Genomic DNA, 115,343 nt, shown 5'->3' with positions numbered 1-115,343 from the left:
TCACCGAGGCGACCATCCTGCGCCCGTGGCTCGGCCACAACTTCGACGCCGTGGTGCTCAAGCTCGAGGAAGAATCCGGCCAGGCGCGAATCTTCGTTGTCGACCCGCCGGTGCTCGCCCCCTGCCACGGCCTTCCGGAGGAAGGCAAAGAGACCTCGGTGTCGCTGATCCGCGCGGATGTGGTCGAGCGCGACGTAGCGTTTGCTTGGCCCGCCGACTAATCCGCGAGTCGGCGCTTAGTTTTCGACGCTCGCGACATCACCCGGCAGGACCTCAACGACCTCGTAGTTCTTCGCCACGTTCTTTACAAACGCGTCCGCCTCCGACAGTCGCACGAACGCGAGAACGGCGGGGGAGTTGCCGACAGCGGCCGGCCGCGCCGACACCGCGCCACGGCGCAGCACCTCGGCGACGAGCTCGTCCGGTGTGTCCAAGTCGTGGTGCTCGGTGCGTGAGTTGAGCAGGGTAAACAGGTCGTTCTCCCGGCTGGAGCGCAGCGCTTTCGCCGTGGCCAGGGAGCGCAGCGTCTCCGTCTCGCAGAAGGACACCCAGAACCGCACGGCCTCCGGCTCCGGTGCAGAATCAGCGCCGAGCACTTGGCGGCGCGCCTCGACCCACTCGACGGCGCGGTTCGCGGCGTCGGGAAGCTGGCGCAGCGAGGCTACACCGAAGTTGGCGCAGGCTTCGTCGATAAAGGCGCGGTGGGCCGCGATGCGCTCCGTCTGCTCGGCGTAGGGCTCGCCCCATGCCTCGGTCACCGAGAAAATCCGGACTCCAAGCTTGCCCGGGTGAGGTGCCTGGGTGACCGAACCGTCTGAGTAATCCACGACCGAGATCGTGCCGGCCTTGCCGCGCAGAGCGGCGGTGTGGCGGGCGCGCAGGACCGCGAGATCGGAATTGACGGTCACGTTGTGCGAGCACAGCTCCGCCAGGCGGGTACGGAACGGGGCCTCGTCGACCTCGGGGTCGCCGGCGGCCAACGCCAGGGCGAGGGCTGCGTCACCGGCGTAGAGCGCTCCGAGCCCGGCACCAGGCAGGATGTCGGTGGCGAGGGAGATGTCGAGGCCGCGGGTGTCGCGCGAGAGCACCTGGCGGCTGATCAGCGTGTGTACCAAGCCGACGATGCGGCGGGTCAGCTTCTTGAGCTCCGCACCGCTGGTGAGGTCGTCCACCGTCGCGGCATCCGAGAAGCTCATTCCATCGGGTCCGCGCACCTCGATAGCGATGGTGTCGTCGTCGCGGGCCGACACAGCGGCGGCGGCGCGCAGTGAGGTCAGACCCACTAGCGTCACGCCGCCGAAGTGGTCGACGTTTTCGCCGATGAGCACCCAGGTGCCCGGAGCTGAAGCGGTGTGCTCGGGGGCAACGCCAGCTACCTCTTTGTGCAACTGCACGACCCGCTCAATCGGGGAAGTGCTTTCGGCCGCCCACACTGCCATATGCCGCCACGTCCTTTCGCGAAGTAATCCAGCACCACAGTACCAATTTCGGTTCGGGGGCTTCGGGGGCGAGAAATGGGGCTGTCGGGCGAGGTGAGTGACAAATCTGCGAAGTCGGGGTTTGCTGAGCTGGGGATAGTGACATATCTGCTCCCTGGTGGGCGAGATTTGTCACTGCGCTAGGGACTGGGTGAGGCGCAGGGCGAGGTGAGTGACAAATCTGCGAAGTCGGGGTTTGCTGAGCTGGGGATAGTGACACATCTGCTCGCCGGCGGGCGAGATGTGTCACTGCGCCTCACCGCCCACCCCAAACCGCCACCGTGGGTAGGCTGGGCACCCAGAACAACACCCAAGACAACCCAGAAATCAGCACGAAAGAAGGAGAAAGAAAGTGTCTGACGAGCAGTTTTACTACAATCCCAGCACCGGAGAAGTGACCCAAGGCAAGGAAAGCGGCTGGGATGACCGCATGGGCCCCTACGCCACCCGCGCGGAGGCTGAGCAGGCGTTGCAGATCGCGGCAAACCGCAACAAGAAGGCCGACGCGATTGATGAGGCAGAAGACAACTGGGGCGAGGCGCCCTCCTGGGAGAAGTAGCGCCCCGCCACTTAAAACCGCCTCGAAGCCCCCGAAACTACGGTTTGATCTTCGCGAAGGCCTTCTTGACCTCGGCGATGGAATCCTCGTAACCCGCCAGGGCTTTCTCTCCGCGGGTCAGCTCGCGCTGATAGAGCAGGCCGTAGGCGAAGGTGTCCTCGCCGCGGTCGCGGGCACCCTGGGCGAGCTTTTCAATGCGGTCGCGGGAGGTCACGGCGTCCTGGAAGTCACCGAGCTGTGACTGGAGCGCCTTGCACGCCTTGGTCAGGCGGCCAGCCTTGAGCCCGGCTCCTTCGGCGGCGACGGAGGCGTAGCGCAGCTTCTTCGCTGCCTTGCGCACGTCGTGGACGTACTCTTCGCGCTCGTGCAGGCCGAGGTCGGTGTCGTGGTAGTGCTCCTGGACCTTGGCGTGGCGCTTGCGCAGCTTTTTGTAGCCGCCCGCGAGGTGGTCGTAAAGAATGCCGCGCGAGGCTGAGTCGGACTTCTTACTCGGCTCAGACTCACCAGAGCCAGAGCCAGAGCCAGTGCCAGACTCATCCGCGCCCGCGACCGGCGGGTCGGCGAGCAGGTTGTCGATGGCCTCGAGGAGATCGAGGAAGCGCTGCGAGTCGAGCATGTCCACGATTCGCTCGTGCGCACGTTCATATTCGGTGCGCATGTCGTTGGTGATGTGGGCGGCTGTGGTGTCGTCGATAAGCCCGCTCTCGTCGCTGTCGAGCAGGGCGAGGAAGCGCTCCTCGACAACCTCCGCATCGCGCGCCTCGCCGAGCACCGACGCGGCCTGCTTGAGCTCAGCCTCGAGGTGGTGGAGCTGATCGCCTTCGAGGATGCCCTCGAACGTTTCGAGCAGGGAGCGCATCTCGCGGGTGGACACGCGCAGCTGGTGGACGGAATCGAACTCGTCGGCGCGCACGCGCGGCTCCCAGTCGATGATGGACTCGCGTTGCGCGCGCAGCGCCTCGACGACGGCCGCGGCGGGGGAGTCCGGGGCGAGGTTGGAAGCGCGCAGGTGCGGCGGGAGCGGGGCGGAGTTGATGGTCTCGCCGAGGGCCGTCGAAAGCTTGGAAGGCGAGACGGACTTGCGGGCGCCGGAGGAGATGAGGAACGACGTCGCCTGGTTGATCAGCGCCGCGCCTTGTTCCGTGCCGGCGGTGAACTCGCTGAGCTCGACCTCCCACTCGCGCCAGGTGGAGCGCTCACCGCCGGGCAGGAGCGACCAGGCGGTGACGTGGTCGTCGCAAAACTCCGCGACCTTCTCGCCGGTGGGCGAGCCGAGGGAGATCTCCACGCGGCGGTTGTCCACCTGCGCGACCGGGCTGAGCGGCTGGGAGCGAACGATCGCGCGGACGGCAGAGAGGAGCTCGGCCGGGATCTCTGCGGGGTTGTCCAGCTCGGCGCGCAGCTCGCGGCGCGCGCCCTTGGTGGGCAGCTTGAGGTGCCAGCCGTCGTCGGAGCCTCCGGTGCGCCGGCGCAAAGTGATCTTGGATCGCGTCAGGCGCAGGTCTTCGGTGTCGTAGTAGATGGCCGAGAGCTTGTGCTCCTCGGTGTCCAGGATGCGGTCGACCCCGGGCAGTTGGGTGAGGTCGGGGATTCCGGTCGATTCGTCGACGGCGAGCTTGACCTCGACCTCCAAAACTTCATCGATCTTCTTCTTGTCGGCCATGGTGTTCGCCTCTCTCTCATGCAGCAATGGGGTGGCGTCAGGGATTCAGCCAGCAGCGCAGTCTGTGATGCTCAGACGCAAGCCTACCCGCAGAAACCTGCCGGAACCCGCCGGAAGCCGGGCATTTGGCTGTGTACAACCTGCCCGGCGCAACCTGCGCGAACACCACCCCGAACCGCCAACAGCCAACCCCGCCGGATCGGTGGCGCAGGACGCTATTGTTGGGGGTCATGAGCAGCCAACGGGAAAATGTCCTGCGCAAAGTCAACGACCATGACATCGGCTTTATCCGCCTCTGGTTCACAGACCTGTTCGGGTCACTGAAGACCATCATGATGTCGCCGGCGGAGCTCGAGGCTGCGTTCGACGAGGGCGTGGGCTTCGACGGCTCGTCCATTGAGGGGTTCTCGCGCGTCTCCGAGTCGGATACGCTCCTGCGCCCGGACCCGTCGACGTACCAGTCGCTGCCGTTCGACGTGGAGGAGGGCCTCCAGACGGCGCGGATGTTCTGCGACATCACGATGCCGGACGGCGAACCGCTCTACGCCGACCCACGCCAGATTCTGCGCCGCCAGGTTGTGGAGGCGAAAAACCTCGGGTTCGACGTGGTGGCCAGCACGGAGATCGAGTTTTATCTGGTTAAGCCCGGCGAGGAGGGAGAGGACCCGCGCCCGGCCGACAAGGGCGGCTATTTCGACCAGGCGAAGCGCAATGAGGCGCCGAAGTTCCGCCGCCAAGTGATTTCGGCGCTGGAGTACATGGGCGTGGTCACCGAGTTCTCGCACCACGAGGCCAGCCCCGGCCAGCAGGAGATCGACCTGCGCCACACGAACATCCTGGACATGGCGGACAACATCGTCACGTTCAAGTACATCGTCAAGACCATCGCCGAGGCGTCCGGGGTGCACGCGACGTTTATGCCCAAGCCGTTTCCCACCCTCGACGGCTCGGCGATGCACACCCACTTTTCCCTGTTTGAGGGAGAGGTCAACGCCTTCCACGACCCCGATGACGAGATTTCGCTGTCTAAGACGGGCAAGCAGTTCATCGCGGGTGTGATCGAACACGCGAATGAGATCTCGGCGGTGACGAACCAGTGGGTCAACTCCTACAAGCGCCTCCAGTTCGGCTCTGAGGCGCCGACGGCGGCGACCTGGGGTATCTCGAACCGTTCGGCGATGGTGCGGGTGCCTACCTACCGTTTGCGTAAGGCGGATTCGCGGCGTGTGGAGGTGCGCTCGCTCGACTCGGCCTGCAACCCCTACCTAGCTTTTGCAGCAGTGATCGCCGCCGGGCTCAAGGGCATCAACGAGGGCTACGAGCTCGAGGAGCCAGCGCTTGACGACGTCTGGTCGCTCACCCGCCGCGAACGCCGCGCCATGGGCTACCGCGACCTGCCCACGTCCCTCGACCAGGCGCTGCGACACCTGGAGAAGTCGGAGTTCATGGCTGAGGTGCTCGGTGAGCATGTCTTCGAGTTCTACCTGCGCTCCAAGTGGGATGAGTGGCACGACTACACCAGGCAGGTCACGTCCTGGGAGATCGAGAACGGATTGGATCTGTAAGCCCATGTCCCGTCGAGACACCCCGTCACCTGCCTCCCTCGGTCTGATTGGCGAGCGCGCCGCGGACGACCTCGAGCGCCTCGGCTGGGATGACCCGCAGCTGCTGGACACGCTTTCGCGCGCGGCCGATCCCACGTTGGCGCTGAACACCGCGGTGCGCCTCGCTGACGCACTCGGGGAGGACTACGGCGCGCTGAACGCCGCGCTGGTGTCCGCACCCACCCTGCGCACCCGGATCTTCGCCTTGCTTGGGGGCTCCACCGCCCTCGGCGATCACCTCGTTGCCCACCCCGAGGAGGCCGCCGGGCTGGGCCAAGAGTTGCCGACGCCGGAAGAGCTCATGAAAGTCATGCTCTCCTCGGTCGGCGCGGTACCCGTCGGCGACACCGGCGACACCGACGACACCGGCAACACCGCCTCCGCCGATCTCACCACGCCCGGCACCTACCGCGCCGCAGCGGAGTTCGCTGACGCCGCGGCGGCGAAGAAGGCGCTGCGCGAGGCGTATCGCTTCCTCATCGCGCGCATCGCGGCGGCGGATCTGGCCGGCACGATCGCAGGGGTGCGCTCGGCGGCGACAAGCGAGGCGCCAGACAACATCGAGCCCGAGCTCGGCTACCAGCTGCTCACCCGCACGCTCAGCGCGTGCGCCGACGCAGCCTTGACCGCCGCGCTCGCCGTGGCGGTGCGCGTCGTCTACGGCGACGAGGAGCCGCAGGGGCGTCTCGCGGTGCTGGCGATGGGCAAGTGTGGCGCCCGCGAGCTGAACTACATCTCGGATGTTGACGTCATCTTCGTCGCCGAGCCCGCCGACGCCACCTCGACCCGCCTTGCCAGCGAGCTCATGCGCCTGGGGTCGGCCTGCTTCTTCGAGGTCGACGCGAACCTGCGCCCGGAGGGCAAGTCCGGCGCGCTGGTGCGCACCCTGGACAGCCACGTGACGTACTACTCGCGCTGGGCGGAGACGTGGGAGTTCCAGGCGCTGCTCAAGGCCCGCCCGATGACGGGGGATGTGGGGTTGGGGCAGGAGTACGTCGATAAGCTTGCGCCCTTAGTGTGGACGGCGTCGCAGCGCGACTCCTTCGTCGAAGACGTCCAGGCGATGCGCCGCCGCGTACTCGACAACGTGCCCGAGTCGCTGCGCCTGCGCGAATTGAAGCTGGGCGAGGGCGGGCTTCGCGACGTCGAGTTCGCAGTCCAGCTGCTCCAGCTCGTGCACGGCCGCGTCGATGAGTCGCTGCGGGTGCGCAACACCGTCGACGCGCTCGAAGCGCTCATGCAGGGCGGCTACGTCGGGCGCGAGGACGCGCACCAGCTGATCAAAGCGTACGGCTTCCTGCGGCTGCTCGAGCACCGGCTGCAGCTGCAGCGCTTCAAGCGCACTCACACGCTGCCCGCCGGCGACGACGACGCCGCGCTGCGGTGGCTCGCCCGCTCCTCCGGGTTCATCGCGGGCCCGGGCAGGACCGAGGTGGACAAGCTTCTCACCGCCCTGCGCGCCGCGCGGCGCACCGTTTCCGACCTGCACGAGAAGCTGTTCTACCGCCCGCTGCTCGGCGCGGTGGTGAGCATGAGCGTCGGCGAGGTGACGCTGTCCGCCGACGCGGTCAAGGAACAGCTCAAGGCACTCGGCTACCGCCACCCGGCGCGCGCCTACGAGCACCTGAACTTCCTGGTCAAGGGAAGCTCGCGCAAGTCGAAGCTGCAGGCGATTCTGCTGCCGAGCCTCATGTACTGGCTCGGCGACACCGCCGACCCGTGCGCGGGCCTGCTCAACTACCGCAAGCTGTCCGAGGCGGCCGTGGACAAGAGCTGGTTTCTGCGCACCCTGCGCGACGAGGGCGTTGTCGGTCAGCGTCTCATGCGCATCCTGGGCAACTCGTCCTACGCCTCCGACCTGATCATCTCCGCGCCCGAGGTAGTGCAGTTGCTTGGCGACGGCGCCACGGGGCCGAAGCTACTCGACGTCGCACCGGACCAGGCCTACAAGGCGATCATCGCCGCGACGAAGCGCTACGGGGACCCGGACCGCGCGGTCGCGGCGGCGCGTGGCCTGCGCCGGGCAGACCTGGCGCGCATCGCCGCGGCGGACTTGCTCGGATTCATGGACGTGCGCCAGGTGTGCGAGGAGCTGACCTGGGTGTGGGAGGGTGTGCTCGAGGCGGCGTTGCGTGCGGAGGTGCGGGCGTACCTGGCGGAGTCGCAAAGCGATGCGCCGCCCGCGCGCATCGCGGTGATCGGCATGGGCCGCCTCGGCGGCGCGGAGTTGGGCTACGGGTCGGACGCCGACGTCATGTGCGTCGCCGAGCCCGCCGAGGGCGCGGACGAGTCCGAGGCCATGGCGTGGGCGGCGAAGATCATCGATACGATGCGCAGCCGGCTGGCCAAGCCGTCTGGCGATCCGCCGCTCGAGGTCGACCTGGGGCTGCGCCCAGAGGGCCGCTCGGGCGCGGTTGTGCGCACCGTCGGCTCCTACGAGCGCTACTACCGCGAATGGGGCGAGGTCTGGGAGAAGCAGGCGCTGCAGCGCGCGACCTTCGTCGCAGGTGACCGGGGAGTCGGGGAGAAGTTCCTCCGCGCCATCGACGTCTTCCGCTACCCGCCCGAGGGTGCGAGCAAGGCGGACGTGCGCGAGATCCGCCGCATCAAGGCCCGCGTGGAGGACGAGCGGCTGCCCCGCGGCGCCGACAAGTCGACCCACACCAAGCTCGGGCGCGGCGCGCTTGCCGACGTCGAATGGACCGTCCAGCTCCTCACCATGCTGCACGCCCACCACCACCCGGAGCTGCACAACACCTCCACCCTGGAAGTACTCGACTTCCTTGAAGAGCTCGACAACGACGACGTCTTGTCCGCCGAGCAGGCCCGCATCCTGCGCGAGGCGTGGCTGACCGCCTCCCACGCCCGCAACGCGCTCGTGCTGGTTTCCGGAAAGCGCCTCGACCAGCTTCCAGCGCCCGGCCCGCAGCTGGCCCAGGTGGCGGCGTGCGCCGGTTACGAGCCGGAGCATCAGCAGGACTTTTTGGAGGACTACCTGCGCATCACGCGCCGGGCGCATGCTGTTGTCGAGGAAGTGTTCTGGGGCGAGGTGCCCTCCGGCTGGCACGACGCAGGGTAGGGCGGTGCCGCGTAGGGTGGCGGGCATGGCTTTGAATCTGACTGTTGACCTGGACAACGCCACCTTCGCGGACTTGGTTGCGTTGGTGGAGGCGGCGCGTGTGGCGGGCGTCGATAAGCGTGCCCCTCTCGTGCTCGAGGACACGACGCTGCACCTGAAGGTGGAGCCGAACGCGCTGGCCACGGGCGGGGCGCACCGCGCACCCGCGACTTCGACGGGTGGGCAGCTCGCCCCGCTTGGCGACGCCGCCATTCGCAGCGTCATCGACATCCTCAGCGGCCGCCAGGAGCCCCCGCGCCGCTAGGTTTGCGCGCCCCGGCTAGGACTCGTCCACGATGCGGACCCCGCCGCCGGGGCGGTTACGGCGCTGCTTGACCACGAGCGCGCGGGTGGTGGCCAGGCCCACGGCAAGCGCTCCCCACGTGGCAAACGCCGCGATCCACGCGAGGCGGAAATCGCCCCAGCTGTAGTCGCCGTTGGGCGCGGAGTGGTCGAGGAGCAGACCCACGACCTGGGACGCGAACATCGCGGAGAGAAACCCGCCCATGTTGCCCAGGCCGGTGCCGGTGGCGACCATGGTGCGCGGCATTTCCTCGCGCACGGTGTCGAAACCGTAGTTAGACGTCGGGGTGGCCACGCCCATGAGCACCATCAGTGCGAGTGTGACGGCGTAGCCGCGCGGCTCGGGCGAGGCGAAAAACCACAGCCACATCAGGCAGTGGATGCTGGCGATGACTCCCGCGGCAATGTCGCGGTTCTTTCCCACGCGCGCCGACAGGGGACCGAGAAGCGGCGGAGAGAGCATCGTCGCAACCGTGAAGACCGTCAGGAGCATGCCGGCCTGCCCCGGGCTCAGGCCCTGTCCGAGGGTGGCCAAGGGCACGCCCCACAGCAGCGTGAAGTTGAGCATGAAGAACATCGAGATGCCGTGGATGCAGAACGCCTCCCAGCACAAGGGGGAGCGCAGTACCGTGGCGAGCACCGTGCCGATCGGGATGCGCTGCGCCCGCGCCTGCGCCTTGAGTTCGGCGCGCTCGGAGCGGCTGAGCGACTTCGCCTCCGGCGAGTCGGCAACGGCGATGCCCGCGGCCAGGCCCACGAGTGCGCCGACCGCGCCGAGCGAGACGAACGCGACGGTCCACCCCTCGGCGTGCAGCAGCCACAGGAACGGGATCGCGGAGAGGAACTGGCCCAGCTGGCCCAGCGATGCGGAGAGCTGAGTAAACAGTGGGGTGTAGCGCAGCGGGAACCAGAACGGCAGAACGCGCAGGACGGACAGGAACGCGGTGGCGTCACCGGCTCCGATGAGCACGCGCGCGCCGATCGCGACGGGGTAGGACACCGTCAGGCCGAGGATGATCTGCCCGGCCGCCATAACCAGCGCGCCGTAGACGAGCATGACGCGGGGGCCGTAGCGGTCGATGAGAACACCGACCGGAATCTGTGACAGGGCGTAGACGCCGACCTGCACGGCTGTGAACACAGCGATGCGCGAGGCGTCGACGTCAAAACGTTCGATGGCTTCGACGCCCGCCACGCCGAAAGAGGTGCGTCCCAGGATCGCCGCCACGTAGACGGCGACGGCGCCGAGCCACACGGCAACCGCCTGTGCGGAGAGCTGTTCGCGGGGGTTGGGAGTGCTCATGGCTTCACACGCTATCCCACTTGCCCCACGCGTCGGCTACACACCGTAGAGTGACTCGATGTGGATTACATTTCGACGCGAGACACGACTTCGACGACATCCAAGTTCACCGACATTCTGCTCGGCGGGCTAGCGGCCGACGGCGGCCTGTTCCTGCCCGCCGTCTACCCGCGGATCACGCCCGCGCTTCTCGACGCCTGGCGGACCCTGCTCGCCGAGAAGGGCTACGCCGCCCTGGCGGCCGAGGTCGTCTCGCTTTTCGTAGACGACATCCCCGCCGCCCAGATCGCAGAAATCACCGCGCGCGCCTACTCCACCCCGAAGTTCTCCACCGAGGAGATCGTTCCGGTCAGCGAGCTGGGCGAATCGCTCTACCTCGCCCACCTGTCCGAGGGCCCGACGGCCGCGTTCAAGGATATGGCGATGCAGTTGCTCGGCGAGCTGTTCGAGTACGAACTGACGCGCCGCGGCGAGGAGATCAACATCCTCGGCGCCACCTCCGGCGACACCGGCTCGTCTGCCGAGTACGCGATGCGCGGGCGCGACAACATCCGCGTGTTCATGCTCACCCCGGCCGGGCGCATGACCCCGTTCCAGCAGGCGCAGATGTTCGGCCTGGACGAGCCGAATGTGTTCAACATCGCTCTCGACGGCGTCTTCGACGACTGCCAGGACGTGGTCAAGGACGTCAACGGTGATGCGGCCTTCAAGGCGAAGTTCCACATCGGCGCGGTCAACTCCATCAACTGGGCGCGCCTGCTCGCGCAGACCGTCTACTACATCTCCACCTACCTGCGCGTCACGCAGAGCAACGACGAGCGCATCTCGTTCTCCGTGCCCACGGGCAACTTCGGCGACATCTGCGCAGGCCATGTGGCCAAGCAGATGGGTCTGCCGATTGACAAGCTCATCGTGGCCACCAACGAAAACGACGTGCTGCACGAGTTCTTCACCACCGGCCAGTACCGGCCGCGCTCGGCGGCCGAGACCCACGCGACGTCCTCGCCGTCGATGGACATCTCCAAGGCCTCCAACTTTGAGCGCTTCATCTTCGACGCGCTCGGACGCGACGCCCACCTGACCGCCGACTTGTTCGCCGTGAAGGTCAAGCAGGGCGGCTTCTCCCTCGAAGAGGAGGCAGACCCCGGCGTGTTGGAGCGCATCCGCGACGAGTTCGGCTTCCTCTCCGGCACCTCGACGCACGCTGACCGCATTGCCACCATCACCGAGGTAGAGGACGAATTCGGTGTGGTCGTCGACCCGCACACCGCCGACGGCATCTTCGTCGCGCGCGGGCTCCAGGACCAGGTTCAGACCCCGATCGTGGTGCTCGAGACTGCGCTTCCGGTGAAGTTCGCCGACACCATCCGCGAGGCCATCGGCCGCGACCCCGAGGTGCCCGAGCGCTTCGCCTCCATCATGGACGCCGGACGCCACGTCACGGACCTGCCCAACGACGCGGACGCCGTGAAGGACTTCATCGCGGAGAAGATTTCGACCACCGACGTGGTCGCGGACCAGGAGGACTAGGTCCATGGCACAGGAGCAGTTCGCCGGACCTGAGTACTTCACCGAGTTCGACCCGGAGAAGTTCCTCCGGGACTTGAAGGTCCAGGCGGGTCAGGATGCTGAGGGGGAGCAGGGGCAAGGCGACGAGGGTGAGCAACCCGAGTAACGGCCGCGGGCACGATCGCCGCGAGGTCGACAGCCCCGACTGGGCGTACTACTACCCGGGCGGCTCTGGGGTGGGAAACGCCCCGCAGACCCGGCCCGTCGCGGCGCCGCCTGCTCCCAACGGTCCTGAGCGCTCGCGCGGGCTCGGAGCCGGGGCCTGGACCGCGATCCTGGTGATCGCGATCTTCTCCGTCGCGGCCGTTGTCTGGGGCGGGCTGACAACCTCTCAGATCTCCAGCTACACCGCGGAGGAGCGCCGCGCCCGCGAAGCGGTCCAAACCCCGGGCGAGGGGGCCGTCGATCCGGGCGCTGTTGAGGCCGCGCCGGAAGCCGCGCCCGTCAACACCGTGCGGGTGCCCACCTTCGCGCTGTGGGCACCCGGCACCTTGATCCAGACGACTGATCACTACCCGCAGCCCGGTGAATCGTTCACGGCGCAGTCATGCACCGTGGCGTTTAGCTTCTCTAACGCGGAAGGCCGGAACTTCGCCGTCACCGCCGGCCACTGCGGCCGCGAGGGCGACCTGGTGTGGCCCACGACCGCGTCCACCGCCCTGGACTACCGCCAGGAGGCGGGCCAGTTCATCTATTCGGGCCTCTACAGCGAGGGCGCGCCGAACATCGACGTCGGGATCATTGAAATCGTCGACCCGCAGCGGCTGATGGACCTAGTCGGGGCTCCCATCGAGACCGGGATCGCCGACGACATCGCCGCTCCTCTCGAGCGGGTGTGCAAGACGGGTGGGACCACCGGCTACACCTGCGGCACGTTCGAGGAGACCGGGCGGGTGCAGATCATCGCCACGGACGCCGACCAGGAGCGCGAGACCCGGGGCGACATCGCCGCGGTGTGCGCGGCGAAGGGCGACTCCGGAGGCCCGGTTTTCCGCGACGTCAACGGGCGCGCGACCATCATCGGCGTCGTCTCCGGCACGGAGGCTGGCCGCAGCGAGGAGGAGTGCTGGGAGGGCATGGCTGACCCCAGGCTCATGACGTACTCGAATGTGGACCAGATGTTCCAGGTCATCGACTCGGTTGTGCCCGACGCGCAGTGGGTTATTCAGCAGTGGTGACGCCGGTCCGCGCTGAGGGCCGCGCTGTCGGGGGCTCAAGCGCGGGGGAGGGAACCTGGTTCTCCCTCTTGAACGCCTCTCCCGTCGGGCCGGACTTCACGGTGGTTTTGTCGAGGGTCTTTTCTACCGCGGTGGCGCTCTCCGGGCCGTAGGAGACGAGCATGAGCCTGCCGACGCCACCGTCGAACTCCATCTCATCGAAGCTGTCAGTGATCTTCTGCGCTTGCGCCTCGGAGTCGGACACCCACGTCATCCACACCTGGGTGTCGAATTCGCGGCCCGGGTGGAACTGGAACGACGCGTTCTGCGCCCCGCTGCTTAAGGCAATGTCGACGTAGCTCTTGATCGCCTCGGGCGGCATGGAGCGGTAGCAGAAACCCCAGAAGCTGATCGGCATGTTGTCCTGGGTGCGCACCGTCATGTTGTCCACGCAGTTCTGCTCAAGCAGTCGGGCGATGTGCCCGGAGACCTCGGTGGTGTCCGCCTCTGCCAGCGGGGTGAGCGTGCCGGTCAAGGTGACACCGCTGGGTGTGTGCGCGGATTCGGCGTCGGCGATCAGGTAGGCGCGCACGCTGGCGTCGACATTGGCCTGGTTCGTTTCCGGGATAAACAACGGGCGCAGTGGCCGTTCCACAGCCGGCGGGGGAGTCGCGGCGTCCGATTCGTAGCTGACTCCGATCACGCCTGCGACGACAATGCCGACGAGTAACGCGCCGTAGGCGGTGGTGAAAACGGCGTCGGGGATGCGCCGCAGAAGCGGCGTGCGGTTCACGTCCTGATGACCCAGCTGTGCCGCAGCGATTGCGTCAGCGTCGGGGGAGGAGGGGATGGCCGTGCTCATGATGGGGATGAGTGTAGTCCACGTAGACTTGAGTCCAGTGTTGTGCACCGCCGTCGCATACAGCCCGAGAAAGGTGTTGTCGTGAATAATCCTGAATCCGTTGCGTCCACCAATGACACGCACGAAGAGGTGCGAAACGAGGCTGGCGCAGAGCAGAAGTGGATCCCGTCGGTCGCCGCGATCGTCCTGCGTGACTCTCCGGTTCCCTCTGACTGGGCTGTACCTGAAGTTTTGCTGGTTAAGCGGGCGGACAACGGCGTGTGGACACCGGTGACGGGCAAGTGCGAGCCCGGTGAGGATCCCCACGACGCCGCCGTGCGCGAGGTCCTCGAGGAGACCGGTGTGGCCGTGACCCCGGCTGCACTTCTCGGCGTCGGCGCGTTCGGTCCCATCACGTTCGACAACGGCGTGCAAGCGAGTTACATGTCCGTCCAGATCCGCCTCGACCTCGTCGACCCGCAGGCCGAGCCACGCGTCAACGACGACGAAAACACTGAGACCGGGTGGTTCCCCATCTCCCAGATGCCGGTGGAGTACCCGAAGTGGCGCCTGGCCATCGCCGATGCGGCCGCCCAGCGCCGCCACCCAGCGTCGTTCCAGCCGCGCCTGGGCCTTAGCAAGCGCTAGCAGCTGGCAGCTGTGCGTTTCGGCATCGACGTCTCGGAGCACCAGAACGGTCTTTCGCTGGTCGCCGCTGCCGGCGAGGGTGTGGAGTTCGTGGTCATCCGCACCACGGACGGCACCTACCGCGACAGGGTGTTCGCCTCCCACTTTGCCGATGCCCAGCGTGCCGAGCTCGCGGTCGAGGCCTACCACTACCTGCGCGGCCCCGCCGAAGGCACCACGATCGCCGAGCAGGTCGATTCGGCGCTCGCGGTCCTGGACGGGGCGGAGGTGCCCATGTGGCTCGACTGTGAGACCCCCGCGGGGCTTTCGCTTGACGACGTCTCCCGCGCCCACTCCATCTTCACCAACCACGGCGTCCCAGTCGCCGGCATCTACACCTCCCCGCGCTGGTGGCGTTGGCGCATGTGGAACGCGGACACCCGCCCGTTCGGCGCGCTCTGGCTCGCGTCTTATGGCGCGGATCCGGCGGGCGCGCCGCGTGATGTGTTCCCGGGCGGGTGGCCGACGAAGGTGGGCAAGCAGCAGCCCGCGATGTGGCAATTCACCTCGAAGGCGCGCGTGGCGGGGTTCACGGTGGACGCGAACGCGCGTGTGTCCCCGGCGCCCTGCTTCGATTAAGCCTGTAGCACCTGGCCCGACCCTGCCCCGATCTTGCGGGCGAGCACCCCACCGGAAGACGTGCTGAGTCATTTCAGCTTCCTTCTGGTGGGGTGCTTTTCCATGCTGGGCACCCGGAAACAATTCTGTATTGCCGCAACTAATACAGATTGTATTAGTATTAGTGGTACAGAAGGGAGTTGCCATGGTAGCCATCACTATCAATCCAGACGGGGACCTACCCGTCTTCCAGCAAATCCACGATGCAATTGTCGTTGCCATCGCCCGCGGTGAACTCAGACCGGGGGACACACTCGACCCTGTGCGCCGGGTTGCCGCGGAGTTCGGGATCAACCCCGCCACAGTGCAGAGGGCTTACGACCAGCTGCGCGCCGAGGGCCTTATTGAGAGCGCGTCGCGTTCCGGCAGCCGCGTCGCCCCTCCTTCCTGTGTGCCCCCTGACCTCGCAGGACTGCGGCCCATCCTGGCTCGGGCCGCTGCCCAAGGCACCGATGCCCACACCCTGCGCGAGCTTATCGACGCCGAACTCGCCTACCTTTACGGAGAGGATCACCACATTGTCTAGTTTCGTCTTTCCTGCGCTCATGGCGGCCACGGTGCTCTGTGTCACCGTGTGCCTGCTCATTGCCCCGCGCCTTGCTCCAGACGGGATCGTCCTGGGCGCTCGCGTCCCGCGCTCCCGGGCGGACTCCCCAGCCGTCACCGGTGCGCTGCGTACCTACCGCGTGGTCGTCGCCGCGACCGGATTGCTGCTCGTTGCCGCTGTGGCGTTGTTCTCGCACATCGTGTGGGTCGTGGTCCTCGCCCCGCTCGTGCTCACCCTTGCTGCCGGTGTGACCTTCGCGCTCCAGCACAATCGCATTGCCGCGGCGAAGCGCGAGGAGAACTGGTTCGACGATGTCGAAACCGCGATCACCGGGCGCGTGGCGGGTACAGGCGACGAACAGAGAGCTTTCCCGTGGGCTACTTTTGCAGCGGCCCTGGCTGTCCCGGTCATCGGCGGGCTGTACACGCTCGCGCGGTGGGAGGACATCCCAGAGGTGTTTCCGGTGCACTTCGGCCCTGACCTTCAGCCGGATGCCTGGGGCGACAATACCGCAGGCACCGTGTTGTTCGGGATGTGGTTCGCGCTCGGGCTCGTTGCAGTCATGGCCGTGGTCGCACGCCTGACGGTGTCCCAGCGCACCCATGTCCGCTCGGACCGGAGCGCAGCGGGAAGGCGCAGCCAAAGCACAGTCCTTCATGAGAGCGTCCACGCATTGGCCTGGGTCTCCCTCGTGGTGGCCCTTGGGCTGACCATCATGCAGATCGCGGCGGTGATCCCGGAGTACCAGCCTCACATGCCCACTTTGATAGTCGCGTTCTTTGTAGCGGTGCTCGGGGCGATCGGGGTCATGATTGCGCGGATTTCCTGGGTGCGTACGCGCGCACGTGGCGAGCAAGATACGGAAGGAGCTCCCGAAAGCCCGGACAATGACCGCCACTACACGTGGGGCATGTTCTATCACAACCCTGATGACCCTGCCGTTTTGGTGGACAAGCGCGCCGGAGTGGGAGTGGGCTTCAACTACGCCACCTGGCAGGCGAAAGCCTTTGTGGCGGCGATTGCGCTGATCGTGATCGGAGCCGTGGCACTGCCATTCATGCTGTAGCGCGGAGACACGAGAGCTACGCGAGTCGATGTGGCTCTACCGGCTCTACCGGCTCTACCGGGTGCACCGGCACCGTGTGCAAACACAGCACCCCCTCTCCCTCCGAAGGTGGAGGGGAGAGGGGTGCTGGTGCTATGGGGCGTCGAAAAGCGAGGAGCTCCTAGCAGTCGTAGTACATCTCGAACTCGAGCGGCGTCGGGCGCAGGCGCGACGGGGCGATCTCGTTGTCGTACTTGAGCTTGATGTAGGTGGAGATGAGGTCTTCGGTGAAGACGTCGCCCTCGGTGAGGAAGTCGTGGTCGGCCTCGAGCGCGCGGATCGCGTCCTCGAGCGAGGTCGGTGCCTGAGGGATCTCCTTGGCCTCCTCCGGCGGAAGCTCGTAGAGGTCCTTGTCCACAGGCGCGTGCGGCTCGATGCGGTTCTTGATGCCGTCGATGCCGGCGAGCATCATCGCAGCGAAGCCGAGGTACGGGTTGCCCGAGGGGTCCGGTGCGCGGAACTCGATGCGCTTCGCCTTGGCGTTGGATCCCGTGATCGGGATGCGGATCGCCGCAGAGCGGTTGCGCTGGGAGTAGACCAGGTTGATCGGGGCCTCGAAGCCCGGAACCAGGCGGTGGTAGGAGTTCAGCGTCGGGTTGGTGAACGCCAGCACGGCGCCAGCGTGCTCGAGGATGCCGCCGATGTAGTAGCGGGCAATGTCGGACAGCCCGCCGTAGCCGGACTCGTCGTAGAACAGCGGCTTGCCGTCCTTCCACAGCGACTGGTGGGCGTGCATGCCCGAGCCGTTGTCGCCGGCGAGCGGCTTCGGCATGAAGGTGGCCGTTTTGCCGAACTCGGTGGCGGTGTTCTTCACGATGTACTTGAAGTCCTGCAGGTCATCTGCAGCGTGCAGCATCGTGTTGAACTTGTAGTTGATCTCCTGCTGGCCGCCGTTGCCCACCTCGCGGTGGAAACGCTCGATGTCGAAGCCGGAGGCGACGAGGTTGTGCACCATCGCGTCGCGGATGTCCACGGTCTTGTCGTACGGCGGGACGGGGAAGTAGCCGCCCTTGACGCGGTTCTTGTAGCCCAGGTTCGGGGAGCCGTCGAGCTCGGTCTCGCGGCCGCGGTTCCACCAGCCTTCCTCGGACTCGATCTCGTAGGAGGCCCTGTGGTCGTCCGCCTGGTAGCGGATGGAGTCGAACAGGTAGAACTCGGCCTCGGCACCGAAGAAGCAGGTGTCGGCGATGCCGGTGGAGGTGAGGTACTCCTCGGCCTTACGTGCGACATTGCGCGGGTCGCGGGAGAAGGCTTCGTGGGTGAACGGGTCGTTGACGAAGAACTTCACGTTCAGAGTCTTCGAGGCGCGGAACGGGTCGAGCTTCGCGGTCGCAAGGTCCGGCATGAGCGTCATGTCGGACTCTTCGATGGTGGTGAAACCGCGGATGGAGGAACCGTCAAAGGCGAGGCCCTCCTCCGCGACGTCTTCATCGAACATGGAGGCCGGGATAGAGAAGTGGTGCTCGGTTCCGGGGACGTCGGTGAAGCGAACGTCGACGAATTCGACCTTTTCGTCCTGGATGAACTTCTGTACGTCCCCGATATTCTCGAAGGCCACGGTGAATCTCCCTCAGTTGGTGATTGGACACGATCAGTCTACAGGTGCCCCCTGCGTGCTAAAGCCATGCTCGCCCCTATGACGGACATGTGCCAATGGGATTCTTTCGGGCTGGGCCGGTTCAGTAGGGTTGAGGCCATGTCAAGTACGAATCGAAGCTGGCGCAGCGGCCCCGAGCTGCCGAATCAGTTCTCTCCCGACGACGCTTTCCCCGAGTATCCGGGGGCCAACTACGGCATGCCTCGCGAGGGATCCGGAGCCCAGGCAAGCGTTGCCCGACGCATGGGGGCAGTGGCGATCGACTGGGCAATGTGCTGGATTGTGGCGGGTTTCACCACGATGTTCACCACAGCGCTCGGCGACACGGCCACCTTGACCCTCATTTTGTGGGTGATCCTCGGGATTATCGGCGGCTGGTTGTTCGCCCGCACCCCGGGCATGGCGCTGCTGGGCATGGGCGTGGCCCGCCTGGACGAGCCGGGGCAGCGCGTCGGTCTGTGGCGCGCCGCAGTACGCACCGTGCTGACCATGTTCATCCTTCCCGCAGCGCTTGTCGACGCCAACGGGCGCGGCATGCACGACCGAGCAACCGGCTCCACCGTCATCCGCTCTTAATCGGAAACGACTCAGGCGCCGTCCCGGAGAAGGTAACGGCGCCTGAGTCGTTTTTCGAAGGGCTACGGCCAGCGGCTTACTTGCCCTTGCGCTCCTGCATGCGGCGCATCTTGCGGTTCATGCCCGACATGGCCTGAGCCTGCTTCGGCAGCGGGCCACCCGGCAGGCCGGCGGGGCGGTTGGCCGCACGGTTTTCCATGGCTTCGAGCTTAGCGGACATGGCGTAGACGTCGTCCTTCTGAAAGTCCTTCGGCATCTTGAGCAGGGTCTTCTGCAGGTCGCGGACCTGGGTCTGGCCCTCGCCGTCACCGATGTAGATCTCGCGCACCGGCACGCCCGCCAGCAGGCGGTCGACGCGCTTGGCCTCGCGCTCCATGAGCTTCTTCAGCCGGCCCTGGTTGCCCTCGCCGACGAGGATCACGCCGGGGTTGCCCACGACGCGGTGGACGACATCCATCTGCGGGGTCGCGGCGACCGAGGTGGTGGTGATCCACGCAATGCCCATGGTGTTGCGCATGTTCTCCAGCGTCCACGCGGCCGCGCCGGGCTGGTTGCCCACCTCTTCGTACATCGAGGCTTCCAGGCGGCGGCTAAACACCCACATCGCCAGGACAAGGCCGAGCAGGATGCCGAGGACGAGCATGAACCACTGTCCGGCCCAGAGCAGGCCGATCAAGAAGAACAGAAGTGCCACACCGACGATGCACAGCAGCATGAGCGGAATGAGCTTGCTGTCGCGCTTGCGCTGCATGTTGAATGCCTGGCGCATCTGCGAGAAGTTGTTCTTGCGCTGGGCCCGTTTGGCCTCGCGCTCCTGCTTTTTCACGGCCTTGTTGGCCGCCTTGTTCTGTGCGCGGTCTTTCGCGCGGTCACGCGCGCCCTTCGAATCAGCCATGGGCTCCACCTTATTGCACGCCGCGGACAAGCAAAAAGCGGCGCGGGCGTAGGCCCGCACCGCTGCCGTGCGCTGAGTTCTCTACGAGAGGAACTCAACCTCGGCGTTGAGGTGCAGCTTCTCTGGCTTCGAGGCGCTGCGCAGCTGCAGGTTGGTCGTCGCCGTGTCGGCGTACAGTGCCCACGCGGCGATGCGGGCGGGCACGATGACGGGCTTATGGAACTCAACGGTGTACCGCAGCGGTCTGTCGAGTGTCCCCTCGAGCAACCGCAGGACGGTGGCGGCGGACAGCATTCCGTGGGCGATAACGCCGGGGAAGCCGAACGCCTTTGCTCCGAGGTTCGACGTGTGGATCGGGTTCGAGTCCCCGGAGGCCGCGACGTAGGCGCGCACGGTGTCGCGGCTGAGGACCCACTGGGCGTTCGCGGCGACCCCGGGCACCTCGAGCGCCTCGGCCTGAGTGAGCGGACGGGCGTGGTCCACACCCCGGGTGGCAAGCGCGACGGGCGCGGTTTTGGCAAAAGAGGCGCCTTGCCCCAGCATCGTCGCCCTCTGGGTCCACACTGGCCCGCACGAGCCGTCCGCGGTGACCTCGGTGATGATGTCCACCAGCAGGCCCCTGCGGTGCGGGCGCAGGTTTTCGGCGTGTGCGCGGAAGGTGAACGCTTCGTCGATACGCGCGGCGCGCGTCTGCGTGAGCTCGTTGGCCACGTGCACGCTACCGACGGGAGCGAAGGGGAAGTCCGCGCGGCTCATCAGCTCCATGGTGAGGGGGAAGCCGAGCACGAAGAAGTAGGTCGGCGGGAGGCTGTTGCCGTAGCGCAGGCTCGTCGCGCGGGTGTAGTCCGCCAGGGCCGCCGGGTCGATGGTCACACCGGTGACTTCGATGCGGGAGGTTGGATCGGCGTCGGCGACGTGTCTCGTCCCGATGCCGGGGACCATGCCCGCGACAATCCGGCGCATCACGGCACTTAAGTCGGGGATGGACGGCAAGGTTTCGTAGGTGCTCATGGCGCTTACGCTCCCAGGATGCTCTGGCCGCACACGCGGACGGTGTTGCCGTTGACGGCGGTGGAGGAGGTGGCCGCGAAGTAGGCGACGGCCTCGGCGACGTCGACGGGCTTGCCGCCCTGCTGCAGCGAATTGATGCGGCGGCCGACTTCGCGGGGCCCGGTCGGCATCGCGGCGGTCATGTCTGTCTCGATGAAGCCGGGGGCGACGGCGTTGATGTTGCCGCCGAGGGACGCGAGGCGGTCGGCGAGGGCGTCGACAAGCCCCACGATCCCGGCCTTGGTGGTGCCGTAGTTAGTCTGGCCGCGGTTGCCTGCGATGCCGGAGGTAGACGACACTCCCACGATGGCGGGTTTCTCGCCGAGTGCGTCGAGCTCGATGAGGCGCTCGGTGATGCGCACCGGTGCCACGAGGTTGATGTCTTGCACAATGTTCCAGCGTGACTCGTCCATGTTGGCGAGCAACTTGTCGCGGGTGACCCCGGCGTTGTGGACGACGACGTCGACTTCGCGCCCGTAGCGCTGCTGGGCGTGCTCCGCGATCGCCTCGGCGGCCTTAGGATCGGTCACGTCGAGCGGCAGCGCGGTGCCCTTGACCTTGTTAGCGGTGGCGGCGAGGCCTTCGCCAGCCTGCGGAATGTCGACGCAGATGACCTGTGCTCCGTCGCGGGCGAGGGTTTCGGCGATGACAGCGCCGATGCCTCGGGCCGCGCCGGTCACCACGGCGAGGCGGCCTGCCAGCGGGTGCTCCCAGTCAGCGGGGGTGTCGGCGTCGGAGCCGGTAACGCGGATCACCTGGCCGTCGACGTAGGCGGACTTGCCAGAGAGTAGGAAACGCAGGGTGGACTCGAGGGGCTGAATGGACGAAGGGTCGATCGCCGGATCGACGTAGACCAGCTGCACGGTGCCCGCCTTGCGCATCTCCTTTGCCAGGGAGCGGGTGAAGCCTTCCAGAGCGCGGGCGGCGATGCGGGCGTCGGGCGTGGAGGCGTCGACAAGCTCGGGCGTGGTGCCGATGACCACGATCCGGGCGTTGTCAGTGAGCTTGCGCATCTGGGGCTGGAAAAAGCCGAACAGCTCGTTGAGCTGCTCCGGTGCGGTGATGCCGGTGGCGTCGAACACGACGCCCGCGCGCGGGGTATCGGCCGCTGCTTGAATCAGTGTGTAGGGCCCGTCGAGGGCCGAGGCGAGAGCTTCCATCAGTCGCCCGGAGCCGTCGACGACAACGGGGCCGTGGAGGAGCGGCTTGCCGGGTGTGTGGCGGCGCAGGGGATAGCCCTGGGGGATCCCCGCCTTGGCTGCCAACGGGGAGTTGATGAGTTTTTCTGCGACGCTTTTCCTTGCCACGGCTGTGCTCCTGTTCGTGATTGTCGGGTGGATGTCTCTCAAGTGTGCCGTCCCGGCGGAAAGGGGACAACGTACTAGTGGTGTTTAAGGCTACACTTTAGTAGCATTGGTGATGTAGATTACAATACAGCGTTAACTGTAACGTGGGGTACATCTCACCGCCATCGCTCCACACTGACCCGAAGAGGAGCAGGACAAGCCCGTACCGTAGATCCGCCGGAGTTAACAACCGCACCCACCTTCCACCGCATGACAAAGTGAGGAAACGACCGTGAACCAGCCCCGTAAAGCAGCCATCCTCGGTGGCAACCGCATCCCGTTCGCGCGGTCCAACAAGGAGTACGCACACGCTTCCAACCAGGATATGCTCACCGCAGCCATCGACGGCCTCGTCGCCCGCTTCGGGCTGCAGGACGAAGAACTAGGCCAGGTTGTCGGCGGGGCAGTGCTCAAGCACTCGCGCGACTTCAACCTCGTCCGCGAGTCCGTGATCGGTTCCGCGCTCGCCCCGACCACCCCCGCCTTCGACGTGCAGCACGCCTGCGGCACCAGCCTCACCTCCGCGATCCAGGTTGCCGACGCGATCGCTCTCGGCCGCATCGAGTCCGGCATTGCCTGCGGCACCGACACGACCTCCGACGCCCCGCTCGCGGTCAACGACGAGCTGCGCACGACCCTGATCCAGGCCGCCAATGCGAAGAAGCCCTTGGACAAGCTCAAGCTTGTGGGCTCCATCCGCCCGAGCCAGCTCGCCCCCGAGCAGCCGCGCAACGGCGAGCCGCGCACGGGGTTGTCCATGGGCGAGCACGCCGCGATCACCGCCCGCGAGTTCGGAATTACGCGCGAGGCTCAAGACGAGCTCGCCGCGGCGTCGCACCGCAACCTCGCCCAGGCATACGACGAGGGCTTTTTCACCGACCTCGTCACCCCGTTCCTCGGAGTCCAGCGCGACACGAACCTGCGCCCGGACACAAGCGTGGAGAAGCTCGGTCAGCTCAAGCCGGTCTTTGGCAAGCGCGACGCCATCCAGCACGGCGCAGCCGCGACTATGACGGCGGGTAACTCCACTCCGCTCACCGACGGCGCCGCGGCCGTCCTCCTCGGCTCCGAAGAATGGGGCCGCGACCACGGGCTCGAGGTACAGGCGTGGATCGTAGATTCCGAGATCACCGCCGTCGACTTCGTCAGCGGGGAGGATGGACTGCTCATGGCGCCCACCTACGCCGTGCCGCGACTGCTTGAGCGCAACGGCCTGAGCCTGCAGGACTTCGACTTCTACGAGATCCATGAGGCGTTCGCCTCCCAGGTGCTGGCAACACTTGCCGCGTGGGAGTCCGAGGAATATTGCCGCGAGCGCCTTGGCCTCGACGGGGCGTTGGGCGCTATCGACCGCTCCAAGCTCAACGTGAAGGGATCCTCACTCGCCGCAGGCCACCCCTTCGCCGCAACGGGTGCCCGCATCCTCGCGACGGCCGCCAAGACCCTCGTCGACAACGGCGGCGGGCGCACCCTCATCTCCGTCTGCGCCGCAGGCGGCCAGGGTGTTGTCGCCATCATCGAGCGATAACTGCCAGAGCCGTAACAACCCCGAACGTCACCAACCTGAGTCACTAGAAAGGAAACCGCGCATGTCTACCCCGTCCCGGAACCAGATCCCCGCAGTTGACACCGCCCTCGAGGTCCGCGACCCCCGCGAAGGGGTAGCGAGCGCGACTGTGACGAGCGACGCCGCACCGGAGAAAAACCAGCCGGCCGTCCTGCCGACAACCCCCGATCCCACCGCGGTAGAAGGTCTCGCCGCCGTTCTCGATGGCAACTACAAGGAACTGAAAGACTCCCTTCGGCCATTGCTGAACGATCCCGACTTCCTTCCAAAGATCGACGGAACGCTCGACGAGATCCGCGCGGACAACCTCGACAACGTCCGCCGCATCACCGAAGGCGGCAGCATTGAGGATTCCTTCTCTCCGCTCAACGGCGGCAAGGGCAAGGTCGCGGCCGGTGTGTCCTCGTTGGAACTGATCGCCCAGATCAACAACTCTGCCTGCATCAAGACGGGCGTGCAGTTCGGGCTGTGGGGTGGTGTCATCGACGCCCTCGGCACCGAGCGCCACATCGAGTACGCCCGCGGCGCGATGGATCTGAGCAAGCTGGGGTGCTTCGCCATGACCGAAATCGGCCACGGCTCCAACGTTCAACAGATCGAAACGACGGCCACCTACGACCCGGAGACCCAGGAGTTCATCATCAACTCCCCGACACCGGGCTCGAAGAAGGCCTACATCGGCAACGCCGCACGCGACGGGCGCTGGGCGGCCGTGTTCGCGCAGCTCTACACCCCGGACTCGGCTGATTCGAAGGGAGTGCACTGCTTCATCGTGCGCATCCGCGAGGAAGACGGCACCCCGGCTGCGGGCGTGACCCCCTCCGACCATGGGCACAAGGGAGGCCTGCTCGGCGTGGACAACGGCATGCTCATGTTCGACCACGTCCGCATCCCGCGCGAGAACCTGCTCAACCGCTTCGCCGACGTCGCTCCTGACGGCACGTACTCCTCGCCGATCGACTCAAAGAACCGCCGCTTCTTCACCATGCTGGCCACCCTCGTGCGTGGGCGCCTCGGCGTGGGGGCTTCGGCTGCCGGCGCGGCCCGCGCCGGGCTGGCCATCGCGGTGAAGTACGCGACCATCCGCCGCCAGTTCGAGGCCGGGACAGAAGGCGAGGAGTCGCGGCTGATCGACTACCGCCAGCACCGCCGCCGCCTGCTGATCCCTCTCGCGCGCGCCTATGCGCTGGCGGTGTTCCAGAACAAGCTGCTCGACCGCTTCCAGGAACAGACCGACGCCATCATCTCCGGCGCGTGGGACCCCTCGAACCCGACGGATGAGCAGGACCGCGCCGGGCGCGAGATGGAGACGCTTGCCGCGATCTTCAAGGCAACTGCTGCAACGCACGCCAATCGGACCCTGCAGGAGTGCCGTGAGGCCTGCGGTGGCGCAGGCTACATGGCTGAGAACCTGCTGACAACGTTCCGTTCCGATGTCGACATCTTCACCACCTTCGAGGGCGACGACACGATCATGCGCCAGTTGGTGGGCAAGAACCTGCTCACGGCCTACGGCAAGGAAGTCTCCGAAATGTCGCCGTTCGGCATGGCACGCTTCTTCGCCTCGAATGTCGGCGACATTCTCAAGCGCCGCTCCGGCATCGCCGCGGGCGTGCAGTCCCTCCAGGATCTGATGAACGGCACTGGGTCGCTCTTCGAGGCGGAGACACAGCTGCGCGTCATCCAGACCCGGGAGGAGCAAGTGCTCACTTCGCTGGTCCGCCGCGTGCAGGTGGCCCGCAAGATGGAGCGCGCCGAGGCAGCGAAGGTCATCGACCGGGCGCAGGACCACCTGTTGGCGGCGGCCGTCGCCTACGGCGACCGCATGATGGTCCAGGCGATGCTCGAGGCGGAGGCGACAATCCCCGAGGGATCGCCGGCCCGCGCCGTCTTCGAGCAGCTGCGCCACCTGTTCGTCTTCGACACCATCACCACCCACGCCGGGTGGTACCAGGAGCACAACGTGCTGCCGTCCGGCCGCGTCAGGGCCGCCAAGGCAGCGGTTAACGACCTGGTGGATTCGCTCGGACCGTGGGCTGAAGTGCTTGTCGACGCCTTCCAGATCCCGCAGGTCGTCCTCGACCGGCCCATGATGGTCAACGGCGGAACCGACCTGAGCTAGCCAATCGACACGCGAGACGCCCCGCCTTCCCCGTGCACATGCAGGGAGGAAAGGCGGGGCGTTGCGCGCCTAGCGCAATTGGCGCTGTGGGCGCGTGTTTAGTGCGTGGTAACCGGGGTTTCCTGGGACGGGCCGTACTTGTCCAGAAGGGTCGCGGCCTCCTGGGCGGTGTCGCCCTGGGAGGTATCGGCCAGGTGCTTCAGGTTCTCCGGCAGCTCGCGGCCGCGGTGCGCCATCGCCTCGACATAGAGCTTGCCGGCGCGGTAGGACGAGCGCACCAGCGGGCCGGACATGACCGCGCCGAAGCCCATCTCGTATGCGGCGTCGCGGTACTCGATGAACTCTTCCGGCTTCACCCAGCGCTCGATCGGGTGGAACTGCGGGCCGGGGCGGAGGTACTGAGTGATCGTGACGATGTCGGTACCGGCGTCCGCCATGTCGCGCAGTGCGTCCATGACCTCCTCGCGGGTCTCACCCATGCCGAGGATGAGGTTCGATTTGGTGATCAGGCCGAAATCGCGCGCCTGGCGGATGACGTCCAGGGAGCGGTCGTAACGGAACGCGGGGCGGATGCGGCGGAAGATGCGCGGCACCGTCTCGAGGTTGTGGGCGAAGACCTCCGGGCGCGCCTCGAAGACCTGCTGGAGCAGGTCGGGCTTGCCGGAGAAGTCCGGGGTGAGGTTCTCCACACCGGTGTGCGGGTTGAGCTCGTGAATCTTGCGCACAACCTCGGCGTAGAGCCAGGCGCCCTCATCATCGAGGTCGTCGCGGGTCACACCGGTGATGGTGGAGTAGTTGAGGTTCATCTCGCGGACCGACTCGGCCACGCGCAGCGGCTCACCGCGATCCAGGGGCTCCGGCTTTGCAGAGTTGATCTGGCAGAAGTCGCAGCGGCGAGAGCAGTTCGCACCGCCGATGAGGAAGGTTGCCTCGCGGGACTCCCAACACTCGTGGATGTTCGGGCAGCCCGCCTCCTGGCACACGGTGTGAAGGGAAGCACCCTTCACCTTGTTCTTCATGTCCTCGTACTCGGGCCCCGTCTTCACGGAGTTGCGGATCCACCGGGGTTTTTGCTCAATCGGTGTCTGCGAGTTGCGCATTTCTACGCGGAGGAGCTTTCGGCCTTCTGGTGCAACAGTCACGACCTCTACCGTAGTGCGCGTGTCAAGAGCGTGTCTATGGGGGTGGGCTGTTGGACAGCCCTGCCCCCATATCTGCTTATCCGCGCGGGACGTCTGACCGACGCAGCCCCTTGGAGGGGTTGGGGGCGGAGCCGAAGGTGTGGTCGGAGACCGCGAGCTCGCCGGCGAGGGCGCGCTTGAGGGCGTCGACAAGCGGTGCAACAAGCTCCGTGGTGTCGACCCGGCGGCCGAGCTCGAGGCTCATCGATGTGACGTCGGCGTCGTCGATGCCGCATGCGATGATGTGCTCGTACGCCTCCAAGGTATTGCAGCAGTTCAGCGCCAGACCGTGCATGGTCACGCCACGGGTGACGCGGATGCCAAGAGCCGCAATCTTGCGGTCGCGCGTCGCGGCGGCGGGATCCTTCGCAGCCGTGGCGGCCGGCACCCACACCCCGGAGCGACCGTCGATGCGCCCAGCGGTGGTGACCCCGGCCTCGCGAACCGCGGCGATGATGGCCTCTTCCAGGCGGCGGACGTAGTCCACCACGTCGACCGGCTCGGCGAGTTTGATGATGGGGTAGACAACGAGCTGCCCCTCGCCGTGCCAGGTGATGCGGCCGCCGCGGTCGACCTGGATGACAGGGGAGCCGTCGGTGGGCATATCCGACTCCTGGGTCCGCTTGCCCGCGGTGTAGGTGTACGGGTGCTCGAGGACGAGGAGAGTGTCACCAATCTCATCGCGGCCGCGCTTCGCGGCAAGATCCGCCTGCAGCTTCCACGTCTCCGCATAGTCGACAAGCCCCAGGTCGCGCACGTCGAGCGGCGCGTCTGAGGCTCGGATTGACTTGTCGGCAGGGAAGAACGGATCGCGTGGGGCAGTCATACCCCACACATTAGTACCCGCTTAAATGCCGTTCTGCTCGGCGTACTCCGTGGCTGTCAGCAGCGGGCCGACCTCGGAAACCTCGACCTCGAACAGCCACCCCTCGCCGAAGGGGTCGTTGTTGATGAGCTCAAAGTTGCCGTCGATGGCGTCATTGATGGCGGTGACAGTGCCAGAGACGGGGGCAAAGAGATCAGAGACGGACTTAGTGGACTCGACCTCACCACAGGTCTCACCAGCGGTGACCTGTTCACCGACCTGCGGCAGCTCGGCGAAGACAACCTCGCCGAGGCGGTCGGCGGCGACGTTGGTGATACCCACGCGCACCGTGGAGCCCACAGCCTTTTCGGGGGTGGAGTTGATCCATTCGTGGTCCTCGGAGTAGTAGAAATCCTGCTGCAGAGCCATGGTTAGCTGTCCTTTCGCTTGTAGAAGGGTGTCTCACTGATAGTAAACGGATAACGCCGCCCGCGGATATCAATCTCCACCTCAGTTCCCACCTCTGCGCGGCTCGGATCGAGGTGAGCCAGCGCCACAGGGTGGCCCAAGGTGGGGGAGGGCTGGCCGGAGGTGACGGTACCGATGCGCTCCTCGCCGATGTAGACCTCGGAGCCTTCGCGGGCGGCGCGGCGCTGCTCGGAGACAAGCCCGGCGATGACCACGGTTGCTTCGCGCCCGACAAGCGCGTCCTTGCCCACGAAGTCGGCTTCCTTGTTCGCGAATGCGCGGCCCATACCCGCCTCGACCGGAGTGATCTCGGCATTGAGCTCGTGGCCGTACAACGGCATGGCCGCTTCCAGACGCAGCGAGTCGCGTGCCGCCAAGCCGCACGGGGTGCCGCCGCCGATGACGGCGTCCCATACCTTCTGGGTATCCGCGGCGGCGGCGAAGAGCTCGAAGCCGTCTTCGCCGGTGTACCCGGTGCGTGCGACGATCACGTCGACACCATCGAGAGTCATCTCGGCGGCGCTGTAGTAGGCGAGATCGCCCGGGGAGCCGTCGACAAGCGGCTCGATCACCGCGAGCGCGCCGGGGCCCTGTACTGCGACCAGTCCGATGTCCTCGCTGCGGTTGCGCAGCTCGACATCGAAGCCGCCCGCGCGGGCCTCGAACGCGTCCCAGACGACGGTGGTGTTGGCAGCGTTCGGTACGACGAGGAAGCGGTCCTCGGCGAGGCGGTAGGTGATCAGGTCATCGAGGATGCCGCCGTTGTCGTCCACGATCATCGAGTACTTGGCTTTGCCGACCTTCAGCGGGGAGATTGCGGAGATCAGTGTGTAGTCCAAAAACGCCGCCGCGTCGGGGCCAGTGACCTCGATTTCTCCCATGTGGGAGAGGTCGAAGATTCCGACGCTGCCGCGCACCGCTCGGTGCTCCTCGAGCTCGGAACCGTACTTCAGGGGCATGGTCCAGCCGCCGAAGTCCGTAAACGAGGCACCGAGCTTTTCGTGCGTTGCCTGCAATGGTGATTGGGGCATGATGTCTCCTTGTCTACTTCGAGTTCTCTTCTGTGGCAGTGACGTCGATGTCCTCGACGGCGTCTGGTGCGATGTCGAACGCCTCCGGCGGCGGGCAGGCGCAGACGAGGTTGCGGTCGCCGTAGACCTCGTCGATGCGGCGCACCGGAGGGAAGTACTTGCCGTGGATCAGACCGTCGACCGGGTAGGCCGCCTGCTCCCGGCTGAACTCGTACGGCCACTCGGAGCGGGTCACGCTGTAGGCGGTGTAGGGGGCGTTGTGGATGACAGACTTGTCGTACTCGATCTTCCCGTCCGCGATCTCCTGGATCTCGGCGCGGATGGAGCGCATTGCCTCGACGAAGCGCTTCAACTCCGCCAAGTCCTCCGACTCGGTCGGTTCGACCATGAGGGTTCCAGCGACCGGGAACGCGAGCGTGGGGGCGTGGAAGCCGTAGTCGACGAGGCGCTTCGCCACGTCGGTGGCGGTCACCCCGCTTTCCTTCGCAATGCCGTTGAGGTCGAAGATGCACTCGTGGCCGACCAGGCCGTTTTCGCCGGTGTAGAGCACCGGGAAGGAATCCCGCAGCTCGTGGGCGAGGTAGTTCGCCCCCAGCACCGCGTGCTCGGTGGCGGATTTCAGTCCCTCGGCACCGCTCATCGCGATGTACGCCCACGAAATCGGCAGCACGCCCGCGGAGCCGTAGGTGGTCGAAGAAATCGGCACTCCTTCGCCCTCGGGGGCCTGCTCGCCTGCATCCTCGCGGGAGACCTGTGGGTCGGCGGGCAGGAAGGGTACGAGGTGCTCAGCCACGCCGATCGGGCCCACACCCGGGCCTCCTCCGCCGTGCGGGATGGTGAACGTCTTGTGCAGGTTCAAGTGGCTGACATCGCCGCCGAAATCACCGGGTCGTGCGATGCCGGTGAGCGCGTTCATGTTGGCGCCGTCGATGTAGACCTGACCGCCGGCCGCGTGGACCTTGTCGGAGACCGTCTGCACCGTGTCCTCGTACACGCCGTGGGTCGACGGGTAGGTGAGCATGATCGCGGCAACGCGGTCGCCATGCTCCTCAAGTTTCGCGTCGAGGTCGGCCAGATCGATGGAGCCGTCGTCCGCTGTCTTGACCACGGCGACGCGCAGGTTCGCCAGGGTGGCCGAGGCGGCGTTGGTGCCGTGTGCCGAGGCAGGGATGAGGCAGATGTCGCGCTCGGTATCGCCGTTGGAGACGTGGTAGCGGCGAATGGTGAGCAGGCCCGCGAGCTCGCCCGTCGCCCCGGAGTTCGGCTGCAGAGATACGGCGGCGTAGCCGGTGAGCTCGACAAGCCAGTCGGTGAGCTCGCCAATGAGCTCGCGCCACCCGGCGGTGTACTCGTCCGGGGTGAACGGGTGGACGTTGGCAAAGCCCGGCCACGTAATCGCCTCCAACCCGGCGGTCGGGTTGAGTTTCATCGTGCACGAACCCAACGGGATCATCGTGCGGTCGAGCGCGAGATCTTTGTCGCCGAGTGTGCGGATGTAGCGCATCATCTGGGTCTCGGAGTGGATCGAGTTGAACACTTCGTGGGTGAGGAACTCGGTGGTGCGCTCCAGCTCGTGCGGTAGGCGGCTGTCCACCTTGGTGTCGTCGACGGTGCCGCCGAACGCGGACGCAAGCACCTCCACGTCGGTGTCCTCGGTGTCCTCGCCGAAGCTGACCACGACGGTGTCGGCCCCGATCGCGCGCACGAGGTAGCCCTGCTGGGCGAGCGAGCGTTTAATCTCCTCGGCGCGTCCGGGCACCTCGACGGCGACGGTGTCGAAGAAAGCGTCGTGTTTGACGGTGCCCTCGCCCGCGCTTATCGACGCCGCGAAGCGCACCGCCCGATCATGCACCGTGCGCGCAATCTCGGTCAGGCCTTGCGGGCCGTGGTAGACCGCGTACATCGACGCAGTCACAGCGAGCAGCGCCTGCGCGGTGCAGATGTTGGAGGTCGCGCGCTCGCGGCGGATGTGCTGCTCGCGGGTTTGCAGCGCGAGTCGGTAGGCGGGGTAGCCCTCGGCATCGACGGAGACGCCGACGAGGCGCCCCGGCATCTGGCGCTTGAGCTTTTCGGTCACCGCCATGTACGCGGCGTGCGGGCCGCCGTAGAACAGGGGAACGCCGAAGCGCTGGGTCGTGCCGATCGCGATATCTGCGCCGAGCTCGCCGGGCGATTCCAACAGCGTGAGCGCGAGGATGTCTGCGTCGAGGGCGACGAGGCCGCCGCGCTCGTGGATCGCGTTGATGATGGGGCGCGGGTCGACGATGTCGCCTTCCGTGCCCGGGTACGCCACGACGGCGCCGACGATGTCCTCGCCGACAACACCCTCGGCGAGGTTGACCACCTCGACCTCGAGGTCAATAGCGCGGGCGCGCTCAGCTGCGACGGCGATGACCTGGGGGTGGAGGCGGGCGTCGAGAAGCACTTTGCGGCCCTTGCGCACAGCGCGCGACATTAGGCCGATGGCCTCAGCGGTGGCCGAGGCTTCGTCGAGAAGCGATGCGTTCGCGATGTCGAGACCGGTGAGGTCTTGGACCATCGTCTGGAAGTTCAACAGGGCCTCGAGACGGCCCTGGGAAATCTCGGGCTGGTACGGGGTGTAGGCGGTGTACCAGCCGGCGTCTTCGACCACGCCGCGGCGGATGACCGGCGGGGTCAGAGTGGAGGAGAAGCCCTGGCCGTAGAACGCCTTGAGCACCGTGTTCTTCCCGGCGAGCTCGCGCAGGCGATTTTGCGCCTGCGCCTCGCTCAGCGGTGCAGGCAGCTCAATGGGCTGAGTGGCCTTAATCCCGGGAGGCATTGCCGCGGCGACGAGCACCTCAGCGCTGTCGTAACCCAGGGCGTCAAGCATCTCAGACTGTTCTGTGGCATCGGGTCCAATATGGCGGGAAATGTAATCCAAGACGTACTCCTTGCGTCGCGGGGACGGGTTCACACAAGCCAGTCTATTCAGCCGCCGGACATCTCGAGACAGATTTGCATTGTCGCTGCGTATCAGCGTCGTTTCAGGGCCGCAACCCGAGCGCAGCACCACCCCGGGAACGCAGCAAGCCCCGCGGCGCACGATGGCGCTGCGGGGCTTATACGGAGCTGCTCCTGGCTACACCCGCTGAGGTGTCGTCAGGATCTACAGGGGACTAGATGTCGAGGTCTGCCTCGAAGTCGCCCTTCTCGATGCGGTCCTTGATCGTGGTGATGAAGCGACCTGCATCCGCACCGTCGACCAGCTGGTGGTCGTAGGTGAACGGCAGGTAGCACATCTGGCGGATCGCGATGGAATCGATTCCGTCCTCGGTCACGATGACCGGGCGCTTCTCGATGGCCGCGGTACCCAGGATGCCGGCCTGCGGCGGGGTGAGGATCGGGGTATCGATCAGTGCACCGGCGGAACCGATGTTGGTCACCGTGAAGGTCGCACCGGAGATGTCGTCCGGGCGCAGCTTGCGGTTGCGGGCGCGCTCGGCCAAGTCAGAGACAGCCTTGGCGATCTCGGCGAGGTTGAGCTCCTGGACCTTCTTGATCACCGGCACGAGCAGGCCGTGCGGCGTGTCCACGGCGATGCCGATGTTGACGTCCTCGTGGTAGGTGATCTCCTTGGTCTGCGCGTCGTAGGACGCGTTGACGTTCGGGTGAGACACGAGCGCCTCTGCAGCGGCCTTGATGAAGAACGCGAGGAAGGTGATGTTGACCTCGTGCTTAGCCTGGAACTTCGGCTTCGCCTTCTTGCGCAGCTCGGCGATGCGGGTGACATCGACTTCCTGCACGTGGGTCAGCTGCGCGGTGGTGCGCAGGGACTCCACCATCGTCGCAGCGGTGATCTCGCGGATGCGGGAGACCTTCTTGGTGGTGCCGATGAGCTCCTGCTTGGCCGGGTCGACAGCCTTGGTCGACCAGCGCGAGCGGGAGTCCTGCGGCGCGCTGTCAGCCGAGCCCTGGGCGCTGCCGCCCTCAGCCGCGGCGAGGACGTCCTGCTTGCGGATGCGGCCGCCGACGCCGGTGCCCTCGACGGTGGACAGGTCCACGTCGTGCTTCTCGGCGAGCTTGCGCACGAGCGGGGTGACGTAGGGGACCTTGTCGCCCGAGTTAGCGGACTTCTTCTCCGGCATCTTCTCGGTCTTCTTCGGCTCCTCAGCCTTCTTCTCAGACTTGGCTTCGGTCTTGTCCTCGGTCTTCTCCTCGGACTTCGCCGGAGCTGCTTCTTCAGCCTCATCAGCGTCGTCTGCCTCGTCAGCGTCTGTGGCGGCCTCGGCATCGCCGATGCGGGCGATGACCTCGCCGACCTCGACGGTGTCGTCTTCCTCAGCGAGGATCTCGAGCAGCGTGCCCTCGACCGGGGAAGGGATCTCGGTGTCGACCTTGTCGGTGGAGACCTCGAGCAGCGGCTCGTCGACCTCGACCATGTCGCCGACAGACTTCAGCCAGGTGGTGATGGTGCCCTCGGAGACGGATTCACCAAGCTCGGGCATCTGGACGTCGGTGGACTCACCGGAGCCCTTCTTGTTGGCGGAGGAGGACTTCTCCTCGGACTTCTTCGGGGCGTCCTCGGGGTTGGTGCCTTCGCCCTTGGCGGAGTTGTCCTCGGTGACCTCTTCGTCGGCGTCGGCGACGCTGTCCTCGGAATCGCCGGATCCTGCTGCGTCCGGGTCGCCAACGCGGGCGATGACCTCACCAACCTCGACGGTGTCGTCTTCCTCAGCGAGGATCTCAACGAGGGTTCCGGCGACCGGCGACGGAATCTCGGTGTCGACCTTGTCGGTGGAGACCTCGAGCAGCGGCTCGTCGACCTCGACGGTGTCGCCGACGGACTTCAGCCAGGTGGTGATGGTGCCCTCGGTGACGGACTCACCGAGCTCGGGCATCTCAACGTCGGTTGCGGAGCCGGAGGACTTCTTCGCGGACGACTTCTCGTCCTTGGACTCAGCCTTAGCCTCGTCCTTCTCAGCCTCGTCGTCTTTGTCGTCCTCGTCAGCGTCGTCAGAGCTGTCGTAACCTGCGGACTCGCCCTCCTCGCCAATAATGGCGATGACCTGGCCGACGTCGACGGTGTCGTCTTCTTCAGCCTTGATCTCGAGGAGCACGCCAGACACCGGCGACGGAACTTCCGTGTCGACCTTGTCGGTGGACACCTCGAGCAGCGGCTCGTCAGCCTCGACGGTGTCGCCGACTGACTTCAGCCACGTGGTGATGGTGCCTTCAGTGACTGATTCGCCCAACTCGGGCATCTCTACAGAGTGAGCCATGTTTTTCCTGTCTCCTCGGGGGGTTGTGTGAAGCGGAATATACAAAGCCCAATCGTACATTCCCACCGCAACTCGTCGCACACGCTGGGAGGGTGTAAGGACAAAACACCACGGCGCACCCCCTAGATGTGTGTGAGTCGGCTGCTTTTCGCCCTTAAGATGAGGAGCGTGTTCAATCTATTCGGCCGCCGCAGCTCATCGTCGCAGTCCTCGCTGAAACCTCCTCGCGCGCCGGGCAACACTATCCGCGCCGCAGACGCCGAATACCTGAAACAGTGGGTTCACGGCAGGCGGTTCGTGGAGGGTTTCGTCGAGCCGGAAACCGTGGTCAACGAGATGTCTGTTGTCCTCGTTGACGAGACAGGGGAGTTTACTCGCCGCCGCATCGGCGGGCCCAAGGGAATCGACGCCGTTGCGAAACTGCTGGGCATCGCGCTTTACGACGTCGAGGAGACCGGCTACCCCGACCGCATGCGTAAGCGCATGGAACAGGACCGGGTGCTGCGTAAAAGAGAAGAGCAGCGCAAGCGCCGCGCCCGCTTCGAGCGCGGCGAGAATCCTTACTCCTAGCGGGTGGCCAGTTCCGTCAGCGTCTCCACGATGGTGCGCACCGGAGCGCCGGTGGCGCGCTTGGGGGTGTAGCCCCACGGGCTCGAGCCGTTCCACGCCGGACCAGCGACGTCGAGATGCACCCACTGGGTGTCATCTGCGATGAAGCGCGACAGGTACAACCCGGCGAAGACCATTCCGCCCATGCGTGAGTTGTGCACGTTGCGGATGTCGGCCACAGGGGAGGACAGCTCCTTTTCCTGCTCCTCGAGCAGCGGCATCGCCCAGGCGTTCTCACCGACGCTGCGGCCGATCTCTGCGACGCGGTCGCGGAACTCGTCGGAGCCCATCACGCCTGCGGTGCGGGTGCCCAGAGCGACCAGTTGCGCGCCGGTGAGCGTGGCGGTCTCGATGAGGTAGTCGGGGTTGTCCTCGCTGGCGCGCGCGAGGGCGTCGGCAAGCACGAGGCGGCCCTCGGCGTCGGTGTTGAGGATCTCGGAGGTGATCCCGCCGTAGTGCGTGATTACATCACCCGGATGAGTCGCGCTGCCGGAGGGCATGTTCTCCGCCAACGGCACCCAAGCCTCAATGTGCGCCGGTGTGTCGAGCCGTGCCGCTGCGCTCATCGCGGCGACGACGGCCGCGGAGCCACCCATGTCAGAAATCATGTCCTCCATGTTGGGCGCTGGCTTGAGCGAGATACCGCCGGTGTCGAAGGTGATGCCCTTGCCCACCAGCGCGATCGATGTGGTGGCGTTTTCCGGCTTCCACGTCAGGTGAACGAGTCGCGGCGGGCGCACCGAGCCCTTACCGACGGCGAGGATGCCGCCAAATCCCTGCGCCTCTAACTCGGCTTCATCAAACACCTCCACCTCGAATCCCGACTGCTCTGCGATCTCGCGGATCACCGTGGCGTAGGACTCTGGGTACAGGATATTGGCCGGGGTGTTGACCAGATCGCGGGCCAGGGCGGTGGACTCCGCCACGATGAGAGCGCGTTCGAACTCGTCGCGCGCGGCGTCGGAGCCGACGACAGTGACCGTGACCGCATCTGGTGTCGCGGAGTCTGCGTCGCCCTCGGCGCCACCCGCAGTGTCGGACCCGGACCCCTTCAACCCGGAGTAGGCGTAGCCGCCGAGCACGAGGCCCTCGACAATCGGGCGCACACCGAACTCGGTAGTAATTGTCGCCTGGGCGACTCCGTTGAGCTTGCGGGCGAGCACGCCCGCCGCGCGGCGCACCGCCTCGGCGTCGATGTCGTCGGTGTCGCCGAGGCCGAACGCGATGGTGAGGGTGCCGTCGCGAAGCACGCGCGTGATCTCTCCGTGCTTGCCGGTCGCGCCCAGCGCCTTCAGATCGGAAAGAAGGCTATCTGTGCCAAGCGCGGTGACGGGGATTTCGAGGCTGTCCTCACCGCGGGCAACGGGGACAAGCAACGCGCCGGTTTGCGCCGGAACCGACGTCGCAAACGCGAGCTCGAGGATGGAACCGCGGGCGGGAAGGGAGAGAGTGAAGTTTGGGGCTCTCACAGTGATGCAACGCACCTTTCGTCTCGGAGGCATAACTGGGTTCCACGCTACCGTTTGCAACGGGACGAAGGTCACAAATAAGCAGAGATGTTGTGCGGGTAAGGTGTACCCATGGCAACCCTTTCATTCACAGTTAAAGACCACCCCTCACCGAAGTCCCGTGAAGAGCGCGAGGCAATCCTCGCCAACCCGGCATTCGGCAAGAAGTTCACTGACCACATGGTCTCCATCGAATGGACGGAGGAAGACGGCTGGCACGACGCGCAGGTGCGTCCCTACGAAGCGATCACCCTCGATCCTTCGTCGAACGTCCTGCACTACGGCCAGGCAATCTTCGAGGGCCTGAAGGCCTACCGCCACGAGGACGGCTCGATCACCACCTTCCGCCCCGAGCAGAACGCTCGCCGCATGCAGCACTCGGCACGCCGCATCGCCATGCCCGAGCTGCCGGAAGACCTGTTCATCGAGGCACTGCGCCAGCTTGTCAGCGTCGACCGTGACTGGGTCCCCGCAGCCGGCGGCGAAGCCTCCCTCTACCTGCGCCCGTTCATGATCGGCACCGAAAACACCCTCGGTGTCAAGCCCTCGAGCTCGTACACCTTCTACGTCATCGCCTCGCCCGCAGGCCCCTACTTCGCCGGCGGCGTGAACCCCGTCAGCGTGTGGATCTCCGAAGACTACGTGCGCGCCTCGCCAGGCGGCACCGGCGACGCAAAGTTCGCGGGCAACTACGCTGCCTCTCTGCTCGCGCAGGCTCAGGCGCAGGAGAAGGGCTGCGACCAGGTTGTGTGGCTCGACGCCATTGAGCGCACCTACATCGAGGAAATGGGCGGCATGAACCTCATGTTCGTCGAGGGCTCCGGCGACGACGCCAAGATCATCACACCGGCACTGTCCGGTTCCTTGCTCGCCGGCATCACCCGTGCCTCCCTGCTCCAGGTTGCACGCGACCTCGGCTACGAGACCGAGGAGCGCCGCATCACGGTTGCGGAGTGGCGCGAGGGCGCGGAATCCGGCCGCATCACCGAGACACTCGCCTGCGGCACCGCCGCCGTGCTCACCCCCGTGGGCAGGGTGCTGAGCAACTCCGGTGAGTTCACCGTCAACAACAACGAGTCCGGTGAGATCACCATGCGCCTGCGCGATGCCTTGACCGGCATTCAGCAGGGTCGCGTCGCCGACACCCACGGGTGGAACACCACCCTCGTCGAGGCGTAAGAGCCGAACCGAACCCGACCTCGCCTCGGGGCGCGTGCTTAGTGCGCGTCGCCTCGGGCGAGGTCGATTTCGTCGCCGACCATCTCGGCTGCTGCGTTGAGCAGCGGCAATGCGAGTAGTCCGCCCGTGCCCTGGCCGGTTGAGACGTCAAGTGCGAGCAGCGGGGTGAGGTCGAGGGCTGTCAGGCACACCGCGTGGGCCGGTTCTGCTCCCAATTGCGCGGCGTACAGCCACCCCCGTGTGCCTGGGGCGAGACGCTCAGCCACGTACGCGGCGAGGGTGGCGTAGGCGCCGTCGAGAAGCGCGGGCGTGCGGCGTACCGCCGCCTGGGCGATCAGGCCGACCAGCGCAACGAAATCGGGTGAAGAAATCGCGGCAAGGACGCGGGGCACATCCTCGCGGAAATCGCGCACGCGGAACATGGCGTCGCGCACCGCGGCGACCTTGACCTTCCAGACCTCGTCATTGATTCCGCTGCCGCGCCCGACGGCGACGACCGGCTCGGTGCGTGTGAACACGCCGAACACCGTGGCGGCGACGGTCGTGTTGCCCACTCCGATGTCACCCGGGATGAGCAGGTCGGTACCCGCGTCCACTTCCTGGTCCGCGATGTCGCGGCCGCGCTGAAGAGCGGAGTCGAACTCTGCCGCACTCATCGCGTCGGTGACATCGATGGCGCCGGTGGGGGAGTCCAGCCAGTCGTCGATAAGCCTGACGCTGCAGTTGGCAGCGCGCGCGGCAACGTTGACGGGACCGCCGCCGGCCGCTATCTCGCGCACGTGCACAGTGGTCGCCTCCGGCGTAAACGCGGAGATTCCGCGCGCGGCAATGCCGTGGTTACCGGCAACAACGATCGCGCGCGGGCGGTCGAACGGGGCGGGGCGAAGCGAGCCCTGGCACGCGGCGATCCACGCGCCGAGGTGCCCTAAACGGCCGAACGATCGGCCGCGTGCAGAGCCGGACAACACAGACTCCACCTGCGCCCGGAGGGCGGCATCGGGGAGATCGACCGGGGCAAAGAGCTCCGCCATGGCGCGCTACACCTTGTCGCCGACAGCGACGCGTGGCTTGGGGGAGCGCCACTTGCGCGGCTGGCTTGCGCGCGAAAATGCGTACATGCCCAGTCCGAAGCCGGTGTCGGTGGTGTCGGGGAAGCGCTCGCGCACAGCCGTGTTGGCGCGCTTGCCAATCAGGACGGCCTCCGCGAACACGGCCACGATGAACACCATCGACAGCAAGGACATGAACGCGGACAGCTGCGGCACGAACGAGCCGAGGAACCAGATGAGCAGCATCACCAACGCCGCGAACATGACGTAGTTGTTGAGGAACCGACGGGCGTCGACCCAGTCACGCACGAAACGGCGGACCTCGCCCTTGTCGCGGTCGAGGACGAACCTGTCGTCACCGGCGTCGATACGCGCCTGGATCTCCTTGTTGGAGCGGCGAGCCTCCTCGCGCTGGGCGCGCTTGTGCTCTTTCCACTCAGCCTTGCTCATCGATTTCTTGAGCTCTTTGTCGCGCTGGCGGCGCTGGGCTGGGGTGAGCGCGTCAGGGTCGCGGATAACGCCGCGCTTGATCTCCTGCTCCTGGCGCTTGGGTGTGGGGCGACCTTTTGGCGGCGTGTAGCCTTTGGGCAGCGCGCGCTCGGCACCGGATTCGCGGGCGGCGCCGCCGTGCGCAGACTCGGGGGCGGACGTGTCGCCGAGATCGACCTTGGTCGAACCGGAGGCGGGTGCTTCTGATTTCTGCCACGGAAGTTTCACGCCCATTAGGCTACCGGCCCTCACAGACACGTGGGAATACGGGTCGTGGCGGGAGCGTTGGAACGAACAACGCGATCAGATAGAACCCGCCCAAGTGAGCGGGGGTACTCTGGGGCGCGTATTACACACTCTCTGAGTACTTCAATGAGAACAAGGAGTTTTCATGACAGCACCGACCTCCGCAACCGGCGTCACCCTGACTGATGCCGCAGCCGCCAAGGCGAAGGCTCTTCTGGACCAGGAGGGCGCGACCAACCTGTCTCTGCGCATTGCCGTGCAGCCGGGCGGGTGCGCTGGACTGCGCTACCAGCTCTACTTCGACGACCGCGAGCTGGACGGCGACAAGGCTGACGAGGTCGGCGGTGTGCGCCTCGTGGTGGACAAGATGAGCGTCCCGTACCTCTCGGGCGCGACGATCGATTTCGCTGACACCATCGAGCAACAGGGTTTCACCATCGACAACCCCAACGCCGGCGGTTCCTGCGCCTGCGGCGACTCCTTCAACTAAGCAGAGTCCGCCTCGGCGCGGGACGCTTCCCCGTCGAACTGGCGCTACGCCTCAACACAACTGCCCCGTCCGTAATGCGGACGGGGCAGCTTTTGTGAGCGCAATACCTGGCCGCGCTAGAGCTTGACCGGGTAGTCGCGCTTCTCGATGCGAGGATCGATGCGGTTCTCCACAAAAATGCCGTGCCACACCATGAATGCCAGCACAGTCCACAGTCGGCGCGAGTGGTCGCTGACGCCGTCGCGATGCTCCTTGAGCATCTCGAGGACCTGCGGTTTGTTGAAGATGTCCTCGGTTTGGGACTCGTTGATCGTGTCTTGCGCCCACCCGAACAGCTCTTCGCCGGCCAGCCAGTGGCGCATCGGCACCGGGAAGCCCAGCTTCTTGCGGTTGAGGACGTGCGCCGGAACAATCTGCTCCATCGCCTTGCGCAGCGCGTACTTGGTGGTGCCGTTGGCGATCTTCAGCTCGGTCGGCACCGTCTGGGCGACGTCGAAGACGACCTTGTCCAGGAACGGAACGCGCAGCTCGAGGGAGTTCGCCATGTTCATCTTGTCGGCCTTGACCAGGATGTCGCCGCGCATCCAGGTGAACAGGTCGAGGTTCTGCATGCGCGCGACCGGGTCCATGTCGGTCGATGCCGCGTAGATCGGCGCGGTGACCTCGCGGTGGTCCCACTCCGGCTTTGCCCAGGGCAACACGCGCTGCAGCTGGGAGTAGTTGAAAGAGCGCGCGTTGCCGTAGTAGCGCTCTTCCATCGGGGTGGTGCCGCGCTCGAGCAGGCTCTTGCCCTTCATGCCGTCGGGAAGCACACGGCTCAGGCGGTTGAGGCCCTTCGCGAGCGGGGCGGGCAGCTTTTCGAAGGGCGCAAGCGAGAGCGGCTCCTTATAAATGGTGTAGCCGCCGAACAGCTCGTCCGCGCCTTCACCTGAAAGAACGACCTTGACGTGCTTGCGTGCCTCCTGCGCGACGAAGTAGAGCGGCACCAGTGACGGGTCGGCGACGGGGTCGTCGAGGTACCACATGATCTTCGGGATGGCGTCGGCGTACTCCTCGGGGGAGACGATCTTGACGATGTGCTCGACACCAATCGCGGCGGCGGATTCCGCGGCGACATCGACCTCGGAGTAGCCCTCGCGCTCGAAACCAGTAGTAAAGGTAAGAAGGTCAGGGTTGTGGCGCTTGGCCAAAGCCGCGATCGCGGTGGAGTCGATTCCGCCAGAGAGGAACGACCCGACGGTGACGTCAGCACGCATGTGCTTTTCGACGGAATCCTCGAGCGCCCGGGCAATACGGTCGAAAAGTTCCTGCTCGTTTCCTTTAGTGATCGTCGCCGGGGTGAAGTGCGGGCGGAAGTAGCGCTCGGAGACGACCTCACCGCCGGGGGAGAGGGTGACGGTGGAGCCCGACTCGACGCGGCGGATCTGTGCGTGGAGGCTCTCCGGCTCCGGCACGTACTGCAGGTCTACGTAGTGCTCGATTGCGCGACGGTCAAGGTCCAGGCCCAGACCGATAGCCTCAGCCATCTCGAGGATCGACTTCTTCTCGGACGCAAAGACGGTCCCTGCTTCAGTGGTGGCGTAGTAGAGGGGCTTGATGCCGAACTGGTCGCGGGCCGCGAACATCGTGCGGGTCTCGGTGTCCCAAATGACGAAGCCGAACATGCCTCGCAGGTGGTTGACCACGTCAGTACCCCAGTGGTGGTAGCCCACGAGGATCGGCTCGCCGTCGCCCTCCGTGTTGAAGGAGTATCCAGCTGCGGAGAGTTCGTCGCGCAGTTCGAGGTAGTTGTAGATCTCGCCGTTGAACGTCAGTGCGTAGCGTTGCGGATTCTCGGCGGGTCCCCAGCGCAGCGGCTGGTGGGAGTGTTCAATGTCGATAATCGCCAGACGGTTGAAACCGAAAACGGCGTCATCGTCGTTCCAGGTGCCTGCCGCGTCCGGGCCGCGGTGGTACATGCAGTGCAGCGCACCTTCCACAGCTGAGACGTACTCCTGGCCGTTGCCGCGGGCCGAAAGCATGGCGAGAAGACCGCACATGTAGAAAACCTCTCCGTTATTAAAGGACGCACCGCGCCCGTCGGGGGCGCGCACGAAGTGTCCCCTCAACAATAGAGACGCAGCGCCCGCAGCCGGTAACCGCGACACCGCGTGGCGAGCTCGGGTTGCGCGCCGATTCGGCGTCCACCTTTAGCCCGTCCCCGAAAGGGGGCCAACTTATGGATGATGGCTTCGGGAAAGGTATGTGACCCTTGTTACTTGGGGGCCGGTCGTGCGTCATAAACCCCAGCATGACCGCGGTGCACGGTGGTCTGTTCGGCTGTCCGGCGGGCGTCGTGAAGCGGGCTCTCAGCGCCGCTTCCGGGAATTCCGAAGGAGGCTGCGCCATGTTCTATCCTGACTGGGTAGCGATATGTGTCCCTGACTGGGGCAGATCGATAGTTTTTAGTGTGGACAGGAAGGCAGACACACGTGGATAAGGTTACGAACCGCAGCTTTGCCAAGAAGGCCGGCGTTGCGGGCGCGCTGCTCCTCGGCGGCCTCGGCCTCGCTGGTTGTGAGGTTGCTCCGCCCGAGGCGCTCTCCAGGGTTTTGGACATGGGTTGGCCGGATCCGGTCACCCCTGAGGGTGCTCAGATGTACAACTTCTGGGTCTGGGTCTGGCTCGCCGCCTGGATTATCGGCATCATCATGTGGGGCCTGTTCCTCGTCGCGGTCTTCAAGTGGAACCGCAAGGCGCAGTCCAAGCGGACGAACGACGAGTTCCCGAAGCAGCTGCAGTACAACGTGCCGCTCGAGCTAGTGCTGACGATCGTCCCGATCGTTATCGTCTTCGTCCTGTTCTTCTTCACCGTCCAGGTGCAGACCGCCGTCACCGCACGCGACAAGGACCCCGAGGTCACCGTCGACGTCACGGCGTTCCAGTGGAACTGGAAGTTCGGCTACGCCCAGATCGGCGCGGACCTGTCTCCGACCGGCCAGCCCTACAATGGAATCGACGCCGAGCGTCAGGCCGCTGCGGAGGAGACCAAGTACGACCCCGAGGGTATGAAGAATGCCAACCCGATTCACGGCATGTCCCAGGGCGACATGTCCTACCTGAACTTCAACCGCATCGAGACCCTCGGTACGACCGACGAGGTTCCGGTCCTGGTCCTGCCGACCGATACCCCGATCGAGTTCCGTCTCGCGTCCGCTGACGTGAGCCACGCCTTCTGGGTTCCCGAGTTCCTGTTCAAGCGTGACGCTTACGCCCACCCCGAAGCCAACCAGCAGGAGCGCGCTTTCCAGATCGAGCGAATCGAGCGCGAGGGCGCCTTCGTCGGCCGTTGCGCTGAGATGTGCGGCACCTACCACGCCATGATGAACTTCGAGATCCGCGCTGTGTCACCGGAGGCGTTCCGCGACTACATCGCGTTCCGCGAGCAGAACCCGATGGCCACCAACGCCGAGGCCCTCTCCGCTATTGGCGAGGCTCCGTACGCGACCTCGACCAACCCGTTCAACTCGAGCCGCACCGGCACCCGGGACGGCGGCAACTTCCAAGACCCGAACGCGAACGCATAAGAAAGAGAGACACGGACAATGGGAACCGGATCAAAGGTCTTCTACGCCATTGGCACCTTCCTTCTCTTGATGGGTGTCTTCTACATCCTCGCCACCATGTGGGTCGGCGACGACGCGTACCTGTTCGGGGTTGAGTGGGTCGGCGCCGTCGGCCTCGTGCTCGCCACAGCACTGGCGTTCATGATGGCGGTCTACCTCGACTTCACCGAGCGTCGCATGGACATCGTCCCGGAGGACTGGGAGGAAGCAGAGATTGAGGACGGCGCTGGCGTCCTCGGCTTCTTCTCCCCGCACTCCATCTGGCCGCTGGCCATGTCCGGCGCAGTGTTCTTCCTCGGACTCGGGATCGCCTTCTGGCAGCTGTGGCTCGTGGCCATCGGCGCGGTCCTGCTCGTGTGGACCACCACGCAGCTGAGCCTGCAGTACGGTATCCCGCGAGAGAAGCACTAAAGCTCCGTACCGGCGGCTGCCTTCCGCCCGACGCGGGCCACTCGGCCCTGGACGACCCTCTCCCATGGTGGGAGAGGGTCTTTTACGTGCGCGGCGCACGGCGGGGGAGGGGTCATCCGAAAGTTTGTTGAGCCTGGGTCTCTCCGTGGGGAAAGTGTGAATCTGCTCACAGTCGGGAACTGAATCTTTTGGGATAGAGCGGTGGCGAAGCGGGCTAGAGACGGGGCAAATCGTTCGACGTTTCGCGCCGTGCCGAGAGGCTGCGCCGTGACCTGCGCGGATGTGCGTCGTAAAGCGTGCGCAAAAGTTCCCCCTGAGTGCGAGAAAATTTGCTTCACCGCGCATTCGGGACAAAGTGGCAGGTTGGACACGTGCTCTCAGCAAAATATCGGGGGTAAGTGAGATGACTTTCAGGCGGAAAACGGCGATACTGACACACGTGACGACCGCAATTCAAAACCAAGGTATGGCGACGCCGCAAGGCCGTGTCCCAGTGCTGAACCGACCCAACATGGTCAGCGTGGGCACGATTGCGTTCCTCGCCCAAGAGTTGATGTTCTTTGCCGGCTTGTTCGCGATGTACTTCACCTCGCGCGCAAACGGTATGACCGCAGGGGACTGGGAGCACCAGACCGAGCACCTTAATGTGCTGTTCGGCCTGATTATCACCGTCGTCCTCATCGCCTCATCTGTGACTTCGCAGATGGGCGTCTTCGCGGCGGAAAGGGGTGACGTTTTCGGACTCCGCAAGTGGTTTACCGTGACCATCCTCCTCGGCGTGATCTTCCTGGGCCTCGTTGCCTTCGAGTGGACCGAGATGGTGCTGCACGGTGTGACCCCGCAGGCTAGCGTGTACGGCTCGATGTTCTACATCATCACCGGGTTCCACATGGCCCACGTGACCGCCGGCATCCTCGCCTTCGTGGTCATCTTGCTCCGTATCTCCAAGTCGAAGTTCACCCCCGCCCAGGCGACCGCCGCAATGGCGACGTCCTACTACTGGCACTTCGTCGACGTTATTTGGGTCGGCGTGTTCATCACCCTCTACCTCGTTCAGTAGGTACTGCCGCCGAAAGGCGGTACGTGATGCACTAGCAGTCTTTCGAATACCTCTCAATAGTCGATAAAGGGAAAATGATGGAAAACACCCCAAAGAAGACGCGGAGCCGCCGCAAGATGCGGCGCACCGTCGCCGGTGCTGCCGCACTGACCTTTGGCCTGACCGGTGCGGGCGTGCTCGCGACCGCTCTCGCGCCGAACGCTCAGGTTGCCACCGCACAGCGCGATGAGCAGGCAATGATCCAGGAGGGTAAGGACCTCTACGACGTCGCCTGCATCACCTGCCACGGCGCGAACCTGCAGGGCGTCGAAGGCCGCGGTCCCTCCCTGATCGGTACCGGCGAAGGCGCCGTGTACTTCCAGGTCAACTCCGGCCGTATGCCGATGATGTCCAACGACGCTCAGGCTGAGCGTAAGAAGCCGCGCTACACCGAGTCCCAGGCGCTCGCCATGGCCGCCTACGTCGCCGCCAACGGCGGTGGCCCGGGCCTGGTCTACAACGAGGACGGCACGCTCGCCATGGAGTCGCTGCGCGGCACCAACTACAACGGCCAGATTCAGGCCGGCGACGTCGCCCGCGGTGGCGAACTGTTCCGTCTGAACTGCGCTTCCTGCCACAACTTCACTGGTCGCGGCGGCGCGCTGTCCTCCGGTAAGTACGCACCGCCGCTCGATCCCGCCAACGAGCAGGAGATCTACCAGGCGATGCTGACCGGCCCGCAGAACATGCCGAAGTTCTCCGACCGCCAGCTCACCGCTGACGAGAAGAAGGACATCATCGCCTTCATCAAGTCCTCCAAGGAGACCCCGAGCCCGGCTGGCTACGCGCTCGGCGGCCTCGGCCCTGTGTCTGAAGGTATCGCCATGTGGGTCATCGGCGTCTCTCTCGTCGCTGCCGCTGCTATCTGGATTGGATCGCGCTCATGAGCAATGAAGTGAACAAGAACTACACCGAGGCGGAGCTCTCGAAGCTCAACAATGCCGAGCTCGCGGCTCTGGGCACCGAGCTTGACGACGTCACCGTTGCCTACCGCAAGGAACGCTTCCCAGTCGAGGGCGACCCGAGCGAGCGCTCCGCCGCCCGCAACATCAACACCTGGCTCATTATCTCCGTGGTCATGGGCCTCGCATTCCTCGCGGTTTATCTGTTCTGGCCGTGGGAGCCGCGCTTCCACGGTGACGAGGGGCTGTGGCTCTACACCGCCTACACCCCGTTGCTCGGCCTGACCTCGCTGCTGGCGCTCGCTTCCCTCGGAATCGCGATCATCCAGTACGTGAAGAAGTTCGTGCCCGAGGAGATCTCGGTGCAGCGCCGCCACGACGGCCGCTCCAGCGAGCTCGACCGCCGCACGACCACGGCCCTGCTTAACGACGCCTGGGAGACCTCGACCTTCGGCCGTCGCAAAGCAATGCAGGGTCTGCTCGGTGCAGCTGGCCTCCTGACGGGTCTGATGATCATTGCGCCGCTCGGCGGCATGATCAAGAACCCGTGGCGCCCGCGCCACGAGCTTAACTACTTCGGCGACGGCACCCTGTGGACCCACGGCTGGACCCTCGCGGATCAAGGCGTCAAGGTCTACCTCGGCCGCGACACCGGTGCGATCGCCGAGCTGCACGAGGGTGCAGCCGGTTCTCACTACACCACCGCCGGTGTCTCCCGCCTGGTGCGCATGCGCCCGGAGGATCTCGACGCCGCGTCCATGGAGACGGTGTTCCCGCTCTACCCGGACGACGTCAACGACGGCGCCGAGTACGATCCGACCCGCGACGTGTATGAGAACCACATGCACTCCATTCACGGGCCGCGCAACTCGGTCATGCTGATCCGCCTGCGTTCGGAGGACGCCCGCCGCGTCGTTGAGCGTGAAGGCCAGGAAGACTTCCACTACGGCGACTTCTACGCCTACTCGAAGATCTGCACCCACATCGGCTGCCCGACCTCTCTCTACGAGGCGCAGACCAACCGCATCCTCTGCCCGTGCCACCAGTCGCAGTTTGACGCGCTGCACTACGGCAAGCCGGTCTTCGGCCCCGCCGCCCGTGCACTGCCGCAGCTGCCTGTGACGATTGACGAAGACGGATACCTCGTTGCCAACGGGAACTTCATTGAGCCCGTGGGCCCTGCATTCTGGGAGCGTAAGTCCTAATGAGCACTAAACTCGCACAAGCCGCGGATAACGTTGATTCGCGCTACACGGTCTCGGGATTCCTTCGGCCCCAGCTGAACAAGGTCTTCCCGACGCACTGGTCGTTCATGCTCGGCGAGATGGCGCTGTACAGCTTCATCATCCTGCTGCTGACAGGCATCTACCTCGCCCTGTTCTTCGACCCCTCTATCACCAAGGTCATCTACGCCGGCGACTACCTGCCGCTCAACGGCGTCGAGATGTCGCGCGCTTACGCGACGGCACTCGATATCTCGTTCGGTGTGCGCGGCGGCCTGTTTGTCCGCCAGATGCACCACTGGGCCGCGCTGATGTTCATGATGGCGATGTTCGCCCACATGATGCGCATCTTCTTCACCGGCGCGTTCCGTCGCCCGCGTGAGGCGAACTGGGTCATCGGTGTCACCCTGATCCTGCTCGGCATGGCCGAGGGCTTCATGGGTTACTCCCTGCCGGACGACCTGCTCTCCGGCGTTGGCCTCCGCATTATGTCCGCCATTGTCGTTGGTCTGCCGATCATCGGCACCTGGATGCACTGGGCTATCTTCGGCGGCGACTTCCCGTCCGACCTGATGCTGGACCGCTTCTACATCCTGCACGTGCTGATCCTGCCGGGCATCATCCTGGCATTGGTCGCAGCACACCTCCTGCTCGTCTGGTTCCAGAAGCATACCCAGTTCCCGGGACCGGGACGCACCGAGAACAACGTTGTCGGCATCCGCATCATGCCGGTTTTCGCCATCAAGGCGATCGGCTTCATGTTCATCGTCTTCGGTGTTCTCGCAGGTATGGCCGGTCTGACCACCATCAACGCCATCTGGACGATCGGACCGTACAACCCGTCGCAGGTCTCCGCGGGTTCCCAGCCTGACATCTACATGCTGTGGACGGACGGTGCTGCCCGCGTCATGCCGGCGTGGGAGCTCTACCTGGGCAACTACACCATCCCGGGCGCGTTCTGGGTGGCCCTGCTCTGTGGCGCACTCGTGGCACTGCTGTTCGCCTACCCGTTCATCGAGAAGGCTGTCACCGGCGACGACGCCCACCACAACCTCCTGCAGCGTCCGCGCGACGTTCCGGTGCGCACCGGTATCGGCGTCATGGGCATCGTGTTCTTCCTGCTGCTGACCATCTCTGGCGGCAACGACCACATCGCGCACTTCTTCGAGATCTCCTTGAACGCGATGACGTGGTTCGGCCGCATCGGCCTGATCATCCTGCCGCCGCTGGCGTACTTCATCACCTACCGCATCTGCATTGGTCTGCAGCGCTCCGACCGCGAGGTCCTGGAGCACGGCATCGAGACCGGCGTGATCAAGAAGCTGCCGAACGGTGCCTTCGTTGAGGTCCACCAGCCGCTCGGACCGGTCGACGAGCACGGCCACCCGGTCCCGCTCGAGTACGCAGGCGCTCCGGTGCCGAAGCAGCTCAACCAGCTCGGCTACGCCGACTCCGAGACCATCGGCGCCTTCAAGTCCGCTGAGATCGGCGTCACGGAGCGTGTTCGGGATGCCAAGCAGCGCAACCACCACGACGAGATCGAGACGCTGCGTGCTCTCGAGCAGTCGAAGGACGCTACCGACCGCGACGCCACCTACGGCGATGGTCGCCCGCGCTACTAATATCTAGCGTCACCAATTGCGGTCTGAGACCCCCTCTCCGGAGGGGGTCTTTTCACGTCTGGGGACTGCGATCGCGGCCCAAAGATCTGCAATGTGACCAAGCGCACAGTGTTTGCTATATGTCGAGATTGCCGAAGGGGCGACTTCGTAAAACGGGAATCGCATACGGATAACGTTGCAGCTCAGCGGTGATTAACTCGTTATTTCAGGCGTCAACGTTGGGGAGACTTGGGCGCTGATTTCCTTCACTAATGCGCGCCACTGTTTGATTACAGGACGATAACGCGTGTCGGGTTGGACAATGTCTGTATCCATTTCGTAATCTTACCGAGACATTGCGGCAGCCAATGAGAAACAGCTGTCGGCAATTCGCACAAGAACATATGAGCCGAATCCGCGGCAGACCGACTTCATACCCTTTGAGGTCGACGCTGCGGAGCCGGGGACCCGCAGGGCCTAGGCCCGCCTGGGGTGAATGGATGTGAGGATGCCGCCAAGGAGCGGCACGGAGCAGTCCAAGGCTGATTCTCAAGCCCAACCCGACAGCTAACCCGGTAGGCATCAGAGATGATATGGAGACTCTTTTCGTGGCTAAGCACCGCCGTCAGACCAACAACGTTGCCCGTAACGTTGCCGCCGCAACCGCAGTTGCCGCCAGCGCCACCCTCATCGCCCCCGCAGCTGCGGGTGCCGTCGAGGTCCGGGTGCCCAACAGCCCCGCCTCCTTCGAAGTGCCGAACATTGAGAACGTCCCCGGCATCGCTAACGTCCCGGGTGTTACCCAGTGGATCCCGTCCCTGGCCGACGTCCAGGGTCAGCAGCAGGCTAACTACAACGCTGCAGGGGCAGTGGCACAGGTTGCCCCGCAGGTGACCAACGGCCAGCGCATTGTCGAGATCGCCCGCACCAAGATTGGCTCCCCGTACGTTTACGGCGCCGCTGGCCCGAACGCCTTCGACTGCTCCGGCTTCACCTCCTGGGTCTACTCCCAGGCTGGCAAGGCTATCCCGCGCACCTCCCAGGCCCAGGCCGGTGCCGGCCAGCGCGTGTCGCTTGACCAGCTGCAGGCCGGCGACATTGTCGCTTTCTACGGTGGCGCCTCCCACGTCGGCATCTACACCGGCAACGGCACCATCATCGACGCACTCAACAGCGGTGCCCCGGTTGCTGAGCGCCCCCTCAACATGATGCCGATTCACTCCGCAGTGCGTTTCTAAGCTGTCTGGATCCACTCCACCCACTTCACGCCTGACGGTGCGGGGTGGGTGTTGTCGTTGGTGTCCTACTCGGGGGGGCGACGACCTGCGGCGAAGCGTGACCCAGGTTACGGCTTGACCTCACCGGCATGACCGCTATAGTTGGGTAACAGTTTTGTAAAGATCTGGTGCTCGTCCCGTCGCTGGCGGCAAGCATGCAACCTGAAAGAGGAGCTCGTGGGCAAGCATTCCCTCGCATCTCGCGGCCGTTCGTTCCGTACTCCCGTCACCGCCCTGGCATGTGGTGCCATCATCGTTTCTGGAGTACAGCCGTTGGCGGTAGCCGACGAAGTAGACACCTTGATCGCAGAGATGGACACTCTCTCCCATGAGGCGACCGGCAAGGCCGAGGAACTCAAACAAACGGAAGACGAGATCGCGGTTGCAGAGTTGCGTCTCGAGGAGCTGCGCGTGCGCGTCGGCGCCGCCAAGCGCGAGGTGGAGGAAATTAACATCGCCCGCGGCCTCGAGCGGGACACCGTTAACAGCATCGCGGCATCGCAGAACCGGACCACGCGTTCGGACCTCGTCATTAATAGCCTGGGGGCCGAGAACCCGCAGAAGCTGATCGACCGTGCGGCGTACCTCGATTCGATCATCCGTAAGTCGGAGCGCGCGCTGAGCGACCTGCAGCGGGTAAACGAGCAGGCCGCGGAGAAAGCCAACGAGGCCAACATTGCGGTTGCGGAGACCGAGTTTCAACGCAACCAGCTCGACGCGAAGCGCAGCAAGCTGGAGCGCGAGCGCGGTGAGCTCGATCAAAAGGTTGCAGAGATTGTCGCCAGGGTCGACGGCCTCACCCCGGAGCAGCGAGCTCGCTGGGAAAACAAGGACAACCCGATTGCCGCGCCCGCAGTAGTGCTGTCGGGTGCTGGCGCCGGCATTGTTGGCGCCGCGATGGCTCAGCTCGGAAAGCCGTACGGCTGGGGTGCCTCCGGCCCCGACGCGTTCGACTGCTCAGGCCTGATGGTGTGGGCGTACGCCCAGAACGGCACTGCCATCCCGCGGACGTCGCAGGCCCAGCTCGCTGGGGGCACGCCGGTGTCTCTTTCCGAGCTCCAACCGGGCGACATTATCGGCTACTACCCGGGTGTCACCCACGTGGGCATGTACATCGGCAATGGTCAAGTTGTCCACGCCTCCGACTACGGCGTTCCGGTCCAGGTTGTCGGATTGAACTCCATGCCGATCCAAGGCGCTGTCCGGTACTAAGCACCGGCAATAGACAACCCAGGTGAGTATTCTTCTTGTCACGAATGACTTCCCGCCCACAGTGGGCGGGATTCAGTCGTACCTGAGGGACTTCGCTGCTGAAGTTGTCCGCCACGCCGGCACAGACAACCTCATCGTCTTCGCGTCGACTCACGACGCAGCCGCTGCGGCACAGTGGGACGCGAGCGTGGACTACACAGTGATCCGGGCGCGGCAGAAGGTGTTGCTGCCCACTCCCGCCGTGCGCGCGCAGATGCAGCGCATCATCCGGGAATTCGACGTGGATACCGTGTGGTTCGGTGCCGCCGCGCCGCTGGCGGTGCTGGGCAGCGCGGCACGCTCCGCCGGTGCCCGGCGGGTGGTTGCGACCACCCACGGGCACGAGGTTGGTTGGTCCATGGTGCCGGGCGCGCGCAGTGTCCTGCGGCGCATCGGGGACTCCTCCGACGTGGTCACCTACATCTCCCGCTACACGCTCGGCCGGTTCCGGCCAGCCGTGGGGGAGAAGACGCAGTATGTGGCGCTACCCTCCGGGGTTGATACCAACTTCTTCCGTCCAGCCACAGCAGCGCAACGCTTGGCGACGAGACAGCGCTGGGGCCTCGGCGAGGCGCCAGTCATCGTTTGTGCATCCCGCCTGGTCGCCCGCAAGGGCCAGGACCAGCTCATCCGCGCGCTTCCGGAGATTCGCCGGCGGTGCCCGGGTGCTGTCCTAGTGATCATCGGAGCCGGGTCGTACGGGACCACGCTGCGTCGATACGCGCGGCATCTTGAGCCCGCGGACCGGGATGCGGTCATTTTCACCGGTCCAGTCGAACGCTCTGATATGCGCGACCTCGTCGCGGCCGCAGACGTTTTCGCCATGCCCGCCCGTACCCGGGGAGGTGGCCTCGATGTCGAAGGCCTCGGCATTGTGTACCTCGAAGCCCAGGCGTGTGCGGTGCCCGTGGTCGCCGGGGATTCCGGCGGCGCACCCGAGGCGGTCGGGGAGGGGGCAGGCGTCGTTGTCGACGGACGCGACCTCGCCCACATCGTGGAAAGTATCGCGGGTTTGCTTAACGACGCCACGTGTCGCACGTCGATGGGCAAGGCGGGCCGGGAGTTCGTGGAACGGCACTTCAGCTGGGACGAGCTCGGGCGACGGTGTTACCGAGTTCTCACGCCACAGGGCTAAACTGTCTGCCTATGTTTGAAAAGTCCGTGCTTGATGCACCCGTCGATACCGGAGCCTTGACGGTCGGCTTCGATATTGGGGGCACCAGCATTCGGGCCGGGCTGGTGAGCGCGGACGGCACCATCGTGGCGCGCCGGGCCGCACGCACCCCGCACAGGGAAACGGAATTGACGGCGGCCGTCACAGACATCGTTGCCGATCTGCGCCGCGATTTCGCTATCGACGCCGTCGGTGTCGCGTTGGCGGGTTTCCTTGACCCCGAGTGCGAGGTCGTGCGCTTCGCGCCCCATCTGCCGTGGCGCAACGATGCGCCGGTGAAGGCCACACTTGAAGCGGCGCTGGAGTTGCCCGTGCGTTTGGAGCATGATGCGAACTCCGCGGCGTGGGGCGAGTACACGTACGGCGCGGCCCGAAACGCGCAGACGTGGGTGTTCTTTGCGGTTGGCACGGGTATTGGCGCGACGCTGATGCATCGCGGGGAGATTTACCGAGGCGCCTTCGGCACCGCCCCCGAGTTCGGCCATCTCACCGTCGTTCCCGATGGCCGCGTGTGCTCCTGCGGCAAGCAGGGCTGCCTTGAGCGCTACGCCTCGGGAACGGCACTGGTCGATACTGCGATCGAGGTTGCCGGCCGTGGGGGATTCGAAAAGTGCGGCCTGTATCGCCACGTTGTGGACAAGCGGGCCGACGGCCACGAGATCATGTGCGCCGCGCGAGAAGGCGACGCGCTTGGTATCGCTACGATCGGTGAGTTTGCGCGTTGGTTGGGCATCGGATTGTCGATCGTCGCCGATGTCCTCGACCCGGAGCTCATCGTTCTCGGTGGCGGGGTGAGTGCGGATGCGGACATCTTCCTGGGTGCCGCGTGCGAAGAGATGGCGTCTCACGTCGTCGGCGCCGGGTACCGCCCGCTTCCGCGGGTCCTGCGGGCAGAGCTGGGCCCGGACGCAGGTATGATCGGGGTCGCCGATTTGGCTCGGCACAGCGCGCGAAAAGGAGCGGATGGACGATGACGAACAAGTGGTACACGCTGTTTAAGGCGATTATCGGGCCGCCGCTCTATCTTTGGAACCGGCCGAAGATCGAAGGCGCCCACAACGTGCCTGACACAGGTGCGGTGATCTTGCCCTCGAACCACCAGTCTGTCCTCGACTCGTTCTACCTGCCGCTCATGTTGCGCCGCCAGATGACGTTCCCCGCGAAGAACGAGTACTTCACCGCTCCCGGTATCACCGGCCGAATCAAGCGTTTTTTCTTTATCTCTGCCGGTCAGATCCCCGTCGATCGCGGCAACGCTGGCGCTGGGCAGGCGCTGCTGGAGGCAGCGCGCACGGTCCTCGACGCAGGAGGCATGTTCGCGATCTACCCGGAGGGCACCCGTTCTCCGGACGGGCGCATCTACAAGGGGCGCACCGGAATGGCGCGCATCGCCATGGAAAGCGGCGCCCCGGTGGTCCCGGTCGCGATGCTCAACACGCGCCGTGCCAACCCGATCGGCACGGTGATCCCGCGCCCGGTGCGCGTCGGAATCAAGATCGGGGAGCTGATCGACCCGCACGAGTGGGCCCGCGACAACGGGTTTGACCCGGAGTCTCGCGAGGTGGTGAGGGCGTTTACCGATTTCGTCATGCACCGCTTGTCGGAGCTGTCGGGCTACGAGTATGTCGATGTTTACGCGACGGACGTGAAGGCGTCGTTAAGCGAAGGCAAGGGCTATCCGGCGGGGGCGGAGCCGACGGATCACCGGTAGGGGGCCGGGGAATAGGATCGGGGCTATGGACCGGGATCTCATCGCGCGCATTGTTATCACCTCCCTTCTCGTTGCGGCGTTTCTCGTCGCCTCGATGACGGGTTTCCATGTGACTATCGTTGGCCCAGCCGTGGTCATCGCGATCGCCGTCGTCATGTTCTGGCCGCGCCGTGCAGAGGCTCGATCCCAGCGCGCTGACGGCGAGCAGGTGAGGTAGGTGCGCTACTTCTACGACACGGAGTTCATCGAGGACGGCACGACCATTGAGCTCGTCTCCATTGGCATTGTCGCCGAGGACGGGCGTGAGTACTATGCGGTGTCCACTGAGTTTGACGCGGGGCGGGCGAACCCGTGGGTGCGAAAGAACGTCCTGGATAAGTTGCCGAACCCGCAGAGCAACGTGTGGAAGTCGATCTCTGCTATTCGCCGCGAGGTGTTCGACTTCCTGTGCGGCAACGATGACGCCCCGCAACTGTGGGCATGGGTGGGAGCCTACGACCACGTCGTTCTCGCGCAGCTCTGGGGCGACATGACCGGTCTGCCGCGTCAATTGCCGCGCTACACCCGGGAGCTCAAGCAGTATTGGGAGATGGCAGGATGCCCCAAACTGCCGAACGTGCCAGAAGGCAACCACGATGCGCTTGTCGACGCCCGCCATAACCGCGCCAAGTTCGACGTGTGCCAGCGAATCCTCCCCCTGGATCGCCGCGGCCGCCTCACGCGGGGGCCGCAGCGCTGATTGGCGCTGGTCGACCTGCCCTTTTGTGAAGGGGCGTGCTAAAAATATAGGGGTGAGTTGGACTATTGACATTCCGAAGAGCGTTTTGCCCGATCTGCCGCCCCTGCCGGGAGACCTGAACGCCCAGTTTCAGGACGTAATTGCGCGTGACGCCAAGCAGCAGCCGAGCTGGGATAAGACGGAAGCGGAGTATGTCCGCAAGATCCTCGAATCTGTCCCGCCGGTCGTGCTCGCCCCCGAGGTCGAAGATGTCAAGCGCAAGCTTGCCGACGTCGCCCAGGGCAACGCATTCCTGCTGCAGGGCGGCGACTGCGCCGAGACCTTCGAGTCCAACACGGAGCCGCACATCCGCGCCAACGTGCGCACGCTGCTGCAGATGGCGGCAGTGCTGACCTACGGTGCGTCGATGCCGGTGCTCAAGCTCGGCCGCCTCGCAGGCCAGTACGCGAAGCCGCGCTCGTCCGACCTGGACGGCAACGGCTTGCCGAACTACCGCGGTGACATCGTCAACGGTGTCGAGCCGACCCCGGAGGCACGCCGCCACGACCCCGCGCGCATGGTGCGCGCCTACGCGAACGCGTCGGCTGCCATGAACCTGGTGCGGGCTCTCGCGACGTCCGGCACGGCCGACCTGCACAACATCAACGACTGGAACCGCAGGTTCGTGGCGAACTCCCCGGCGGGGGCGCGCTACGAGGCGCTGGGGCGCGAGATCTCCCGCTCTCTCGCCTTCATGGGCGCCTGCGGCGTCCAGGACGATCACCTTCGCACCTCCGAGATCTACGCCTCGCACGAGGCGCTGCTCGTCGACTACGAGCGCGCCATGCTGCGCCTTGCCGACGACTCCGAGGGCAACCAGAAGCTCTACGATCTCTCCGCGCATCAGCTGTGGATCGGCGAGCGCACCCGCGGCATCGAGGACTTCCACGTCAACTTCGCCGCACTCGTGAGCAACCCCGTCGGCATCAAGCTTGGGCCGAGCACGACGCCGGAGGAAGCGGTCGCATACGCCAACAAGCTGGACCCGAACTTCGAGCCCGGCCGCGTGACCATGGTCATCCGAATGGGACATGAGAACGTGCGCAAGGTTCTGCCCGGCATCGTCAACGCCGTCGAGGCCTCCGGGCACAAGGTTGTCTGGCAGTCGGACCCGATGCACGGCAACACGTTCACGGCGTCGAACGGGTACAAGACCCGCCACTTCGACAAGATCATCGACGAAGTGCAGGGCTTCTTCGAGGTGCACCGTCAGCTGGGCACCCACCCGGGTGGCATCCACATCGAGCTGACCGGTGAGAACGTTACGGAGTGCCTGGGCGGCGCCCAGGACATCACCGACCTCGACCTGCCGGGCCGCTACGAGTCCGCGTGCGACCCGCGCCTCAACACCGAGCAGGCCCTTGAGCTGGCCTTCCTCGTTGCGGAGATGCTGCGCTACTAGCCCGCATCAGCCCTTTCGATGGCCCCGCCGGCCGGCTCTACGGAGTTGCTGGCGGGGCCATCGGCACGATGAGCTGTGGCATGAGGCCGTACATGCCGGACCCGAACCACCATGCGCCGACTAGCGCCGCTGCGGTGACGAGCACAGAAGCGACAAGGAAAATCGCTAAGCCCGTCCCGGAGCGGTTGGTCACGGGTTTGATCGGCGGGGGTGTCTCTTCCAGTTCCGGCTGCGGCGGTGCCTCGTAGCGCGTCGCCGGGTACGGCTCCCGCACAGGGTACGACCGGGGCGGTTCCACAGGCGCCGGCACCGGTGCGGGCACAGGCGCCGCTACCGGGGGAAGCGGAGTCGGTACCTCGGGTTCGACGCCGGGGAACAGCCGGTCCTCGAAGGCGCGGGTCTGCTGGGGCTCCTCGGCCCACGAGATGCCCGCCGTCGCGGCAGTCACCGTCGTCGGGTGCGCGGCGGCGCGGTTGGCGGCGGAGTTGGTCGGCGCCGGCACGGTGTAGTCGGGCAGGTGCAGGGCGGAGGCGACGTCGTCAAGCGCTGCGAGGAACTCCCCGGCGTCGTGGAAGCGGTCCTGCGGGTTGCGGGACGTGGCGGTGGCGACGAGTTCGTCGAAAAGCTTGGGCACCCCGGCGATGCGCGACGACGGTGCTGGGACGTCCTCGTGCAGGCGGGCATAGGCGTGGGCGAGGGGAGTGTCCCCGCTAAACGGGGTGGAACCGGTGAGCAGCTCGAAAAGCACGATGCCCGCGGAATAGACATCGGAGGCCTGCGTCATCGAGGAGCCGTCGACCTGCTCGGGGGAAAGGTACGAGACGGTGCCCACGATCTGGTCGGTGGAGTGCGGGGAATCGGCCGCGGCGCGCACCAGGCCGAAATCGGCGAGTTTTACGGAGTGGTCGTTGTCGATCAGCACGTTGTCGGGCTTGATGTCGCGGTGGACCATGCCGTGGGAATGCGCCACGCGCAGACCCGTGAGCATGGCGCGCATGACGGCCGCGGCCGCATGGGGAGGCATGGGTCCGCGCTCGGCCAAAAGCTCACGCAACGTGCCGCCGGTGATGAGCTCCATGATGAGAAAGACCTGGTCAGGGTGGTCCCCGCCGGCAGAGAAATCATAGACGTTGACCAGATTCGGGTGCGACAGCTTCGCCATGGCGAGCGCCTCGCGGCGGAATCTCTCGCGGAAGACGCGGTCGTGGACGTAGCGGCCGTCCATGACCTTCGCGGCGACCTCACGGTCGAGGCGGCTGTCCACGCAGCGGTACACGGTGGACATGCCACCCCGCGCGATCGGGCGATCGATCACGTAGCGCCCTTCCAGGACGTCTCCGACTGCGAGCTGCGACATGCCCTCCAGTATGGCCGAGAGCCGAGGCACCACGCCAACGCGGGTAGACTGATGCGCGTGAGTTTTGCTAACACGCCCGCCACCCCGTCCGCCGCAGACCTCGACGCGCTTCTCGCCGGCGAAGATCTTCTCACCCTGCCCGATGTCGCTGAGTACCTCGGTGTCCCGGTGACTCGTGTGCACGACCTCGTGGGTGCCCGCAAGATCTTGATGTACCGCCGCGAGGGCGTGAAGTACATCCCGCGCCTGCTGCTCGGCGACGACCACGACTTGTCCAAGTTCGTCTCGGGAGCGATCACGGTGCTTTACGACGGCGGATTCACCGACGAGGAAATCCTCGCCTACCTCTTCACCGAGGACGACACCCTGCCGGGCAGGCCTGTCGACGCTTTGCACGGCCACGGCGCTCGCGAGGTTATTCGCCGCGCGCAGGCGATGGGGTTCTAGCGGGGCAGTGCCGATCCCGCCGGCTCTGCTGATTGCACCTGCGCGCCATTGGTGCGGGAGGGATAGACCCAGGCTGCGGCAGCACAGGCGGCGATGACTGCGATGAGCAGGAACCAGGCGTCGTAGAGGCGGTGGTTGCCGCCCCCGGTGAACCCGAGGGCGACGAACACGCTTGCCACGATCGTCAGCTTCTTCAGCCACCTCGGAGGGTTGAACGTCCCCACAAGAGTGACCACGGACGCGTAGTACCACGGCAGCGTCACCGCGTTCGTGGTGAACGCGATGGCGTAGGCCAGCGTGGTTCCCATGACGGCGCGTCGATTGGTCTGTTCGCCGCGCGGGTGGAAGATCACCCATGTGACGACCAGCCCGGCGAGCATTAGTACGCCCGCGACGGCGCGGGCGATGGACAGCGCGGCGTTGTAGGAGAAAGCGCCGTTGACAAGTTGGATGGCCGGGGTGATGACATCCGCCACGAGCGTCGGCCCAGACAAGGGGTTGACCACCTTGGAGTTGCCGGAAATTTCCGCAATCCACCCCCACGTCGAACCGCTGAGGACCGTGGCGAGGTTGACCACGAGAGCGGAGATGGCAACAACCCACGCCCCGGACGCGACAAACACGCCGAGGCGCCCGGCCCACGAGGACCTGGCCGCGGCGTGGCGGTGGTAGAGCATCCACACGACAAACGGCAGCGCGACGGCGGCGGTGGCTTTGAGCGCCACCGCGAGCGCAATGAGCGCGACACCCGGGGTGATCCACCGGGATGAGGTGCACAGCAGAAGCCCGAGGCTGACCAGGCCGACCATGACGGATTCGTTGTGCATGCCGCCGACCATGTGCAGCAACATCACCGGGTTGAGCACACCGAGCCACACCGCCATTGCCGGATTGCCGCCGATGCGCGCGGCTAGGCGCGGCACGCAAAACGCAATGAGAGCGAAGCCTGCGAGGCTGAGCAGCTTGTAGGCCACGATGCCCAGCGTGACGTTCTCGCCGACCACGGTGGTGATCAGCTTGCCGATGCCCAGGTGCAACGGCCCATATGGCGTTGTTGTGTTGCGCCAGTCGTGGGAGACCTCCAGCAGATACGGGCCGGGGTTGACGGCCGCGCCCTCGGAGTACGGATCAAACCCGTCGCGCAGCATTGCGCCCTGCATGAGGTAGGAATACACGTCGCGCGACAGGATTGGGGCGGCGACGGCGAGAGGGAGCGTCCACGCCCACGTTGCGCGGGCCATGGTGGTGGCGTCTGCCCGGTCGTGTTTGAGGTCACGGCCGAGAATCACCCACGCGGCGACGAGCCCAGCGATACCGACAGTGAGGATGATTTCGAAGATGGAGCGGCCGTGGCCGTACGTCAGGTGCGCCAGTCCCAGCTCGCGCATTATGCCCCCGCGGTTGCGGGTTGCGCCGGCCCCGTACGAGCCGATGGCGACAAGTATCGCTGCGGCGAGGCCCCACGTCGACGGGGTCATCCGGTTAAGCACGGCGCGATGTTGCCTTCACTGCGAGGTCGCGAAGAGTGTCGGCGACCTCGCCGGTCATCCCGGCGTGGTCAAGATAGCGCAGGCCGGACTCGGTCAGCTCGGCAATTCGCTTCTCGACGCCCTCCACAGCACTCGTTGCCTCAATAATCGCGGACAGCCGCTTGAGCTCCGCGGGCTCCGACACATGGCCCACGCCCTCGCGAAGCTCCTGGGCGGCTGCCGGGTCGGTTGCGTCCAAGTCCTGAAGCGCCAGGGCTAGCAGCACGGTGCGCTTGCCCTCGCGCAGGTCGTCGCCGGCGGGCTTGCCGGTGAGAGCTGAGTCGCCGAAGACACCGAGGAGGTCGTCGCGAAGCTGGAAGGCGATGCCGATGTCGTGGCCGTACCCGCGAAACGCCGCGATCGTGCGCTCGTCGGCACCTGCGATCGCCGCTCCGAGGTGAAGGGGGCGTTCGATGGTGTAGGCCGCAGTCTTGTACCGGTTGACCTTATTAGCCAGCTCGATCGACTCGTCGCCGGCAGCCTCGAGCGAGATGTCGAGGATTTGACCCCCGATGACTTCAGTGCGCATTCCGCGCCAGGCGTCGTGCGCGCGTTCGAGAGCAGCCCCGCTGACGCCAGACTCGCGCCACATGTCCTCCGCCCACACCAGCGCGAGGTCTCCCGCGAGGATGGCCACGTTGCGGCCGAAAGTTTCAGCGGCACCGCGTAGTTCGCGGCGGCGGTGATCAGCCTCCACAGCGCGGTGGACGGTGGGGTTGCCGCGCCGGGTGTCCGCGGCGTCAATGATGTCGTCGTGGATGAGCGCGCAGGCCTGGATGAATTCGAGGGAGCTGACGGCGCGCAACACGGCGCCGGGATCTTCCTCACCCTTGGCTAGACCGCCGGCGCCGATGAAACCTGCCCAGCCGTACAGAGGGCGGATACGCTTGCCTCCGCTGAGAACGAACTTTTGTAAGTGGCCGACGGACATCACCACGGGAGAACCGATGTCTGCAACCATCGCTTCACGGCGCTCAAAGAAACCGCGCAGCTCATCCTCGACGGCGCAGGGGATCGAGCTCAAAGGGAGGGCGGGATCGAACGAGCCGCGGGGTGAGAGCACGGAGTCTCCTTCAGTTGGTGCAGGCAACATATGCAGTCCCACACTACCCGGCAGTCTCTAGGGGCAATCTGCGACCCAATACGGCGAACGGGCGCTTATCGCCGGAGTAGTAGAAGCCGCGGAGGATATCGGCGAAGCCGAGCTTGCGGTAGAGACCGAAGGCGGCGTTGGCTTCGCCGGCAACCTCGGGAGTGGACAACAGCGCCCACCGCGCCGGGCACCCGCGCACCAGCTCTGTCAGCATGGCGCGGCCGATTCCACCACCCTGCGCGGTGGGGGTGACGTGGACTTCCGCGATCTCGAAGTAGCTCGAGAGCATGTCTTCCTGCACGTGGGTCGGCCCTCCCGCCTCGCGCAGGCCCCGGACAAGTTGCCTGTCCCACCATCGTCCGCGCGACCCTAGGAACCCGTAGGCCACGCCGATGATCTCGGCACCGGAGTCGCGTTCGTCGACGGCGATGACGGCGCTGAATCCGGGCCAGGCGATTTCGCGGCGCCAAACGTCAACACGCTGCGCGTGAAGAGTGGGGGAATACCCCATAGCGTCGATGTAGAGGCAGACGAGCGTGGGGGCGAGGTAGGCGAACTCGTGCCCCGTGATCCGGCGGATGCTCACTGTCATGCACCTATCGAACCATGTCACTGTGGGCAACGGGGAGTTGTACACCTAGCGCGTTCGAAAATGTGTGCTATTTTTATGGCGGGGATGTCGAACACAGGTTTTAGTCTGAACTCACGTTCCCAGGATGGGGCGGTGAAGAACTTGGCACAGGAAAGGAGCCGGTTATGAACAGTGTTGTATCAGCCACGACCCACGCGCCGTACGGGGCAGGTGCGGGAACGTCGAAGAGTAGCCGTTTCTTCCGTGCCGCGGACGACCTATTCGCCCACGCCCTCACAGCGTACGAGCGCGGCGCATACGACGTCGCCCTGGAATACGGCTACCGTGCCGCGTTGCGGCTGGCGGGGGCGGTCAATGCGGACTCCGCTGCCATCAAGAAGCGCAAGCGTCTGCCAAGCAGCGCGTGGGACCGACTTCAGCTGACGGGAGCGCGCGGTCAATTCTGGGCCCGAGAGCTGTCGGCCTACTCTGCGCTGCGTGGGCGGGTTGCCTCCGGGATCGAGGTGGCCCCCGATCCCACCGTGGTGCGCGGGCTGCTTACTCGCGTGGAGAGGTTCCGGGAGGAGTCCGTCCCCGGTGTGACGCTGGTGGCCTAGGCGGCGTCGCGCTCCCGCGGCGGCGGGAGTGGTGCTCGGGAACAATTTGAACACGCGCTCCGTTGTAGTGGATAGCTTGGTAGCTTGGAACCCCACGCCCATGTCCCCACGGAATTCGGAGTGTCAACAGTGTCTCTTTCAGAGCAGGAACAACGCGCATTACGCGAGATTGAGCAGTCCCTCCTTGCGGAGGATCCCTCGTTCGCACGTTCTATTCCCCGCTCGTCGGCTCCGTCCGGTGGGGCGGGGCTTGGCAGATTGACCCTGCGCAGTGTCGCGCTCATGGTGCTGGGCCTGACGTTCCTGATTGGGGGAGTTGCGCTGGCTGCATTCAACATGTGGTTCATTGCCCTAAGTGTCGTCGGTTTCGGCGTCATGCTCGCCGGCGGGGTCATGGCGCTGCGGTCTCCGAGTCCGCAGACCTCCTCGCAGTCGAAGCCCCGCCCGGCCGCGGCGTCGCCGAAGACGTCAAAGATGGAGGAGAGTTTTCGGCGCCGCTTCGAGGGGCAGTAGCGGCGAATTCTCTACTTATGCGCGCAACGTTGGTTGCGCGCATTTTTTGTTGCCGCAGGGGGGTAAGTGGGGCGGCGTCGTGCTGTCCCACTTTCTCCCACCTTTCAGCCCCACTTACTCCCACGCCTAGTCCGCCTATTGCGGGGTCGAATCCGTGTCATGCCTGTATGTCCCGGGCCGGGATGGGGGATCTGGCCGGGGGTCCAGCGGTTTTGGCGCTTTCTTCCTCGCGGTACCTCGCTTCTCGCGGGCTGCGTGTGGGGTGCGTGGCTTTCTGAGTGGTGGCGGGGAGCGTGGTGGAAATCCCTGTATCTTTCGTCACATACGCCACTTTGCCCCCGTTGGTGGCCCGCGTGCGGGCGCGCCCCCCACCGTGTAATCCCGCTCTGACGTGGTGTTTTAAGCGGCAAGGCAACTATTTGAGCCTGTGATGTGGCGAATGTGGGGGAAAGTGGGTTAGAGTGGGGCGCAGCGGAGGAACGTGGCGACATCTTGACTACGTGTCGCAACGGTTCGAAGCCGAGAAAACTGAACAGCCGAAGTCGGTGAGTAAAAGGAAGGTGGGCTCCGGATGTTTCTGGGTACCTACACTCCCAAGCTCGACGACAAGGGGCGCCTGACACTGCCCGCCAAGTTCCGCGAGGATCTGGCGGACGGGTTGATGGTGACCAAGGGGCAGGATCATTCCCTCGCGGTGTATCCGCGTGAGGAGTTCGCCGCACGGGCCCGCAAGGCCGCCGCGGTATCCCGCACCAACCCTCAGGCGCGCGCATTCATCCGAAATCTGGCTGCCAGTGCGGATGAGCAGACGCTTGACGGATCTGGTCGCATCACGTTGTCGCCGGCGCACCGCGAGTACGCACACTTGTCGAAGGAGTGCGTGGTCATCGGTTCGGTCGATTTCCTCGAAATCTGGGACGCCGAGTCCTGGAACAAATATCAAGAAGAGACTGAGGCTGCCTTCGCGGCGGCCGACGATGATGGCATTCTCTCCGGTTTGCTTTAGGACTGACTATCCAACGAGCAGGCAGCTGACTACTGACGGAGAGCGTGTACGGACTCTGTCCGGGGCGTGAAGCATTCTGGTGTACTTCCCCGACATCAGAACAGCCGCCTCGGGCAGGGCTCTATGCGCTCCCCCCACCACCCGGGTATCGGGTGGGGAGGCCACGCAGAATCTCTTGGTGACGACGACTTAATAAACAAGCATGCGCGGAGGGGGTGCACGAGTGTCTGATTCCACCGTTGGCACCTCCGGTGACATCAACGCGAACCACGGCCACATCCCGGTCATGCGCGACCGGATGGCCGAACTACTCGCGCCCGCCGTCGAACGCTTCGGTGACAACGCCGTCATCGTTGACGGCACCCTCGGCGCAGGCGGGCACACGGAACATTTTCTCTCCACGTTTCCTGCCGTGCGCGTGATCGGCGTCGACCGCGATCCGAATGCGCTGCGCGAGGCAGGGGAGAGGCTCGCCCCCTTCGGTGAGCGGTTCACACCTGTCCAGGCGCGCTTCGATGAGATCGGGCGTGTCATTGAGAGCTCTGACGGTGCAGCATTTGCCACCGTCCGTGAACACGGGCTCGCCGGCGCCCTGTTCGACCTCGGGGTCTCCTCGATGCAGCTCGACCGCGAGGAGCGCGGTTTCGCCTACCGTGTCGACGCCCCGCTCGACATGCGGATGGATCCTTCCCAGACTCTTACGGCCGCCGACATCCTGAATACCTACAGCCACGGTGATCTGGCCCGGGTGCTTAAGACCTACGGTGATGAGCGTTTCGCCGGCAAGATTGCTTCGGCTGTCCTGCGCGAGCGCGAGGTGGAACCGTTTTCCTCGAGCGCACGCCTCGTGGAGCTGCTGTACGCCACCATCCCGGCCGCGACGCGCCGCACGGGTGGCCACCCCGCGAAGCGGACGTTCCAGGCGCTGCGCGTGGAAGTAAACAAGGAGCTCGAGGCGGTGGAAAACGTCATCCCCGTCGTCGCGGACCTGCTCGGCCCGGGCGGCCGGGCGGTGTTCATGAGCTACCAGTCGCTGGAAGACAAGATCGTCAAGTCGGCCTTCGCCGATCTGACAAGGTCGAAGACCCCCGCCGGTCTGCCCATGGAGCTACCCGGCATGGCCGCGGGTTTCGCCAGCATCACCCACGGCGCCGAGAAGGCGTCCGAGGCGGAGATCGAACTGAATCCTCGGGCGGCACCGGTGCGCGTCCGTGGCGTCGAGAAGCTTGAGGACGTGCCCCGATGACCATGCGACAGGTCCGCAGTACCAACCAGACCCCACACGAGCCCACACACGATCGAGAAAGAAGCAACCACATGGGAGCAAGCCGGGACTTGACCGCTGGAGGACGTGCGGGCACAGCCACGCTCACTCGGCCGCGCCGAGAAGAGCGCACGCGCCGCGTCGACGGTTACGCTCCCGCACCCACTGAGCGCCCGCAGCGCCGCGTCGCCCCGCACATCCCGCGCCCGGTACGCACGGGACGGTTGGGGTCGCAACAGGTCGTTTCCGTCCGCGGACGCCAGATCGCGGTTCCGAAGGACACGAAGCGCCGCTTCTCGACGGTCACCCTCATCGCCGTGCCCCTCCTCGTCGGTGGCATTGTGCTGGCGATGGTCTTGTCGGGCCTGGCCACGAACCAGTCGTTCCACATTCAGCAGCTGCAGTCGCAAGAGCGAGCTTTGACCAACGAGGTCGAGTCTCTCAACCGTGACGTCGAGACTCTGCGCTCCAGCGCGGAGCTGGCGCGGCGCGCTGCCGCGGCCGGAATGGTCGTGCCCGCCGAGCCCGGCATCCTCGCAGTTGCCGCAGACGGCAACGTGGAGGAGCGCCGTCCCGCAAACCCGGAGGCCACCCGCAGGGTTGTCGATGTCAACGGCACCGCAGCAACCACTGGCGGGGCGACGAGCGACCGACAGGCGACCAGCGAGCTGGGTAGGAGCCTGACCCCGGTCCCGGGCGGCAACGTTTTGGGCAGGCCGTACTCCGGCCAGAACGCGGGTACAGACGTCACGCGCGAACAGAGTGGGGCAGCTGCGCCGCAGCCGGCTGCGCAGCCACAGGGCAATCTCGCCCCGTACGCCCCTAACGTCCCTTCCGCCCCCTAGGGGCGTGGCGCTGACAAAAGCGAGGCCCCGGCGGGGCAAGATGGGAGCAGCATCAACGAGGTCACCGATCTCGGAACGTGGCAGTGAGTACGGAAAAGGTGGATTAAGTCAGTGAATAATCCCAACTCGCGTCGCTCCCCGGGCCCGGGCAGTGACCCCCAAGCGGCGCAGTCCCAAAAGACCATCACCCACCGCCGCACCAGGCAGGTCACTGCCTTTTTCGTCGTTATCGGACTACTCATCGTCGGCCGCCTCGCCTGGGTGCAGGTGGTGTGGGGCCCTGAGCTGCGCGAACAGGCCGAGGCGCAGCGTGCGCGCATCTACACCGAACCCGCACGGCGCGGTGAGATCCTCGACCGCACGGGCAGCCAACTCGCGTACACAATGCAGGCGCGCTCCCTGACAGTCTCCCCGAAGCTTTTGCGCGACGAGCTGCGCCAGCAGCTGGATCTGGAGATGCGGGTCGCGGGATTGTCCCGCGAGGCTATCGACGCCCAACTCGACGCCCGCGTGGAGGACACCCTGCGCACCATGGCGAACGACATCCCGGCCATGATCGAGGACGCCACCAAACAACGCGAGGCACGGACCGGCACAGCTCCGACAGTGCAGGAGTCGCAGGCGAGCCCGACTGCCGGGCGTGGGAATGAGGCGCGCGGCAATGAGGCGTCGACAAGCGTGCCGGCGGTGAGCTCCAAGGACCTGTTGGAAAAGCTCCACGCTGACACCAATTACGAGGTGCTCGTGCGCAACGTCGACCCCGACGTCGCCGCTCAGGTGGCGGAGAAGTTCCACGGTGTTGCGGCCGACCACCAGGACATCCGTCAGTATCCGAACGGCGCGATCGGTGAGAACATCATCGGCAAGGTTTCTATGGACGGCCAGGGCCAGTTTGGCCTGGAGGCGTCGAGCGACGCCGTGCTCACCGGCATCAACGGCCGCTCAACCGAGGACGTCTCAGCTGATGGGCAATCCATCCCGGGTACGTTGCGCGACGCTATCCCCGCCGTCGACGGCGCCCAAGTGCAGCTGACCATCGACCTCGACCTGCAGACGTTCGTGCAGCAGACGATCCAGCAGGCGAAGGAGAACTCGCTGGCGAAAAGCGGCGAGGTTGTTGTGCTCGATGCGCGGACCGGCGAGATCCTCGCCATGGCCGGCACCGACACCATCGACCCGAACGGCAACATCGAAGAACAGCTCAAACAAGGGCGGGACTTTGAAAACTCCGCGGTGTCAGCGCCGTTCGAACCGGGTTCGGTGGCGAAGATCATCACCGCCGCCGCCGCGATCGAGGAGGGCCTCACCACCCCGGAAGAGGTCCACCAGGTTCCCGGTTCCATCGACATGGCGAGCGTGACGGTCAGGGATGCGTGGCAGCATGGCGTCGAGCCGTACACCACCGCAGGCATCTTCGGAAAGTCCTCCAACGTGGGCACCCTGCAGCTGGTCCAGCGCGTCGGCGAGGAACGGTTCGCGGATTACCTGCACCGCTTCGGCATTGGAAGCACCACCGGCGTGGAACTGCCGAACGAGTCCGCGGGTCTGCTCCCAGCCCTCGAGCAGTGGTCGGGCGGAACCTTCGCCAACCTTCCCATCGGGCAGGGCATGAGCTGGACCGCCCTGCAGATGGCCAGCGTCTACCAAACTCTGGCCAACGACGGCGAGCGTATCGAGCCGCGCATCATCAAAAATGTCACCGCGCCGACCGGCGAGACACTGCCGCAGGACCCGCCGCAGCGCACCCGCGTGGTCAGCGAAAAGACCGCCCGGACGGTGGTGGACATGTTCCGCTCGACGTTCCAGTCGGACCCGATGGGCATCAACAGCGGCACCGCCCAGGGCAGCGAGATCGAGGGCTACCAGCTTTCCGGCAAGACTGGCACGGCGCAGAAGGTCAATCCGGAGACCGGCGCGTATTCCCAAAGCCAGTACTGGATCACCTTCGCGGGTATCGCCCCCGCGGACGATCCCCGCTTCGTCGTCGCTGTCATGCTCGACGAGCCGCAGCGCGGCCCGCTCGAGGGCGGCGCAGGCGGCACCTCGTCCGCGCCCGTGTTCCGGGAGATTGCCAACTGGCTGATCAACCGGGAGAACCTCGAGCAGTCGCCGCCCGCGGAGCCGTACGTGTTGAAACAGTAACGTTGAGGCGACGATCCTTACGCGGCCGTAGGCCCCAGGACCGCTCTCGCCATTGCATCGTCCCCACAATTTCAACAGTCAGCACAGTCCGAACCGATCACGAGGAGAACGACACGTGAACCACATCCCAGCGAAGGACACGTCCGGCGGATACGCCGAACCGGTTGCCCTTGCCGAGCTGGCCGCCCTCGCAGGCGGGCAGCTGGTGTCGCCGGGTGAGGCGAGTGCAACCGTCGCTTCCGTGAGCCTGGATTCCGAGTCTGTGCGAGCAGACGGCCTGTTCGCCGCCTTGCCGGGGACGCGTGCGCATGGCGCGTCCTACGCCGCCGACACCACCGCGGCCGCGATCCTCACGGATCACGACGGCTGGGACCTCCTCAAGGCCGCCGGCGAGACCCGGCCTATTGTCGTGGTGGACGACGTTCGCGAGATCCTCGGCGCGGTCTCTGCGCGCATCTACGGCTACCCCTCATCGCGCCTGACAGTGCTCGGCGTTACCGGCACGTCGGGCAAGACGACGACAACCTATCTTCTCGAGCAAGGCCTCATTGCTGCCGGCCACGCGGTTGGATTGATCGGCACGACCGGCACTCGGATCAAGGGCAAGCAGGTGCCGACATCCCTGACCACGCCAGAGGCACCCACGCTGCACGAGCTGTTCGCGCGCATGGAGCGCGAAGGCGTGACCCACGTGGTGATGGAGGTCTCCTCCCACGCGCTGATGCTCGGGCGCGTCAACGCCACCGAGTTCTCCGTTGCGGGCTTTACCAACTTGAGCCAGGACCACCTCGACTTCCACCCGACGATGGAAGAGTATTTCGAGGCCAAGGCGACGTTTTTTGACCCGTCCTCGAAGGCCCACGGCAACGCGAGTGTGGTGTGCGTCGATGACGAATGGGGCACGAAACTCGCCGCCCGTGTCTCAGGCGCGACCACGGTGGGTACGAAAGGACAGGAACAGGCCGAGTGGGCCGCCGAGCTTCTCGACGTCTCCGCCACCGGCGCCCAGCACATCCGCCTGAACCACGGGGCACAGTCGCACGAGCTGCGCCTGCCGCTGCCGGGCGCGTTCAACGTCGCCAACGCCGCGTTGGCGACGGCGATGGCGGCGACCGTCGGCACTGACATCGAGGCGTTCGTGGCGGGGTTGGAAAACGCCGCCGTCCCGGGACGAATGGAGCGCGTCGAAGCCGGCCAGGAGTTCGTGGCTGTCGTCGACTACGCCCACAAGCCAGCCGCCGTCGCCGCAGCGCTGGACACGCTGCGCGGTCAAGTGGAGGGCCGCGTCGGCATCGTCATCGGCGCCGGGGGAGACCGAGACTCCTCGAAGCGCCCGCTGATGGGCCGCGCCGCCGCGGAGCGCGCGGATCTGGTCATTGTCACCGACGATAACCCGCGCACCGAGGATCCGGCGCTAATCCGCAGCGCCGTCATCGCCGGTGCAGACGCGGCCGGAACGGACGCGGAGATCCGTGAGGTTGCCTCGCGCGCGGACGCGATCAGCCAGCTTGTCGCGTGGGCCCGCCCTGGTGATGCGGTCATCGCGGTGGGCAAAGGCCACGAGGTCGGGCAGATCGTGGGATCGACCACGCACCCGTTCGACGATCGTGCCGAGATGCGGCGCGCACTTCGGGAGTGCGGCTACCGTGAGGGCGTCGCAAAGCTCGGCGCCGACAACCAACAACCGGAAGGGCAACCATGATCTCGCTCGATCTCGCCACGCTCGCCGACATCACCGGCGGCAAGCTCAACGCGCTGGCTGATCCCGCCGCACGCGTGACCGGCTTCGTCGAGTTCGACTCGCGCAAGATCGCCCCCGGCGGACTCTTCGTCGCCCTCGCGGGAGCGCGCGCCGACGGGCACGACTTCGCCCGCGCGGCGGTGGAGCAGGGCGCGGTGGCCGTGCTCGCCGCCCGCGATGTCGACGCCCCGGCGATCATCGTCCCGCCCGTCGCACGCCGCGAGGACGACAACTCCGACTTGGCCGCCAACGACCCCGACGGCTCTGTCGCGGCGGTCGTCGCCGCGATGTCGGCTCTCGCCGCGCACGTGGCCAGGACCTTGAGCGAACGCACCGGGTTGTGTATCACCGGCGTGACCGGTTCCGCGGGCAAGACCTCCACCAAAGACCTCATCGCCGCGGTGCTCTCCGCCAGCGGGGAAACCGTTGCCCCACCCGGCTCATTCAACAACGAAATCGGCCACCCCTACACCGTGCTGCGCTGCACGGAATCGACTGACTTCCTCGTCGCCGAGATGTCCGCGCGCGGCATCGGGCACATTGCCCACCTCGCGCGCATCGCCCCGCCCAAGGTGGGTGTCGTGCTCAACGTCGGATCGGCGCACCTCGGCGAGTTCGGCTCCCGCGACAACATCGCCCGCGCCAAGGGCGAGCTCGTCGAGGCGTTGCCCTCGGCCGACGAGGGCGGTATTGCCATCCTCAACGCCGACGACGACCTTGTCGCCGGGATGCGCAGCCGCACTCGCGCGCGCGTGGTGACGTTCTCCGTCTCCTCTCGCGCAGCGGACTACTTCGCTTCGGGCATCGAGCTTGACGACGTCGCCCGCGCCACGTTCACCCTCCACATTCCGGGCGGGCAGAGCCAGCGCGTGCGCCTCAATGTCTTCGGCGCCCACCAGGTGTCGAATGCGCTTGCCGCCGCGGCCGTGGGCGTTGAATCCGGCCTCCCGCTGGACCTTGTCGCCGACGCGTTGAACAACGCCCACGGTGTGTCGGTCAACCGCATGGACGTCAACACCCGCCCCGACGGGGTGACCATCATCAACGACGCGTACAACGCCAACCCGGACTCGATGCGTGCCGGCATCGCGGCGCTGGGCTACACCGCCGCAGCCCGTCCCGGAGTGCGCTCAATCGCGGTGCTCGGCGAGATGGGGGAGCTGGGCAGTGACGCCGTCGCCAGCCACCGCGACCTCGGCGACGAGCTGGCGCGCTATCACGTGACCCACTTAGTCGCCGTCGGCACGTCCGAGGCGATGGCAGCGCTCGAGGAGCGCGCCCGCTCCCGCGGAATTGCCACGCTTAGCGCCGACGGGGTCGACGACGCCGCAGCAGCGGTAGCCGAGATCTTGGCGACACGACCGGCAGGCGAGGACGGCTGGGCAACCGCTCCGCAGCGCGATGTTGTGCTGGTCAAGGCATCAAATGCCCTCGGACTGTGGGGAGTTGCTGAGCAGCTTTTGCAACGCAATAACCTATAAGACAAGCTCCGCGTAACAACCACCACAGAAAAACGGTAGTAGCTCATATGGTTCAGATCATCATCTCCGGGATTGTCAGCTTCCTGGTGGCCATCTTCCTCACCCCTGTCCTCATCCGGTACTTCCACCGGCGCGCCATCGGCCAGGAAATCAGGGAGGACGGCCCGGCATCCCACGCCCGCAAGCGCGGCACTCCCACCATGGGTGGCATCGCCATCATCGCCGCCATCGTGGCGGGCTACCTTGCCGCCGGTGCGTGGGCGCTGAGCTCCGGCCACGCAGCGTTTAGCGCTTCGGGCTGGATCGTCCTTGGCCTGACCGTGGCCCTGGGTGGCGTTGGTTTCGCCGACGACGGCATCAAGCTGTTTATGAAGCGCAACCTCGGCTTGAACAAGACCGCCAAGCTCGTCTTGCAGTTCGCCATCGCGATGGTCTTTGGTCTGTTGTTGCTCCAGTTCCCGGATTCTGACGGGCTTACTATCGGGTCGACGTCGCTAAGCTTCGTTCGCGACCTGGAGACCCTCGATTTCGCCGCGGCCGGCGGGGTGATCGGGCTGATCGTCTTCCTCATCTTCATCTACATTCTGCTCGCGGCGTGGTCGAACGCGGTGAACCTGACCGACGGGCTCGATGGTCTAGCAGCCGGTACCACCGCTTTTGTCATGGGTGCCTACACCGCGATCACCTTCTGGCAGTTCCGCCAGTCCTGCACCATCTCCCCGGGACCGGGCTGTTACGACGTGCGCGACCCGCTTGATCTGGCAACGCTTGCCGCGGCCGGCTTCGGTGCGACCGTCGGCTTTTTGTGGTGGAACGCCGCCCCCGCCAAGATCTTCATGGGCGATACCGGCTCTCTCGCACTCGGTGGACTCGTGGCCGGGTTGTCCGTGGCCAGCAAGACCGAACTGCTCATGGTGATCATCGGCGCGCTTTTCGTGCTCGAGGCCGCCTCCGTTGTCCTCCAGGTCGTGTCGTTCCGCACAACCGGCAAGCGCATCTTCCGCATGGCGCCGTTCCACCACCACTTCGAAAACGGCGGGTGGGCCGAGACCACCGTCGTGGTTCGCTTTTGGCTGCTGTCCGCTATGGCCGTCGCCTTCGGCCTGGCCATCTTCTACGGTGAGTGGCTCACACGGACGGGGGCGACGGTCTAATGGGGCAGCAGGCCTTCGAAAATGACGCGATCCCCGGTTTCCTTCGCGGACCTGTTCTTCTCGCCGGCGCGGGCGTGTCGGGCCGCGGTGCCGCGACCTTGTTGCACCGCCTCGGCGTGGACCTGACTGTTGCCGACGACAACGAGGCCAATCGTCGCGCAGTCGCCGCAGCGACGGGCGCGCGCACCCTTCCCACATCCGAGGTAGCGCAGCAGATCGGTTCCTTCGGCGTCGTCATCACGTCGCCGGGGTGGCGGCCCGACTCACCACTGCTGGTCGCCGCCCGCGACGCAGGCGTCGAAGTCATCGGCGATGTTGAGCTGTGCTTCCGACTCGACCGAGCGGGAGTGTTCGGCCCGCCACGGACGTGGCTGGCGGTCACGGGGACCAATGGCAAGACCACGACGACGGGCATGCTCGCCGCGATGATGCAGCGCTTCGGCGCGGACAACGGCAAGCGTGCGCAGGCATGCGGCAACATCGGCGTGGCCGTCAGCGATGCGCTGATGGACCCGCAGCGCGTCGACATTCTCGTGGCGGAGTTGTCGAGCTTCCAGCTGCACTGGTCGAGCGAGCTCGTGCCGGACGCGGGCGTGCTGCTCAATCTCGCTGAGGACCACATCGACTGGCACGGTTCGTTCGACGCATACGGTGCCGACAAGGCGAAGGTCCTGCGCGCCCCCATCGCCGTCGCCGGTATCGACGACGCCGAAGTTGCCCGTATCGCGGGAGAAATCACGGGGAAGCGCGGCCCAGACGCACGCGACATTGTCGGGTTCACCCTCGCCGAGCCCGCAGACGGCCAAGTCGGTGTTGTCGGCGGCGAGATCGTCGCGCGCACCAGCGACGGCGATGTTGTGCTGGCGAGCGCCGACGGCATCGAGCCCGCCGGCGTGGCGGGAGTGCTCGATGCGCAGGCGGCGTCGGCGGTGGCCTACCTTGTCGGCGCGAGCCCGGCACACATTCAGGCTGCGCTGGCGGATTACCGCGTGGAAGGTCACCGCGGTGCCGTCGTCCACAGCGCACTCGGCGTGGATTGGGTGGACAACTCCAAAGCAACCAACCCGCACGCGGCGCACTCCGCTCTCGAGGGCGCCGGCACCGTGGTGTGGATCGCCGGCGGCCAGCTCAAGGGCGCCGATGTGGAGGAACTGGTGCGCGACCATGCCGAACAGTTTCGCGCCGTAGCGGTCCTCGGCACCGACCGCGCGATTATTGCGGACGCCGTGGCCGCCCACGCGCCAGGTGTTCCTGTATTTGTCACCGACTCCGACGATCCGGAGCAAGCGATTACTGACGTCGTCAACTTCGCCGCGGCGCAGGCGCGGGCTGGGGATACGGTCATGCTCGCGCCCGCCGCGGCAAGTTTGGATATGTTTTCCGGGATGTCTCAGCGTGGCGACATGTTCGCGGCCGCGGCGATGAGACACTCACAGCAGTAAGGGCGCCAGAGCGAAGCCGGCTGGGTCGCGGGAGTCCGGGCCGCGCGGAGAAAACTCAGCGCTTTGGCAGGGACTTCAGCCGTGTTGCTCAGCCCACCCCGCTCACCCCTCCGTCTATTGTGGCTTGTGTGACTCTTGGTGATCTTCGGGGCACCTGGGGCAGATGACAATGACACGGCAATGGCACGGCGATCGACACAGCGACGGCACATGAAAGGGCGGTGGCCATGACGGTACAGCGTGGCTCGCGGGCAGGCACGAGGAGCAGTGCACACCGCACGCAGGCGCGCCGGGCAACAAAGACCGGAGCCTCGCGTCCTGCGCAGGGCCGTGCCGCGCGGTCACCGGGCACTGATTCCCGGAGCTTTGCGGCGCTTAGCCGCCGCATCAGCGATTCTCTTGAGGCCCACCCCTTGGTGGACTACACAATGATCCGCGCGATCGTTCTCGTTCTCGCGGGCTTGGGTGTGATGATGGTGACGAGCTCGTCGATGGCGGTGTCCTTTGCGACGTCGGCAAGCGTGTGGGCGACCACCGCGAAACAAGCGGCGATGGTCGCCCTCGGCCTTGTGGCGTTTTGGATGATGCTGAAGACCTCGCCCGACCGCATACGCAAGAGCGCCGACATCATCATGATCATCGCGATCGTACTGTTGATCGCCGTGCTCATTCCAGGCATCGGCACTGGTAGGGAAGAGGTCGGCTCCCAGTCGTGGATCGTGCTCGGCCCGCTGCGCCTGCAGCCCTCGGAGCTCGCCCGCGTCGCCATCGCGATCTGGGGTGCGAAGATTCTGGCTAACAAGGATCCGCGCATGCCCCTGCGCACGGACAACGGCTTTGTGCCGTTCATGGTTGTCTCCGCGCTGTGCATCCTGCTTATCGCCGCCCAGGGCGACCTCGGTATGGCGATCTCCTTCGCACTCGTTGTCGGCATCACCATCTTCTTCGCCGGAATCTCGGCGGTCGTGGTGCCGGCCATTATTGTCTTCGCGCTGTTGAGCCTTGTGGTCGTGTTCCTCTCCGGCGGCTACCGCTCGAACCGCTTCCACGTTTACTTCGACGCGCTCTTCGGCCACTTCGAAGACACCCGCGGCATCGCCTTCCAGTCGCACCAGGGCTTCCTTTCGCTTGCCGACGGCTCCCTCTTCGGCGTCGGCCTCGGCCAGTCCCGCGCCAAGTGGTTCTACCTGCCCGAGGCACGCAACGACTTCATTTTCGCGGTCATCGGCGAGGAGCTCGGCTTGTGGGGCGGCGCGCTCGTCATCACCCTGTTCGCTGCGCTCCTCATCTTCGGCTTGCGTGCCGCGCGCCGCGCGCGCAACCAGTTCCAGGCCCTGCTGGCAGCAGCCTTGACCGCGGGACTGGTCGCACAGGCCTTCTCCAATATTGGCTACGTCGTCGGCCTGTTGCCGGTTACCGGCATCCAGCTTCCGCTGCTCTCCGCCGGCGGAACGTCTGCCGTGATCACGCTTGGCTCAATGGGCATTCTCGCCTCGGTGGCTCGCCACGAGCCGGGTGCGGTCTCCTCCATGCAGAACTACGGCCGCCCCCTGTTCGACCGCATCTTCGGCATCGGCGAACCGCATGCTCCGGGCCAGACCCGACAGGTGGACGCGAAGCCGAGGTCTGCGGCGCCTCGCTCCGCATCCCGAGTGGACCGTCAGGCGCGCTACGGCACGCCGGTCACCGCGCGCCGCTCGGCACCGACACCGCCGCGCGCAACGCAGCCGCCCACCCGCGCGGCATCCGTCCGCGCAGGTTCTGGAAGCACCCGGGTGAGTCGCCCGGCTCGCGACGTTCGGCAGCGGCGAGCCCAGCCTGCCGGCGACGCCCGTTCGCGCTTGAGTCACCGGCGCCACGACGACCGGCCGTACAACGGCCGTTGAATGGGTACATAACCCAGCACACCAGCAACCGAACAACGTTCTAACGCGCGCAGAAAGGCGAGATGAACTCCCATGGCCGACAATGTGGATAATCACGCGGGCAATGCCGCAGAAAAGACGGACATCGTGTGGCATTCGTCTGGACCGCTCAGTGTTGTGCTCGCCGGCGGCGGCACCGCAGGCCATATCGAGCCGGCGCTAGCTGTCGGTGAGGTGCTGCGCGACGAGTTCGGGGCCGAGGTCAGTGCCCTCGGTACGGAGAAGGGCCTGGAGACCACGATCGTTCCCGCCCGCGGGTTCCAGCTGAGCCTGATTGATCCTGTGCCCATCCCGCGACGCGCCCCCTGGCTGTTGCCGGGTGTTCCGTTCAAGCTCGCGCGGTCTGTGGCACAGACGCGGCGAGCGCTGCGCGATGCGAACGCCGACGCGGTTTTCGGCACCGGCGGTTACGTCGCGGCCTCTGCCTACCTCGCGGCGAAGTCGCTCAGAATCCCGTTCTTCGTGCTCGAGACGAACGCGCTCGCGGGGATGGCCAACAAGCTCGGCGTGCGCCTCGGCGGCACCGGGTTCAACGCAGTAGCCAGCTCCGGCATGGCTGGCGATGTCGTCGGCATCCCTGTGCGCCCGGGAGTGGGCGTCGACCCAGACGGGGTGAAGGCGCAGCGCGGATATAAGAAGTGGGACTTGAACCCCGAGCTGCCCACCATCCTGGTGACCGGCGGCTCCCAAGGGGCGGCCAGCATCAACGCCGCCCTTGCGGGTGCGATCGGCAGGATTACCTCCCGCGGCTACCAGGTACTGCACGCTTATGGCCGTAAGAACGACGCGCCAGCTGCGCACCAGAACTACACTGCGGTGCCCTACATCGACGACATGGAGGCGGCCTACGCCGTCGCCGACATGGTCGTGTGCCGCTCTGGCGCGATGACGGTTGCCGAGAACTCCGCCGCCAAGCTGCCCGCTATCTACGTCCCCCTCCCGCACGGAAACGGGGAGCAAGGCCTCAACTCCGCGCACCTAGTTGACCTCGGGGCGGCAGTGCGCATTGACGACGCCGACCTCACCGCCGATGCACTTGTCGACGCCGTCGTGGCGATTCTTGGCGACGGCGGAGCGCTGGCGCAGATGCGCGCAGCGCTCGTGTCCTCCGGCGCAGGCAACGTCGCGCACGAGTTGGCTACCCGCATCGTGCGGGCAGTGCGCACGCAATAGAATGACCCACACCCCCGGTTCACGCGGCCGCTTGAAGGAGCATTACAACATGAGTTCGCCCGAGCAGAACATCGATCTGTCCCGCGTCCACCTCATTGGCATCGGAGGATCCGGAATGTCAGGTGTGGCGCACATTCTCCTGCAGCGCGGCGCGACCGTGACGGGCTCGGACGTCAAAGATTCGCTTCCGGTGCGCGCCCTGCGTGCCCGCGGGGCGCAGATCGCCGTGGGGCACGACGCGGCGAACCTCGAGCTCGCCGGCGAGCTGCCGACCGCGGTGGTGACCAGTTTTGCGGCGATCCCCGAGGACAACCCGGAGCTGGCGCGCTGCAAGGCAGAGGGAATCCCGCTGCTGCGCCGCTCCGATTTGCTCGGCGAGCTCATGGAAGGGCGGACTCAGATCCTCTTTGCCGGCACCCACGGCAAGACCTCGACTACCTCCATGGCCGTCGTCGCGCTCCAGGCGGCGGGCCTAGAGCCGAGCTTCGCCATCGGCGGCCAGCTCAACCGTGCCGGCACCAACGCCCACCACGGCCAGGGCACAACCTTCGTCGCCGAGGCCGATGAGTCGGACGCCTCTCTGCTGCGCTACAAGCCCGACGTGGCCGTGGTGACCAACATTGAGCCCGACCACCTTGACTACTTCGGCACACCGGAGAAGTACTTCGCCGTTTTCGACGCCTTCGCCGACCGCGTCCAGCCCGGCGGCCACCTCGTCGTCTGCCTCGACGACCCCGAGGCGGCGGCGTGCGGCAAGCGCGCCATGGAGCGGGGAGTGAAGGTTGTGGGTTACGGCACGGCCCGGGCAGCCGCCGCGCACGCGGAGATCCCGGCTGGCGTTGTCATTACCGGGGAGGATCCCTCCGCAGGCCACGCCGCGATCACCGTGGAGCTGCACACGGACCGGCTGGGAGCGGCGACGTCGAGCACGCACGGTCAGCCGCTCAGCGTGAGCTACACCCTGGCAATCCCGGGGCGGCACATGGTGCTCAACTCCGCCGCCGCCCTCGTAGCTGGCGTCCTCGCCGGGGCGGAGCCCGAGAAGCTGGCCCGCGGTTTGGCGGATTTCAGCGGCGTGCGCCGCCGTTTCGAGCTCAAAGGAACGGTTGCCGCCGGTGAGTTTGCCGGCACCCGCGTCTACGACGACTACGCCCACCACCCGACCGAGGTGGAGGCCGTGTTGAGCGCTGCCCGCCAGAAGGTCGAGGCCGAAGGCGCAGGTGCGCGCGTTGTGGTGTGCTTCCAGCCGCACCTGTTTTCCCGGACGATGACTTTCGCGACCGAGTTCGCCGAGGCGCTTGCCCTCGCCGACGCCGTCGTCGTGCTCGACATCTTCGGCGCCCGCGAGGCTCCGGTGGAGGGCGTGGACTCACGCATCATCACCGATCGGATCTCCCGCCCGGGTGTCGAGGTGCGCTTCCAGCCCGACTTCTCCGCGGCACCGGCTACGGTGCGCGAGCTCACGAAGCCGGGAGACCTCGTTTTGACGATGGGTGCTGGAACGGTGACCATGCTTGGCGACGAAATCCTCGCCGAGCTGTCCCGTCCCGCCAAGCGCGCGGGGGAGTAGCGCCGTGTCCACCAAGATCTCCTTCGACCCGCCAGAAGACGACGCGGACGGTGTCACCGAGAACGCGACGCCGGACACCCCGGTTCACACCCCCGATGCTGGAGATGCTTCTGAAGCGGAGCCGGCAGAGGCGGTAATGGAGGCCGAACGCGAGCCGGAGCCAGAACCTGAGCCAGAGCCGGCCCCTGAACCTGCGCCCGAGCCCGAGCCGGCACCCGAGCCAGCCCCGCAACCCGCCCTGACCCCTGAGCAGGAGGAGGAGCGGCGCCGGGCGGAGGGCGTCGCCAAGCGAGAGGCTGCCCTGCGTCGCCGTCGGCGAGCCGCAACTGTCGGCATTGCCCTGGTGTTTATCGGCGTCGTCGCCGCTATCGTGCCGCTGACCCCCGCGATGCCTGTCAAGGCGATCAACGTGGAGGGGGAGCAACACCTGACAACCGAGGAGATCCAAGCGGCCACGGGGATCGCCGAGGGCACCCCGATGGGCCGGGTGAGCATGCGTGACGCGGCTGTGGGCGTTGTCCAGCTGCCGTGGGTGAAATCGGCGACGGTCAAGCGAGACTGGCCCTCGGCTGTCGAGGTCATCGTCGAGGAAAACGTCGCCGTGGCGTTTATCGAAGGCGACGGCGCGGCGCACCTGATCAACGGCGAAGGCGAGGAATTCACCCAGGATGTCCCGCCGCCGGGGGCAATCAAGATCTCCGGCTCCGCTCTCCAAGACGACGGAGTCCGGGCGGACGCGGTGGCGATTGCAACAGCGGTGAGCGAGCGCTCGCGCGGGCAAGTTCTCGAGGTCAGTGCGACCGGCGCTTACAACTTCGAGCTCACGCTTGCCGACGACCGGTTGGTCATCTGGGGCGCGTCCGAGGACAACGCGAACAAAGCGTTGGCGCTCGATGCGATCATTACGCGCGAGGGGCGTGAATTCAACGTCTCCAATCCCGAGCTCATGACGGTGAAGTAGTGTAAAACCCCAGGTCACAACCCTAAAGTTGGGGTTTAGGGTTGTGACACGCCGAGTTAAAACCGGCAAATCTTTTGTCTCGTGCCCCATGATGGAATCCGTTACTTTACGGAAAGCCCCATCACATGAAAGGCGAGACTTCTCCATGACCTCTCCCGCAAACTACCTCGCCATGATCCGCGTCGTCGGTGTCGGCGGTGGCGGCGTCAACGCCGTCAACCGCATGATCGAGGAAGGTCTCAAAGGCGTCGAGTTCGTCGCTGTGAACACTGACTCGCAGGCGCTGCTGTTCACCGACGCCGACACCAAGCTCGACATCGGCCGCGAAGCCACCCGCGGCCTGGGTGCCGGCGCGAACCCTGAGGTGGGACGCACCTCCGCCGAGGATCACAAGCAGGAGATCGAGGAGTCGCTGAAGGGCTCCGACATGGTCTTCGTCACCGCCGGCGAGGGTGGCGGAACAGGCACCGGCGCCGCACCGGTCGTCGCGGGTATCGCCAAGAAGATGGGCGCTTTGACCATTGGTGTTGTTACCCGCCCGTTCTCCTTCGAGGGCAAGCGCCGCACCCGCCAGGCGATGGAGGGCATTGACAACCTCAAGGAGGTCTGCGACACCGTCATCGTCATCCCGAACGACCGCCTGCTGCAGCTTGGCGACGCCGACCTGTCCATGATGGAGGCTTTCCGGGCGGCGGACGAGGTGCTCCACAACGGTGTCCAGGGCATCACCAACCTGATCACCATCCCGGGTGTGATCAATGTCGACTTCGCTGACGTTCGCTCCGTCATGCAGGATGCCGGATCCGCGTTGATGGGTGTCGGCTCGGCTCGCGGCGAGGGCCGCGTTATGACGGCAACTGAGCAGGCGATCAACTCTCCGCTGCTCGAGGCGACAATGGAGGGTGCGAAGGGCGTGCTGCTGTCGGTCGCAGGAGGATCCGACCTCGGCCTCAACGAGGTCAACGCCGCGGCCTCAATCGTGGAGGAGAAGGCCGACGACGATGCAAACATCATTTTCGGCACCATCATCGACGACAACCTGGGCGATGAGGTCCGCGTGACCATCATCGCCACCGGATTCGATGAGAAGGCCAATGTGCGCCCCGACTCCCAGCAGGGCGAGGCCCCGGCCGGCACCAGCGTCATGGTCGAGCCTGCCACCGCGGGCGAAACCGCGACACCGGCACCGAGCCGCGGCTCGCTTTTCGACGACCGCTCCACCACCCCGGCACCGGAGACCACCCGTGACGGCTACCAGCCGCGCCACCGCTACGAGGAGCGTTCCTCGGGCCTGTTCACTCACTCTGAGCGCGACGAGCGCGGCCGTCGCTCGGCAGCCGACGACTTCGACGATCTCGACGTGCCGGACTTCCTGCGTTAATTCTGCGCCAGTGCGTCTTCGCTAGGGTGTTGGTCATGGCACCTGCGCACGACACTGGCACTCAGACGAGCACGACCCGTCCCGTCCGCATGGTTTTTACAAGCCGCGCGGGCGGGACGTCGTCGTCTCCCTACGATTCCTTCAACCTCGGCGATCACGTCGGAGACGACCCGGACAATGTCGCCGCGAACCGGCACCGGCTCGCCGACGTGCTCGGCGTGCCAAGTGAGCGCTTCGTGTGGATGGAACAGCTCCACACCAACACCGCCACCGTTGTCGACGGGCCACGCCCGGAGCCCGTCGAAGCGACCGATGCCCTCGTCACCACCGAGCGCAACCTCGCGTTGTGTGTGTTGGTGGCCGATTGCACCCCGGTTCTGCTATCCGACCACCACGCCGGCGTCATCGCCGCGGTGCACGCGGGTCGGATGGGCGCGCGCAACGGGATCGTGCGCAACACTGTCGACGCAATGGTCAAGCTTGGGGCGCGGCCCGCTGCGATCCAGGCGTTGCTCGGGCCCGCCGCCGCGGGAGAATCGTATGAGGTGCCGCGGCAGATGGCGCAGGACGTCGAGAAGCATCTGCCTGGTTCGATGACGCGCACTGCGAAAGGAACAACCGGCCTGGATATTCGCGCAGGTGTGGTGCGACAGCTTTTAGAGTGCGGTATCACCCACATCGACGCCGACCCGCGTGACACCGTGACGGACGCGGACTTCTTTTCGTACCGCCGAGAGGGTACGACAGGCCGGCAGGCCGGAGTGATCTGGCTTACGGATGAGGCAGGAAAGGCAACCAATGACTAGGAAAGACGAACTCAAAGCGAACCTCGAGGCGGTCCGCGCGCGCATCCGTGCCGCCGAATCCGCCGCGGGTCGCGCCCCGGGATCCGCGCGGCTGTTGCCGGTGAGCAAGTTCCACCCCGTCGAGGACGTGAGGCTCCTCGCCGAGCTGGGGGTCGACCTCGTGGGGGAAAACCGCGAGCAGGAGGCGCGCGCGAAGGCTGAGGAGCTGGCGGCGACGGGGACGGACATCGGCATCGCGATGATCGGCCAGATCCAATCGAAGAAAGCCAATGCTGTGGCGCGCTGGGCGCGCGAGGTCCACTCGCTCGACTCGATCAAGCTCGCGCACGGGCTCGACCGCGGCATGGAGCTCGCACTTGAGCGCGACGAGCGCACCAGCGACACTCTGCCCTGTTTGGTGCAGCTCTCGGCCGACGGTGATGCGCAGCGCGGGGGAGTGGCAGCAAAGGATGTCGACGATGTTGTCGATGCCGTGCTTAACACGCAGCATCTGAAGTTTGCGGGCTTCATGGTCGTCCCACCACTCGACGCCGACCCCACGGAGGTCTTCACCCACGCTCGCTCGCTTACCGACGCCCACTCGGACTCCCTCGGCCGCCCGCTGGTGCTCTCCGCCGGCATGTCCGGCGATTTTGAGCAGGCAATCGCGTGCGGTTCCGACATCGTGCGTGTCGGAACCGGCGTGCTGGGACCGCGTTCCGTAGGCTGACAGCGACGCTGAGGCACTGCGGCACAGACGCGAGACAAGCATTTTCAACACACCCAGGAGCACACCAACCATGTCCCTTATCGGTAGCGCGAAGGAATTCTTCGGACTCGGTCCGTACAACGATGACGAGGCTTACTACGACGAGCCGCAGTATTCTGAATCCCGCTCCACCGCCTACGGGCGTGACCGGGGCGCCGACCGTGGTGCAGAGACCGCACATGCGCGCGGATACGAGCCCGCAGCCAGCGCACCGCGTCGCGACGTCCGTGAAGCCGCGTCGCGCGACTACGCACCGTCGATCGTGACTGCCGCTCCGCGCTCCTACAACGACGCCAAGGAGATCGGCGAGCCGTTCCGCGACGGCGACGTCGTGCTCATGGATCTGACGGACCTCGAGTCCGCAGACGCCAAGCGTGTTATCGACTTCGCCGCGGGCCTGTGCTTCGCGCTGCGCGGGCAGATGCACAACCTCTCCCGCGGCCTTGAGACGGACCGCCGCATCTTCGCTATCACCCCGGAGCACGGCCGCTTCACCAAGACGGAGCTCCAGCGCGCCGCGCACCTGCGCTAGCGACGATAAATGCCCAAGTTTCGCCCAGCCGCCTGGATTGACCTGGCGGCTGGGCGTTACTCGTTTTCGGGGTCGGTGATGTGGCATGCCGCTGCAAATCGGAGTGCCAGGTAGGCTGTCCCCGTGGCATTGATTGGAGCTTTTCTGTACGCGCTGGTGGGAATCTACTCCCTGCTGGTCATTATCCGCTTGGTCACCGAGATGGTTCAGTCGTTCTCTCGGGAGTTCGCACCCCCTCGGTGGTTCATGATCGTTGCCGAGGCCATGTTCGTAGTGACGGATCCGCCGGTGAAGGCGCTGCGCCGGATGATCCCCCCGCTGCGGCTCAATGGCGGTGTGGGTCTGGACATCAGCGTGATCGCCTTGCTGCTGATTCTGAGCCTGCTTCAGGTGGTCATCCGCGCATTCCTGGTCAACCCATTCCTCTAGACGCCCCTGGTGTCCAGGGCTAGGGAAACAGGGCAGTAGCGAACGAAAACTCACCCTCTTGTGGACCATGAGAGTATAAATGAGGCTGGCACGAGCCTGTTTCAGCTAGACTCTTGGGACATAAACGACAACTTACAATGAACTGACTGGGTGAATCCCGTATTCTGGGTTTCGCTCGCGCGCCCGCGTAGGCGGGTGCGAAACAAACGAAGGGATCGCAAATGCCGCTCACACCAGCAGACGTGCACAATGTCGCCTTTAGCAAACCGCCGATCGGCAAGCGGGGCTACAACGAGGACGAGGTCGACCAGTTCCTCGACCTCGTTGAGGACACCCTCGCGCAGCTGCAGGACGAGAACGACGAGCTGCGCGCCCGCGTCGAGGAGCTCGGCAAGGGTGGTACCACCGTTGCTGCGCCGGTGCGTGATACCCAGGCTGATAAGACTGCTCAGCTGAACGAGGTTGAGCTGCGCAAGAAGATCGAGGCCGAGGTACGTGCTGACTTCGAGCAGAAGCTGCGTGCCGCCGAGGAAGCCAAGACCCGCGCCGAGAACGACGCCCGCTCCGCGAAGGACGAGGTGGCACGCGTACGCAAGGAGGCCGATGAGGCCGCCCGCAAGCGCACCGTTCAGGCCGCTCCGGCATCTGCCGAGCCCAAGCAGGCTGTCGCCCAGGCCGACAACCAGCCGGCCGCTGCTAAGGGTGACGCAACCGCTGACACGCACGTCCAGGCCGCGAAGATCCTCGGCATGGCCCAGGAGATGGCAGACCGCGTCACCGCCGACGCCAACGCCGAGGCCCGCACCATGCTCGACGAGGCGCGTACCGCCGCTGAGCGCCAGCTGCAGGATGCGGAGACCCGCTCCCGCACTCAGCTCGAAAACGCTGACAAGCAGGCCAAGGACACCACCTCCAAGGCTGAGGCTCGCGCCCAGCAGCTCGTCACCGACGCCGAGCGCAAGGCCGCCGAGACCACCAACGAGGCCAACTCCCGTGCCGAGGCGCAGATCCGCCAGGCTGAGGAGCAGGCAGCGAAGCTGCAGTCCGATGCCGAGCGCAAGCACACGGAGATCATGAACACCGTGAAGCAGCAGCAGACCGCTCTGGAGAACCGGATCGCGGAGCTGCGTACCTTCGAGCGCGAGTACCGCACCCGCCTGAAGACGCTGCTGCAGTCCCAGCTCGAGGAGCTCGAGACCCGCGGCACCTTCGCTCCGAACGGTGGCTCCGCAGAGAAGTAAACTCTCGGCTTAACCGTGATTGACACGCCCTGGCACGCACGTGCCGGGGCGTTGTGCGTTTCCCCACGGCGTCACTGCCCGCAAACGTCGTTGAAGCGCGCCAGGGTGTGGCGCCAGCCACTCGACACACCGCGGTGCGGTTGGGTTATGCTGGGAGCGCATCAATCTTGGCGCACGCTGTGATCCGGCCATCACCGGGGAGCGTTTCCGGAAGAACAGTGGCCGCACAGCGCGGCAGCCCAGTAGAACCGGACGTTACAGGAGACGTCACATCCTTCACCACGAATGAAGTGGGGGTCGCGCACGCGGCCCCAAGCAGGGTGGTACCGCGCGGGAAACCGCGTCCCTGCACTTAGAACATATGAAACGTGAGTGGAGGAGAAGAATCCATGGCAGAAGTGGGAGGCGTCTACCCTAAGGTCGACCTCACCGGCGGCAGCTCGAAGTTCCCTGAGATGGAGCAGGAGGTGCTGCGGTTCTGGCGCGAGGACGACACGTTCCAGGCGTCGCTGAAAAACCGCGAAGGCTGCGAGGAATACGTCTTCAACGACGGCCCGCCCTTCGCCAACGGCCTGCCGCACTACGGCCACCTGCTGACGGGCTACGTCAAGGACATCGTCCCGCGCTACCGCACCATGGCTGGCTACCACGTCCCGCGCGTGTTCGGGTGGGACTGCCACGGCCTTCCCGCCGAGTTGGAGGCGGAGAAGCAGCTCGGCATCACCGACAAGGCCCAGATCGAGGAGATGGGCCTGGAGCGGTTCAACGAGTACTGCGCGAAATCTGTCCTGCAGTACGCCGGTGAGTGGGAGGACTACGTTACCCGCCAGGCCCGCTGGGTCGACTTCGACAACGGTTACAAGACGATGGACGCTAACTTCATGGAGTCCGTCATGTGGGCGTTCAAGGAGCTCTACGACAAGGGCCTGATCTACCAGGGCTTCCGCGTCTTGCCATACTCATGGGCGGAGCACACTCCGTTGTCGAACCAGGAGACTCGCCTCGACGACTCCTACCGCGACCGCCAGGACCCGACCGTCACCGTGACGCTGCCGTTTACCGGCGCGCGCGACGGCTTCCCGGCTGATGAGACGTGGGAGAACCACCCCGAGCTCCACGGCGCTGCGGCGATCGCCTGGACCACCACCCCGTGGACCCTGCCGTCGAACCTCGCGCTCGCAGTCGGCCCGGAAATCGAGTACTCCCTCGTCGAGGTCGCCGAGGACGGAGCGGAGGGTTTCGCGGGTGCGAAGCTGCTGCTGGCAACCAACCTCGTGGGCGCCTACGCCAAGGAACTCGGTAGCGAGCCGACCGTGCTGGCCACGTTCACCGGTGCGGAGCTCGAGGGCCTCGAATACACCCCGGTGTTCGACCACTTCGCCGACCACGCCAATGCGTTCATGGTGCTCGTCGCCGACTACGTCTCCACCGAGGATGGCACCGGTGTCGTCCACCAGGCACCCGCCTTCGGTGAGGACGATATGGCCACCACCCAGCGCTACGACATCGACCTGGTCATCCCGGTGGACGCGGACGGCAAGTTCACTTCGCTTGTGCCCGAGTACGAGGGCACGCTCGTTTTCGACGCCAACCGCGACATCATTCGTGACCTCAAAGCTAAGAACCGCGTTCTGCGCGACCAGACCATCGTGCACTCCTACCCGCACTCCTGGCGCTCTGGCGAGCCTCTGATCTACATGGCGCTGCCTGCGTGGTTTGTCAAGGTCACCGAGATCCGCGACCGCATGGTGGAGCTGAACCAGGAGATCGAGTGGATCCCGTCGCACATCCGCGACGGCCAGTTTGGCAAGTGGCTCGAGGGAGCGCGCGACTGGAACATCTCGCGTACCCGCTACTGGGGCTCGCCGGTGCCGGCGTGGGTCTCTGACAACCCGGAGTACCCGCGCGTGGACGTCTACGGCTCGCTCGAGGAGCTGGAGCGCGACTTCGGCACGCGCCCGGCTTCTCTGCACCGCCCGCACATCGACGAGCTGGTTCGCCCGAACCCGGACGACCCGACAGGAAAGTCGATGATGCGCCGCGTGCCGGACGTGCTCGACTGCTGGTTTGAGTCCGGATCCATGCCGTTCGCCCAGTACCACTACCCGTTCGAGAACGTCGAAGAGCACGACGCCCGCCAGCCGGCGGACTTCATCGTGGAGTACTCCGGGCAGACCCGCGGCTGGTTCTACGTCCAGCACGTGCTGTCCACGGCGTTGTTCGACCGCGTCGCGTTCAAGAAGGTTGTAGCCCACGGCATCGTGCTGGGCAACGACGGGCTGAAGATGTCGAAGTCCAAGGGCAACTACCCGGACGTCAACGAGGTCTTTGACCGGGACGGCTCGGACGCGATGCGCTGGTTCCTCATGTCCTCGCCGATCCTGCGCGGTGGAAACTTGATCGTCACCGAGCAGGGCATCCGCGAGGGCGTGCGCCAGGCGCTGCTGCCGATCTGGAACGCCTACAGCTTCCTCCAGCTCTACGCCTCCACCGAGGCCCGCTGGTCGGTCGACTCCGACAACGTGCTCGACCGCTACATCCTGGCCAAGACGCACGACTTGGTGGCGAACGTGGGCGAGGCGCTGTCTGACACCCGCATCGCCGACGCATGTGACGAAGTCCGCCAGTTCGCCGACACCCTGACCAACTGGTACGTGCGCCGCTCCCGTGACCGCTTTTGGGAGGGCCAGGAGGCGCACCCGCAGGCCTTCGACACTCTCTACACGGTGCTCGAGGTGCTCACCCGCGTGACTGCACCGTTGCTTCCGTACATCTCCGAGGTGATGTGGCGCGGCCTCACCGGTGGGCGCTCCGTCCACTTGGCAGACTTCCCGCAGGCCAGCGACTTGCCTGCCGATGACGCGCTCGTGGAGAACATGGACGCCACCCGTGCGGTGTGCTCGGCGGCCAGCTCGGTGCGCAAGTCGAACAAGCTGCGCAACCGCCTGCCGCTGCCGAAGCTCACCGTGGCTGTGCCCAACTCCGCCCAGCTGGAGGATTTCGCCGCGACTATCCGCGACGAGGTCAACGTCAAGGACATCGAGCTGACCGACGACGTCGATTCCGCCGGCACCTTCGAGGTTGTTGTCAACGCGAAGGCCGCGGGCCCGCAGCTTGGCCGCGACGTCCAGCGCGCGATCAAGAACGTCAAGGCCGGCAACTACGTCCGCGAGGGCGACAACGTTGTCGTTGACGGCGATATCGTGCTCACCCCGGAGCTCTACACCGAGCGTCTCGTCGCGGAGAACCCGGATTCCACCGCCCGGGTGGAGACCCCCGGCGGGGCGGATGGCCTGGTGGTGCTCGACACCACCGTCACTCCGGAGCTGGAGGCCGAGGGCTGGGCGGCGGACGTGATCCGCGGTCTGCAGGACGCGCGCAAGAACGAGGGATTCGAGGTCTCCGACCGCATCTCCGTCGAGCTTGTCGTTCCGCAAGAGAAGAAGGAGTGGGCCGATCGCCACGCTGACCGCATCGCTACAGAGACCCTGGCGACCTCCTTTGAGGTCTTCACGTCCGGCGAGGGAGCGCACAAGGTCGTCGAGGGCGTGACCGCCGACGTGGCCAAGAACGGCTGACATGATGAGAGCGTGGGCGCCGGCGGGCCTTATGGGGGTCTCCGGCGCGTCGCTCTAGGCGATCGGTAGTCGCAGTGGGGTTGTCTAACATTGTGCCGCCAGTGCTCGTCGCGCTTTTTCGCGTTTCCGCGGACTGTTTAAACCCTAATCTATGTGATCTCTTCGATGATGCCGGTTAGAACGGAGCATGTGGGGCTGGCCTTCGACCCAGAAGGCACGTAGGCTATCTTAGCTGCGGTTGGTTCAATTGATGGCGCGTTTTGCGCTGAGGATCAGAAGACCTTGAGCGCAGACACGTAGGTGGGTTTGGTAGGTTCTCCGATAGAGGGCTCTGGGTTGCTCGCCTTGCTGATTCATGCTTTTTGTACTCCGCCATGACATTCCCGGTAGCGCGTTCTACCGCGGAAATAACGTAGTTTTATTTCTCTGGTCTATGTGATGGCTGGTTGAAAAGCTTCCAACGAAAATTCCGCAAATGTGAACCTATCCGGGCAGCCCAGAGCCTTTTCTCATCGCTACCCAAAGCGAAACTCTCGAAGCTTAAGGATTTTGGTTGTAGTGATTTACCAACCAAACTCCGACGAGAGTAATAGCTACCATCAGCAGGACGCCTAGAATCGATTGATGGCGGACGCCAATGTAAATGGTCAATATAGCACCCATTAGAGCTATGACTGCTGATTTTGGGGAAAAGTGAATCATTGTTGCCTACTCTTACTTGCACTCGGTCCAGCGAACAATTTCGGCCCAACTGTAGTGAATCCTAATCGACCCCTTACATACACGGCTATTGCTCAACACGACAGCGGCTCCTGTCAAGATGCCCCCCACTACAGTGCATGCTGCCCAGCCTACGCTGGGAACTGCACAGATGGCGGCGCCGAGTGCAAACCCTCCTCCACTGATTATCAGGTCTTGATTTCCTAGGGCAATTCCTCATGTAATGGGTGGGGACAAGTTTGCCTATACCACTAGCAGGTTTCCGAAGCGCAACATTTCTCTATATAGACTATATAAACCATGGACCGCTGGGTGTTGCACATCGACATGGATGCGTTCTACGCCTCCTGCGAGCAGCTCACCCGCCCCACGCTCAAGGGCCGCCCCGTGCTCGTCGCTGGAGTCACCGGCCGGGGAGTGGTCGCCGGAGCCAGCTACGAGGCCCGCAAATACGGGGCCCGCTCCGCCATGCCCACGCACCGCGCCGCGCGCCTGGTCGGGCCCGGGGCGGTGCTTGTCGCTCCGCGCCGGTCGGTGTATTCCACGGCGTCGCGGCGCGTGTTCGAGGTCATTGCCCGCCACGTCGACGTCGTCGAGCAACTCTCCGTCGATGAGGCGTTCCTCGAGCCGCCGGAGCTTGTCGACGCCACCCCGGACGCCGTCCGCGACTGGGCCAACACGCTGCGCGCGGCGATCAAGGAGGAGACGGGTCTGCCGTCGTCGATAGGCGCGGGCAGTGGGAAGCAGTACGCGAAGATCGGATCGGGGTTGGCTAAGCCCGACGGTGTCTTTGTCATCGCGCACGCCACCCAACTGGAGACCTTGCATCCCCTGCCCGTCGGCGAGTTGTGGGGAGCGGGACCCGTAACGCAGGCGAAGCTCGCGACCGCCGGGGTTGAGACCATCGGGGACCTCGCGGCGTTGAGCGAACGCGAGGTCGAGATCTCGCTCGGTGGTGTCCTCGGTAAACAATTGTGGGCGCTGGCTCGCGGCATCGACGATCGCCCTGTCGCCCCGCGTGCGGAGGCGAAGCAGATCTCCGCCGAGCACACCTACCCAACAGACCTGCTCACCCGCGCTGAAGTTGACGCCGCGTTGCAGCGCGCGGCCGCAGAATCCCACCAGCGCCTAGTCAAGGACGGCCGCGGAGCGCGCACGGTTTCCGTCAAGCTGCGCATGGCGGATTTCCGCATCGAGTCGCGCTCTGCAACGTTGCCGTATGCGACGGATGATGCCGAAACCCTGCTGGCCACGGCCTACAACCTCGTGCGCTACCCGGGCGAGGTTGGCCCGATCCGCTTGGTCGGGGTGTCATTTTCGGGGCTGGAGGAAGCCCTGCAGGACGTGCTCTTTCCCGAGCTCGACCAGCGCATTGCCGAGCGCGCCCACCTCGTGACCGACTATGAAACCGGTGTGAGCGACCACGTCCCCTCTGCCCCCGTCGAGCAGGTTCCGGCTCCAGTCCCTGCAGGGCAGTGGCGGGCGACACTGGACGTCTACCATCCCGAGTACGGCCACGGGTGGGTCCAAGGCAGCGGTAGCGGGTGGGTCACCGTGCGCTTCGAAACGCGCGCGACAGGCCCTGGGCGCGCGGTCAGCCTCCGCGCCGACGACCCTGACCTCGCCCAGGCGGATCCCGTCGATTCGCTGGCGTGGCAGGACTGGCTAGAGGCCGAGTAGGTCCGCGGGGTCTGTGCCCGTGGCCAAAGCGGTGATCAGCGCGATGCGGGCCTGGCCGGCGCGCAGCCACCCGCTCGGCAGGGCCCCGTGCGCGCCCAGGCTCACCCCGCCGCCGGCGCCGCCGTAGGCGAACTCGACCTCACCGAACGGCACGGAGGTGGAAATCACCACCGGGATTCCAGTCTCGAGAGCACGGCCGATGGCGGCGCCCATCTCGGTCGAGACGTTGCCGGAGCCCAGTGCCTCGATGATGATTCCGTCCGGGCCGGTGGAGGTGACCATGTCCACCAAAGACGCATCCTCGCCGGGCCAGGCTCGCAGGATCGGGACGGTGAACCCGTCGAGGGGCGCAGGCTCCACGGCGGCCGGGCGGGGCAGGGGCAGCGGGGCGGACATGTCGAAGGCGCGCAGGTCGCCGGTGTCGCGCTTGAGCATGCCCCGCGCGGCGAGTGTGTCGCCGCCGAAGTGGACCATCACGCCGCGCCCGCGCGACAGGGAATCCGCCGCCAGGGAGATCGCCCGGTTCAGGTTGGCCGGCCCGTCGGCGCGGTCGTGGTCTGCAGGCAGTTGGGCGCCGGTGAGGACGACGGGTCGCGGATCGGAGTGCACCAGGTCGAGGGCGAGGGCGGTCTCCGCCATGGAGTCGGTGCCGTGGGTGATGACGATGCCGGCGATGTGGGCGTCGTCAAGCGCTTTGCGCGTGAGCCTGACGATGACGTCGACATCCGCGAGGGTCATCGAGGACGAATCGAGGGTGGCGGCGTCGTAAACGCGGACCTCCTCGGTGGTGCCGCAGGCGCGGACGAGGTCCTCGGCGGACAGGGACGGGGTGCGCGCGCCGGAGGCAGGGTCAGTCGTTGAGGCGATGGTCCCGCCGGTGGAAATGACGAGGACGAAGGAGGGGGATACGGGTGCTGTCATGGCGTTGGCTCGGGGATTAACCAGTGTGTTGATTGAGGTTTGTGAGATTTCACCGGTAACCTTAGTCCGGTTAGATGCCGCCCGTTTTCGGGGGCGTACGCGAGACGAGCCGCCGGCGGAGCCTGTGGCCCATCAAGGAGAGATACCGTGAACGCGACAAAAATCACCGCAACAATCGCCGCCTTCGGCGCCGCGCTGAGCCTGGCCGCCTGCTCCAACGACGGTGACGGCAGCTCCACCGCCGCGACCGATGCGACCGCGCCCAACGCGACCAGCAGCGTGGCCGAGGCGCCCGCAGCACAGCTGCCCACCGCTGCCGAGCTCAACGCCGTGCTCGTGCGCGCGACGGATCCGAACCTGCCGATCGAGGAGCGCGTCAACACCGTCCAGGGTGGCGAGACCGCGCCCGAGCTTTTCGACGTCATGGCGCAGTCCCAGCAGCAGTCCGGCGCCGCCTTCCAGGTCGTCGACCCGGTCCTGCCGGGCTACTCCCCGAACACCGCCCTGGCCACGGTGAGCTTCACCGCGCCGGACGCGCAGAATCAGCTCGCGGAGAACGTCGAGTTCATGTACGAGGGCGGCAACTGGAAGCTGTCGCAGTCCTGGGCCTGCACCCTGGTGACCAACACGTTGCCGCCGGAGCAGGTGCCGGACATGTGCCGCACCCAGGCACCCGTCGGCGAGGCCGGCGCGCCGGCAGCTCCCGAGGCTCCTGTCGCGCCGGAAGCACCGGTAGCCCCTGAGGCTCCTGTCGCTCCCGAGGCCCCGGTAGCCCCTGAGGCTCCCGCAGCACCTGCCCTCTAAAACCAGACCGCAGAAACTACAGCTTTTCGCGCCAGACTTCATCCGTCCACAACGTGGACAGGGTGAGGATTCTGGCGCGGCTGTCTTTCTGCTCGATCCGGCGCCGCCACTGACGGCGCACCCAGCGGTCGTGGCTGGTGATGACAACGGTGCCCGCGAAGTCGAGCAGCGCCTCCTCCAACTCCTCGGCAAGAACTAAAGAGAGGTGGTTGGTGGGCTCGTCGAGAAGCAAAAGGTCCGGGGGAGAGGCCAAGATGACGCCGAGGGAAACCCGCCGGCGCTGACCCAGCGACAGGCTCGACATCGGCTGCAGCTCCTGTTCCTCCGACAGCAGCCCCATCTCGGCCAGGGTGGGAACCCCGTCAGGGCTGCGCGCGGCGAAGACGTCGGCGGCTGACAGGGACAAGTCCGTCCACTGATCGTCTTGTTCGAGACGGGCGACGGTCATCTCTTCCGGCATGATCAGCTCACCGTCGTAATCGGCAAGCGTGCCATCAAGGATTTTCAGCAGCGTCGACTTGCCGGCGCCGTTGGGGCCTTCGACGAGAAGCTGCTGGCCGGGCTGGAGCTTGAGATCGAGCGGCGCGAGACGCCCGTCGACGCTGAGATCGCGCGCCACCACAGCCGGAACTCCGAGGCTGGCGGCGGTGTGTGCGGGCAGGCCGCGGAACGCGAGTCGCTGCGGCGGGGCGGGCAGCTCGGAGCGCTCGAGCTCGCCCAGACGGTTCTCCGCCGCGCGGCGGCGATTGCCCACGGTCTTGGCGGCACGATCAGCGTAGAACTTCGCGCTTTTTCGGGTTTCCGTCTTGTTCTCGTGCGAGTGGAAGATGTCGTCCGCGCTCTGCTCCGCGGCCTTTTCCAGGCGCGCACGCTCGTGCTCCTGGGCTGCGTAATCGGACTCCCAGCGCCGGCGCCGCACCTCGCGGGCCTTCAGATAATCGGTAAAGGTTCCAGTAAACCGCGATCCCTGACGGGTGTCCTCGCCGAAGCCTCCCTCGGCACCCAGACCGGGGTCGAGGTCGATGAGGCCATCACACACAGAGTCGAGGAAATAGCGGTCGTGGCTCGCGGCGAGCACGGGCCCGCGGAAGGCCTCCAACTCGCCGATGAGGAAGTCCACGGCCTCGTCGTCGAGGTGGTTGGTCGGCTCATCAAGCACCATGGCGTCCACTGGCCGCAGCAGTAGCGTGGCCAGCGCGAAGCGGCGCCGTTGCCCGCCGGACATCTCACCGAGCGGGGTAGACAAATCCACATTGGCCAGGCCAAGGCCGGCGAGCACGGTCGCGATGCGCGCATCGAGCTCCCAGACCCCCGAGTTCTCGGCGCGCGACAGGGCGCGATCGAAGTCGTCTGCGGCTGATGCGTCCTCAGCCATGCGGGCGGACAGCTCCGTGATGTCCTGCTCGACCTGGCGCAGCTCCGTCACGGCGGCCTCAATAAGCGCCGAGGCGGGCTCCGTGAACGGCAGCGAGGTTTCCTGCGCGATGAATCCGGTCACCGGAGGGGTGGTGACGATTCCGGTGTCAGGGATCGCATCACCTGCGATGACTGACAGAAGAGTTGATTTGCCTGCGCCGTTTTCCCCGATCAGTCCGGTCACGGAGTCAGAGGGGACGGCAAAGGAGATGTCGGTGAGCACACGGCGGCCGCCGGGGTAGGAAAAAGAGACCCCGTCAAGACCAATGTGTATAGGTGCAACCATGTTGCAAGTCTACTCGCCGTATTCGACCGCCGTGGTGATGTCTTGGACGATTTTGATGTCACTCTGGGGGCCCGTGTAGATCACCCGGGTGGTGGCCTTGACTGCGCCGTCGGTGGGGATGGGCTTGCTCAGGTCGACGGTGATGCGGCCCTCTGAGGTAGTGGAGGAGTCCTCCACGGTCAGGGTCTGCCCGTTGAGCTCACCGGCGGCTTCGTTATCGATGGCCAAGCTGCGCTGCGTGGGGCGCTCCTCGACCGAGACACTGAGGGTGACAATGTCGCCCTCGATGCTCTCCACCTCATACGTGGTGGTGCGTGCGAACGCGGCTGCGCCGGTGACGCGGTTGTCTACCGTCCACGTTCCGCCCACGCCGATGGGTTCGTCGGGGAAGACCACGGTGGTGGAGGTGTGGGTGAGCAGGGCGGATTCGACATCTGCGCGGCCCGTGGTGGTTGAGCCATCCGGAGCGAGCAATTTGAGGGTGCTCACCGCGCCGTTGAGCAGAGTACGCCACGACATGAGGAAGCCGTCCGCAGTCCCGACGTCCTGGGACACCGGCAGCGACGAGTGCGTTGGTTCCTCGACCCGGAACAGCACGGCGCGCTCGGCGTCTTGTTCCCGGTCACCCGGGGCGGGGGCCGTGCCAGCGGTGATAGCAAGGGGCAGGGTTATGGTGTCGACGTTGCCCCCGGCCGGGGCGGTCGGCGAGACGGAGTCGGCGGCCACGATATCTTGCTCAAATCCGTTGTGGACGGCAACGGTCGTGGTCCACTCCTCGCTGCTGACCGCGTCTGCGGAAAGCGTGAGCATGCGCGGGTCTGTGCCCTGCTCAATGACGCGCACGTCGGGGGAGTCGACGGGGAAAGCAGGAATGCCCTCGAGGGGATCGTCCTGGCCGGAGGCACAGGCCGTCAGGGTCGCCGCGAGACCGACGGCCGCAGCCGCAGGAAGAACAAGTCGCTGGGTGATCACGTCTCGAACCTACCGCACCCCAGCATCCGTCCCGGAGTCCAGCGTCCTGAGTCAATCACCCGCGAACAGCCTCGGGGCGGGGCTGCGCGGTCGGATTGACTAAAGTTGCGGTCAATGGAATCTCACACTGGGAAAACTGGGACCACTGGGTCAACTGGAACGACAAGGGTAACTGGAGTGACAACGCCGACTCCGTCTGCTCCGCAGGACGCCACGCCCAACGGCGCTGCGCGGCGCCGTGGCGGTTTCGGCCGCTTCGGTGCGGGCATCGTCGCCGGGATGCTCGGCATCGGGCTGGTCGACCAGGCAGTCAAGCAGCTTGTGCTGGCCAACCTTGAACCGGGCGTGCCCGTGCCCGTCATTGGCGACTGGTTCCGCCTGCTGTTGCTGTTCAACCCCGGTGCAGCGTTTTCCATGGGGCAGGGTTCGACCTGGTTGTTCACCACTATCCAGCTTGCGTTCGTCATCGGTGCTCTCGTCGCGGCGCCGCGCATCGCCCACCGGGGCGAGGCGGTGGGTCTGGCGATGATCGCGGGCGGGGCGCTCGGCAACCTCATCGACCGCCTCGCGCGCGAGCCGGGATTTTGGTTCGGGCACGTGGTCGACTACATCTCTGTAGGCAGCTTCGCGGTGTTCAATCTGGCCGATGCTGCCATTACGGTTGGCGTGGCTATCTTCGTTGTGTCGATCTTTGTTGGTGAGTCCCGTGAGTCTGCCGGAGGTGCGAACGATGGACGGTAGGTTCCGCGCACTTCCCGCCCCAGAGGGGGTTGACGGTATGCGGATTGACGCGGCCGTCGCAAAGCTCTTCGGCCTCTCGCGTGCGGTGGCGGCCGAGATTATCGCCGAGGGAGCAGTGCTTGTCGACGCCACCGAGGTCCAAAAATCCCACCGCGTGCGCACCGGCGAGATGATCGAGGCGACGCTGCCCGCCCCGAAGACGACGCCGATGCCGACGGCCGAGCGCGTTGAAGGGCTCGACATCATTTACTCGGACGACGACGTCATCGCCGTGGACAAGCCCGTGGGCGTGGCCGCGCACCCCACGCTGGGGTGGGAAGGGCCCACCGTCGTCGGCGGGCTGCAGGCGATGGGCTTTGAGCTTCCCGACGCCGGGCCGCCCGAGCGCAAGGGCATCGTCCAGCGCCTCGACGTGGGCACCTCCGGAATCATGGTTGTGGCCAACAGCGTGCAGGGCTACTCCGTGCTCAAGCGCGCGTTCCGCGAGCGCACGGTGGAGAAGACCTACAACGCGGTCGTCCAAGGCTTGCCTGACCCCATCGTCGGCACCGTCGACGCGCCGATCGGGCGCCACCCATCTGCGGGGTGGAAGTTCGCGGTGACCTCCGACGGGCGCCACTCGGTGACCCACTACGAGGTCATAGAGGCGTTCCGGGAGGCGTCGCTTCTCGAGGTCCACCTGGAGACAGGCCGCACCCACCAGATTCGCGTGCACATGTCCGCTGTCGGCCACCCCTGTGTGGGCGATCCTATGTATGGCTCGGACCCGGGCCTGGCCTCGCGCGTCGGCCTTACCCGCCAGTGGCTGCATGCCACCAAGCTGGGTTTCACCCACCCGCGCACGAACTCGTGGATGGAGCTTGAGTCGCCCTACCCGGAGGACCTCACACACGCCCTCGACGTTCTGCGGTCCGCATGAGACCGGCGCTCGCCGCGGCGGGTATCGTCATCGCCTTTTCAGCGGGTGTCACCGGGCTCGGGGCGCTGGGCACGCACGTGCAGCAGGCGCCGACGATAGCCGGCGACCAGCTGGGAATGGAGGCAGGGGAGTCCTGGGAGCACTACCGGCAGCGGGCTGAAGAGTCGCTCGACCGGGCACCCGGGGACGAGAAGGCGTACGCGCTGGTGACCTTTGAGCCCGAGACCGGATTCGCCGCCGCGTCGAGAGCCGTTGAGCCTGCACGCCGTGTCGGGGCGGTGGTCTTTCCCGGGCTCGCACCTCGGGCGATCCCGGAGCCCGTCGGCGGGGCGCAGCGGGAGAGCGTCTTTTTCACAGAAGCTGCGCGCGTGAGCCAAGCCGCCGAATCCGTCGGGGTCGAGTACCACGGCGAGATAGTCAGCGGCGTGGTGGTCTACGACACCGGTGATGTGGTGCGCGCACTGTCTGAGCGCCAGAGTGTGGCCGCAGTCGAGGTGCTGGAACCCGATGCCGTCTGGGGAGCCTTCGGCGTGTCGCCGGCGTCGCCGCACACCCGCTGAGCAAGTTCGTGCGGGTAACAGCGCAGGGGAGGGCACATATACGGGGTGTATAGTTCACCGGGACAGTTTTCCGCGCGCCGACGACCCAGATCCGACCTCTCAACGTCGCGCGCCAACCCCCGTGAGGAGACAAGGTGCACCACACCTCCCAAACGAGTCCGACCGTCGAGCCGTCCGCGCGCCGCTACCGCAGCGGGCGTCTGCGCATGAAGCACGCGTGCGTGGCCGCCGTGACAGCAACGGCACTATTCGCCGCTGGCTGCGGCATTGGTGGGGGCGGCAACGAGAATGGCGACGGACTGGGAGCGGGGGACTACACGGTCGCCGACGTCGCGGACGTGACCAACAGTGTGGTGCTGAAAGGACAGATCGCTCCTGTCAGGTCGCTGAGTATCACCTCCCCGCTGCAGACCAAGGTCACGCGCCTGGCTGTCGAGGTCGGAGACCGCGTGCAGGCGGACCAGTTCCTCGTCGAGATGGACACCGAGGAGCTGCGTCGCCAGATTGACCAGCAGGAGCAGCAGCGGGCAGCGGCGCAAGCGCAGCTGCAGGCGCAACCCGTGAGCAACCGCCCCCAGGGTGCCAGCGCCCCCACGATGGTCTACGCCTCAAAGGTCCACACGGTGGCGCTGCCGTCGATTGCCCCGGATTTCGGCTCCAACATCTTGCCGGCCATCGAGCGCCACGTGCCGGGCCTTCGCCACATCCTGGGTGGCCCGGCAGCGGAACCCGCGCAGCCGGCACCGCACCCCGAGATGCCCGCCGCACCCCGGGGCATTCCGGGTGCACCGTCCGGCCAGCCCGGCCCGCAGGACCAGGCACTGAACCCGGCTGAGCTCGAAGCTGCGCAGGCAGCCCAGGCCGCGCAAGCAGCGCAGGCGGCGCAACAGGAGGCAGCTGCCCAAGCCCAGGCTCAGGCAGCGCAGGCCCAGGCGATGCAGGATCAACTCGCGCAGCAGCAGCTCTTGGCGCAGGGAGCCACTGTCGGAAGCGACGGGATGCTCGAGTACCAGGTGCAGCAGAGCACCATTTACGCGCCGATGGCCGGTGTCGTCGCCAGCGTCGATGTCCAGGAAGGCGATATCCCGCAGGGCAAGATCCTCACGATCGCCGACGATTCGCGCCTGCTGATTCGCTCAGAGGTGCGCGAGGAGGACGTTTCCTCGATCAAGCCCGGCGACCGCGTCACGTTCACGTCCACCGCCACGGGGGATAAGGAGTTCACTGGCCGGGTGGGCAAGATCGCTCCGGTTGGTGCCGCCTCGCAGCGCCCGGATGCCGGCAACGGCGCCAGCGGCAGCGGAAGTGTCATGTTCCCCATCGAGATTGAGGTCGAGGGCGACACCGAGGGCCTGCTTCTCGGCGGTTCCGTGCGCGCGGAGGTCATCACGGATGAGACTCCCCAGGCATTGTCCGTCCCGCGCGACGCTGTCGTCGACGGCAAAGTACTCGTCCTGTCCACCAGTGGGGACGGCCGCGAAGGCACCGTCGAGGAGCGCGCGGTCCAAACCGGTGCGGCTAACGAGGTCGACATTGCGGTGACCGGCGGTGAGCTCGAGCCGGGTGACATTGTGATCAACTGGCCGGACCGCTACCGCGACATGGTGGGCAACACCGTCACCATCGACGACCCGAACTTTGATCCGGCCCAGGTGGAGCAGGCCCGGAACGCCGACCGTGGATAGGACGGGCGCAGTGACAGACACCGCATCGCGCGCGTTTGACGGTGCCGCCGCAGACCATGCCGCCCGTTCCGTCATGGCGGATACCGGCCTGCTCATCGACATGCGCGGCATCGTTAAGACCTACAACCCCGGCGAGCCCAGTGAGGTCAAGGTGCTGCACGGCATCGACTTCCACACGCAGCAGGGCGAGTTCGTCTCCATTGTCGGCCCGTCCGGCTGTGGCAAGTCCACCCTGATGAACCTCATCGGCATGCTGGACAAGCCCACTGAGGGCGCCTACGCGTTCAACGGCGAGCCGGTCTACGCCAAGGACGATGATGAGCTGGCGGTGTACCGCAGCCGCAACATCGGATTCATCTTCCAGAACTTCAACCTCGTCGGGCGTATCGACGCCCTGCAAAACGTCGCCATGCCGATGATGTACGCCGGGGTGGGCAAAGCGGAGCGCGAGGAGCGCGCCGCCGAGCTGCTTGCGCGCGTGGGCATGGGCGAGCGCTTGCACCACAACCCCAACGAGCTTTCGGGCGGCCAGAAGCAGCGCGTGGCAATCGCGCGCAGCCTCGCCAACGACCCGGACCTGTTGCTCGCTGACGAACCAACCGGCGCCCTTGACTCGTCCACCGGCAGGATGGTCATGGACCTGTTCCACGAGCTCAACCAGGACTTGGGCAAAGCCATCGTGTTTATCACCCACAACCCGGACCTCGCGGAGGAGACCGGCCGCATCGTCGAGATGATGGACGGGCGGATCAGCGGGATTCGCACGCCTTCTACAGGTGCTCACACGGAGGTGGATCCGCGATGAACCTGCGCGAGAACTTCAGGCTCGCCGCGTCGAGCCTCAACGCCAACAAGCTGCGCTCCCTGCTGACGCTGCTCGGCATCATCATCGGCATCATGGCGGTCATTGTGATCATGACGCTGAGCGCCGGTTTGCAGAAGCAGGTCATGTCCAGCATCGAGGGCGTCGGTGCGACCCGCCACATGGTGACGGTTCACGAGCGCGACGATTCTACTGGCAGCGACGACCCGTTCGCCTTCATGGGCTCCGCTCCGCCGAGCGACGATCGGGACAGGGTCACCTTGGAGCAGCTCGACGAGCTGCGTGCACATTTCGGTGACCGGGTGCAGGGCGTGGACGTGTCAAACGCCAACGCCATGCAGGCGGAGATGGCGTACGGTTCCACCCAGGGTGCGGCCACACTCAACCCGGTGGTCGCGGACTCGTTTACGATGCGCGACCTCAACGTCGAGTACGGTCGCGCACTTTCGTCCGATGACGTGGACCGGCAACGCCCGCTCGCTGTGGTGTCCTCGGAGCTCGTGGACACGCTTTTCGACGGCAACGCCCAGGCAGCGCTCGGCGAGCGCGTCGACTTCACTGTCGACACTCAGACCGCGGTGTTCACCATTGTCGGTGTGCTCGAGCAGCAGAACATGACCGCCTTCGGCGGCGGGGGAGCGAACACCTCGGTCGACGTCTACATTCCGGTGACCGCGGCTGACCGCTTAGGACAGCCGGTGACCTCTGTGACTGAGTTCAGCGTGCAGACCGCGGGCGATGTGGACACCGCGGCTTTCCAATCGGAGCTGCAGAGCTACGTCGATCGCTGGTACCAGCGCAACGACAACTACGAGATCACGGTCCTCGACCTCTCCCAGAGCATGGAGCAGCTGACCAGCGTGTTCGGCATCATCGCCCGGGTTCTCGCGGCGATCGGCGGCATCTCGCTGCTCGTTGGAGGCATCGGCGTGATGAACATCATGCTCATCACGGTGACGGAGCGCACCCGCGAAATTGGTGTGCGCAAGGCGCTCGGCGCCACCCGCAACGACATCCGCAGTCAGTTCATCGTCGAGTCGATGCTCGTCTGCCTCATCGGCGGCGTCATTGGCGTCATTCTCGGAGGTGCGATCGGCATGATCGCCACCGCCTCCTTCGACGCATTCGTCTATCCGCCTCTTGACGCTGTGCTCGTCTCTCTCTTGTTCTCCCTTGCCACCGGCGTTTTCTTCGGCGCGTACCCTGCGTCGAAGGCGGCGAAGATGCAGCCGATTGACGCGCTGCGCTACGAGTAAATCGGGCGTCGATAAGCCTTGCGGGCTCGTGCTTATCGACGCCCACGGGCCCGCTTGACCATCCCGTTAAGATGAGCCCCATGGCCAAAAACTCCTCGTTCGTCCACTTGCACAACCACACAGAGTTTTCCATGCTCGACGGCATGGCCAAGGTGGACCTTCTGGCCGAGGAGGTCGTGCGGCAGAAGATGCCGGCGGTCGGCATGACTGACCACGGCAACATGTTTGGCTCGAACGCGTTCTACCGCAAGATGGTCGACGCTGGAGTCAAGCCAATTATTGGCATCGAGGCCTACATGGCTCCGGAGTCGCGTCTGAACAAGAAGCGCGTGTTGTGGGGCACCCCGGACCAGAAATCCGACGACGTCTCCGCCTCGGGTGCCTACCTCCACCAGACGATGATCGCGGAGAACGCGACCGGGCTGCGCAACCTTTTCCGGTTGTCGTCGCTCGCGTCGTACGAGGGCCAGTTAGGCAAGTGGCCGCGCATGGATGCCGAGCTCATCGCCGAGTACGCCGACGGCATCATCGCCACCACGGGCTGCCCGTCCGGTGACGTGCAGACCCGCTTGCGCCTCGGCCAGTACGACTCGGCTCTCGAGGCTGCCGCGATGTGGCAGGACATCTACGGGCGCGACAACTACTTCCTCGAGCTGATGGATCACGGCCTCCACATCGAGCGGCGTGTGCGCGACGACTTGCTGCGCATCGGCCAGGCACTCGACCTGCCGCCGCTGGTGACCAACGACTGCCACTACGTGTTGGAGACGCAGGCGCCCGCCCACGAGGCGATGCTGTGCGTCCAGACTGGCAAGACGCTGCTGGATCCGGACCGGTTCAAGTTCGACGGCACCGGCTACTACATCAAGTCCGCGGCGCAGATGCGCGAGCTGTGGGACACGGTTGTTCCCGACGGCTGCGACAACACCTTGTGGATTGCGGAGCGCGTCGGTGACTACAGCGAGCTGTGGGAAGAACACCCGCACGACCGCATGCCGATCGCGGACGTGCCCGAGGGAGAGACCCCGACGACGTGGCTGCGCAAGGAGGTGCACAAGGGCCTGCAGGAGCGATTCGAGGGTGCCGAGGTGCCGGCCGACTACACCGAGCGCGCGAACTACGAGATCGACGTCATCGATATGAAGGGCTACCCGTCCTACTTCCTCATCGTCGCTGAGCTGATCAAGCACGCCCGCGAGATCGGCATCCGCGTCGGCCCGGGCCGTGGTTCCGCGGCGGGCTCCCTCGTCGCCTACGCGCTGACGATTACCAACATCGATCCGATGGAACACGGCCTGCTTTTCGAGCGATTCCTCAACCCGGAACGCCCGTCCGCGCCCGATATCGACATCGACTTCGACGACCGCCGCCGCGGCGAGATGATCACCTACGCCGCCGAGCGCTGGGGCGAGGACAAGATCGCCCAGGTGATCACCTTCGGCACCGTGAAGACCAAGCAGGCCATCAAGGACGCCGCGAAGGTCAACTTCGGCCAGCCCGGTTTCCAGATGGCCGACCGCATCAATGGTGCGCTACCGCCGGCGATCATGGCCAAGGACATCCCGCTGTCCGGTATCACCGACCCCGAGCACCCGCGCTATCCGGAGGCGGCCGAGGTGCGCAGCCTCATCGAGACCGACCCCGACGTGGCGAAGATCTACGAAACCGCCCGCGGCCTAGAAGGCGTGGTCAGGCAGGCCGGTGTGCACGCCTGCGCGGTGATTATGGCCTCGGTGCCACTGATGGACCACATTCCGATGTGGAAGCGCCCCTCTGACGGTGCCATCATCACCGGGTGGGACTACCCGGCGTGCGAGGCCATCGGCCTGCTGAAGATGGACTTCCTGGGCCTGCGCAACCTCACGGTGCTTGGCGACGCCCTCGAGAACGTCCGCAAAAACCGCGGCGAGGAGATCGACCTCGAGGCGCTCGACATCGACAACGAGGCGGTTTACGAACTTCTCTCGCGCGGTGACACCCTCGGCGTGTTCCAGCTCGACTCCGGCGGCATGCAGGAGCTGCTCAAGCGCATGCGCCCGACGGGCTTCAACGACATCGTTGCCTCGCTGGCGCTCTACCGCCCAGGCCCGATGGGTGTCAACGCTCACTGGGACTACGCCGACCGTAAGAACGGCCGTAAGCCGATTACCCCGATCCATCCCGAGCTGGAAGAGCCGCTGCGCGAGATCCTGGACGAGACCTACGGTCTGATCGTCTACCAGGAGCAGATCATGAGGATCTCCCAGAAGGTGGCAAATTACACCGCCGGCGAAGCAGACGGCTTCCGCAAAGCCATGGGTAAGAAGAAGCCGGAGGTTCTGGCCAAGGAGTACACGAAGTTCTCCGCCGGCATGGCTGAGAACGGCTACTCCAAGGCTGCGGTGGATGCGCTCTGGGGCACGATCGAGCCGTTCGCGTCCTACGCGTTCAACAAGTCCCACGCCGCCGGGTACGCGCTTGTGTCGTACTGGACCGCTTACATGAAGGCGAACTACACCGCCGAGTACATGGCGGCTCTTTTGACCTCTGTCGGTGACAAGAAGGACAAGTCGGCCATCTACCTCGCCGACTGCCGTCACTTGGGCATCAGCGTGCTCCAGCCCGACATCAACGAGTCCGAAGAGAACTTCATGGCCGTCGGCGCCGATATCCGCTACGGTCTTGCCGCCGTGCGCAACGTCGGCGTCGAAGTGGTGGAGTCCATCAAGGAAACACGCCGCACGAAGGGGGCGTTCACAAGCTTCTCTGACTACCTGGACAAGATCGACCTGCTGCCATGCAACAAGCGCATTACAGAGTCGCTCATCAAGGCAGGGGCATTCGACTCGCTTGGCCACGCCCGCAAGGGCTTGATGCTCGTGCACGAGGACGCCGTCGATTCAGTGCTGACGACGAAGAAGGCCGCTGATAAGGGCCAGTTCGACCTGTTCGCGGGCTTTGGCGGCGACGAGGACAGTGGCGGATCCGCAGTGTTCGCCATCGAGGTTCCGGACGACGAATGGGACCGCAAGCACATGCTGGCGCTCGAGCGCGAGATGCTCGGCCTCTACGTCTCCGGCCACCCGCTCGATGGCTTCGAGGAGGCGATCGCGGCTCAGACGGACACTCGCCTGACTGACATCCTCTCCGGCGAGATGCGCAACGGCGCGGAGGTGACCATCGGAGGGTTGATCTCGAGCGTCGATAGGCGGTTCTCCAAGAAGGACGGTTCCCCCTGGGCGATTGTCACGGTGGAGGACCACGGCGGTGCGCAGGTCGACGTGTTGCTGTTTAACAAGGTGTACGCGCTTGTCGCGCCCCAGATCGTCGAGGACAACATCATCCTGGTCAAGGCTCACGTGTCGATCCGCGACGAGCGCATGAGCCTATTCGGAGACGACGTCAAGGTCCCAGAGCTTGGGCCCGGAAACGGTGCTGGATTGCCGCTGCGCTTAACGCTGCGCACCGAGCAATGCACCCTCGAAACGATCCGCAAACTTAAGGAAGTACTCTCGGCGAACCCCGGTGACTCGGACGTCTACCTCAACTTGGTCCACGGCGACCAGGCGCGTCTCATGGTTCTCGGCGACCACTTGCGCGTGGAGCGCTCCGCCAGCCTAATGGGCGATTTGAAGGCCAACCTCGGCGCGGGGATTCTCGCCTCGTAGGAACCTCGCCGTCTCATTGGCCGACATCACAAACGGCCCCGCCATCGAATCGATGAGGCGGGGCCGTGCGGCGCCAACACGCGGCGCAGGGGCTGGGGCCAGCCCTAGAAGCGCGGAACGTTCGGAACCGGAACGCCGTTTGCCTGGAGCAGATCGACGATCTTGTTGATGCCGGTCGGGTTGGAGCCAACGATCATTGCAGTAGTGGCAACAGCAGCGGCGATGCCGGTTGCGGTGGCCACGAGAACACCCGTGGAGGAACCCGAAGCAGAGTCGGTGGCGGGCTGATCATCATTGGACTGCGCCATAGCCGGGGCAGCAGTGAGGGACAGGGCAGTCGCGACGGCGACAACTGCGGTAGAAAAGCGCTTCATGAGGGGCTCCTTTGTCGTGTTTGACAATGCAAACGAGATCGTTGTGGGATCGCCGGCATAGCTTAACGTGGCCCCCGTGACCGAGCGTTTCGCAACCTCGGAGAAGACCTCAACCGGCGTTCGTCCGCCGAGTCTATCTGTTTTCTGTAAGAAAGCTAAGCCCGGCATATACCGATTCGATGCGTAGGACTGAATTATATAGTGGGCAGTTGGAGGGCAGTAATGGCCTCCACCAGTTGCGCGGGAAGCAAGCCCTGGTGGAAAGCAAAACCGGCGACGGCTGCTGCCGCGCCCAGCAGCACCGCCAGAATCCTGAAAACGCCTGCGGCGGCCGACGACCCAACCGAGCTCGCCGAGCTTCCAGCAGCAGCGGTGGAGCGCGAGCTGCTCGGAGCTGGGGTGGTGGGGGAGGCGTCGAGAAGCGACTGCACCTTAAAGAGCGTCGTCGTACCGGAGACCTCGTTGCCCACCGCAAGCATGGCCGTGCCTGTCGGGGAGTCCTCGGCGGGGATGAAGGCGAGTCCCTCCGCACCGAGGTCGCCCGCCTGCTTGAGGCCCGCGGCGATGGCTGCGGGATCGCCGGTGGCTGCGACCTCTTTCATGTTGACAGAGAAGTCGCGGTTGTTGATGTATGCCTGATAAACCGGCGCCGCTGGGTCAGTGATGTCGTAGACAATGACGCCGCCGACACGCTCGAAGCCGATGAACGCGTACGTCCGGCCGTTGACCTCGCCGACTGCGACGCCTTCCGGCTCCGGGCCCTTGTCATCGGAGCGGGTATCGAAGGAGGTCTCGGTGTGGTTTGAGTTGAAAAACTCAGACAGGACCTCGGCAGTAATCTCCTCGAATTCGCTGCCGGAGTCGAAGACCCGCTGACCGTCGGCGGTGTAGATGGAGAAGCTGCGCCCGCCGTAGACGTAGATCTCCTCGTAGCAGCCCAGCTCTTCGTTGAACCCGCGGGATGTGGTGGCGTTGAGGCGTCCGGCGTTGTCATCGCTTTGGAAGTCAGCGATCTCTTCAGCGGTCATGCCGGCGAATCCGTCGCAAAGCGCAGGAACCCCCTTCTTGGCGTTGCCGAAGTCCTTGATGCGCGCCTCCTCGGAGTAGGCATCCCAGTCGCGCGCGTCGCCCTCGTTGGCCAGGACCAGGTAGGTCGTACCCCCTGCGGTGTAGGCAGCGATGGAATCCGGCTGGAGCATGGACTTCACGGGCCAGTTCTGGAGATTAATGGTCCCATCCTTGTCGGAGGCGTCCAGGGCAACCTCGGTGCGGTCGATGTAACCGAGCGGGAAGACGTCCTCCACGGTGGCTGTGGCGATGTCGACGACCGCCACGGCGTTGTTCTCCTGCAGCGTGACGTAGGCCTTGCCGCCGGCGGTGGCGATGTACTCCGGCTCAAGGTTCTGGGCTTCGGTGGTGGACGCACCGACCTGGCCGAAGATGTGCACGCCCTTGTCTGCCAGAGTTCCCTCAAACGCATCGAAGCCTGCTGTGCGCACGTCACCCTGCGAAGCTGCGGCCACAGCGGAAGGCAGCGTCACTACGGAGATGCTGCCTTCCGGATCGACGGAGTAGTCCTCGGCCGGCTCGCCCTCGTTCGCCACCAACGCATAGGCGCCGTCCTCGGTCAGCGCGACCATGTCGGGCAGGGATCCCACCGTCACGCGGCCAAGAACTTCGCCAAGGTCCTCGGCTCCTGCATCGAAGAAGATGAGCTCACCGGGCAGTGTCTTATCCGCGTCCGGCTCGACAGTGGCAACCGCGAGGCCATCCGCGCGCACCGCCACGGAGTTGATGGTGGTGTTGGCCCCGCCGCTGACGGAACCGATCAGGGAAAGCTCAGTCGGGTCAGAAGCATCGATGACGTCGATCTGGCCGCTTTCGGCGTTGACCGTGAGCAGGCGGTTGGTGGCGGCGTGGAACGCGACGATTTCGGCCGCGGATTGGTCGAAGATGCCCGTGTCGTATGAACCGAGAACATCGAGCTTGACTGTCGATGCGGCCGCCTGGTCGTACACAGGCGTATCGACGACAGCGGCACCGGCCGGAATAGCTGCGATGGTGATCGATCCGATCGCGAGGGCGAGGGCAGTAGCGGGGAGAGCGTTACGAGTCGAGCTGGCGCGGAGGTGGCGGCCGAGGAGCACGGGTGAACCTTTCGTTGCGGCCAGGTGCTGAGGTAGCACCCGGCACAGGAATCGTTACGTGCTCCAGGGGTATCAGGGCAGGATTCCCGCAGCGTGTCGACAGGGTCAACTCTGCTTTGCCGTTGGGTGAAGACGAGGTAAACCGTGGCGGAGCGACGAATCGAGACAGTCATAGGTTCCGCCACGGCGCGGCCAACTGGGCGATAGACTAAACGACCATGAATTCCGCAACCGTGCATCAGGTCCCCACTAGCTGCGACCACCACGAAGTACACGCCGCGGACATTCAGGCGGCGCAGGCAGCGATTTCGACCGTGATCGAGCCGAGCCCGCTGCAGTACTGCCCGCGCCTGTCGCAGCAGCACGGCCTCGAGGTCTACCTCAAGCGCGAGGACCTCCAAGACGTGCGCTCGTACAAAATCCGCGGGGCGTATTTCAACATTGCTTCGCTCAGCGCGGAGCAGGCGAGCGCGGGTGTCGTCGCCGCGTCCGCGGGCAATCACGCCCAGGGCGTGGCGTACGCCTGCCGGGCGATGAACATCCAGGGCACGATCTTCGTGCCGAAGCCGACCCCGAAGCAGAAGCGCGACCGGATCCGCGTCCATGGTGGCGACGCGATCGAACTTGTCGTCACGGGCAACACCTTCGATGAGGCCGCCGAGGCCGCGCGCGAGTACGCCCTCAGCCGGGGCGCTACGATCATCGAGCCTTTCGACGCCCGCGAAACCGTCATCGGCCAGGGAACCGTCGCCGCCGAGGTGCTTACACAGCTCACCGGTTTGGGCCGCCGGCTCGACCACATGATCGTTCCCATCGGCGGCGGAGGCCTCGCCGCCGGCGTCATCTCCTATCTGGCAGACATGTCGCCGCGCACCTCTGTTGTGGGCGTGGAACCGGCGCACGCGGCGTCGATGGCACTCGCGCTGGCCAAGGGCGGTCCCGTCACCCTGGACTCGATCGACCCGTTTGTTGACGGCGCGGCCGTCAAGCGCGCCGGGCAGTTCCCTTACGAAATCCTCGAGCGCAACCAGAGCAGACTCCACCTCATCGCCAGCGAGGAAGGGGAGGTGTGCACGGAGATGCTCGCGCTGTACCAGAACGAGGGGATCATCGCGGAGCCCGCCGGCGCGCTGTCCGTCGCAGGACTCAACAGCGTCAACCTCGAGCCCGGTAGCACAGTCGTCTGCGTCATCTCCGGCGGCAACAACGACGTGTTGCGCTACGCCGAGGTGATGGAGCGCTCCCTGGTCCACCGCGGGCTCAAGCACTACTTCCTGGTCAACTTCCCCCAAGAGCCCGGGCAGCTGCGCTCGTTTCTGACCGACATCCTCGGCGAGGACGACGACATCGTGTTGTTCGAGTACTTGAAGAAGAACAACCGCGAAACCGGCGTGGCACTTGTTGGCCTGGAATTGAGCAGGGCGAGTGACCTCGACCCGTTGCTCGAGCGGATGGAGGGATCGCCGATAGAGTGCCGCCGCTTGCTGCCGGGTACACAGGAATACGAGTTCATCGTCGCGAACTAGCTGCGCGCGCCGTGCTCGATGATGGCGAACTCCCACGGCCCGAGCGTCGTGCGGGCGGCCTCGACGACCGGGTCGTTGAAGGAGTACACGAGCCTGCCCCCGACGGGCGCTGTCGTTTGGGCGGCGCCAAAGTTCGCCACGAGTGACACATCGCCGTAGCCCAGGTGCAACCAGCTCTCGCCGTCTTCGGGGTTGCCGTGGGCGACGGAAAGGTCGCGCAGGCTCTCGCGGGCCAGGTGGAACTGCTCGCGCACGCCGAGAAGCGCCTGGTAGGTCTCGAACATCTCGTCCTGGTCCGCGTCGAACTCCCAACTCAGCCGTGCGCTGTCAAAGGTCTGCTGGTTGGCGGGGTCGGGCACGTCCTCCGGGTCCCAACCAAGCCGCGAGAATTCGGTGAAGCGCCCCTGTGCGGTGAGCCTGTTGAGCTCGTCGTTCGTGTGGGAGACGAAGAAGGGGAACGGCGTGCGCGCGGCGAACTCCTCGCCCATAAACAGCATGGGAGTGAACGGGGAGAACAGCACGACGGCGGCCTTGAGCGCGAGCTGCGTGGGGCTCAAGCTTTGCGACGGTCGGTCGCCCGCGGCCCGGTTTCCCGTCTGGTCGTGCGTCGTTGTGTAGGCGATCAACCGCCAGGCAGCCACGTGGTCGAGGTCGAGCGGGCGGCCGTGGGTGTGGCGGCGGTACTCGGAATAGTCGCCGCGGAAGCGGTAGCCGTTGGCCAGGGTATCGGCGAGGATCGGCAGAGTGCCGTAGTCGATGTAGTACGCCTGGTTCTCGCCGGTGACGAGGGTGTGGATGGCGTGGTGGATGTCGTCGCACCACTGCGCGGAGAGCCCGTAGCCGCCGACGGATTCGTCGTTGATGATGCGCGGGTCGTTCTGGTCGGTCTCGCCGATGATGGTGCGGGGGATGCCGGTCTGTGCCGCGACCTCGTCGGATGTGCGGCGGATCTCTTCCATGATGGAGTAGGCGAGGCGGTCGTCGTAAGCGTGGACGGCGTCGAGGCGCAGGCCATCGATGTGAAACTCGTCGAGCCACTGGCGTACCGCATCGAGGATGAAAGTGCGGACCTCGTCCGAACTGGGCCCGGACAGGTTGATCACGTCCCCCCAGTCGGTGCGGCCCGTAGTCAGGTACGGGCCGAACTGGCCGTTGTAGTTGCCGTCCGGGCCGAAGTGATTGAACACCACGTCGATGATGACGCCGATGCCGGCGTTGTGGGCGGCGTCGACAAGCTCTTTGAGGCCCTCGGGCCCGCCGTAGGCGTCGTGGACCGCGAACCAGTCAACCCCGTCGTAGCCCCAGTTGCGCTCGCCGCCGAAGGGTTGGACGGGCATGAGCTCGATTGTGGTGACGCCGAGCTCGAGAAGATAGCCGAGCTTATCGACGACCCCCGCGAACGTCCCCGACGGACTAAACGTGCCCACGTGCAGTTCATAGATGACCTGGCCGCGCAGCTCGCGGCCCCGCCAAGCGCCGTCACTCCACGGGAAATCGGTCGCGACCACCTCGGACGGGCCGTGGACACCGTCGGGCTGGGAGCGCGTGCGCGGATCCGGCAGAGGCTTCGACCACTCGGTGCCGTTGAACAGCGAAAACGAATAACGCTGTCCGTGCTCCGGGACGATATCGCCCGCCACTTTCCACCAGCCAGGGCGCGACGGGTCGTGCTCCATGTCAAATATGGCGCCGTCCACAGTCGCCTTCGCGTCGTGGGCGAAAGGCGCCCACACATCGAACCTCGCTGGTGTTGGCATACAGGCCACTGTATAGGCCGAGACAGACACGTGGGTGCGGTGGTTGCGGCGCTGCCCGGTAACATTACCCGTACTATGTCCGGACCCACCACCGCCGATTCCTACGAGTGCCCGCGCGCCGGCGATACGGTCACGGCCGAACTCGAGATCAAGCGCTCGCGATTCATCACCTGGGTCGAGCGGGCGCAGTCCGAAGAAGAAGCGCGCGATCTTATCGCCCGGGCGCGCGAGGCGTATCCCGATGCGCGCCACCATTGCTCGGCCTACATCTACCGGGTCGACGGCGCTCAGCCCGTGGCGCGCTCCTCTGATGACGGGGAGCCCTCCGGCACCGCGGGGCGCCCCATGCTCGAGGTCCTCAACGGCTCCGGGATGTCCGACATCGCGGTGGTCGTCATCCGCTACTTCGGTGGCGTCAAGCTCGGCACTGGAGGACTGGTCAGCGCGTACACGGCCGCGGTCAGCGAGGCGCTCGCCAAGGTCGAGCGGGTGACCCGCCGCAAAATGCAGCGGGCGCGCGTGGACCTGCCGCACGCCGAGGCAGGACGCATCGAGGCAGAGCTGCGCACCGCGGGTGTTGAGATCGCTGAGGTGGAATACGCCACCATGGCGCGCTACACCGTGGCCTTCGACCCGGAGGAGCTCAGCCGCGTCGAGGAGCTCCTCGCGTCCGCGACCAAGGGCAGCGCCGAGCTGCGCGCGCCAGACGGCGAGCAGCACACGTGGGTCGAAGTTGCGACGGTAAAGTAGAGCCCATGACTTTGCAGCCGCGCCCGAACAACCCCATTGAACAGCGTAAACAGGCAGTGCGCCGTTACTCCCGCAACGCCGTCGTCTGGGCAGGCGGCGGTCTCGCCGGCGGACTCGCCCTGGCGGTCCTTCTCAATTCCTGGCTGTTTCTAGCTCTCGGCCTCATCGCAGCCGTAGCCGGCGGATGGTCGAACTACAGCAAGGTGCAAAAGATCGTCAACCACCGGGATAATTTCTAGGCACCTGCCGGGGTGAGTCACACTCAATGACCAACGACAACGGAGCGGCCGTACGCATCGACGTCTGGCTGTGGGCCGTGCGCGTGTTCAAGACGCGCTCTCAATCGGCCGAGGCGGTGCGCGCCGGGCACGTTAAGCTCAACGAACAAGCCACCAAACCGTCAGCCCAGGTAGTGCCGGGGGACACAATCAGGGTGTGGAAGGACCACCGCTACCTCGAGTACGAGGTGACAGGCCTTGTGCGCAAGCGGGTCGGCGCACCGGTCGCGCGCACCATGTACATCGATACGTCCCCGCCACCGCCTCCACGGGACATTTTCGCCTCGCTGCCGGTGCGCGACCGCGGCGCCGGGCGTCCCACGAAGAAGGACCGCCGCGCCATCGACAGGCTGCGCGGGCAAGGGTAGGCGGTTAGTCGCCGCGCAGCGCGGCAAGGCGCTTGGCCAGGCGGCTGCGGCGCAGCTTCGGCCGTTTGCCGGCATCCACGGTGCGCGTGATGTGGTCCTGGCCGAAGCGGTGGAGCAACAGGTCGTCGACGATGCGGACTTGGCCCGGAGCAAAGGCGTATTCCAGCGTCGTGGAGACTGCCTCGACGTCCGCGTCAGTGGTGAGCTCACCAAGTTGCGAGACCTTTTCGATGCCGTGCGCGCGCAGCAGTTCAAGCAAGAAGCGGTAGTCCTCCAGGCGTGACACGGGAAAGCGGCTGCCCAGCAGGACCGCGAGTACCCCAGGAAGAGTTTCCGGGGTGAGCTCAGCGTCGTCGTTCTCGTCCACCTTGTGCTGCGGCTGCTCAATACCTGCGATCTGGTCGAACTGCTGGTCGGCGAGTTCGATGAGCCCCGCCGCGAGGGCGAACGCGCGGTCAACCTGGGGGTCGGCGGTACCACCGTTGGCACGCTTGTAGCGGATGTCATGCTCGAACTCCGCCCACGCGTGCTGCAAAATCGTGCGGACCTGGACCTCAAAAACGGTTCCGGCGTAGCTTTCCAGGCTCTCCGTCTCCTCCGTGACCTTGAGGATGAGGTGGTGGGAGCCGTAGCCGAACGTGCCGGACACGCGGGTTTCTTTGGCCTTGTCCACGCTGCGCAGCACCTCGAAGGAATCCGCCAGGAGCTTGAGCACGGCGGGGATCTCCGTCGAATGCAGCACGGTGATCCGCGCCCCGATGATGTCGCGGATGTCATTCCACGGGTCCGGGTACACCGGCGCGCCGTCGCGCACCTTGCGAGCCTTGGCTTTCAACGACGGCCAGGACTTGATGCGCACGTCGATCCGATCAAAGTTCACGCCGGCGTCCCCAAGCAACTCGGTGAGCACCTGCTCGAAGGTGGTGTGGGCATCGGGATGGGCGTTGAGCCACGAAAAGTAGGTAGAGCCCAGCCGGGCAATGACCGCGTCTGGAACTTTGGCCGCGCGGCTGGGGTCGGCAGGCGTGCGGCGTCCGCGTTCGCTTCTCATAGACCCCGCTAGAATACCCCGCGGCTGGGCTCGGCGCCGAGGCGCTCATGAACCAGCAGCGCCGCCGGCAGTGTCGCGAAGACGTCCGCGGCGTCGACGGTGCCCTCGAAGCGTGCGCCGGTGAGCCTGTCGATCCACGCCCCCTGCGGCAGCGTCACCGTGGTCTCGCCCCAACCGCCGCGCTCTTCCAGTTGCAAGGGGAAGCGAGTGGCCAGGGCAATGACTGCGAGGCCGTCGGCGCCGGGGGCGTCTTCAACGCCGCGGGCGATACCCACGACGTGGTTTTCGGCCTCGCCGACGGCGAACACAGCCTGGTGGTCCCCGGCAGCAAAGATCCCCGGGTGCTCGCGGCGCAGACGCAACCCCTCGCAGACAACGGCGAGCTTCGCGCGGTCGATGGTGCCAATCAGTTCGGGATACGCCCCGGTCTGCTCCCCATTCTGCGCCGGTGTCGCGCCCTCGGCGAGGAAGTGCGCCACAGGCTGCGAGGTACTCTCGGTGAGCTCGTTGTAGCGCGCGATGAGCTGGGAGCGCATGGTGTAGTCCACGAAGCGGCGGTTGTCGGGGTCGACGAGAGAGAGGTCGAAGAGTTCCTGGCCTTGGTAGGTGTCGGGAATACCCGGGCCGACCAACTGGAGGAGCTTACGCCCGAGGGAGACCTGGACTGCGCCACGGTGCAGCCGCGCCGCATACGAGCTGATCAGGGAGGTGGCGGGGCCGTAGAGAATCGCGTCGACCCAGTCGATGATCGCCTTTTCATACGCCTCGTCCTGGTCGAACCAGGAGGTGTTTACTCCCGCCTCGCGGCTCGCCTTGATTGCGTACTCGTGGAGGCGCGCCGCCAAGGCGTCGGTGACGACACCGTCGTGCGGCCACACTCCGAGGATGTTCTGCAGCAGGAAATGTCCCGCCGCAGCGTCAGGGGACGGCACGATGGCGCAAACCTGGTGGACCAGCTCGGCGAACTCGCTGGCGGTCTCGGTGATCTCGATCATCCGGGCGCGGGTGTCCTCGGTGCGCTTTGTGTCGTGCGTGGTCAGCGAGGTCATCGCCAACGGCCACAGGTTCGCGCGTTCCTGCTGCAGGAGGTGGAATTCCGCCGCCGCAACACCGAACCGTCCCGGGGCACCGCCGACCTCTTGGAGGGCGACGAGCCTGCTCGCGCGGTAGAACAACGTGTCCTCGACGCCCTTAGCCATCACGGCGCCGCACACCTGCGCGAAGCGCGTCTTCGCCTCGCCGTTCGCTAGCAGCGCGGCAGAGATGAGGTCGAGCGCCGCGCTTCTCGACGGAAACTTCCTCGCCATCTCTGCCACAACCGACGACGTGATGCGCGACAGCGAGATGTAATCCGCGCGGTAGACGGGGATCGCGGCGACGAGCTCGATGACGGTGGAGGTCAGTTCTTCGTCGGAGACTGTGGAGCCCGCCGTGGAGAAGTTGTCGCGCCTGATCGCGCGCGTCAGACGGCGGATCTCTGCACCGAGCTCGCTGCGTGCGACGTCGCGCTTGAGCTGGTGTTCTGCCGCCTCGATGGCGGCCTCGTCCCAGGTGGAGCCGGTTTGCCTGAGCGCGAGCATGCTCATCGAATCCTCGGCGCTGCGGTCGACGAAGATGCCGTCGAGTTCGCGCATGGCGTCATACCCCGTGGTGCCGTCGACAGCTAGGCGCGGGTCAAGTGGCTCGTTGACCCCGAGGATCTTCTCCACGACGAGCCACCTGTTGTCGCCGATGAGGCCGCGCAGGCGCGTGAGGTAGTCGAAGGGGTCGGCCAGCCCATCCGGGTGGTCGACGCGGATGCCGTCGATGACGTCCTCGCAGATGAGCTGGCGTAGCACCCGGTGGGTCTGCTCGAACACGAGCGGGTCTTCTTGGCGTATGCCCGCCAGGCCGTTGACGGAGAAGAACCGGCGATACGAGATGACCCCGTCGCGCCAGTACATGAGCTTGTAGTGCTGCCGGCGGTAGACGTCCCTGGGGTCGTCGTCGAGCCCGCCGAAGCTACCGGGGGCGAGCGGGAAGTAGTGGTCGTAGTACTTCAGCACGTCCTCGTCGATGTCGTCGAGGTGGACGAGCTCGAACTCCTTCTCGTCGCCCTCGCTGCCCAGGACAGGCAGGCCGAGCTTGCCTCCGGCGCCGTTGTCGTCGTGCCAGTCGAGGTCGAAGTACGAGGCGTACTCGGAGTCCTGCCCGTGTTTGAGCACATCCCACCACCACTTGTTCAAGCGCGGCGTTTCCACGCCGAGGTGGTTGGGCACGATGTCGAGCACGATACCGAGACCGGCCGCGTGCGCGACGGCTGCCAGCTCGCGCAGCCCCTCGATGCCGCCGAGCTCCGGGTTGACCACGGTCGGGTCGGTGACGTCGTAGTTGTGGTTCGACTCCTTGACCGAGGTGAAAATGGGGGAGAGGTAGAGGTGGGAGACGCCGAGCGAACGCAGGTAGGGCACCAGGGCCGCCGCCTCCGCGAAGCCGAAATGCCGACCCGAGGGGTCGGCGTGCGCTCCGCGCAGTTGCAGGCGGTAGGTCGAGGTGATGGGGCGGCGCATAGTGGATCCCTCCAGAGATCGTTGCCGGGCTTTCCGGTCACACCCCGCCAGCCTAGTGACGCCGGCTCGCGCTGGCTTGGACTGGCTTGGGCTGTTCCCACGCAGCCTCAGCGCAAAGCGACGAGGGGGAAAC

95 protein-coding genes, 2 pseudogenes and 1 riboswitch (1 of these 98 running past the window's edge) are annotated in these 115,343 nt (G+C 65.7%); of the genes and pseudogenes, 67 read left to right on the top strand and 30 right to left on the bottom strand.

All coding sequences use genetic code 11. The features are described 5' to 3' along the window. Positions 1-221, top strand: partial view of an RNB domain-containing ribonuclease gene (locus tag VVR41_RS04040; RefSeq protein ID WP_368523693.1) — the end only. It extends 1,177 nt beyond the left edge of the window; 221 of the gene's 1,398 nt are visible here — the last part of the coding sequence; its start codon lies beyond the left edge, outside the window; its stop codon occupies positions 219-221. Positions 222-236: 15 nt separating this feature from the next. Here the strand turns inward: VVR41_RS04040 and VVR41_RS04035 are convergent, their stop codons facing one another. Beyond that, complete coding sequence (locus VVR41_RS04035; RefSeq protein WP_368523692.1) at positions 237-1,439, bottom strand: galactokinase family protein; 1,203 nt, start codon at positions 1,437-1,439, stop codon at positions 237-239. Positions 1,440-1,830: 391 nt separating this feature from the next. Between VVR41_RS04035 and VVR41_RS04030 the strand changes: the two genes are divergently transcribed. Continuing rightward, complete coding sequence (locus VVR41_RS04030) at positions 1,831-2,037, top strand: hypothetical protein (RefSeq protein ID WP_368523691.1); 207 nt, start codon at positions 1,831-1,833, stop codon at positions 2,035-2,037. Between the two features lie 37 nt (positions 2,038-2,074). Here VVR41_RS04030 and VVR41_RS04025 read toward each other — a convergent pair whose 3' ends face one another. Further along, positions 2,075-3,700 carry a CHAD domain-containing protein gene (locus VVR41_RS04025; protein ID WP_368523690.1) on the bottom strand — a complete coding sequence of 542 codons (1,626 nt, stop codon included), beginning with the start codon at positions 3,698-3,700 and terminating at the stop codon, positions 2,075-2,077. A 230-nt stretch (positions 3,701-3,930) separates the two neighbouring features. On the opposite strand from VVR41_RS04025, the gene glnA (VVR41_RS04020) reads away from it, so the two are divergent. Genes glnA (VVR41_RS04020) through VVR41_RS04010 form a run of 3 tightly spaced genes read left to right on the top strand, consistent with a single transcriptional unit; the run spans position 3,931 to position 8,687 of the window. Then, positions 3,931-5,265, top strand: a complete 1,335-nt coding sequence (gene glnA, locus VVR41_RS04020; RefSeq protein WP_368523689.1) for a type I glutamate--ammonia ligase — start codon at positions 3,931-3,933, stop codon at positions 5,263-5,265. Between the two features lie 4 nt (positions 5,266-5,269). After that, positions 5,270-8,383: a bifunctional [glutamine synthetase] adenylyltransferase/[glutamine synthetase]-adenylyl-L-tyrosine phosphorylase gene (locus tag VVR41_RS04015; RefSeq protein WP_368523688.1), complete on the top strand. Its 3,114-nt coding sequence runs from the start codon at positions 5,270-5,272 to the stop codon at positions 8,381-8,383. A gap of 25 nt (positions 8,384-8,408) precedes the next feature. Then, complete coding sequence (locus VVR41_RS04010; protein WP_321101901.1) at positions 8,409-8,687, top strand: hypothetical protein; 279 nt, start codon at positions 8,409-8,411, stop codon at positions 8,685-8,687. A 15-nt stretch (positions 8,688-8,702) separates the two neighbouring features. Here the strand turns inward: VVR41_RS04010 and VVR41_RS04005 are convergent, their stop codons facing one another. Then, a complete protein-coding gene (locus tag VVR41_RS04005) occupies positions 8,703-10,028 on the bottom strand; it encodes a nitrate/nitrite transporter (protein ID WP_368523687.1) in 1,326 nt (441 codons plus the stop codon). A gap of 60 nt (positions 10,029-10,088) precedes the next feature. Between VVR41_RS04005 and thrC the strand changes: the two genes are divergently transcribed. Genes thrC through VVR41_RS03990 form a run of 3 tightly spaced genes read left to right on the top strand, consistent with a single transcriptional unit; the run spans position 10,089 to position 12,775 of the window. Next, positions 10,089-11,558, top strand: coding sequence for a threonine synthase (thrC, locus tag VVR41_RS04000; RefSeq protein WP_321101905.1), 1,470 nt, complete (start codon positions 10,089-10,091; stop codon positions 11,556-11,558). 4 nt (positions 11,559-11,562) lie between these two features. Next, on the top strand, positions 11,563-11,703 hold the full coding sequence (locus tag VVR41_RS03995) for a hypothetical protein (protein WP_321101907.1): 141 nt from the start codon (positions 11,563-11,565) through the stop codon (positions 11,701-11,703). Next, entirely contained in the window at positions 11,687-12,775 is a 1,089-nt protein-coding gene (locus VVR41_RS03990) for a trypsin-like serine protease (protein WP_321101909.1), read from the top strand. Before VVR41_RS03995 ends, VVR41_RS03990 begins: the two co-directional genes overlap by 17 nt. On the opposite strand, the gene VVR41_RS03985 is transcribed toward VVR41_RS03990, so the two are convergent. Continuing rightward, positions 12,759-13,616: a hypothetical protein gene (locus VVR41_RS03985; RefSeq protein ID WP_368523686.1), complete on the bottom strand. Its 858-nt coding sequence runs from the start codon at positions 13,614-13,616 to the stop codon at positions 12,759-12,761. The two genes, VVR41_RS03990 and VVR41_RS03985, sit on opposite strands and share 17 nt — an antisense overlap. Before the next feature lie 81 nt (positions 13,617-13,697). Here VVR41_RS03985 and VVR41_RS03980 point away from each other — a divergent pair, with 81 nt between their 5' ends. The 4 genes from VVR41_RS03980 (at position 13,698) to VVR41_RS03965 (ending at position 16,513) form a co-directional block, all read left to right on the top strand. After that, positions 13,698-14,243, top strand: a complete 546-nt coding sequence (locus tag VVR41_RS03980; RefSeq protein ID WP_368523685.1) for an NUDIX domain-containing protein — start codon at positions 13,698-13,700, stop codon at positions 14,241-14,243. 12 nt (positions 14,244-14,255) lie between these two features. Continuing rightward, positions 14,256-14,861 carry a glycoside hydrolase family 25 protein gene (locus tag VVR41_RS03975; RefSeq protein ID WP_368523684.1) on the top strand — a complete coding sequence of 202 codons (606 nt, stop codon included), beginning with the start codon at positions 14,256-14,258 and terminating at the stop codon, positions 14,859-14,861. A gap of 184 nt (positions 14,862-15,045) precedes the next feature. Continuing rightward, a complete protein-coding gene (locus tag VVR41_RS03970; protein ID WP_368523683.1) occupies positions 15,046-15,426 on the top strand; it encodes a GntR family transcriptional regulator in 381 nt (126 codons plus the stop codon). Next, positions 15,419-16,513, top strand: a complete 1,095-nt coding sequence (locus tag VVR41_RS03965) for a DUF5808 domain-containing protein (protein ID WP_368523682.1) — start codon at positions 15,419-15,421, stop codon at positions 16,511-16,513. Before VVR41_RS03970 ends, VVR41_RS03965 begins: the two co-directional genes overlap by 8 nt. Positions 16,514-16,673: 160 nt before the next feature. On the opposite strand, the gene glnA (VVR41_RS03960) is transcribed toward VVR41_RS03965, so the two are convergent. Continuing rightward, a complete protein-coding gene (glnA, locus tag VVR41_RS03960; protein WP_321101918.1) occupies positions 16,674-18,110 on the bottom strand; it encodes a type I glutamate--ammonia ligase in 1,437 nt (478 codons plus the stop codon). 138 nt (positions 18,111-18,248) lie between these two features. On the opposite strand from glnA (VVR41_RS03960), the gene VVR41_RS03955 reads away from it, so the two are divergent. After that, positions 18,249-18,725, top strand: coding sequence for an RDD family protein (locus tag VVR41_RS03955; protein ID WP_321101920.1), 477 nt, complete (start codon positions 18,249-18,251; stop codon positions 18,723-18,725). 76 nt (positions 18,726-18,801) lie between these two features. Here VVR41_RS03955 and VVR41_RS03950 read toward each other — a convergent pair whose 3' ends face one another. From VVR41_RS03950 to VVR41_RS03940, 3 genes are all read right to left on the bottom strand, one after another. Continuing rightward, positions 18,802-19,620, bottom strand: a complete 819-nt coding sequence (locus VVR41_RS03950; protein ID WP_368523681.1) for a DUF4191 domain-containing protein — start codon at positions 19,618-19,620, stop codon at positions 18,802-18,804. 81 nt (positions 19,621-19,701) lie between these two features. Then, complete coding sequence (locus VVR41_RS03945; RefSeq protein WP_368523680.1) at positions 19,702-20,631, bottom strand: MaoC family dehydratase; 930 nt, start codon at positions 20,629-20,631, stop codon at positions 19,702-19,704. A 5-nt stretch (positions 20,632-20,636) separates the two neighbouring features. Then, on the bottom strand, positions 20,637-21,977 hold the full coding sequence (locus VVR41_RS03940; RefSeq protein WP_368523679.1) for a 3-oxoacyl-ACP reductase: 1,341 nt from the start codon (positions 21,975-21,977) through the stop codon (positions 20,637-20,639). A 271-nt stretch (positions 21,978-22,248) separates the two neighbouring features. Between VVR41_RS03940 and VVR41_RS03935 the strand changes: the two genes are divergently transcribed. Together VVR41_RS03935 and VVR41_RS03930 are read left to right on the top strand one after the other, a co-directional pair. Continuing rightward, positions 22,249-23,544 (top strand): acetyl-CoA C-acetyltransferase, encoded by a 1,296-nt coding sequence (locus VVR41_RS03935; RefSeq protein WP_368523678.1) that lies wholly within the window; start codon positions 22,249-22,251, stop codon positions 23,542-23,544. A 61-nt stretch (positions 23,545-23,605) separates the two neighbouring features. Beyond that, positions 23,606-25,705 carry an acyl-CoA dehydrogenase family protein gene (locus tag VVR41_RS03930; RefSeq protein ID WP_368523677.1) on the top strand — a complete coding sequence of 700 codons (2,100 nt, stop codon included), beginning with the start codon at positions 23,606-23,608 and terminating at the stop codon, positions 25,703-25,705. Positions 25,706-25,803: 98 nt separating this feature from the next. Here the strand turns inward: VVR41_RS03930 and lipA are convergent, their stop codons facing one another. The 6 genes from lipA to sucB all read right to left on the bottom strand — a co-directional run bounded on the left by lipA (position 25,804) and on the right by sucB (position 34,430). Further along, positions 25,804-26,847: a lipoyl synthase gene (gene lipA / locus VVR41_RS03925; RefSeq protein ID WP_368523676.1), complete on the bottom strand. Its 1,044-nt coding sequence runs from the start codon at positions 26,845-26,847 to the stop codon at positions 25,804-25,806. 76 nt (positions 26,848-26,923) lie between these two features. Then, complete coding sequence (lipB, locus tag VVR41_RS03920) at positions 26,924-27,712, bottom strand: lipoyl(octanoyl) transferase LipB (RefSeq protein WP_368523675.1); 789 nt, start codon at positions 27,710-27,712, stop codon at positions 26,924-26,926. A gap of 21 nt (positions 27,713-27,733) precedes the next feature. Further along, positions 27,734-28,120, bottom strand: coding sequence for a glycine cleavage system protein GcvH (gene gcvH / locus VVR41_RS03915; protein ID WP_368523674.1), 387 nt, complete (start codon positions 28,118-28,120; stop codon positions 27,734-27,736). A 2-nt stretch (positions 28,121-28,122) separates the two neighbouring features. Then, positions 28,123-29,190: a glycine cleavage system aminomethyltransferase GcvT gene (gene gcvT, locus VVR41_RS03910; protein ID WP_368523673.1), complete on the bottom strand. Its 1,068-nt coding sequence runs from the start codon at positions 29,188-29,190 to the stop codon at positions 28,123-28,125. A gap of 13 nt (positions 29,191-29,203) precedes the next feature. Further along, positions 29,204-32,092 (bottom strand): aminomethyl-transferring glycine dehydrogenase, encoded by a 2,889-nt coding sequence (gene gcvP, locus VVR41_RS03905; RefSeq protein WP_368523709.1) that lies wholly within the window; start codon positions 32,090-32,092, stop codon positions 29,204-29,206. A gap of 235 nt (positions 32,093-32,327) precedes the next feature. Next, positions 32,328-34,430, bottom strand: a complete 2,103-nt coding sequence (gene sucB / locus VVR41_RS03900; RefSeq protein ID WP_368523672.1) for a 2-oxoglutarate dehydrogenase, E2 component, dihydrolipoamide succinyltransferase — start codon at positions 34,428-34,430, stop codon at positions 32,328-32,330. A 168-nt stretch (positions 34,431-34,598) separates the two neighbouring features. Here sucB and VVR41_RS03895 point away from each other — a divergent pair, with 168 nt between their 5' ends. After that, positions 34,599-35,000 (top strand): oxidoreductase, encoded by a 402-nt coding sequence (locus VVR41_RS03895; protein ID WP_321101204.1) that lies wholly within the window; start codon positions 34,599-34,601, stop codon positions 34,998-35,000. Here the strand turns inward: VVR41_RS03895 and VVR41_RS03890 are convergent. Next, a complete protein-coding gene (locus tag VVR41_RS03890; RefSeq protein WP_409338271.1) occupies positions 34,997-36,541 on the bottom strand; it encodes a leucyl aminopeptidase in 1,545 nt (514 codons plus the stop codon). The genes VVR41_RS03895 and VVR41_RS03890 overlap by 4 nt on opposite strands. 78 nt (positions 36,542-36,619) lie before the next feature. Here VVR41_RS03890 and VVR41_RS03885 point away from each other — a divergent pair, with 78 nt between their 5' ends. Continuing rightward, entirely contained in the window at positions 36,620-37,726 is a 1,107-nt protein-coding gene (locus tag VVR41_RS03885; protein ID WP_321101202.1) for a branched-chain amino acid aminotransferase, read from the top strand. A 38-nt stretch (positions 37,727-37,764) separates the two neighbouring features. Here the strand turns inward: VVR41_RS03885 and VVR41_RS03880 are convergent, their stop codons facing one another. Then, on the bottom strand, positions 37,765-38,757 hold the full coding sequence (locus VVR41_RS03880) for a nicotinate-nucleotide--dimethylbenzimidazole phosphoribosyltransferase (protein ID WP_368523670.1): 993 nt from the start codon (positions 38,755-38,757) through the stop codon (positions 37,765-37,767). A gap of 6 nt (positions 38,758-38,763) precedes the next feature. After that, positions 38,764-39,492 carry a DUF3043 domain-containing protein gene (locus tag VVR41_RS03875; RefSeq protein ID WP_409338270.1) on the bottom strand — a complete coding sequence of 243 codons (729 nt, stop codon included), beginning with the start codon at positions 39,490-39,492 and terminating at the stop codon, positions 38,764-38,766. A gap of 163 nt (positions 39,493-39,655) precedes the next feature. Between VVR41_RS03875 and VVR41_RS03870 the strand changes: the two genes are divergently transcribed. Further along, positions 39,656-40,000, top strand: a complete 345-nt coding sequence (locus VVR41_RS03870; RefSeq protein WP_321101197.1) for an iron-sulfur cluster assembly accessory protein — start codon at positions 39,656-39,658, stop codon at positions 39,998-40,000. A gap of 116 nt (positions 40,001-40,116) precedes the next feature. On the opposite strand, the gene asnB is transcribed toward VVR41_RS03870, so the two are convergent. Beyond that, entirely contained in the window at positions 40,117-42,039 is a 1,923-nt protein-coding gene (asnB, locus tag VVR41_RS03865) for an asparagine synthase (glutamine-hydrolyzing) (protein ID WP_368523708.1), read from the bottom strand. Between the two features lie 432 nt (positions 42,040-42,471). Between asnB and VVR41_RS03860 the strand changes: the two genes are divergently transcribed. From VVR41_RS03860 to VVR41_RS03795, 14 genes are all read left to right on the top strand, one after another. Next, entirely contained in the window at positions 42,472-43,566 is a 1,095-nt protein-coding gene (locus tag VVR41_RS03860) for a cytochrome c oxidase subunit II (protein ID WP_368523668.1), read from the top strand. Positions 43,567-43,584: 18 nt separating this feature from the next. Then, positions 43,585-44,016, top strand: coding sequence for a cytochrome c oxidase subunit 4 (locus tag VVR41_RS03855; protein ID WP_321103671.1), 432 nt, complete (start codon positions 43,585-43,587; stop codon positions 44,014-44,016). A gap of 439 nt (positions 44,017-44,455) precedes the next feature. Then, on the top strand, positions 44,456-45,076 hold the full coding sequence (locus VVR41_RS03850) for a heme-copper oxidase subunit III (protein WP_321102141.1): 621 nt from the start codon (positions 44,456-44,458) through the stop codon (positions 45,074-45,076). 77 nt (positions 45,077-45,153) lie between these two features. Further along, a complete protein-coding gene (locus tag VVR41_RS03845; RefSeq protein WP_368523667.1) occupies positions 45,154-46,002 on the top strand; it encodes a cytochrome c in 849 nt (282 codons plus the stop codon). Continuing rightward, positions 45,999-47,222 carry a ubiquinol-cytochrome c reductase iron-sulfur subunit gene (locus tag VVR41_RS03840; RefSeq protein ID WP_321102138.1) on the top strand — a complete coding sequence of 408 codons (1,224 nt, stop codon included), beginning with the start codon at positions 45,999-46,001 and terminating at the stop codon, positions 47,220-47,222. The genes VVR41_RS03845 and VVR41_RS03840 overlap by 4 nt, the downstream gene beginning before the upstream one ends. Continuing rightward, a complete protein-coding gene (locus tag VVR41_RS03835; protein WP_368523666.1) occupies positions 47,222-48,862 on the top strand; it encodes a cytochrome bc complex cytochrome b subunit in 1,641 nt (546 codons plus the stop codon). The genes VVR41_RS03840 and VVR41_RS03835 overlap by 1 nt, the downstream gene beginning before the upstream one ends. A 376-nt stretch (positions 48,863-49,238) precedes the next feature. Further along, positions 49,239-49,438: riboswitch (cyclic di-AMP (ydaO/yuaA leader) on the top strand. A gap of 11 nt (positions 49,439-49,449) precedes the next feature. Next, on the top strand, positions 49,450-50,079 hold the full coding sequence (locus tag VVR41_RS03830) for a C40 family peptidase (RefSeq protein WP_321100883.1): 630 nt from the start codon (positions 49,450-49,452) through the stop codon (positions 50,077-50,079). 216 nt (positions 50,080-50,295) lie between these two features. After that, positions 50,296-51,330: an NlpC/P60 family protein gene (locus VVR41_RS03825; protein WP_368523665.1), complete on the top strand. Its 1,035-nt coding sequence runs from the start codon at positions 50,296-50,298 to the stop codon at positions 51,328-51,330. Positions 51,331-51,352: 22 nt separating this feature from the next. Continuing rightward, positions 51,353-52,504, top strand: coding sequence for a glycosyltransferase family 4 protein (locus VVR41_RS03820; RefSeq protein ID WP_368523664.1), 1,152 nt, complete (start codon positions 51,353-51,355; stop codon positions 52,502-52,504). An 11-nt stretch (positions 52,505-52,515) separates the two neighbouring features. After that, the gene (locus VVR41_RS03815) at positions 52,516-53,517 is read left to right on the top strand and encodes an ROK family protein (protein WP_368523663.1); all 1,002 of its coding nucleotides are present in this window, start codon (positions 52,516-52,518) and stop codon (positions 53,515-53,517) included. Then, the gene (locus tag VVR41_RS03810) at positions 53,514-54,254 is read left to right on the top strand and encodes a lysophospholipid acyltransferase family protein (RefSeq protein ID WP_368523662.1); all 741 of its coding nucleotides are present in this window, start codon (positions 53,514-53,516) and stop codon (positions 54,252-54,254) included. The genes VVR41_RS03815 and VVR41_RS03810 overlap by 4 nt, the downstream gene beginning before the upstream one ends. 25 nt (positions 54,255-54,279) lie before the next feature. Beyond that, positions 54,280-54,471: a hypothetical protein gene (locus tag VVR41_RS03805; RefSeq protein ID WP_321100873.1), complete on the top strand. Its 192-nt coding sequence runs from the start codon at positions 54,280-54,282 to the stop codon at positions 54,469-54,471. Further along, positions 54,472-54,993, top strand: coding sequence for a polyadenylate-specific 3'-exoribonuclease AS (locus tag VVR41_RS03800; RefSeq protein WP_368523661.1), 522 nt, complete (start codon positions 54,472-54,474; stop codon positions 54,991-54,993). A 52-nt stretch (positions 54,994-55,045) separates the two neighbouring features. Continuing rightward, on the top strand, positions 55,046-56,434 hold the full coding sequence (locus VVR41_RS03795; RefSeq protein ID WP_321100869.1) for a class II 3-deoxy-7-phosphoheptulonate synthase: 1,389 nt from the start codon (positions 55,046-55,048) through the stop codon (positions 56,432-56,434). Positions 56,435-56,501: 67 nt separating this feature from the next. Here VVR41_RS03795 and VVR41_RS03790 read toward each other — a convergent pair. Further along, a pseudogene (locus tag VVR41_RS03790) lies at positions 56,502-57,791 on the bottom strand (protein kinase domain-containing protein); the annotation flags it as partial. A 51-nt stretch (positions 57,792-57,842) separates the two neighbouring features. Between VVR41_RS03790 and VVR41_RS03785 the strand changes: the two are divergent. Continuing rightward, on the top strand, positions 57,843-58,238 hold the full coding sequence (locus VVR41_RS03785) for an Rv2175c family DNA-binding protein (protein WP_409338269.1): 396 nt from the start codon (positions 57,843-57,845) through the stop codon (positions 58,236-58,238). Here VVR41_RS03785 and VVR41_RS03780 read toward each other — a convergent pair. The 3 genes from VVR41_RS03780 to VVR41_RS03770 are packed head-to-tail and all read right to left on the bottom strand — an operon-like array spanning position 58,235 to position 61,452. Next, positions 58,235-59,716: an alpha-(1->6)-mannopyranosyltransferase A gene (locus VVR41_RS03780; protein ID WP_409338272.1), complete on the bottom strand. Its 1,482-nt coding sequence runs from the start codon at positions 59,714-59,716 to the stop codon at positions 58,235-58,237. The genes VVR41_RS03785 and VVR41_RS03780 overlap by 4 nt on opposite strands. Before the next feature lie 4 nt (positions 59,717-59,720). Further along, positions 59,721-60,860: a polyprenyl synthetase family protein gene (locus VVR41_RS03775; RefSeq protein WP_409338268.1), complete on the bottom strand. Its 1,140-nt coding sequence runs from the start codon at positions 60,858-60,860 to the stop codon at positions 59,721-59,723. Positions 60,861-60,873: 13 nt separating this feature from the next. Continuing rightward, positions 60,874-61,452 (bottom strand): N-acetyltransferase family protein, encoded by a 579-nt coding sequence (locus VVR41_RS03770; RefSeq protein ID WP_368523657.1) that lies wholly within the window; start codon positions 61,450-61,452, stop codon positions 60,874-60,876. Between the two features lie 164 nt (positions 61,453-61,616). Between VVR41_RS03770 and VVR41_RS03765 the strand changes: the two genes are divergently transcribed. The 22 genes and pseudogenes from VVR41_RS03765 to VVR41_RS03660 all read left to right on the top strand — a co-directional run bounded on the left by VVR41_RS03765 (position 61,617) and on the right by VVR41_RS03660 (position 90,380). Beyond that, positions 61,617-62,048 (top strand): SAV_6107 family HEPN domain-containing protein, encoded by a 432-nt coding sequence (locus VVR41_RS03765; RefSeq protein ID WP_321103504.1) that lies wholly within the window; start codon positions 61,617-61,619, stop codon positions 62,046-62,048. Positions 62,049-62,168: 120 nt separating this feature from the next. Continuing rightward, positions 62,169-62,561 (top strand): DUF3040 domain-containing protein, encoded by a 393-nt coding sequence (locus tag VVR41_RS03760; RefSeq protein WP_368523656.1) that lies wholly within the window; start codon positions 62,169-62,171, stop codon positions 62,559-62,561. A 571-nt stretch (positions 62,562-63,132) separates the two neighbouring features. After that, positions 63,133-63,567, top strand: coding sequence for a division/cell wall cluster transcriptional repressor MraZ (mraZ, locus tag VVR41_RS03755; RefSeq protein WP_321103500.1), 435 nt, complete (start codon positions 63,133-63,135; stop codon positions 63,565-63,567). A gap of 202 nt (positions 63,568-63,769) precedes the next feature. Next, entirely contained in the window at positions 63,770-64,813 is a 1,044-nt protein-coding gene (rsmH, locus tag VVR41_RS03750; protein ID WP_321103498.1) for a 16S rRNA (cytosine(1402)-N(4))-methyltransferase RsmH, read from the top strand. A 71-nt stretch (positions 64,814-64,884) separates the two neighbouring features. Continuing rightward, entirely contained in the window at positions 64,885-65,676 is a 792-nt protein-coding gene (locus VVR41_RS03745) for a hypothetical protein (protein ID WP_368523655.1), read from the top strand. A 111-nt stretch (positions 65,677-65,787) separates the two neighbouring features. Further along, entirely contained in the window at positions 65,788-67,818 is a 2,031-nt protein-coding gene (locus VVR41_RS03740) for a peptidoglycan D,D-transpeptidase FtsI family protein (RefSeq protein ID WP_409338267.1), read from the top strand. Between the two features lie 115 nt (positions 67,819-67,933). After that, complete coding sequence (locus VVR41_RS03735; protein ID WP_409338266.1) at positions 67,934-69,520, top strand: UDP-N-acetylmuramoyl-L-alanyl-D-glutamate--2,6-diaminopimelate ligase; 1,587 nt, start codon at positions 67,934-67,936, stop codon at positions 69,518-69,520. Beyond that, entirely contained in the window at positions 69,517-71,040 is a 1,524-nt protein-coding gene (gene murF / locus VVR41_RS03730; protein ID WP_368523654.1) for a UDP-N-acetylmuramoyl-tripeptide--D-alanyl-D-alanine ligase, read from the top strand. The genes VVR41_RS03735 and murF overlap by 4 nt, the downstream gene beginning before the upstream one ends. A gap of 47 nt (positions 71,041-71,087) precedes the next feature. Beyond that, positions 71,088-72,194 (top strand): phospho-N-acetylmuramoyl-pentapeptide-transferase, encoded by a 1,107-nt coding sequence (gene mraY / locus VVR41_RS03725; protein ID WP_368523653.1) that lies wholly within the window; start codon positions 71,088-71,090, stop codon positions 72,192-72,194. Beyond that, the gene (gene murD, locus VVR41_RS03720; protein WP_368523652.1) at positions 72,194-73,636 is read left to right on the top strand and encodes a UDP-N-acetylmuramoyl-L-alanine--D-glutamate ligase; all 1,443 of its coding nucleotides are present in this window, start codon (positions 72,194-72,196) and stop codon (positions 73,634-73,636) included. Before mraY ends, murD begins: the two co-directional genes overlap by 1 nt. A gap of 227 nt (positions 73,637-73,863) precedes the next feature. Further along, a complete protein-coding gene (locus VVR41_RS03715; RefSeq protein WP_409338265.1) occupies positions 73,864-75,522 on the top strand; it encodes an FtsW/RodA/SpoVE family cell cycle protein in 1,659 nt (552 codons plus the stop codon). A 72-nt stretch (positions 75,523-75,594) separates the two neighbouring features. Next, entirely contained in the window at positions 75,595-76,734 is a 1,140-nt protein-coding gene (locus VVR41_RS03710) for a glycosyltransferase (protein WP_368523651.1), read from the top strand. A 49-nt stretch (positions 76,735-76,783) separates the two neighbouring features. Continuing rightward, positions 76,784-78,277: pseudogene (murC, locus tag VVR41_RS03705) on the top strand (UDP-N-acetylmuramate--L-alanine ligase); the annotation flags it as partial. A 31-nt stretch (positions 78,278-78,308) separates the two neighbouring features. Continuing rightward, on the top strand, positions 78,309-79,265 hold the full coding sequence (locus VVR41_RS03700; RefSeq protein ID WP_368523649.1) for a cell division protein FtsQ/DivIB: 957 nt from the start codon (positions 78,309-78,311) through the stop codon (positions 79,263-79,265). 145 nt (positions 79,266-79,410) lie between these two features. Continuing rightward, the gene (gene ftsZ, locus VVR41_RS03695) at positions 79,411-80,646 is read left to right on the top strand and encodes a cell division protein FtsZ (RefSeq protein ID WP_368523648.1); all 1,236 of its coding nucleotides are present in this window, start codon (positions 79,411-79,413) and stop codon (positions 80,644-80,646) included. 35 nt (positions 80,647-80,681) lie between these two features. Then, positions 80,682-81,452, top strand: a complete 771-nt coding sequence (gene pgeF / locus VVR41_RS03690) for a peptidoglycan editing factor PgeF (RefSeq protein ID WP_368523647.1) — start codon at positions 80,682-80,684, stop codon at positions 81,450-81,452. Next, entirely contained in the window at positions 81,445-82,161 is a 717-nt protein-coding gene (locus tag VVR41_RS03685) for a YggS family pyridoxal phosphate-dependent enzyme (protein WP_368523646.1), read from the top strand. Before pgeF ends, VVR41_RS03685 begins: the two co-directional genes overlap by 8 nt. Before the next feature lie 70 nt (positions 82,162-82,231). Further along, positions 82,232-82,732: a cell division protein SepF gene (locus VVR41_RS03680; RefSeq protein WP_321101319.1), complete on the top strand. Its 501-nt coding sequence runs from the start codon at positions 82,232-82,234 to the stop codon at positions 82,730-82,732. 123 nt (positions 82,733-82,855) lie between these two features. After that, positions 82,856-83,161, top strand: a complete 306-nt coding sequence (locus VVR41_RS03675) for a YggT family protein (protein ID WP_321101317.1) — start codon at positions 82,856-82,858, stop codon at positions 83,159-83,161. A 221-nt stretch (positions 83,162-83,382) separates the two neighbouring features. Next, on the top strand, positions 83,383-84,402 hold the full coding sequence (locus VVR41_RS03670) for a DivIVA domain-containing protein (protein WP_368523645.1): 1,020 nt from the start codon (positions 83,383-83,385) through the stop codon (positions 84,400-84,402). Positions 84,403-84,791: 389 nt separating this feature from the next. After that, entirely contained in the window at positions 84,792-87,980 is a 3,189-nt protein-coding gene (gene ileS, locus VVR41_RS03665; RefSeq protein WP_368523644.1) for an isoleucine--tRNA ligase, read from the top strand. A 1,020-nt stretch (positions 87,981-89,000) separates the two neighbouring features. Beyond that, on the top strand, positions 89,001-90,380 hold the full coding sequence (locus VVR41_RS03660; protein WP_368523643.1) for a DNA polymerase IV: 1,380 nt from the start codon (positions 89,001-89,003) through the stop codon (positions 90,378-90,380). Here VVR41_RS03660 and VVR41_RS03655 read toward each other — a convergent pair. Beyond that, positions 90,366-91,301 carry an asparaginase gene (locus VVR41_RS03655; protein WP_368523642.1) on the bottom strand — a complete coding sequence of 312 codons (936 nt, stop codon included), beginning with the start codon at positions 91,299-91,301 and terminating at the stop codon, positions 90,366-90,368. The genes VVR41_RS03660 and VVR41_RS03655 overlap by 15 nt on opposite strands. A gap of 147 nt (positions 91,302-91,448) precedes the next feature. Between VVR41_RS03655 and VVR41_RS03650 the strand changes: the two genes are divergently transcribed. Beyond that, positions 91,449-92,105 carry a hypothetical protein gene (locus tag VVR41_RS03650; protein WP_321102363.1) on the top strand — a complete coding sequence of 219 codons (657 nt, stop codon included), beginning with the start codon at positions 91,449-91,451 and terminating at the stop codon, positions 92,103-92,105. Positions 92,106-92,121: 16 nt separating this feature from the next. Here the strand turns inward: VVR41_RS03650 and VVR41_RS03645 are convergent, their stop codons facing one another. Together VVR41_RS03645 and VVR41_RS03640 are read right to left on the bottom strand one after the other, a co-directional pair. Next, the gene (locus VVR41_RS03645; RefSeq protein WP_368523641.1) at positions 92,122-93,807 is read right to left on the bottom strand and encodes an ABC-F family ATP-binding cassette domain-containing protein; all 1,686 of its coding nucleotides are present in this window, start codon (positions 93,805-93,807) and stop codon (positions 92,122-92,124) included. Between the two features lie 9 nt (positions 93,808-93,816). Next, positions 93,817-94,779 carry a DUF6263 family protein gene (locus VVR41_RS03640; protein WP_368523640.1) on the bottom strand — a complete coding sequence of 321 codons (963 nt, stop codon included), beginning with the start codon at positions 94,777-94,779 and terminating at the stop codon, positions 93,817-93,819. 279 nt (positions 94,780-95,058) lie between these two features. Here VVR41_RS03640 and lspA point away from each other — a divergent pair, with 279 nt between their 5' ends. The 7 genes from lspA to dnaE all read left to right on the top strand — a co-directional run bounded on the left by lspA (position 95,059) and on the right by dnaE (position 104,410). Further along, positions 95,059-95,520 carry a signal peptidase II gene (gene lspA / locus VVR41_RS03635; RefSeq protein ID WP_368523704.1) on the top strand — a complete coding sequence of 154 codons (462 nt, stop codon included), beginning with the start codon at positions 95,059-95,061 and terminating at the stop codon, positions 95,518-95,520. Further along, entirely contained in the window at positions 95,510-96,439 is a 930-nt protein-coding gene (locus VVR41_RS03630) for an RluA family pseudouridine synthase (RefSeq protein WP_321102357.1), read from the top strand. The genes lspA and VVR41_RS03630 overlap by 11 nt, the downstream gene beginning before the upstream one ends. Next, positions 96,436-96,999, top strand: a complete 564-nt coding sequence (locus VVR41_RS03625; RefSeq protein ID WP_368523639.1) for a hypothetical protein — start codon at positions 96,436-96,438, stop codon at positions 96,997-96,999. Before VVR41_RS03630 ends, VVR41_RS03625 begins: the two co-directional genes overlap by 4 nt. A 134-nt stretch (positions 97,000-97,133) precedes the next feature. Then, positions 97,134-98,684: an efflux RND transporter periplasmic adaptor subunit gene (locus tag VVR41_RS03620; RefSeq protein ID WP_368523638.1), complete on the top strand. Its 1,551-nt coding sequence runs from the start codon at positions 97,134-97,136 to the stop codon at positions 98,682-98,684. Between the two features lie 73 nt (positions 98,685-98,757). Next, positions 98,758-99,489 carry an ABC transporter ATP-binding protein gene (locus tag VVR41_RS03615; protein WP_368523703.1) on the top strand — a complete coding sequence of 244 codons (732 nt, stop codon included), beginning with the start codon at positions 98,758-98,760 and terminating at the stop codon, positions 99,487-99,489. Beyond that, positions 99,486-100,763, top strand: a complete 1,278-nt coding sequence (locus tag VVR41_RS03610) for an ABC transporter permease (RefSeq protein WP_368523637.1) — start codon at positions 99,486-99,488, stop codon at positions 100,761-100,763. Before VVR41_RS03615 ends, VVR41_RS03610 begins: the two co-directional genes overlap by 4 nt. 80 nt (positions 100,764-100,843) lie before the next feature. Further along, entirely contained in the window at positions 100,844-104,410 is a 3,567-nt protein-coding gene (dnaE, locus tag VVR41_RS03605) for a DNA polymerase III subunit alpha (protein WP_368523636.1), read from the top strand. Positions 104,411-104,514: 104 nt separating this feature from the next. Here dnaE and VVR41_RS03600 read toward each other — a convergent pair whose 3' ends face one another. Together VVR41_RS03600 and VVR41_RS03595 are read right to left on the bottom strand one after the other, a co-directional pair. After that, positions 104,515-104,784 carry a hypothetical protein gene (locus VVR41_RS03600; RefSeq protein ID WP_368523635.1) on the bottom strand — a complete coding sequence of 90 codons (270 nt, stop codon included), beginning with the start codon at positions 104,782-104,784 and terminating at the stop codon, positions 104,515-104,517. A gap of 194 nt (positions 104,785-104,978) precedes the next feature. Next, the gene (locus VVR41_RS03595) at positions 104,979-106,931 is read right to left on the bottom strand and encodes a choice-of-anchor I family protein (RefSeq protein WP_368523634.1); all 1,953 of its coding nucleotides are present in this window, start codon (positions 106,929-106,931) and stop codon (positions 104,979-104,981) included. A 218-nt stretch (positions 106,932-107,149) separates the two neighbouring features. Between VVR41_RS03595 and ilvA the strand changes: the two genes are divergently transcribed. Further along, positions 107,150-108,457 (top strand): threonine ammonia-lyase IlvA, encoded by a 1,308-nt coding sequence (ilvA, locus tag VVR41_RS03590; RefSeq protein ID WP_368523633.1) that lies wholly within the window; start codon positions 107,150-107,152, stop codon positions 108,455-108,457. Here ilvA and treZ read toward each other — a convergent pair. Continuing rightward, complete coding sequence (gene treZ / locus VVR41_RS03585) at positions 108,454-110,214, bottom strand: malto-oligosyltrehalose trehalohydrolase (protein ID WP_368523632.1); 1,761 nt, start codon at positions 110,212-110,214, stop codon at positions 108,454-108,456. The genes ilvA and treZ overlap by 4 nt on opposite strands. Before the next feature lie 75 nt (positions 110,215-110,289). Here treZ and VVR41_RS03580 point away from each other — a divergent pair, with 75 nt between their 5' ends. Genes VVR41_RS03580 through VVR41_RS03570 form a run of 3 tightly spaced genes read left to right on the top strand, consistent with a single transcriptional unit; the run spans position 110,290 to position 111,610 of the window. Further along, positions 110,290-110,964, top strand: a complete 675-nt coding sequence (locus VVR41_RS03580) for a YigZ family protein (protein WP_321104025.1) — start codon at positions 110,290-110,292, stop codon at positions 110,962-110,964. A 5-nt stretch (positions 110,965-110,969) separates the two neighbouring features. Further along, positions 110,970-111,203 carry a hypothetical protein gene (locus VVR41_RS03575; protein WP_321104026.1) on the top strand — a complete coding sequence of 78 codons (234 nt, stop codon included), beginning with the start codon at positions 110,970-110,972 and terminating at the stop codon, positions 111,201-111,203. A gap of 26 nt (positions 111,204-111,229) precedes the next feature. Then, positions 111,230-111,610, top strand: a complete 381-nt coding sequence (locus VVR41_RS03570) for an RNA-binding S4 domain-containing protein (protein ID WP_368523631.1) — start codon at positions 111,230-111,232, stop codon at positions 111,608-111,610. 4 nt (positions 111,611-111,614) lie between these two features. Here the strand turns inward: VVR41_RS03570 and VVR41_RS03565 are convergent, their stop codons facing one another. Beyond that, entirely contained in the window at positions 111,615-112,661 is a 1,047-nt protein-coding gene (locus tag VVR41_RS03565; protein ID WP_368523630.1) for a GTP pyrophosphokinase family protein, read from the bottom strand. An 8-nt stretch (positions 112,662-112,669) separates the two neighbouring features. Next, a complete protein-coding gene (gene treY / locus VVR41_RS03560; RefSeq protein WP_368523629.1) occupies positions 112,670-115,210 on the bottom strand; it encodes a malto-oligosyltrehalose synthase in 2,541 nt (846 codons plus the stop codon). Positions 115,211-115,343: the final 133 nt, after the last annotated feature.

Origin of the sequence: Corynebacterium sp. LK2510, assembly GCF_040946405.1 — a bacterium.
GTDB lineage: Bacteria > Actinomycetota > Actinomycetes > Mycobacteriales > Mycobacteriaceae > Corynebacterium.
This window is presented reverse-complemented; position numbering and strand designations above follow the sequence as displayed.

Bases quoted from the DNA above. Each gene is read 5' to 3' on its own strand.
- VVR41_RS04035 (WP_368523692.1), bottom strand. From the start codon at position 1,439: ATGGCAGTGTGGGCGGCCGAAAGCACTTCCCCGATTGAGCGGGTCGTG.
- VVR41_RS04025 (WP_368523690.1), bottom strand. From the start codon at position 3,700: ATGGCCGACAAGAAGAAGATCGATGAAGTTTTGGAGGTCGAGGTCAAG.
- glnA (WP_368523689.1), top strand. From the start codon at position 3,931: ATGAGCAGCCAACGGGAAAATGTCCTGCGCAAAGTCAACGACCATGAC.
- VVR41_RS04015 (WP_368523688.1), top strand. From the start codon at position 5,270: ATGTCCCGTCGAGACACCCCGTCACCTGCCTCCCTCGGTCTGATTGGC.
- VVR41_RS04010 (WP_321101901.1), top strand. From the start codon at position 8,409: ATGGCTTTGAATCTGACTGTTGACCTGGACAACGCCACCTTCGCGGAC.
- VVR41_RS04005 (WP_368523687.1), bottom strand. From the start codon at position 10,028: ATGAGCACTCCCAACCCCCGCGAACAGCTCTCCGCACAGGCGGTTGCC.
- VVR41_RS03995 (WP_321101907.1), top strand. From the start codon at position 11,563: ATGGCACAGGAGCAGTTCGCCGGACCTGAGTACTTCACCGAGTTCGAC.
- VVR41_RS03985 (WP_368523686.1), bottom strand. From the start codon at position 13,616: ATGAGCACGGCCATCCCCTCCTCCCCCGACGCTGACGCAATCGCTGCG.
- VVR41_RS03970 (WP_368523683.1), top strand. From the start codon at position 15,046: ATGGTAGCCATCACTATCAATCCAGACGGGGACCTACCCGTCTTCCAG.
- VVR41_RS03955 (WP_321101920.1), top strand. From the start codon at position 18,249: ATGTCAAGTACGAATCGAAGCTGGCGCAGCGGCCCCGAGCTGCCGAAT.
- VVR41_RS03950 (WP_368523681.1), bottom strand. From the start codon at position 19,620: ATGGCTGATTCGAAGGGCGCGCGTGACCGCGCGAAAGACCGCGCACAG.
- VVR41_RS03945 (WP_368523680.1), bottom strand. From the start codon at position 20,631: ATGAGCACCTACGAAACCTTGCCGTCCATCCCCGACTTAAGTGCCGTG.
- VVR41_RS03930 (WP_368523677.1), top strand. From the start codon at position 23,606: ATGTCTACCCCGTCCCGGAACCAGATCCCCGCAGTTGACACCGCCCTC.
- lipB (WP_368523675.1), bottom strand. From the start codon at position 27,712: ATGACTGCCCCACGCGATCCGTTCTTCCCTGCCGACAAGTCAATCCGA.
- gcvH (WP_368523674.1), bottom strand. From the start codon at position 28,120: ATGGCTCTGCAGCAGGATTTCTACTACTCCGAGGACCACGAATGGATC.
- gcvT (WP_368523673.1), bottom strand. From the start codon at position 29,190: ATGCCCCAATCACCATTGCAGGCAACGCACGAAAAGCTCGGTGCCTCG.
- sucB (WP_368523672.1), bottom strand. From the start codon at position 34,430: ATGGCTCACTCTGTAGAGATGCCCGAGTTGGGCGAATCAGTCACTGAA.
- VVR41_RS03890 (WP_409338271.1), bottom strand. From the start codon at position 36,541: ATGCCTCCGAGACGAAAGGTGCGTTGCATCACTGTGAGAGCCCCAAAC.
- VVR41_RS03885 (WP_321101202.1), top strand. From the start codon at position 36,620: ATGGCAACCCTTTCATTCACAGTTAAAGACCACCCCTCACCGAAGTCC.
- VVR41_RS03880 (WP_368523670.1), bottom strand. From the start codon at position 38,757: ATGGCGGAGCTCTTTGCCCCGGTCGATCTCCCCGATGCCGCCCTCCGG.
- VVR41_RS03870 (WP_321101197.1), top strand. From the start codon at position 39,656: ATGACAGCACCGACCTCCGCAACCGGCGTCACCCTGACTGATGCCGCA.
- asnB (WP_368523708.1), bottom strand. From the start codon at position 42,039: ATGTGCGGTCTTCTCGCCATGCTTTCGGCCCGCGGCAACGGCCAGGAG.
- VVR41_RS03855 (WP_321103671.1), top strand. From the start codon at position 43,585: ATGGGAACCGGATCAAAGGTCTTCTACGCCATTGGCACCTTCCTTCTC.
- VVR41_RS03845 (WP_368523667.1), top strand. From the start codon at position 45,154: ATGGAAAACACCCCAAAGAAGACGCGGAGCCGCCGCAAGATGCGGCGC.
- VVR41_RS03840 (WP_321102138.1), top strand. From the start codon at position 45,999: ATGAGCAATGAAGTGAACAAGAACTACACCGAGGCGGAGCTCTCGAAG.
- VVR41_RS03835 (WP_368523666.1), top strand. From the start codon at position 47,222: ATGAGCACTAAACTCGCACAAGCCGCGGATAACGTTGATTCGCGCTAC.
- VVR41_RS03815 (WP_368523663.1), top strand. From the start codon at position 52,516: ATGTTTGAAAAGTCCGTGCTTGATGCACCCGTCGATACCGGAGCCTTG.
- VVR41_RS03810 (WP_368523662.1), top strand. From the start codon at position 53,514: ATGACGAACAAGTGGTACACGCTGTTTAAGGCGATTATCGGGCCGCCG.
- VVR41_RS03805 (WP_321100873.1), top strand. From the start codon at position 54,280: ATGGACCGGGATCTCATCGCGCGCATTGTTATCACCTCCCTTCTCGTT.
- VVR41_RS03785 (WP_409338269.1), top strand. From the start codon at position 57,843: ATGCGCGTGAGTTTTGCTAACACGCCCGCCACCCCGTCCGCCGCAGAC.
- VVR41_RS03780 (WP_409338272.1), bottom strand. From the start codon at position 59,716: ATGACCCCGTCGACGTGGGGCCTCGCCGCAGCGATACTTGTCGCCATC.
- VVR41_RS03775 (WP_409338268.1), bottom strand. From the start codon at position 60,860: ATGTTGCCTGCACCAACTGAAGGAGACTCCGTGCTCTCACCCCGCGGC.
- VVR41_RS03770 (WP_368523657.1), bottom strand. From the start codon at position 61,452: ATGACAGTGAGCATCCGCCGGATCACGGGGCACGAGTTCGCCTACCTC.
- VVR41_RS03765 (WP_321103504.1), top strand. From the start codon at position 61,617: ATGAACAGTGTTGTATCAGCCACGACCCACGCGCCGTACGGGGCAGGT.
- mraZ (WP_321103500.1), top strand. From the start codon at position 63,133: ATGTTTCTGGGTACCTACACTCCCAAGCTCGACGACAAGGGGCGCCTG.
- rsmH (WP_321103498.1), top strand. From the start codon at position 63,770: ATGCGCGGAGGGGGTGCACGAGTGTCTGATTCCACCGTTGGCACCTCC.
- VVR41_RS03745 (WP_368523655.1), top strand. From the start codon at position 64,885: ATGGGAGCAAGCCGGGACTTGACCGCTGGAGGACGTGCGGGCACAGCC.
- murF (WP_368523654.1), top strand. From the start codon at position 69,517: ATGATCTCGCTCGATCTCGCCACGCTCGCCGACATCACCGGCGGCAAG.
- mraY (WP_368523653.1), top strand. From the start codon at position 71,088: ATGGTTCAGATCATCATCTCCGGGATTGTCAGCTTCCTGGTGGCCATC.
- murD (WP_368523652.1), top strand. From the start codon at position 72,194: ATGGGGCAGCAGGCCTTCGAAAATGACGCGATCCCCGGTTTCCTTCGC.
- VVR41_RS03715 (WP_409338265.1), top strand. From the start codon at position 73,864: ATGACGGTACAGCGTGGCTCGCGGGCAGGCACGAGGAGCAGTGCACAC.
- VVR41_RS03710 (WP_368523651.1), top strand. From the start codon at position 75,595: ATGGCCGACAATGTGGATAATCACGCGGGCAATGCCGCAGAAAAGACG.
- ftsZ (WP_368523648.1), top strand. From the start codon at position 79,411: ATGACCTCTCCCGCAAACTACCTCGCCATGATCCGCGTCGTCGGTGTC.
- pgeF (WP_368523647.1), top strand. From the start codon at position 80,682: ATGGCACCTGCGCACGACACTGGCACTCAGACGAGCACGACCCGTCCC.
- VVR41_RS03685 (WP_368523646.1), top strand. From the start codon at position 81,445: ATGACTAGGAAAGACGAACTCAAAGCGAACCTCGAGGCGGTCCGCGCG.
- VVR41_RS03680 (WP_321101319.1), top strand. From the start codon at position 82,232: ATGTCCCTTATCGGTAGCGCGAAGGAATTCTTCGGACTCGGTCCGTAC.
- VVR41_RS03670 (WP_368523645.1), top strand. From the start codon at position 83,383: ATGCCGCTCACACCAGCAGACGTGCACAATGTCGCCTTTAGCAAACCG.
- ileS (WP_368523644.1), top strand. From the start codon at position 84,792: ATGGCAGAAGTGGGAGGCGTCTACCCTAAGGTCGACCTCACCGGCGGC.
- VVR41_RS03660 (WP_368523643.1), top strand. From the start codon at position 89,001: ATGGACCGCTGGGTGTTGCACATCGACATGGATGCGTTCTACGCCTCC.
- VVR41_RS03655 (WP_368523642.1), bottom strand. From the start codon at position 91,301: ATGACAGCACCCGTATCCCCCTCCTTCGTCCTCGTCATTTCCACCGGC.
- VVR41_RS03645 (WP_368523641.1), bottom strand. From the start codon at position 93,807: ATGGTTGCACCTATACACATTGGTCTTGACGGGGTCTCTTTTTCCTAC.
- lspA (WP_368523704.1), top strand. From the start codon at position 95,059: ATGCTCGGCATCGGGCTGGTCGACCAGGCAGTCAAGCAGCTTGTGCTG.
- VVR41_RS03630 (WP_321102357.1), top strand. From the start codon at position 95,510: ATGGACGGTAGGTTCCGCGCACTTCCCGCCCCAGAGGGGGTTGACGGT.
- VVR41_RS03625 (WP_368523639.1), top strand. From the start codon at position 96,436: ATGAGACCGGCGCTCGCCGCGGCGGGTATCGTCATCGCCTTTTCAGCG.
- VVR41_RS03615 (WP_368523703.1), top strand. From the start codon at position 98,758: ATGGCGGATACCGGCCTGCTCATCGACATGCGCGGCATCGTTAAGACC.
- VVR41_RS03610 (WP_368523637.1), top strand. From the start codon at position 99,486: ATGAACCTGCGCGAGAACTTCAGGCTCGCCGCGTCGAGCCTCAACGCC.
- dnaE (WP_368523636.1), top strand. From the start codon at position 100,844: ATGGCCAAAAACTCCTCGTTCGTCCACTTGCACAACCACACAGAGTTT.
- VVR41_RS03600 (WP_368523635.1), bottom strand. From the start codon at position 104,784: ATGAAGCGCTTTTCTACCGCAGTTGTCGCCGTCGCGACTGCCCTGTCC.
- ilvA (WP_368523633.1), top strand. From the start codon at position 107,150: ATGAATTCCGCAACCGTGCATCAGGTCCCCACTAGCTGCGACCACCAC.
- treZ (WP_368523632.1), bottom strand. From the start codon at position 110,214: ATGCCAACACCAGCGAGGTTCGATGTGTGGGCGCCTTTCGCCCACGAC.
- VVR41_RS03580 (WP_321104025.1), top strand. From the start codon at position 110,290: ATGTCCGGACCCACCACCGCCGATTCCTACGAGTGCCCGCGCGCCGGC.
- VVR41_RS03575 (WP_321104026.1), top strand. From the start codon at position 110,970: ATGACTTTGCAGCCGCGCCCGAACAACCCCATTGAACAGCGTAAACAG.
- VVR41_RS03570 (WP_368523631.1), top strand. From the start codon at position 111,230: ATGACCAACGACAACGGAGCGGCCGTACGCATCGACGTCTGGCTGTGG.
- VVR41_RS03565 (WP_368523630.1), bottom strand. From the start codon at position 112,661: ATGAGAAGCGAACGCGGACGCCGCACGCCTGCCGACCCCAGCCGCGCG.
- treY (WP_368523629.1), bottom strand. From the start codon at position 115,210: ATGCGCCGCCCCATCACCTCGACCTACCGCCTGCAACTGCGCGGAGCG.